This is a genomic window from Micromonospora sp. CA-259024 (genome assembly GCF_050936255.1).
In the GTDB taxonomy this organism is placed as follows: Bacteria; Actinomycetota; Actinomycetes; order Mycobacteriales; family Micromonosporaceae; genus Micromonospora.
In genome coordinates, this window is the sequence record NZ_JBNJND010000001.1 from 2,446,820 (window position 1) to 2,562,162 (window position 115,343).

A 115,343-nucleotide genomic window follows, 5' to 3' on the forward strand; every position below is an offset into this window, starting at 1 on the left:
AGCAGGTGAAGACCAGGCGTAGCCGGTCGTCTGGCTCCGACGGCGGCGGCCATGCCGCCAGGGCGAGTTTGTCGCGGTAGCGGGCGTCGCGGCGCAGTACGTCCAGGCCACGGCGCCGGGCCACGGTGTAGAGCCATCCGTCCGGATTCGCGGGAACGCCCTCGACCGGCCAGTGCCGCAGGGCGGCCTCGACCGCGTCAGCGACCAGGTCCTCGGCGGATGAGAAGTCCCCGATCAGCGAGACGAGAGACGTGGCGAGTCGGCCCGCGTGGTCACGTACCACGCGGGCCAACTCCGCGTCGGCGGCGGCGTTCACCCGGCGATGGGCCGGATCTCCACCAGTGGGCATGCCGGCCATGACGTGACCAGGCGCAGCGCCTCGTCGAGATCGGCGACGTCGATCTCGGCGAACCCGGAGATGACCTCCTTGCCCTCGACGAACGGCCCGTCGGTGACCACCGGCTCCCCGCCCCCGATCCGGACCGTGGTGGCGGTGTGCGGCGGCATCAGGTAGGTGTGGCCTTTGATCTTGTCGGCGTTGTCGGCGAACCACTGCCGCACCCGCCCGTATGCGCGCTCACGCTCGGCCTCTCCCATGGCGGCCAGATCCGTGGCGAACTGCTCGGTGTCGACGAACATCAGCACGTACTTCACGCCATCCACCTTCTCAGCTCTGTCGGTGCCTTTCACCTCCTAGACGACCAGGAACAGGCTCGACACGACACTCGGCAAAGATTTTTTCGGTCGGCTCAGAACGTGGAGAGCCCGAACTAGGACGGAACCAGACGTTCGAGGCGGCGGCGGACCTCCTCGGCTGCGGGGTCGCCCACGTCCTCGTAGATCCGCGCGGCCAGGCGCCAGGCGGCAGCGGCAGCGTTCCGGTCGCCCATCCCTTCCCGGGTGTCCCCGAGTCGGATGAGGGTCTCCGCCTCGTGATATCGGTCGGCAGAGTCGCGAAAGAGTTTGATCGCCTGCTCGTAGCAGTCGGCCGCGCGGTCGCGTTCACCGAGGCGGTCGTAGGCGAAGCCGAGGCTGTCCAGTGTCGCGGCCTGGCCGTTGCGGTCGTCGGTCCGTCGTTGCTGGGCGAGTGCCTCGGTGCAGCTTGCGATGGCCTGGACATAGTCGCCGGTGGTGGCGAGCAGCCAACCGATCGCGTTGAGCGTCCGGGCTTCACCCGCGTGGTTGCCGACCAGCCGGTAGAGCCGCAGCGCCTCGCGGCCGTGTGCGAGCGCCTCGTCGAGCCGGCCGTCGAGGTAGCAGAGTTCGCAGTAGTTGTGCAGCGTCTGGGCCTGACCAGTCGGGTCACCGAGGCGCTCGTGTAGCTCAAGCGCGCGCTTCAGCCGGTACTCCGCCGCGGCGCGGTCGCCGAGTCGGGTCAGTGCGCGGGAGAGCAGCCGGTTGGCGACGGCCTGACCGGCGAGGTCGTCGATCTTCTCTGCGGCGGCCAGCGCGACCCCTTGGATGGCGAGCTGGTCCTGCCACAGGCCGCGCGGTGCCACGAAGGTGTTCAACGCCCACGCGATCTGCCAGGCGTACGCTTCGAAGCCGTTCTCGGCGGCCTGGCGGACCACCCGGATCAGCACCCGGTGCTCCGCCGTGAACCAGGCGAGCGCGCCGTCGTGATCGGTCACCGGCTGCCTGGCGGGTACGGGCAGCGGCGGCACCGGCTCGATCGGGGGCCACTGCGGCTGGAGCAGCAGCGCGGCCGGATAGGCGGCGTGCAGGTAGTGGTCGTAGAGGCGCTGTCGGGCTGCGACGCGTTCGTCGCCGCGCTCCGACGACTGTGCGAGCTCGGCCGCGTAGGCGCGCAGAAGATCGTGGAAGGCGTACCGGCCGGGCGCGTGCTCCGACAGCAGATGGAGCCGGGTCAACTCCCGCAGGAGCGGCGTAACGGCTGCGGCCGACACACCGGCGAGCGCCGAGGCCGCGGCGGCGGTCAGGTCCGGGCCCGGATGCAGCCCCAGCAGGGTGAACAGCCGGGCTGCGTCTTTCCCCAGGGCCAGGTACGACCATGAGAAGACCCGCCGGACGTCGCCGTCGGCCAACGCGTCCAGCCTCGCCTCGGCTGAGTGTAGTTCGGCGGCGATCGCACCGAGCGGGAACGTGGGATGGGTCGCGGCGCGCGCCGCCACTATCGACAGTGCCAGCGGGAGCCGGCCAGCGGCCTCGATGATGTCGGCCACCGCAGCCGGCTCGAAGGCGAGCCGGCTGGCCCCGAGCCGTCTGGCGAGCAGGCTCATCGACTCCTCAGCCCCGAGCACGTCCAGTGTCAACGGCGTGGCACCCTCGGCGGCGATCAGGCCTCCGAGCCGGTCCCGGCTGGTGACCACGACCATGCAGCCGCCCGCACCGGGCAGCAAGGCGCGCACCTGGGCGGAGTCGCGAGCGTTGTCGAGCACCAGGAGCATCCGGCGGGAGGCCAGCAGGCTGCGGTAGAGACCAGTCCGGGCCTCCATGCCGGAGGGTATCCGGGTATGGGGCACGCCGAGCGCTTCGAGGAAGCCGGACAGGGCGTCGGGTGGGGACACCGCGCCTGCTTCGTCGTAGCCGCGAAGGTTCACATAGAGCTGGCCGTCTGGAAAGCGGTCGGCCACCCGGTGTGCCCAGTGCAACGCCAGGGCGGTCTTGCCGACTCCGGCCATGCCGGACACCGCAGAGATGACCACGCTCGTCGGCCCCTCCGCCGCGCCGTTCAGGAGCGCGTCGAGGCTCGCCAGCTCGGCGCTGCGGCCGACGAACTCCGGCACCGCACGCGGCAGCTGCTCGGGGCGCTGAATGAGCGGCCCCACTGCCGTGCCCGGCGCCGGCCTGTCCGGCCCCGTTGGCGGTTGCGCTGCCAGTCCCAGGCGGTGATGCAGGATGTCGTCGTACAGCGTGACGAGTTCTGGCGTGGGATCGAGGCCGGTCTCCTCCGCTAACGTCTGTCGGGCTTGCCGGAAGGCCTCCAGTGCGCCGGCAACGTCTCCGATGCGGTACAGGCCCACCATCAGCTGGCCCCACGCCCGCTGCCGCAGCGGGTGCCGGTCGAGCAGGCCGCGCAACCGGCGCACCACGTCAGCCGACGCGCCGAGCGCCAGCACCGCCTCGGCGTAGTCCTCCTCGACGAGCAGCCGGCGCTCCTCCAACTGCGCCACCCGCCGAGCCAGCGCCGGGCGCAGCGGCAGGTCGGACAGCGGGGGCCCACGCCACAGGTTCACGGCGGCGGAGAACTCTGCCTCAGCCCGGTCCAGATCCGAAGCGGCGAGTGCCTCACGGCCCCGCGCCGCCGCGGCGTCGAACAGGTCCAGGTCCCGTTCGCCCGGGCCCACCCGCAGCAGGTAGCCGCCGGCCGCAGCGGTTATCCCATCCCAGGGCGCCCCGCCGCCCAGCGCGTGCCGCAATCCGCGCACATAGGTGCGCAGGTTCGCGGCGGCCGATGCCGGCTCGTCGTCGCCCCACAGCATCGCCGCCAACTCGTTGGTGCCGACGACCTCATTCGGGCGCAGCAGCAGGGTGACCAACAGGAGGCGCTGCTTCACCGAGCCCAGCGCAACCGACCGTCCTTCGTGGTACACCCGGAACGGGCCAAGGAGTTCGAAACGCAACCAGGCACCTCACATGTGGGCGCTGCCCTCTGCCGCTGGGCGCACAACACCCGGATGACGCGGACGAGTAGGTGATCTATACGCCAGTTGTGCGGGGATTATACGGGCCCCACCGTACCGTTCTACCGTCCTCACCGCCCCGCCCGTCGGGCCACCACCCTTGCCCCCGAAATGGTTCCCAAGCAAAGGAGATGCATGTCCTCGCTCCACTCCATCCGGCGCGTACTCAAGAGAGCTGCTGTCCCCGCCGTCGGCGCGGCGTTGGCCATCGGCATCAACGTCACCACCGCGACGCCGGCCGCGGCCAGCGGCTCCTACACCGGCAGGGCGTACGTCTACGGCAGCGGCGCGGTGTCTGACGACTTCGATGACGAGGGCGTCGTCAACGTCACCACGCACCGCAGCTCGAACGTCGCCTGTCTGTGGCAAACCATTCTTTGGGCAAATGGTTACCTGCCGTCGTCCGGGATCGACGGCGTGTTCGGCGACCAGACCGATGCCGCGACGAGGAATTTCCAGCGCGACAAGGGCCTCGTCGCCGACGGCTCCGCGGGCCGGAACAGCTGGACAAAGGCTGGCGACAAGCTCGTGCAGCACGACAACCAGAACGGGTGGCTGTATGTGGTGTACCACGGCGCAACGGGTTCCAGGAGCCCGTACGGCTCGCACCAATTCGTCCTGCAGCGTTCGCCCGACGGAAACTACAGGTTCTACCCGCCGCAGGGCGGCGGCCCCTATTGGGCCGCCTACAACTCCCGTACCTGCTGACCTCACCTAGGCTGGCCACGGCAATCCGGACGTCGCGGGGTCGGCGGGCCCGCGGGCCCGGCGACGTCCGGATTCCCACGCAACACCCGTCGGCCGCGGCGATGTCGGGCTGCCTCACCGGCAGAGCCTGCGGCATCCGGCGCAGCGATAGCATGCCGTCATGGCGAGCGCCGAACTGGATGAGTTGGTCGTCGCGGACGCCGACGCGCTGCGCGCGTGGTTGTCAGCCAACCACGCCACGTCGCCCGGTGTCTGGCTAGCCCTGACCAGGAAGGGCGGCACGGTCACGACCCTGACCTGGCAGCAGGCGGTCGACGAGGCCCTGTGTTTCGGCTGGATCGACGGGCAGGCCCGTAAACGGGACGAGGAAACCTCCTGGATCCGGTTCACCCCTCGCCGGTCCCGCAGTTCCTGGTCACAACGCAACGTCGCCCACGTTGCCCGGCTGGAGGCGCAGGGACGAATGCGGGACCCGGGCCGCGCCGCGGTGGAAGCCGCGAAGGCGGACGGGCGCTGGGCCGCCGCCTACGCCCCGCCGTCGGAGGCCGAGGTGCCGGCCGACCTCCTCGCCGCCATCGCCGCCGACCCCGCCGCCCAGGCCATGTTCGATGTCCTCACCAAGACCAACCGCTTCGCTCTCATCTACCGCGTCAATGCCGTCAAACGGGCACAGACCCGCGAGCGGAAGATCGGCGAGTTCGTCGCCATGCTGGCCCGTCACGAGACGATCTACCCGCAGAAAGCCAGGCCCTCGAACTCCCCGTGATCGGCGCCTTCAGGAACGCGCGACTGGGCTTGCGGTGTCGCACGAACCGTTGGCTTGAGGCGTCACCTGCGGCACCATGATCGCGGTGACTGAGCACCTGGACTGGGTAGACCGCTACATCGCCGGCGAACAAAGGCTGGTGTGGCATGAGCTGCGGCAGCTTGGCAGCCGTGTCCGTGAGCCCGCCTTCGCCCCGCAGGCGCAGGCGGTATGTGACGAGATGGCCCGCCGAGCCCGGAGCAACATCGAAACATTGGTCACGCGCCTGCGCGAGCAGGGCTACCGATTCCACGAGAACAACGACGACCAGACGCCGACAGAGCCGTACACGCCACCGGGCCCCCAGGCCGAAGAGCAGGTTCACTGGCTGGAACAGCGTCTCGGCCTCCTCCCGATGGTGCTGTCGTCGTGGATCCGCATCGTGGGCGACGTGTGGCTGGTCGGAACGCACCCGCAGTGGCCCAGCTCGGCGGCGGCCGACCCGCTCGTGCTCGAACTTGAGGGTTCCCGCTACCCGGACAGCGACATCCGCGAGTACTTCGCGGAAGAGATCGAGACGTGGAAAGAAGACCAGGACGAGCCATTCCTCCTGCCCGTCGCGCCCGATCACTTCCACAAGGACAACGTCAGCGGCGGGGGCCCCTACGGCATCATCCTTCCCGACGCATCCGCCGACGCGCACTTCGTGGGCCAAGTCGGCATGCCCCTGGTGTCCTACCTGAACTGGGCATTTCAGCACGGTGGCTTCCCCCGGCCCACGGGTGACCAGGCGCAGTGGCACGTCATCCGCCAGCTGACAAAAGGTCTCCACCGCCTCTGACGTCGGCCAGCGAACACCTACCCGAGCGCAGGTGAACCACCGCGCCGACGGCTGCCGCACCTACCGCGCGGTCAGCCGGCGTACGCCGGTGACTTCTGCTGGGAGACGGCCATCACCACCGCTCCACGAGATGTTCGCGGCCCTGCGGCGGATCGTATGGTTCGGGCCAGTAGTCGACGACCCGGCTGATCAGTCCACCCTCGGATGTCTCGAGCCAGACGCACGCATCCTGCTGCTCGGCACCTACCCGGACGTCGAGCCACAGGGCAGCCATCCGGCTGTCCGCAACCACCCGTCGCACCCGTAGGTGCCAGTCGCCGGGGTAGTCGATGTTGAACTGCAGGAACGCATCCTTGCCGCGAATGCGCTCCCGAGTCTGTGGCATTTCGTAGACCACATCGTCGGTGAGCAGGCCGGCCAACCCGGGCCAGTCCCGGCGTTCCAAACAATCGACGTAGTCGTGCGCGGTCTGCCGGGTTATGGCGGTGTCGTTCACAACGTGGACGGTACGGCCCGACTGCGACTCTTCGACGGGCGCCAAGATCCGAACCTCAACCGATCGACCGCCACAGGCTTAGCCGGCACAGCCCCGGCTGGTCGCAGTACGTGAGCCGAGCCCGGGGAATTACGTGAGCGAAGACGCATGCGGGCCAGCAGCCCTGACCACGGCCACCGGCGGGCGGGACCTGGCCATGGTCAAGCGCCCTCTCGCCGCCGACGCGGGCGGCCGGTGGCGCAAGCAGGCTGGCGAGGGCGCACAGTCTCCCCCACGGCAGGCATGGCCCGGCCTGCGGAGCGTCCCGCGGGCGCTCCGCAGGCCAAGGCGTCATGTCAGGAGCTGCAGGTGTTGAGCATGCTCTGCAACGCGGACTTTTCCGCGGACTGCAGGGTGAGGCTCCAGTTGTACTTCACGGTGATCCACATTTTGCTGTAGGTGCACCGGTACGACGACAGGGACGGCTGCCAGGTGGACGGGTCCTGGTCGCCCTTGGCCTGGTTGACGTTGTCCGTCACCGCGATCAGTTGCGGGCGGGTGAGGTCGTTGGCGAAGCTCTGCCGGCGGCTCGTCGTCCAGGAGTTGGCGCCCGAGCGCCAGGCCTCGGCGAGGGGGACGACGTGGTCGATGTCGACGTCGGAGGCCGCCGTCCAGGTCGCCCCGTCGTACGGGCTGTACCAGCGACCGGAGGTGGCCGCGCAGGAGCTGTCGACGACGACGGAGGTGCCGTCACGCTTGAGGACCTGCTCGCGGGTGTTGCAGCTACCGCTGATCGTGATCCAGTGCGGGAACAGGTCCCGCGAGTAGCCGCTGGTCGAGCCCTCGGCGGCCACGGTCAGGGCGTTGAGCTGCGACTGCGCCGTCGCCTTCGACGGAATCCCGGGAGGCGTGGCCGACGCCGGCTGCGCGGTGACGCCAACCAGACCGGCACCGGCGACCGCGGCGAGGACGACTGCGGCGGCGCGACGCGTGACGCGTGGGAAACGGGCAGAGACTCGGGTTAACCGCATGAGGGCCTCCTTGGCACTGGGTGGACGGCAACCGTCTCTGACGATCACGTCCATCGAAGGACGCGCCTGTGAAGAGGCGAGAACACAGCCATGAAACTTCGAAGCGCTTCGCTGGCATGCGGATCTGGCCCACGAGCCGAAGTGGGATGGCCTGACCACCCCGACCCACGCGGCTTGATCGAGACCACGGTGAGTTGCTACCGGCGGCGCTGCGTCATCGGTGCGGTCTCGGCCTCTACCGATGCGGGGACGTTGTAGGAGGCTAATCCGTAACTCGGTTGCACGCATGGCGTCCCGTAGGCACGGTGGGCCCTGTGGTGACTGAGATTCGTCCCGTCGAGCCATCGACGACGGGGCCTGCTGCGGGGCATGATGCAGGCGATGTTCACCGATGCCCTGGAGCGTGGTGAGGCGATCGCCGAGCTCAGCGCGAGCGAGGGCAGCATCTACGGGCGGTACGGGTTCTCCCCGGCGACGCTGCGCACCCGATGGGAGATCGAACGCTCGGACGCCCGGCTTGTCGACGCCGATCCTGACCCGGGCAGCCTGGAGCTGGTCGATGCAGCGACAGCGCGGGAGGTGTGGCCCGGGATCTTTGACCGGGTGCGACGGGCACGGGTCGGCGAGATCACGGCACGCAAGGGACGCTGGGCGGGGCTGTCCGATGAGGCCAACGGCACCGACGGACCGCTGCGATACCTCATCCACCGCGACGCCGCGGGGCAGGTGGACGGCATCGCGAACTACCGCCTGCCGTGGTCGACAAACCCCGATGGGGTCGGCGTGCTGGTGGTCGATGCGCTGGAGGCGCTCACCGATGACGCCTACCGAGCCATGTGGTCCCTGCTGCTTGACTTCGACCTCACGCGCAAAGTCGTCGCCCCGACACGACCAGCCGACGAGCCTCTGCGCTGGATGCTACGCAACCCGCGAGCCATGCGCGTCACGCGGCAGTCGGACAACCTGTGGGTACGAGTCCTCGACCTTCGCAAAGCCCTGACCAGCCGCGGCTACGACACCGACGGCCACCTCAGGATCACCGTCGAGAAAGACCCAGAGTGCCCCCACAACGTCGGTACGTGGGAACTTGAGATCAGCAAGGGTGGAGCCGAATGCCGGCGCGTTGATGGCGCCACGGACCTGACCCTGGACATACAGGCACTCGGATCGCTCTACCTCGGGGGGATGTCCGCCGCCACCCTGGCTCGCGCCGGCAAGATCCGCCCACAAGAACCGGATGCCCTGGCCACCCTTTCACGACTCTTCCGCACCGATCCCGAGCCGTTCACCTCGATCGGATTCTGAACCGAGGGTGCATCGGCTCATGCCGCTGGCCGGGCGGCCGGCTTGCCTTGGTACCTCCACGACTACGCCCTGGCGTGCAGCTCACCCTGTCCCCACACGACCAGGCCGCCGAATGATGGCCCGGCCATTCCACTTTGAGGACGTTGGTCGCGGTCTCATGATGGTCTTCGGCACGGAAGCGACTCCCTGAGACCGAACGCTAAGATCGCCGGATGCTGTTCAGGGCGGATCTCGGCAAGCGGGTCGACAATCTGGTCGGCGCGGTGGACAGCCGCGACGACAAGCGGTTCTTCACGGCCCTGCGGGGCATCGTGGGCGCCACGCCGAAGGCGCGCCCTGACGAGGTCGACGCGGCCCTGGCCAGGTTGACTTCGGTGCTCGCCGAGATCCCGCTCGGGATGGGCGGCGAGCTGGCCCAGATTGCCGGCAGCATGGCGGACTATGGCACCGATGTGTCGGTGGTGGTGCCCACACTCGTCGGGCGGGCAACCGACGCGATGGAGCAGGCGGCACGCTTCGCCGAGCTGTACGGTGCGGTGTTCGGGGACCTGCCTGATGCCGATGATGCGGAGCAGATCGGCCCGACGATCGAGCGATTTGTCGAGACGGCTCCCAACCGGGGGATGGCCCAGCCGGACGCCTATAACCTGCTGCAGGCGTGGTTTTCCGGCGGCCAGTGGGTTCAGCCGGTGCTGTACCTCTCGCAGCGTAAGGACGTGCGGGCCGTCCTGCCCGACCGACCGCGGCTCACCGCCGCCGTCGGCGCGATGCGTGAGCACATCGGCACGGCGCATTGGTTGTACGGGCTGCTGCTTGTTCTGGACGACGAACCGCTGGTCGTGCTGCACCGCGCGACCCGACGCGGCTTCCGGGTGACGATAAGCGGCGTCGGCGACAACTTTCAGCTGCACACCCTCCTCGCCGACGCCCTGATCGGCGACGAGGCGCAGGGCCTGGTGCCTGGTCAACGGCCAAGCGCCGCAGAGATCGCGGCGGCCTCCGACGGCGAGGACCTGGCACCGGCAGGCGGCATCCGAGGCAATTTCAACCTGGTCGACGCCCACGGCGAATGGATCTGGAACGAGGGCCGTCCCGCGGATATCCCGAAACTGGAAGGAAGGCGAGTCGTCGTCATCGATCCGCCGCCGTACCCGCGGAGCTGGAACGCCGGCCGGCCATACCCGTTGATGCGCCCGACGGTGACCCTGGATGGCATGCTGCCGGCCGATGAGGCCGGGCACTGGCTCGATCTGGTCAAACCTTCGCAGCGCGAGTAGTCGACCTCGTGCTCCTCGAGCCACTGCGCCAGGTCCGGCAGGGTGTTGGTGGTTGTGGCCGATTGTTTCCGAGATCGATGCGCGACCACAGCAGTGCGTCGACGGCTCGCCCACGAACGAGGATCCGGCCGGTGGTCACGGGCTGTGGAGGATGTGACGACTGTCGGCTCCGCCTGAAAACTGACCCCGTGGTTCCGGCTGAATTTTGACCCCTTCCGGAAGCATCGGGAGGTGCTGAGCGTGGAGGACTGGGCGGAGATCCGTCGGTTGCACCGGGCGGAGCAGATGGCGATCAAGGCCATCTGCCGTCGGCTGGGGGTTTCGCGGAACACGGTGCGCAAGGCCTTGGCCAGTCATGAGCCGCCCCGCTATCAGCGGGCGGCCAGGGGCTCGATCGTGGACGCGGTCGAGCCGCAGATCAGGGCGTTGTTGGCGGAGTTCCCGGACATGCCGACGACGGTGATCATGGAGCGGGTCGGGTGGACCCGCGGCAAGACGGTGTTCGCCGATCGGGTGCAGCAGCTGCGGCCGTTGTTCCGCCGCCCGGACCCGGCCCAGCGGACGGAGTATCTGCCGGGAGAGCTGGCGCAGTGTGATCTGTGGTTCCCGCCGGCGGACGTGCCGTTGGGCTTCGGGCAGGTCGGCCGGCCTCCGGTGCTGGTGATGGTGTCCGGGTATTCGCGGTGGCTGTCGGCGGTGATGATCCCGTCCCGGCAGTCGCCGGACCTGCTGGTCGGACACTGGGCGCTGATCTCCGGCTGGGGGCGGGTGCCGAAGGCTCTGGTGTGGGACAACGAGTCCGCGGTTGGGCAGTGGCGGGCCGGTAGGCCTCAGCTGACGGAGGCGATGAACGCCTTCCGCGGCACTCTCGGCATCCGCGTGATTCAGTGCCGGCCGGCGGATCCGGAGGCCAAGGGCCTGGTGGAGCGGGCCAACGGCTATCTGGAGACCTCGTTCCTGCCCGGACGCCGGTTCGCCTCTCCGGGCGACTTCAACGCCCAGCTGGCCGAGTGGTTGGTGCGGGCGAACAACCGCCAGCACCGGGTGCTGGGTTGCCGGCCGGCTGAGCGGTGGGACGCCGACCGGCAGGTGATGCTGCCGCTGCCGCCGGTCGCGCCGGTGGTCGGTTGGCGGCAGAGCACCCGGCTGCCCCGCGATCATTACGTGCGCTTGGACGGCAACGACTATTCGGTGCACCCGGCCGTGGTCGGGCGGCGGGTTGAGGTCACCGCCGACTGCGACCAGGTGACGGTGGTCTGCGACGGCCGGCCGGTGGCCCGACACGACCGCTGCTGGGCCAAGCATCAGAGCATCACCGACCCCGACCACCGCCAAGCCGCCGCGGACCTGCGCATCGCCGCCCAACGCACCCCGACGACCGCCGTCGACGCCCAGGTCGAACGCCGGCCGTTGAGCGACTACGACCGCCTGTTCGGCCTGGACGTTGAGGTGGCTGCGTGATGGCCGCCAAAACCAGCCGCAACGTTGCCTCGGAGATCGCGTTCCTCACTCGCGCCCTGAAGGCGCCGTCCCTGGCAGCCTCCGTCGAGAGGCTGGCGGAGCAGGCCCGGGCGGAGTCGTGGACGCACGAGGAATTCCTTGCCGCTTGCCTGCAACGCGAGGTCGCCGCCCGCGAAGCCCACGGCGGCGAGGGACGCATCCGGGCAGCCAGGTTCCCGGCCCGCAAGAGCCTGGAGGAGTTCGACTTCGACCACCAACGGTCGTTGAAGCGGGAGACCATCGCCCACCTCGGCACCCTCGACTTCATCACCGGCCGAGAGAACGTCGTCTTCTTGGGTCCGCCCGGCACCGGCAAGACCCACCTGTCCATCGGCCTGGGGATCCGGGCCTGCCAGGCCGGACACCGGGTCGCGTTCGCCACCGCCGCCCAATGGGTGTCCCGCCTCGCCGACGCCCACCACGCCGGCCGTCTCCAAGACGAGCTGGTCAAACTCGCCCGGATCCCACTGCTGATCGTCGACGAGGTCGGCTACATCCCCTTCGAAGCCGAAGCCGCGAACCTGTTCTTCCAACTCGTCTCCAACCGCTACGAACGAGCCTCGCTGATCGTCACCAGCAACAAACCCTTCGGCCGCTGGGGCGAAGTCTTCGGCGACGACGTGGTGGCTGCAGCCATGATCGACCGCCTCGTTCACCACGCCGAAGTCATTTCGATGAAGGGCGACAGCTACCGGCTCAAAGACCGCGACCTCGGCCGCGTCCCCGCAGCCACCAAGACCAACGACTGAACATCAACAACCAGCGAGGGGGTCAAAATTCGGCCGGAACAGAGGGGTCAAGGTTGAGCCGGCGTTGACAGACGACTTCGGCTCCACCAGCGTGCGTCGACTTCCGCAGTGAGGTGCACGTCAGCGACCACGGCGCCCGGTCGGCGTCCCCACGGGGGAGCTGCATGCAACGCACGTGGACGGGCGGGTACTCCGACGTTCCGCCGCAGCTCAACTGGACGGCGTGACCGGGGACCGCGTGCCGAGCCACTGCTCGGCGTCCCAGGCATGGAACCGTTCTACCTCGGTGAACCCCAGCTTTGCCGCAAGACGCATCGAACCGAGGTTTGCGGTCTGGGTGGCGAGCACCACCGGCTCGCCGGGAAGGACATGGTCGAACCATCCGAGTGCCGCCGCGCACGCCTCGGCGGCATACCCGAATCCCCACGCCCGCGGCAGAAACAGGTAACCGAGATCGACCTTCCCGACGACAGCCGGGCGGTGCCTGGCCGGTCTCCTGAGCAGGATCTGGCCGATCATCGCCCCGTCGAGATCAACAGCGAAACTCCCAGGCCACCGCTCGGGCACGTCGGGCAGTTCGCGCTCAAGCGCGTCGCGCGGGCGCGGACCGCCGAGATAGGTGTGCACCTCCGGTGAGGCAAGCAGCTCAATGAACGCCGTACGGTCCCGGGCCTCGGTCTCACGAAGCACGAGCCTCTCAGTCCTGATCGGCTCAGGCGGCCAGGCCACAGAGCCAAGATCTTGCATCCGCGCACGCTAGCAGAACGCTCAACGCCCCAAGCCGATCAAGCCGATCAGGCCTAGGTTCCGACTAGATAATTGGCTTCTGGGACGACAACGGCCGCCCCTTCGTGAGCGGACCCCGGGTCAAGTCGGTGAGCGCCCACACAACTCCCCGATGGCGCTGGCCCAAGTCGAGCGGGTCCGTTTGATGCCCGCCGACCGGCACCCCGACGTCGCCACGGAAGTGATGTCGATGTCGACCAGCGGAGACCACTGCCTGCCACGGCTCGGCCTGATCGGCCTCCGGCTACGGCCGGTGTGGGTGCGACGTCGAGACAGCGGGGCTGCGTCTCCAGCGAAGTCGAAAGGTGGCTGGAGCATCCTGGTGGCTCGCCGGCGAGGGCCGAGGAGAGCGCAGGCGCTGGAAATACCATTCCTCCGCTTGCGCGGAGGTTTCCGAATTGAACGGAAATAGAAGGAAGCGCCTGCATAGCCTCGGCTGTCGCCGCTTACTCAGGGATCAGCTCACCGAGTCGATCAAGTGTATATGCCTCCGATCCGTGTGGCAGACCCTCGGGCGCCTCGATGCCGATGAAGGTGACGGCTTCGTCCGGCAGCCGGCCGTTCCACGTCGTCACCTCGGCCCGTGCGCGCCATCGGTCGACAAGGTAGGAGACCGTGAGGTAGCGCCGCTCCATCAGTGCTCGTACCCGGTCGGCCGTGGTGAACGTGTTGTCCTCCACCCGGTTGAATGACGGCGTACCCCGCAGATACAGGTGGAGCCACACGGCTTGCCAGCCACGCTCACCCTTGGCGAACACCATCGGCAACGCGACCCGGCCCTGGCCGCGCAGATGCGAACGCGCCCGCACGGTGCGTGCGTCGAACGGCGCCCCGAGCTGGTCCCGAGTGCGGGTCTGGTACCCGAACATCGACTCGGCGACCTCGTCGAACGACTCGCCTGCATAGATGTTGACCTGCGGAACCACATACTGCCCGCCGGCTGCCAGGGGCACGTCGATGAACTCGGTCGCACCGTTCGCCGCGTCGGTGACGTCGCCGGAATGCACCACGCCGTCGTGGCGATAGTTTGTCCAGGACACCTGGCCCGCACCGTGGAACTCGTCATCGAGCAGCAGCACCGACAGGTCGTAGTCGGTGCGGCGACTTGCCTGGCGCCAATAGGTGAAGAAGCGCAGGACCTCACCGGGCACCGACGCCCGCGAGCCTCTCGGCAGCACCGCGAATCCACCTTCGGTGGCCTTGCCGGACAGCGGCAGTGCGACGTCGAGCACCTCCGGGTCCACCAGCAGCGGTCGTTCCGGCTGCGGCAGGCGGGCGCTGATCTCGGCGTCGAGCAGCGACGACAGCTCGGCCACGAGCCCGGCCGGCAGTGGCGGCCGCTCGTCCGGACCGACCCACGCGTTGCGCGAGCGGCTCGCGTACATCCGTGCGGACACGGGCGTCAGCCGGTTGTCGACATGCTCCCGCAGCGAGAGGAGCACTCGGCCCGACGCCGAGCCGAGCGCACCGGTGACCGCTTCGACGACAGCGGGTCGCTCCGACGGCGACGCCAGCCGCAGCAGCCGGTCCGCAGATCGCAGGAGCAGGCCCGGCGCGGCCGACAGCACCGATGCGGCCGGGCCGATGGCTCCGGCGCGGATCGCCGCCTCCGCGCGGCCCGCGAGGTTGGACACCCGCCGCTCGCCACGCGCGACCGCGAACACCGCCTGCGCGTGCGGCCACTGGTCGTACTCGTGCGGGTGCAGCCGTTCCCCGAGCCGCTTCCACCGCTCCGCGTAGCGCACGACGTCCCCGAGCTTGTCCGGGTTCGCACCGACGACCTTGTTCAGGGCTTCCAGCAGCATCCGCCGTTCCGGGCGCCGGAAGGCACGAAACCGCGTGGGTGTCATGAGCGAGGCGTCCCCGCCGGAGACCTGGCAGGCAAGGCGCAGCACGTCGGTCGTCGTGTCCACGCCGATCAGCGGTCGGCCGAGGACGAGCCGGATCCCGTTGAGTACGGCACGGTTCTCCCGTACCGGAACCTCGGCCGGCTGCGCGCCGTCCATGCAGGCGACTGCGAGCTCGCTGAGGAGCGCGAGGTCCGCCTCGCCGTGTGGCGTCGCGCCACCGGCCATGGCCAGATACAGCCGCGCTGCCTCCACGTCGACGGTGTCGCCGAGGCGCAGCAGGGTCACCCGGTCACCGGCTGCGGCGATCAGGTCGTCGTGCGCGGCCAACAGCTCGGCGTAGGTGTGCTGATAGGTCCCGTACGCCGGCAGGTCCAGCAGGTTCACCCCACCCGAGGCGACGGCGTCCCGCAGCTGCGCGTCGGTCGCCGTGCCCCCGCCGGCGAGTACGGCCGCCCGTAGCCGGTCCGTCCAGAACTCGATGGTGTCCGGCACGTCGTCCGGAAAGCCGATGAAGTAGGCGTTGTGCTGGACGTGGTCGCCGACCAGCTCGCGCACCGCCGAGACGACCGTGGCGGCGAGGTCCATCGCCGGTGCGGGGTCCAGGGTGCCGATGTGCTCCAGCAGAGCCCGCGACGCCGAGAACCCGACGTCGAGCAGTGCCGCGTCCAGTTGCCGGGCCACCGTCGTGCCGTCGCCAGCCACGCCAGTGCTGGCCGGCACGCACAGTGTCTTCTGGATGATCAGATTCTCGAGCATGTGGTCCTCCCCCCGGTCGACTCCGCCCGTTACCGGCCTGAGGCCGGGGCACAGTGGGTCGCCGGGGACTCGAACCCCGAACCCTTCGATCCAACTAGGAGAAGGAAGCGCTCCCGTGACCGCACAGGCGGAGAGCGGACGCGCTACTCAGTCGAATGCTCTATCCAGTTGAGCTAGCGACCCAGATGTCGATCATCGCACCGGCCGGGTCGACATCGCTACCGACTTTCCGAGTCACTGCCGGACACGGCGGACCGGTAGTCGGCGTCAGGGCGTGGCCGGCTGGGGTGCGGGGGTGAACGGGGCCAGGAGGAGGTCGGTCAGGCGCTGCTTGGCCTGCTTGTCGCCGCTCAGGCGCAGTACTCCGGAGTCCAGTGCCGCTGCCATGGTGATCTGGTGGCCACAGACGGCACGGAGGGTGTCGATGTCGGTGGTGAGCGTCGCGTCGGGTTCGGGCGCCGTACCGCGACGGATCTGAACCGAGTCGTCGGCGACTTCGGCGAGATACGTGTCGGCGTCGATGTGGAACTCATAGACGCCGCGCAGGTCCGCGGCTCGCGCCGGGTCGAAGGTTGCTTTGATGCTCAGCAGCAGGGAGTCGATGCCGAGGGCACCCTCGGGTAGCTGCGGGGACTGACTCCCCCAGCGGCCGAACTGCAGGAGGATGGGCTCCAGGGCGCGGCCCCACTCGGTGAGTTCGTAGAGGTGGACCCGCGTCGGCGGACCCAGGTCCCGCCGTTGCACGACGCCGTGCTCGGTCAGCTGGCGCAGCCGCTGGCTCAGCACGTTCGGGCTCACACCGGGCAGGCCGCCGAGCAGGTCGTTGAAACGCCTGGGGCCGAGCAGGAGGTCGCGTACCACCAGCAGCGCCCATCGTTCCCCGATGACATCCAGCCCACGCGCGACACCACACGGATCCCCATAGCTACGCATGCCGCTCATGCCGCTCAGCCTACCTCGATCCTTTTTAAGGAGTGTCACTTGTTTTATAGGAGTTAACCTTCTAGCGTGGCCTTCATGAGCCTGCCCAACACGGAAACGGCGAGCCTGCCGCAAGGTGATGTGAAGCTGCTGGACAGCGCGGTGGCGCAGCGCCTGCTCGTCGCGCCCCTGGCACGCCTCGCCTACACCAGTGAGGACGGAACGCCGCGGTTGATCCCGGTGAACTTCCTGTGGACCGGCGAAGAGGTGGTCGTCGGCGCGTTCGCTGGCACCTACAAGATCCGTGACCTGCGCGTCCGGCCGGACGTGGCGATCTGCATCGACACCGCGGACGGGCTTCCAGAGGTGCTCATGCTGCGCGGGAAAGTCACCCTGACGGAGGTCGAGGGCGTCCTGCCTGAGTACGCCGCCATCCAGCGAGCGGGAATGGGCGACGAGGTGGGCAACGCCTACCTGAAGGCGATCGACAAGCCGGGCCTGCGGATGGTCCGGATCGGCCTGCGCCCAACGTGGGTCGGAGTCGTCGACTTCCAGCAGCGGTTCCCGGCGCGGACACCGGAGCCCGTCCGGGCCGCGCTCAGAGGTGGTCGATAGCCCGCCCACGGTCAGGCCGGGCACACCCGGATCTGGGCGGCAGACCGACCAGGACGCCGAGGATCAACGCACCATGACGGAGGACGAGAGATGCGCAAGATTGTCGTGTCGATGTGGACCACCCTCGACGGATTCGTCGCCGGCCCAGACGACGAGATGGACTGGCTCCTGGTCGACGACCAGCTCCAGAAGTACGAGCGTGAACTGGTGGACCACGCCGGCAGCCTGCTGCTGGGCCGCGTCACGCACGCCGACTTCGCCGGCTACTGGCCGGCGGCCGCCCAGAACCCCGATGAGCCGGACGACGTACGAGGATACGCCCAGCGTATCGACGCCCTGGAGAAGATCGTCGTCTCCGCCTCAGGAAACACCGCAACCTGGAAGAACACCCGGAGACTCACCCACGTCGACCCCGACGAGATCATCGAGCTCAAGCGCGAGCCCGGCGGGGACATCGTGGTCTACGGCAGTCTCACAGTGATCCAGTCCCTGGCTGACCACCGGCTCATCGACGAGATCCACCTCCTGGTGCACCCCCTGTACCTACGCCACGGCAAGGCGCTGTTCAACAGCGAACAACCACCCGCACGACTGCGGCTGATGTCCGCCGAACCCTTCGCCTCCGGGGTCGTCCTCATGAAGTACCAGCCAATCAACAACATCCGAACCACCTCCTGAGCTCGCCTGACCACCGGCTGCTCGGGCCGGTCGAGGTGTGGACTCCGCCGGTCGGCGCGAGCTGCCCGGTTGCCCCGGCCTGACGCAACGGCGTCGTCACGACGACACAGACGGTAGGTCGTCCGCCCGGTCCGACGGAGGTCGGACCGGGCGGACCACTTGACAGCAAGGGCACTGCTCGGGGTCCGGGTCAGAGCTCAAGCCCGACGGGCCCACTACTACAGCCTCAAGCTCAAATTCAGCAATGACCCGAACGGCGACTGCCGCCCAAGGTTGCGAGATTGACCAATCCGTCCGGCACGCCCCACCGGAAAGGGAAGTAGTAATGGACTGTCGAACGCAACGAGCGCCTAGGCTAAGCAGCAGCCGCGTACCGGAAGCTTTTATGCCTAGAGGCGCCGATCCAGGTGGGTCAAGCCCATCAGTTCCGACTATATGTGTCGAGCTCGTATGCGCCGCCATGGGTCTCGTCTATGGCGGTGATATCGATATAGTTGATGGCAACGCCAGCGGTGCCGGTGTCTCCATCCAGCGTAATATCGGTAATGTTCGAGAATTCGGTGTTCGCCGATCCTGCACAGCGCTCAGCCGTGGTTCGGTAATCGATTACACCGCCGAAGCCAAAGAAGCCGCCCCGCCCGCACTCACCCGCCCGCACCCATAGTCGGATATTCCGCAGACTCACCGAGCGGTTGTGCCATTCGATATCGCCCCGAACCCGAACAGCCAGGGCTCCCGACGCCGCGTGATGGTAGCTAACCGAGAACGTATAGTCAGTGGCCTGCGCTGGGGTTGCCACAACAACCGCTGGCAAAGTTCCCACGGCGATCGCTAAGCATAGCCCGATCACGTTCCTGCGCATGTGAGACCCCGTTTCTCGACGCGTTCAGGTTGGATCATGGAGTGCCGGTAATCACGTTACGTCAGGGCACAGGCAGGCGTCAATCAGATGATCTCAAATACTGCAGTTTCAGAAACGTTCAGCGGACACTCATCATCGAACTCAGCCACCTCCTGCCGTACGGGTGGTGTGATCCATCAAAGACCTCGCGTGGCGGCCGGGCAAGCGTAACCGCCATGGCGATGCCGGCTACGCCCAACAGTTCGGCACCTTCTACGGCGCCTCGGAGACCGACGACGCGCGGCATTCCGGGATCGCGCTGTTAAACAGCTGGGAAGCCCCTGTGGGAGGTGTGGCAAATCAGCCGTGACTGTCGCCTCGTGATCGGCGGAGGTAGGAGACCGTGGTCATGGCGAGCAGCACCGCGCCGATGAAGAAATAGGTGTTGATCGCCAGGCCGGCCCACAGCTCAGCCGTGGAGATGTCTTCCGCCCCGACGAAGCCGCCTCGGCGGATGCCTGTCGCCATCAGCAGGTTTTCGACCATCCCGGGTACCCCTCGGACGACGAGTAGCGCGCTGCCAAACCACAGCGGCGTGAGGAGCACCCACCGCGGGACGCGTCGTCCCCATGGCCGGACGGTGGCTACAACGACAGCCGCCCCGACGGCCGACATGAGGATGAGAGTGATGTTGAAGATCACGTACGCCCTCAGGCCCCAAGGTCCGTCGCCGGTCGGATCGTCACCGGGGAGGAACACCGCCACCACGTGGGACACGACGAAAAGGATCAGCCACGCGAACGTGCCGTACGCCCAACGAGTGCTGCCGTGAACTCTCATATCACCAGGATCGTCGCCTCGGTCGCCATGGCGCCTCCCGTCCTGAGGGGGGTTCATCTCCCGCATTGGAGGGAGGCTCGTGCTCGCGAGCGGCGACCGAGTCGGACGGTGGCTGGCCGTCGACCACGGTGGACATGCCCATTCGGCAGGCGGTCATCGCTCATGTGGCCTCGCGCCCGGTCGCCGCGCTTCACGGCCTGGCGTCCCCGCGAATCACCAGTGGTAGCCCAGGTTCACGGTCAATGCGGCCACCGCGGTGGAGAAGAACACGGCCCATCCCACAAGCTGGCGGGACCCGACGCGCAGGTGCGCAACGAGCGCGCCGATGAAGTACAGCACGAGGCCAGCGGCGGCGAGGGTGCCCAGCAGTGGCACGACGAACCCGGCCAGCAGTCCCGAGGAGCCTGCCGCCAGCAACATTCCCAACACCGGTACCCACGACCGCGGCACCCGCTTCATGTCCGCCTGGGCCTTTGGATAGTCGTGGCCGATCAGGTATGTGACGGCGGCGATGCCGTTGAAGACCGCGGCGAGGATGGTGCCCGTGACGTAAGCGGCGAACATGAATCTCCCCTTCGTGGTTTCTTGAAGGACGAGCTAGCGCCGTGGGTTGTGACTGCCGCCAGATGGGTGCTGCGAGCACCCTCAACACCTTGATGGCATCCGGGCCGTCGGTCAGGACGGTCAGCTCGTTGGCCGCAGCGAGCTGAACCGTACGCCGGTGGCCCGTTCGGACAGCTCCCACAGGCGGCGACCGTGCTCTGGGTCGGTCGCGGCCGCAGACAGTTTCCCCAGCGCGGGATGGCCGCGCAGCTCGGCCGGCCCGCCGGGGGCGACGAGCTGACCCGGCCGCGCCGTGGGGTCGGTGGCGGCGAACAGTTGCGGCCAGGCGCCGCGGTCGGCCGGCTGGGCGAGTAGGGGGTTGCCGATCCGGCCCAGCAGTATCCGCCAGATCGGGGTGGTGACGCTGGTCTGGAGGTTCGTGGCGGTGTAGCCGGGGTGGGCGAGGAAGCTCCGTAGCGGACTGTTCGCGGCGCTGAGCCGGCGGTGCAGCTCACAGCCGAAGATCGCGTTGGCCAGCTTGGATGTGTTGTAGAAGCCCATCGGCGAGTAGCCCTGCTCGCCGGTCGGGTCGACGAAGGGCAGCTTCGCCTGCCGGTGGTTGACCGATGTGACCGTGACCACCCGCGGGTCACGGCCGGCCAGCAACAGCTCGAGCAGGAGCCCGGTGAGAGCGAAGTGTCCAAGGTGGTTGGTCGCGAACTGCACCTCGTGCCCCTGAGGGCTGAGGGTACGTGGCGGGGCCATCACCCCAGCGTTGTTGATGAGCACGTCCAACCGGCGATGCTCGGCGTGCATCCGGTCGGCGAACTCCCGCACCGAGTCGAGGTCGGCCAGGTCGACCCGCCGTACCTCCAGATCGGTGGTGGGCAAGGAGGCGGCGATGCCGGCAGCCGCACGGCGGCCCTTCTCCTCGTCGCGGACGGCCAGCACCACGCGCGCGCCGTGAGCGGCGAGCGCCCGGGTGGTGACCAGGCCGAGTCCGCTCGTGGCTCCGGTAACGACGAAGGTGCGGTCGCTCAGGTCGGGGATCCGTTCCGCGGTCCACCCATCAGCAGTCATGCGTCCCACTGTGCTGTCGGTGGCACTGGGTGTCAAGGTGTGCGCCAGATGTCATGATTGGCATGACATAGCATCAGCGAATGAGATCTCGTGCGGACAGCAGCCTGGCGGAACGCAAACGCCAGCTCGTCGCCGGCGAGCTGCGCGACGCCGCCCTGATGCTGCTCGCCACCCGGGGCTTCGACGTGGTGACCGTCGACGACATCGTGGCGGCGGCCGGCATGTCGCGGCGCACCTTCTTCCGCTACTTCGCGTCGAAGGAGGACGTCGTCGTCCGGTTCCTGGCCGACATGGGCGCGGACATCGTCGCCGAACTCGCCGCTCGACCACGCGCTGAGCCACCATCGGTCGCACTGCGCCACGCCCTCTGGGTGCCCCTCGCCGCCTGCACCGACCACGCCGACCACGCCGAACGAGCCCGCGTCGTGGTCCGGCTCATCCTGGACACCCCTGCCCTGCATGCCCGCTGGCTGGAGCACCAGATCGAGTGGCGCGCCGATCTGGCCGCCGAGCTGGCCGACCGCCGCAGCCTCGACCCGGACATCGACCCCTACCCGCGGATGGCCGCCGGGATGGCCCTGCTGGCACTCGACACGGTGCTCCAGCAGTGGCAGGCGGGCGACGACGAGCAGCACCTGGCCGAGCTGACAGACCGCGCTCTCGCCGTCGTGGCGCCGGCCCTCGACGCGCCTACCGCGTCGCACGGCGCCGGCTGAGCGGCACCCCGCCGACAGCCCGCCACGGAGGCAAGGCCGTCGGAGCCTAACCCTCGGCTCCGAGGTCCTCGCGTTCGACGCCGACCGTCCCGCGTCCGCCGACGCCCCGGAACTTCGTCGGACGACGTACGCAACCGAGCCGTCGTCGTGCGCTGATCGTCCCTGTCGAGGGGCCGTGGATGCTGTCTCGCTGCCACACCGCATCCTCAGACAGAAGCGAATCGTCCAGGCTTCGAGTTCGAATGAACATTCCCGGCGGGCTGCCGCGAGCCTAGCGTCGGAAGCCGCCGTGCAGGGGATCCGCCCGCTCGGTTCCCGCACGGCACGGAGACGATGTGGTCAACGAGATCGGCCCGACGGCGCTGCCCGCGCGCGTCGAGCCCGAGGTGAAGACGCGAGCGGACGGCGTCGTCCTGCGTGTGCGGCGCGACGGGCGAACCGTCCTCGACGGGGTCCGGCTGGGCCTCCGCGTCGGCGGCGTCGACCTGGACGTCGGTTCGGTCCTCCTGCGCTCCCGCGACCGCGAGATCACCGACGAGTGGACCGCCCGGTCCGGCAAGGCGGCGGGAATCCACCGGTACGCGCATCGTGAGACGGTCCACGAGCTGCGCCATGCGAGTGGCCTCGAGTGGCAGATCCACGTCAGGGCAAGTGTGGACGGGGTGGCCGTCCGCTACGTGCTCGCCCGCCTGGAGGGCCACGGCCGCCTCGACGCCGACCGCACCCGGCTCACCGTCGAAGCCGACGCCCGCGTGTGGGCGCTCGACTACCAGACCTGGTACGAGACGCCACGCTTCGGTGCCGACGTCGCCGAGCTGCCACCCGGCGCCTACGGGTTCCCGCTTCTCGTCCGCTCGCCCCAGGCGGGGGTGTATCTCCTGCTCACCGAGGCGGCGATCGACGGCCGCTTCAGCGGCGCCCACGCCGAGATCCGCGACGACGGCGAGGCGCGGTTCGCGCTGGCCGACGAGTCGGTCGAAATCACGCGTGGTCCCGTGACTCCCTGGCGGGTGTTCATGATCGGCGACCTCGCCGCGATCGTCGAGAGCCGCTTCGTCGACGAGTTGGCGCCCGCACCCGACCCGTCGTCCGACGCGCGGTGGGTACGTCCGGGGCGCGCCGCCTGGTCGTGGTGGTCGGACTTCTACTCCGGTGCCCAGCTGCACCGGCAGCGGCACTTCGTCGACATCGCCGCGCGCCTCGGCTGGGAGCATCTCCTCATCGACTGCGGCTGGGACGAGACGTGGGTGCCCGAGATCGTGACCTACGCGAGTCGCCGCGGCATCCAGGTGCACCTGTGGGCGGTCTGGCACGACCTCGACGGGCCGGAGAATCTGGCGAAGCTGGCCCTGTGGCGGTCCTGGGGGGTCGCCGGCATCAAGGTCGACTTCATGGAGTCCGAGTCGAAGGAACGCTACCGCTGGTACGACACGATCCTCGCCGAGACCGCCCGGCTCGGTCTACATGTGAACTTCCACGGTTCGGTCATCCCGCGCGGGTGGGCGCGAACCTGGCCCCAGGTCATCGGCTACGAAGCCATTCGCGGCAGCGAGTACTACGTCTTCTACGAGGGCACGCCCCTGACCGCCGCGCACAACGTGATCCAGCCGTTCACCCGCAACGCGGTCGGGGCGATGGACTACACGCCTGTCGCGTTCGGGGCGCCGGGGCGGACCACGAGCGACGGCCACGAGCTGGCGCTCAGCGTGGCGTTCGAGTGCGGCATCACCCACTTCGCTGACGACGTCGACGCCTACCTTGCCAGGCCGGACGCTGCGCGGTTCCTCGCGGAACTCGGGCCCGTGTGGGACGAGACGGTACTGCTCGCCGGTGACCCCGACCACGAGGCCGTCATCGCCCGCCGATCCGGTGACCGCTGGTTCATCGGCGGCATCGCCACCGGGCCGGCGCGCCGTCTCACCGTCCCGCTCGACCGGCTTGCGCTTGGGCCGGCTGATGCGTGGATCGTCGGCGACGGCGCCGAGGGCGGCCTGGCCTCCCAGCGGCGACCCGTCGACGACAAGCTGGTCGTCGACGTGGCGGACAACGGCGGCTTCGTCGCCATCGTCGCCACCCGCGGCGCCCGAATGCACCGAGCCGTCGAGCGGCCCGAGCAGGCCGCCCCGCGGGTGGACCTGCCCGTCCAACTGCTCGGCCCGGACGGCGGGGCCATCCTGCGGACCGACGGACACCTGCGGCTACCGCCCGGCTGGTCGGCGGAACACCTCGACGGTGACTGCTGGAGGGTCTCTGCGCCCGCCTCCCTGCCACCCGGTCGGGCTGGCGTGGTCACGGTCGAAACGCCGGGCGAGGACGGCGTCCCGATCGTGGCGCACGCCCGCCTGTTCCGACCTCTGACGCCCGGCTCCCATCGCCTGTCCGCGCTGACCATGGTCGCGTTCGAGAACGAGAGCGGCCCGATCGAACGCGACCAGAGCAACGGCGGCGGCAACCCGGGCGACGGCCGCCGCATGAGTATCGCGGGCACGGAGTTCGACGACGGGCTCGGCGCGTCCACGCCGTCGCGGATTGAGCTCTACCTGGGTGGTTCGGTCACCCGCTTCACCGCCCGCATCGGCGTCGACGACGAAACCCCGGGCACCGCCGCCCGGATGAGCGTGCACGCCGACGGGGTCGAGCTGTTCAGCGCCGACGTCCGCTCCGGCGAACCCCCGCGCGACATCGACGTCGGCATCCCCGGCGCCGCCACGCTGAGCCTGCGCGCGGACACCCTGCCCAACCACCCGGAGCCGGCCCACGTCGACTGGGCGTCGGGCCGCCTCCACCTGCACCACCACACCGCCACCACCCCGGCCGAGCACTGACGCTCGGCCACCCACCAAGGAGAAACCATGCGAAACGGCAAGAGATGGGTCGCCGCCGCGGCCGTACTGGTCACCCTCGCCGCGACCGGATGCAGTAGCACCGGAGGCGATGGCAAGGTCACCTTGAGCTACGCGACCTGGAGCGACGACCAGAAGCCGGCCATGGAGGCGATCGCCACGGCCTTCGAGGACAAACACCCCAACATCGACGTCCAGGTGCAGGTCCTGCCATGGCCCGAATACTGGTCCACTCTGCAGGTCGGGGCCGCAGGACGCACCGCACCCGACGCGTTCTGGATGCTCGCCGACCAGTTCCCCGCCTACGCCAAGGGCAACCAACTGCTCGACATCACCGACGCGGTCAAGACGGCGGGCGTCGACCTGGCCGCGTACCCCAAGGCCGTCCTTGACCTGTACGACGTCGACGGCAAGCTTTTCGGCCTGCCGAAGGACTTCGACACGAACGCGATCTGGTTCAACAAGGCCCTTTTCGACAAGGCAGGCGTGGCCTACCCGAACGACAACTGGACCTGGGACGACGCGCGTGCGGCCGCCCGTAAACTCACCAACCCCGCCGCCGGCGTCTGGGGCATCGCCGCCCCGATCGACCGACAGGGCGGCTACTACAACAGCATCTACCAGGCCGGCGGCACGGTGATCGGCGCCGACGGCAAGGCCGCCATCGACAGCCCGGAGGCCGTTTCCGGTCTGCAGTTCTGGACCCAGATGCACGCCGACGGCCTCTCGCCGACGCTCAAGCAGCTCTCGGACACCGAAGCCGTGCAGATGTTCATGGACCAGAAGGTCGCCATGTACTTCTCCGGCTCCTTCTGGGCCCAGCGCATCTACGGCGACCAGGCGCTGCGCCCCCACGTCGGTGTCGCGCCGCTGCCGAAGGCGAAGCAGCGGGCCACCATGATCAGCGGCATCCTCAACGCCGGATACGCCGGCACCAAGCACCCCAAGGAACTCGCCGAATTCCTCATCTTCGCCAGCGGCAAGGACGCGGCTGTCATCCAGGCCAAGAGCGGCGCGGTGCTGCCCGCCTACCAGAACACCCAGCAGGGTTGGCTCGACGCGATGCCCGAGTTCAACCTCAAGGTCTTCGTCGACGCCGTCGACTACGCGGTGCCGCTGCCGATCGCCGGTGACGCCGCCAAGTGGACCGGTCTCGAAACCCAGTACCTCGGCCCGGCGTGGGAAGGCAAGCAGGCCGCTGCCGACGCCGCCCGGGCGTACAACACAGCCATCAACGAGGTCCTCGCGCAGTGACCACCGACATCGCCAGCCCTCCCCCGCGGCAGCGCAAGCGCCGCGGGGGAGGGCTCCTGCCCGCACCCGGATGGGGCTACCTGATGATCGCCCCGGCGCTCATCGGCCTCGTCGCCCTCTACGTCTGGCCGTTCCTCACCACGTTCGGCAAGAGCTTCATGGACGTTCCGGCCTTCGGGCCCGGGACGTTCACCGGAGTCGACAACTACACCGAACTGCTCGGCGACGGACGCTTCTGGCAGGCCCTGCGCAACTCCGCGCTCTACACCGCGATCCTGCTGCTCGGCCTCCCCGCCGCGATCGTGCTCGCCGCGCTCATCGAGCAGGTCGGCCGCGCCCGCGCCTTCTACCGGGTCCTGTTCTTTCTGCCGGTCGTGACGCTGCCGGTCGCGATCAGCATGGTCTGGCGCTTCATCTACAACGGCGACTTCGGCCTGCTGAACTACGTCCTCTCCCTGGTCGGCGTCCCCGGACAGTACTGGGTCGCCGATGCGACCTTCACGATCTACGCGGTCGGTGCCGTCGGCATCTGGATGAGCCTCGGCATCAACCTCATCATCCTCGGAGCTGGACTCCAGTCGATCCCGCAGGACCTCTACGAGGCCTCCGCGCTCGACGGAGCGGGACGGGTCCGCCAGTTCTTCCGGATCACCCTGCCGCTGCTGTCGCCGAGCGTGTTTCTGGTGACCGTGCTGACCGTGATCTCCGCGCTGCAGATGTTCGACCTGATCTTCGTGATGCTCCGCAGCGTCAACAACACCGCGCTCGCCGACTCGAAGACCATCGTCTACCTCTTCTACGAGAAGGCCTTCGTGGAGTTCGACCAGGGCTACGGTGCGGCGATCGCGATCGTGCTCCTCATGGTGATCATGGCCGCGACCCTCGTCCAGTTCCGCCTGCAACGTCGGTGGGTGTTCTATGACTGATCAGATCCTGCGCAGCAGGCGCATGGAGCGCGCGGCAGCCGCATCCAAGGCCTCCCGCCACGGCGAGTGGGTCATCCACCTCGTCCTCGCCGTCGCGGCAGTCGTCATGGTGGCGCCGTTCGTCTGGCAGCTGCTCACCATCTTCAAGTCCAACCGCGAAGCCTCCCAGATGCCGCCGACGTTCCTGCCCGAGGACCCGACCACCGGCGCCTTCACCACGTTCTTCGGCTCGGTGCCGTTCTGGGCGCAACTCACCGTCTCCGTGTCCGCGCTCGTACTCCGCGTCATCGGGCAACTCGCCGTCTCGGCGCTCGCCGGTTACGCGTTCGCCCGGCTCCGGTTCCCCGGACGCCGGATCCTGTTCGGGCTGTTCATCGCCATGCTCATGGTGCCCAGCCAGCTGTTCCTCATCGGGCAGTTCGAGATCATCAGGGACCTCGGGATGCTCGACACCATTCCCGCCCTGGCGATCCCGGGCATGTTCTCGGCCTTCGGGATCTTCCTGATGCGGCAGGCCTTCATGTCGATCCCCGCCGGGTTCGAAGAGGCCGCCCGACTCGACGGCGCCGGACCCCTGCGGACGTTCTGGGACATCATGCTGCCCATGGCCCGGCCGACCATGGCGGCGCTGGCCGTCCTCACCTCGCTCTACTCCTGGAACGATCTGCTCTGGCCGCTCATCGTGACCCCGCGCGGTGACAAGCGCCCCATCACCGTCGGCCTGGCCGGGCTCCAGGGCCAGTTCGGAACCGACTACCCGACCCTCATGGCCGGCGCCCTCGTCGCGTCGCTGCCGCTCATCCTCATCTTCCTGGCGCTTCAGCGGCAGTTCTTCTCCGGCATCGCGAGCAGCGGCTTGAAAGGCTGAACCACTGTCGGGCCGAGCCGGACCCAGGCGACGACCGGGGTTGCGGGTTCGTTCGGATGCCACGCCGGTATCCGGACGAACCCCCGGCCGCACGGCGAGCTGGTGCGGTCACACGTCGAAGGCAGCATCGGCGAGGTCGTAGCCGGCATGGCGGCGGCGGAAACCGCTCGGGCTCATCCCGTGGTGTTTCCGAAAGACCCGCGAGAAGTAGAAGGCGTCGTCGAAGCCGATCTCGGACGCGACCTCGGTGACCGTCGCATCCGTCGTGTCGAGCAGCTGCCGCGCCCTCGCCATCCGCAGCGCGGTGTGGTGAGCCAACACCCCGCCTCCGGTCGCCCGGCGAAACAGGGTGCTCAGATGCGACGGCGACACCCCCACCAGCCGCGCCAGCTCGGGCACCTTCACGTTGCCGTCGAGCCGCTCGGCCAGGTAGCTCATGGCGCGCTGCAGCGGATCCCCCGGCTCGGGCAGCAGGCGATCGACGCTGATTTGCGTCAGCAGCTTCCACGCGGTCCCCGCCGCGCCCAGCAGCCGGATGGGCGTCTGGTCGCGCTCGACGCAGGTGACGATCTCGTCCAGCAGCGCCACCGCCCGACCGATAGCCCGCACCGGAACCACGGGTCGCTCGGTCGTGGCCTCCATGCAGTCCACGAGCTTCGACACGTCCGAGCCCATCAGGTGTGCCCACCAGATCGTCCAGGGATCGCGCTCGTCGGCACCGTACTCGTGTGGGACGCCGCGGGGGATGACCAGCGCCTGCCAAGCCCCGATCCGATGCATGCCCGACCCGACGCGCGCCCAGCCCAAGCCCGAGGCACAGACGATCAGGACCACCTCGGGCGTGCCCCGAGGGCGTTGCATCCGGTGGTCAGCGGCATCCGGGTAGTATCCGGCGTCGGTGACGAGGAGCCGCCCGGTGATCGGGCGCCGCAGCGCCTCGGCGACGAGCGGACGGGGCACCGAGGCCAGCCTCTGCCCCCGAAAACCCTCCTGGAGCGGCACCGGTCTATCGTGCGCCGTCACCAGCGGATTGTCCATGCCGTGGGCCATCCAATCCATCGCCGGCCGTTTCTCCCCTGTTGAGTTCGACCTACGGCGCGTGGGTACGTCAGATGTCCCGCATCGCCCCGTGATGAGGCGACGCTGAAAATCTTCCTCCGGAGATTGACCCTCAAAGATGTCCGATGTTAACTGCACATCAACGATGTGGATCGATGTTTTCCTGCCTGCCGTCAACTCGGCGGGGTGGCAGCGTTCCACGTCGTCTCGACATCGCCCTCGTTTCGGCGGACGCGGGCAGGCCGGGGCACTTCCCGGGGTGCGAGACCTGCATCCGCACGACGATCCAGAGGAGATCGTGTCGATGAAGATGACGCCGCCGCTACGAATCGCGCTCGCCGTCCTGCTCGCCGGTGGTGTCGTCGCCACCGGCCCGCCGCACCGGCCACGGCGGCACCGACGGACGCCGCGTTCGGCACCGGCACCGGCACGTTGAACGTCAACCGGGCGGCCGCCGGGTCGTGGGAGACCTTCGCCCTGGTCCGCAACGCGGACGGCTCGGTCAGCCTGCGGGCGACGGTCGGCAACAGGTACGTGGTGGCGGAGAACGGCGGGGCCGAGGCACTGATCGCGAACCGAGACGCGATCGGCCCCTGGGAGAAGTTCGACCTGATCACCCTCTGAAACGCCGACGCGACGGGTCCGAAAAGGGCCCGCCGGCCGGCATCGTCTCGTCGAGCCCGGCGTCAGCGGCCCGGCTTCGTCCACCCCTCCCGGCGAGCGCGCACCCACCGGTGCCCGTACGCCCGACCGGTCCGGCCGTCCCGTCCCTCGAACCCCGGAGTACGCCATGATCCGCACACCGCGTCCGCGCCTCACCGCGGCCGTCGTCCTGGCCATCCTCGCCGGCCTACTGCCAATCCTGGTGGCGGTCACCGCCGCCGCACCGCCAGCGGCAGCGGCACCGCCCGCGACCAGCCAGTTCGAGAAGGTCAAGCTCGACGGTGGGCTCTCCATGGGAGAGCCGATCGAGTTGTCCGTCCTGCCCGACGGCAAGGTGCTCTACATCAATCGGGGCACCAGCTCCGGCGGTGGGCAGGTCCGCCTGTACAACCCGGCCACCCGCGCGACCACGGTCGCGCTGACCCTCCAGCTCGACGCCCGCTTCGAGGACGGCCTGATCGGCATCACCCCGCACCCGAGGTTCGCCACGAACCGTTGGGTGTACCTGTTCTACTCGCCGGTCGCGACGCCGCTGGTGAACCGCATCTCGCGGTTCACCTTCAATCCGAGCACGCTGGTCCTCGACCCGGCGAGCGAGACCCGGCTCATCGAGTGGCCGACCGAGCGCCGGCTCTGCTGCCACTCGGCCGGTTCGATGACCTGGGACAGCAACGAGAACCTCTACTTCGCCGTCGGCGACAACACCAACTCCGGCGGGGACTCGGCGGGCATGGCGCCGATCGACGAGCGGACCAGCCGCGACGCCCAGTACGACGCGCAGCGCACCTCGGGCAACACCAACGACCTGCGCGGAAAGATCAACCGAATCCACCCGGAGGACAACGGCACGTACACCGTGCCGGCGGGCAACCTCTTCGCGCCGGGCACCGCTGGCACCCGCCCGGAGATCTATGTGATGGGCGTGCGCAATCCGTACCGCGTGTGGGTGGATCGAAAGAGCAGCAACACCCTCTACTGGGGTGAGGTCGGGCCGGACGCGGGAGCGACGATCGCCAACCGGGGACCTGCGGCGTACGACGAGTGGAACCGGGCCACGGCGCCGGGCAACCACGGTTGGCCGTACTGCGGTGGACCCAACGTCGCCTACAACGACTGGGACTTCGCCACCAACTCGCCGCGCGGCTGGTTCCCGTGCGGTGGCAGCACCGGCCCGGTGAACAACTCGCCGCGCAACACCGGCCTCCAGCAACTGCCGCCGACCCGGGGCGCGCTGGTCTGGGAGCAGCACGGCGGCAGCCGGGAGTGGCCCGCCCTGGACAACCCGGGTGGCTGCGGCTCGCCCAACCACGCCGAGGTCTACCACTACGACCCCAACCTCGTCTCGGACGTGAAGTGGCCGCAGTACTACGACAACAAGCTGCTCATCACGGAGTACTGCCGTAACTGGATCAAGGAGGTCCAGTTCGACAACGGCAACGCGCGTACCGGCAACCCGACGATCATCGAGCCGGTGCTGGCCGGGATGTCGTTCGTCCACCCGATCGACATGGAGTTCGGGCCGGACGGATCGCTCTACCTGCTGGAGTACGGCAACGGCTACTTCTCCGGCGATGCCGCCGCCGGGCTCTACAAAATCAACTACGTGGCCGGGGGCCGGTCCCCCACCGCCGTCGCGTCGGCCACCCCCGACAACGGCCTCAGCCCACTGACGGTCGGCTTCTCCAGCGCCGGCAGCACCGACCCGGACGGCGACCCGCTGACCTACGCGTGGGACTTCGACAGCAACGGCACCGTCGACTCCACCGCCGCGAACCCCACCTACACGTACGCCAGCAACGGCGACAAGCGCGCCCGGCTCACGGTGTCCGACGGCACCGGCCGCTCCGGCACCATCCAGGTGGCCGTCGTGGTGGGCAACAACCGGCCCACCGTCTCGCTCAACGGCATCCCCAACGGCGGGCTGTTCTCGTGGGACGAGAACCTGACCGCCACCGCCACCGCCTCCGACGCCCAGGACGGCACGATCCCGTGCGCGAACGTGGTGATCCGGGCGGCTCTCGGCCACCAGGAGCACGCGCACGAGGAGGGCCAGGGCACCGGCTGCGGCTTCACCGTCAACACCGGGCCGGTGCACGCCGGGCCGGACTCGGTGCTCTTCTTCCTGCTGCGGGCCGGGTACACCGACCGGGGCGCCCCCGGCGCGGTTCCGCTGACCGCCGAGAAGGACGTCACGCTCTGGCCCAAGCAGTGGCAGGCCGAGCACTACGTCTCGCTGCACGGCCCCCAGGTGATCAATGCGGGCGGCGCCGAGGGAGGCCGGCGGCTCGGTGACATCCAGAACGGCGAGTACGTCCGGCACCACGCGGTGAGCCTGAAGGGCATCACCGGGATCCGGGCCCGGGTCTCCTCGGACAAGGCCGGCAACGTCGCCTCCTTCCGGTACGACTCGCCGACCGGCCCGGAGGTAGCCCGGGTCACCGTGCCCAACACCGGCGGCTGGGACGCCTACACCGAGGTCACCGCACCGGTCACCAAGCCCGACGACAACACCCACGACCTGTACGTCGTGTTCACCGGCGGCACCGGAGGTGCCCTGCTCGACCTGGACAGCTACACGTTCACCGGCGCCGGGGTGAGCACCCCGGCCGGCGGCACCCGCACCGGGCCGATCCGGGGCATGGGCAAGTGCGTCGACGTCAACGCCGGCGGCACCACCGACGGCACCCGCGTCCAGATGTGGGACTGCATCACCGGCGCCACCAACCAGCAGTGGACGCTGCCCGGCGACGGCACCATCCGCAGCCTGGGCAAGTGCCTGGACGTCCAGTCCAGCGGCACCACCAACGGCACGCCGATCCACCTGTGGACCTGCAACGGCACCGGGGCCCAGCAGTGGGTGTCCGGCACCGCCGGCAGCCTACGCAACCCGCAGGCCAACCGGTGCCTCGACATCCCCGCCTCCACCCCGACCAACGGACGGCAGTTGCAGATCTACGAGTGCAACGGCACCGCCGCGCAGAACTGGACCCTGCCGTGACCCGACCCTCCAACCTCCCGCAAGGAGCCCCCATGCACAGACGCGCCATCACCGCGGTCGCCGCCGCCGTGGTCGCCGGACTCACCGTCGCCGCCGGAGCGATGACGGTGACCCCGACCCCGGCCGAGGCCGCACCGCTGACCAAGATCCTGGTCTTCTCCAAGACCGCCGGCTTCCGGCACTCCTCCATCCCGAACGGCATCGCGGCGATCCAGCAGCTCGGTGCGGCGAACGGCTTCACCGTCACCGCCACCGAGGATGCGGCCACCTTCACCACGGCCAACCTCGCCCAGTACCAGGCGGTGGTCTTCCTCAGCACCACCGGCGACGTGCTCAACGCCGGCCAGCAGAGCGCGTTCGAGGCGTACCTGGCCGGCGGCGGTGGCTTCGCCGGGGTGCACGCCGCGGCCGACACCGAGTACGAGTGGCCGTGGTACGGCGGCCTGGTCGGGGCGTACTTCGCCTCGCACCCGGCCACCCAGCAGGCGACCGTACGGGTCGAGGACCGGGCCAACGCCTCCACCGCGCACCTGCCGTCAACCTGGACCCGCACCGACGAGTGGTACAACTACCGCGCCAACCCCCGCTCGGCGGTCAAGGTGCTGGCCAGCCTCGACGAATCCTCGTACAGCGGCGGGTCCATGGGTGGCGACCACCCGATCACCTGGTGCCACAGCTACGGCGGCGGACGCTCCTGGTACACCGGCCTCGGCCACACCGAGCAGAGCTACAGCGACCCGAACTTCACCCGCATGCTGCTCGGCGGCATCCAGGTGGCGGCCGGCGCCGTGGCGGCCGACTGCCGGCCGGAGCCCGGCTACACCCCGCTGTTCGACGGCACCCAGACCAGCCTCGCCCAGTGGCGGCAGGCCGGGCCGGGCGGCTTCACCCTGGCCGACGGCACCCTCACCTCGTACGGCGGCATGGGGTTGCTCTGGTACCCGGTGCGTACCTTCGGCAACTACTCGCTCAAGGTCGACTGGATGATGCCCGGCGACGACAACGGCGGGGTCTTCATCGGGTTCCCCGATCCGCAGGGCGACCCATGGGGCCCGGTCGACACCGGTCACGAGATCCAGATCGACGCCACCGACGGCGACCCGACGCGCACCACCGGCAGCGTCTACAGCTTCCAGGCGCCGAACCAGGCCGCTCGTTCGGCGGCGCTCAACCCACCCGGCTCGTGGAACACCTACGAGATCGGCGTGCACGGCCAGCGGGTAGAGATCTGGCTCAACGGAGTCAAGATCAACGATTACGTCAGCAGCCGGGCCATCGCCAACGGCTACATCGGGTTGCAGAACGACGGCGCCGGGTTGGACATCAACTACCGCAACGTGCGGATCAAGACGGACGGTCCGAGCGAGCCGCCCGCCACCGACCTGGCCCGCGGCCGGGCGGTGACGGCGTCCAGCGTCGAGCCGGGCAGCGCACACATCGCCGCCAACGCGGTGGACGGCAACGCGGCCACCCGCTGGGGCAGCGCGTACACCGACCCGCAGTGGATCTCCGTCGACCTGGGGGCCACGTACGCGATCAACCGGGTGCGGCTGGCCTGGGAGACGGCCCACGCGCGGGCGTACCAGGTACAGGTGTCGCCGGACAACGTGACCTGGTCGCCGGTGCACACCACGACCGCCGGAGACGGTGGCGTCGACGACCTCACGGTCAGCGGCACCGGACGCTACCTGCGGGTGTACGGCACCCAGCGGGCCACCCAGTGGGGCTACTCGCTGTGGGACCTCAACGTCTACGGCACCGCCGCCGGTGGCACCCTGCTCTCCCAGGGGCGGCCGGTCACCGCGTCCAGTGTGGAGCCGGGTAGCGCACACGTGGCCGCCAACGCCGTGGACGGCAACGCGGCCACCCGCTGGGGCAGCGCGTACACCGACCCGCAGTGGATCTCGGTGGACCTCGGCGCGTCCCGCACCCTCGACCGGGTCCGCCTGACCTGGGAGGCGGCGTACGCGCGGGCGTACCAGGTCCAGGTCTCCCCCGACAACGTGACCTGGTCGCCCGTTTACACCACGGCCACGGGCGACGGCGGCGTGGATGACATCGCCATCTCGGCAGCCGGCCGCTACCTACGCGTCCAGGGCACCCAACGGGCCCTGCCCGGGTACGGCTACTCGCTGTGGGAGTTGGAGGTGCACGGCAGCTGACCCTGTCGCTTTCCCCGCCTCGCCCTCCGAGGCACCGATCCCCCCACCGGGTCCGCCGTCGAACCGCCCCCTCCGGCGACGGCGGACCACCACAGGGCAGCCGGTGCGGCTGGCGTCCCCCGGCCGCACCGGCTGCCCCTCGACCTGGTGGAACCGCTGGATGCGGGCGGTCGCGGAAGGACACCTGCGACGGAATCGCAAGGGCGACCACCAGTGCCTTCTGCCGGGCCAACGGCGCCAGGTACGACCATTGCCCCGTCGGCGCGGGTGAACCGCACCGACGGGGCAACGACTATCGGAAGGGCGCTAACTCGTGACGATCCTGATCGTCGCCGTGCGGTAGTTGTTGCGCTTGTCGCTCTTCGTCGGGTCGTAGTTGTTCTCGATGTTGCCGGCACTGTCGACCGAGAACCAGCGGAACGTCGTCGTCTCGGTCACATGGAACACCTGCCCCGGCTCGCGGAACTCGGTCGCCGCGTAGCGGGGCGACTCGAGCGTGGGGCGGCTGCCGTCGGTCGTGTAGTAGATGGTGGCCGGCTCACTGGTTTCGAGCCGCACGTCGACTGGCCCGGAGTAGCGCCCCTCGCCGGGGACGAGCCGGGACGTCGGGTTCTTGTTGTCCCTGCCCCAGTCCGCCGCGACCCGGAACATCTCCATGATCCCGTTGGCGTACTCCATCGTTTCGGCGTGGCCACTGACGAGGTCGGGGTTGCCCACCCACTCCGGTTGGAACGAACCGCCCTGCCAGTTGCCGGTGGCCGGGTTGTAGACGGAGCCGCCGACCTCCCAGCCGAACGCGTAGATCCCGTAGGTGTGGTACAGGTCCTCACGCACGTTGCCCGCCGAGGAGTAGAGGACGTCGGACGAGCCGCCGACGTTCTCCGGCGTGACGACGGTCTCCCGGTGCGCCTTGACCTGCGACAGGATCCGGGCGGCCGACTGCCAGTAGAACGCCTCGTCACCCAACGGCGGGCGCGGCGTGGTGATCCGGCCGTCCGCGATGTAGGCGCCGGGCTGCCAGAACAGTTGGCCGCCGTTGGAGTGCACCGACATCATGAACTTGATGTTCTTGTACTTCTCGACCAGCCAGATGATGTTCTTCGACTCGGGCTCGGACAGCTCCTCGGGCCCCTGGTAGGTGTCGCTGACGCAACTGGTCGACGCGCCCGAGTAACCGTCGTGCCCCGACCCGACCCGGTAGTTCCGGTTCAGGTCGACGCCCCAGGAGTTGCGTCGACCCGGATCGGCGTTCGCGTCCGGGCAGTGGTTGGTCATGTTCCGGCGCTGGGAGGCGAAGTTGTAGAAGCTGTAGTTCGCCCCGTCGGGGTTGTTGGACAGGATGAAGAAGACGTCGGTGTTGTCGACGATCCTCTTCGTCTCCCGGTCGGAGCGGTAGTTGTGCACCAGACGCTCGGCAGACTCCAGACTGGTCGTCGCCGGCACCCACTCACGGGCGTGGTCCTGCGCCTGGATCAGGACACCGGGCTTCTTGCCGTCACGGTGCTTGCCGATCCGCAGGACCGGGATCGTGGCCGGGCCACGTGGCACCTCGCCCGCCGGTGCGCCGGCGCGCTTCTGGTCGAGGAAGTCGGTCAGCGCCACCGGGCCCGCCGTCGGCGCGACGATGCCGGTGCCCTCGTTGGTGCGGTACGGGTGCGCCCGGTCGATGAGGCCCTGGGACCGGGTCCGCAGTGCCTCCGCCACCTCCGTGGCCGTACTCGCCGGCCCACCGGACGCATCCGTGGCGAGCAGGACGCGAACCGCCTTGCCCGCGACCTCCACCGCGAGCGGGAGGTCCGCACCCGGCCGGTCCACGAAGTCGACCGTGATGTCGTTGCCGCCCTCGTGGCCCCACGCCGCCGAGGTGACGACGACCGCCGCCTGCCCCGTACCGCCGATCTGGGCCTGCGCCTTGCGCTGGTACCCGTTCGTCTGGTTCGGCAGGTAGACGATCTCGGCGATGTCCGGGTACTGGCGGGCGATCTCCTTGGCGCGACTGTAGAGCTGCTGCGGGTGCTTGTAGCCGTCCACGAAGTCCGACTTGTAGGACGGGTTCGCCGTCAGCGGCGGCGGGGCGTCCTCCAACCAGTTGGAGACGACGCCGGTGACGACGCCACCGGTGGAGCTCGTCACCTGGATCTTGTTAGGGCGTGCGTCGAGCTTGAACAGGTTCCGGTGGAACATGTACTGCCCGGAGTCGACGAACCGGCTCATCGTCCGGGCGAAGCCGAACGGCGTGCCCTTGCCCGAGTCGTTCTCCAGCTGCATCCCGACGACCGGGTCCGCCTGCTGCCCCTCGGTGGTCCGCGCCTCGACGTAGAGAAAGCCCTGGCCCTTGGTGGTGAACCAGTCGGCGCGGGCGATTCGTACCGTCGCCTCGTGGTTCGACGGCTGGACCGCCCGCGCGCCGGCGGCGCCGATGCCGCCGTCGGCCTCGTCGCTCCAGGCGAAGCCCGCGTCGTCGCCGAGCACCTCGACGCCCATCGCCGTGAGTTCGGCGATCTGCGCGGAGGTCACCACCGCCTCGCCTTCGATGCCGGTCGGCACGCGCCGGAGGCCGTGCTCGAGGTCGAAGCCGGCAGCGGCCACCTTGTCCAGCATGTCGGCGCCGGTCAGCCTGATGTGTACGAGGCGAACCGAGTCTGGACTCTCGATCTGGGACCGATCGGTGGTGGCTGACGGCCCCGTGGGATCCGCGCCCGCAGGCCCGGTCGCCACGAGGATGCTACCCACCAGGGCGGGCAGCGCGAGAAGCGCGATGCGCCGTTGTATGCGCCGCATTCCCCCTCCTTCTGCTTACGACGGGTGATTGAGGTGGTGGCAGGACTCCGTGCGCGTCGCCCCCATGTAGGACAGCCATGCCGAACGCGCGAAGAGCCTGGGTACGACGACCATCGTCGGTGCGAGAACGAGCGGGAGGGCCTGAGCGGGGCTGGGTCCGGTGAGCGTATGTGCGTTTGCGGCCTCAGTGGATCGTGTCGATCGAATTTGAGCATTCCTTGAGGCGACCGGCGCCGCGAACGGCGGAGAGCCGGCGTCGAGGAGAACCGAGCGATGGACGGCGCGTGCGGATCACGTGGTTTGATCACGACGTCGATCCGAAGGGGGCATGGTGGGACCCAAGGCGATCATCTTTCACGGAACCGGCGGCAACCCGGACGTGTGCTGGTATCTGTGGCTGGCAGAACGGCTCAAGGCCCGAGGCTACGCTGTCGAGGTGCCGCACCACCCCGGCATCAATGTCGAGCCGATCGCCACGTTCCTGCCGAAGGTGCTGAACGCGCACAGCTTCGACGAGGACACCGTCCTGGTGGGCCATTCCGGTGGCGCGGCCCTCCTGCTGGCGCTCCTGGAGCATGTCGAGGTAACCGTCGCTCAGGCAATCCTGGTTGCCGGCTACTGCACCCGGCCCAACACCGAGGAAGAGCCGGTTCTCCAGCAGCACTACGACTGGGCCGCGATCCGGTCCCACGTGCGAGACATCTACTTCATCAACTCACGCAAGGATCCGTACGGCTGCGACGACCGACAGGGACGCGCCATGTTCGAGCGGCTCGGCGGCACCCAGATCGTGCGCGACGACGGGCACTTCGGCGACCACGACCAGCCGTACGAGCGGTTCGAACTACTCGACCGACTCATCCCCTGACGCCGCTGATGACCCGTGGCCGCCCATGAGGTCACCGACGTCGGAGCAGCCCACGTCTGGCCATGTACGCACGCAACGTCTCGGCATCCTCGGCGGACATCAACCAGCGGGGGATCACGGTCGCCGGCATCCGGCCGACGTACACGATCCAGAACTCAGGGGTATCCCTCACCTGGGCGACCCCGTCCCAGGCGATGCCGCCGGACTCCGAACCGCTGCGCATCATGATGTTGTCATCGGTGATGTCGTAGGCGCCCTCGACGGCGTAGCGACTGGAGCGGCGTCGGGCGCGCAACCGCACCCACGGCAGATACAACATCGACAGCAGGCCACCCACGACCATCGCCATCCACAGCGGCGAGATCTGCTCGCCCCACGCGAACCCCCGCGAGACGGCCAGACCGATCGCCCCGACCGCCGCCAGCGCCGCGCCGATATAGCCGAACTTGCGCAGTCGAACACTGCCGAGCGCGGCGGCCACGCGGCCCGGGTAGGCAGGATCGGCCGGGACGTCAAAACGAATGTGCACGCCAGAACGATAGTGCCCGAACCGTCTGGCCATGGCCGGGCCGTGACGGTCGAATAGTCCGAGGCTGTGGCATTCGGCCTGATCAGCTGCCGATGGGTCCTGCCGTGCCGCTCAGGCGAGGCCCTGGTGCCGTCTTCCGGACGGGCGTCTGCGGACTGGCGGCGCTCGCCCCGGCCAGTGCTGTCGTTGGTCCGAGGGCCAACAGGCTAGTTTGCTCGGATGAGTCTCCTCGATGACGTCGCCAGGCGTGACAGTTGGCGATGCTGGGTGTGCGACGAGCCGGTCGACGCCGACATGTCGGTGAACGACCCGCGTGGCCCCAGCGTCGACAGCCGCACCGCCGACAAGAAGGCCAAGGTCGCCGAGCGACTCGCGCACCGCGCCTGCAACACGCGCAAGGGCGCGGTCAAGGTGGTCATCGCCTGGCCGGACCGTCTGCACGTGGTGGAGCCCGCACCGCTGATCACCGTCGCCGAACGACTCGAACGCAAGGGTGGCCGCGAGTTGGTCGCCCGCTGCCCGAGCCAGAAGGACGCCCAGGAGGCGGCAGACTGGCTCGTCGACCGGTTCTCCCGGCTGGTGCCCGGGCTGCCGGTGACCGCGAATGTCGACGCAGGCGGCGGACAGTACCTCGTCACCCTGGCCACCGGCCGCCGCTGACCGGCAGCCCTGCTCGGCAGGCCACCGCCGACCCAGGGCAGCCCGGACCCGAACCACCGCCAACACTGCCGCACCACCCACGAGACCCCCGCCGCTCACCGTGCGTCAACGGCACCGAACGGTTCGAGCGCCCTCAGGGGCAGGAGAGTGCGCCGACCGTTTCAGCTTGCCTGAGCGACCTAGCTTGGAGGACGGCGCCTACTAATCGATGGCATACCCGACCTACCCGTTCGACCAGGAGAGCCGTGGACGCGAATTCCATCACCGCCATCTCCGCAACTGTGATCGCCGTCGCTTCACTTGTGGTCTCAATTACGGAGGCACGAGCGAACCGAAGGCACAACTTCCAATCGGTTCGCCCATTGTTGAGCCTGGACTGCCTCCGGTCGGATGGCGGCCTGACAGGCATCCGAATCCGAAATGCCGGCCTTGGCCCGGCTGTTATTCGGGCGGCTACGCTTTATCTCGACGACGAGGAAGTCGGGCTGTGGGAGAAAGCGGTCGTCGATCCACTGCGCGGCACGTTCGCGGTCTGGCCAAACTTTACATCCCTTCGCCGGGGTAGACCCATCCCAGTCGGCCAGGAACTGATGATCCTTGCCGTCGAGGATTACGATCCGGCGAGAGATGGCGAATTTTGGGTGGCGGTAACCGAGCGGATCAGGATTCGCGTGCAGTACGAATCAATATATGGCAATGAACAGCATCAAGCATGGTTCGAAGGGTCACCTCGCTACAAGATCGAACTGTTCGATCAAGGAAGGGGTGATGCCGGATCTGGATCCTCCAGCCACGAACGCGCGGCGCGGCATGAGCGGGTGCCCAGCACCCGGCGCCGGCGACCGCAGGCAACGCAGACCCGCGGCCGCATTCGGCGCCCCCGGGGTTCTACTCGCTGAACTCGGTCACGGACAACGCCTTGTCCAGTCGTTCGGCGGCCAGGTCGTCGTGGCGGACCACAAAACTCCCGTAGTAGAACTCATCGGCCACGGGAAAGCGGGCGAGCGACATCCACTCACTCGCCAGCCGGTATCTTTCCTTCTCCACATGGGAGTACCAGCTCGTCACCGGGATGACGATCTCGCCGGCCTTCTCGCGCCCCGCGAGAGTCTGCTCCGCAATGCTCGTGATCACCTCATCGTCGGCATACCCGCCGATGTAGGCGATGGCGAGCCCTTCGTCAGCCGGCCAGAGGTCGCAGGCCAGAGCACAGAGTTCGTCCAGGTGCGGCAGGTCACGCTCCAGGTCACGGGCCAACTGCTGCTGGAAGGCCGACAGGTCGTCCTCGTCCTCGTCGTCGTGCGTCGCGAACCAATTGGGCAGCTCCGCGAGGAGTGTGGCGCTGACGTCGTACTGCTTGCCGACGACCTCGGAGTTGAGGGGTTCCGCGACCGCGGTATCGGTGCCGGGCGGTACATACAAGACTCGCACGTACCTCTGCTCCCCGCTAGCATCGGCAGCTCCGTGCGCTGAGCGTCGCGATTCTTCCGTCACACGGCGTGGACGCGCGGATCCGGGAGGTTGTCGTACCCAGCTGTGAGGCTTCGGGTCATGGCGACTTTCGTTCTGATCCACGGCGGCGGGGGCAGCGCGTGGGACTGGCATCTCGTGGTCCCTGAGCTGGCCGGCCGCGGCCACGACGTGGTGGTGCCGGAACTGCCGATCGAGAACAGATCGGCAGGGTTCGCCGAGTTTTCCGAAACGGTCGTCAACGCGATTGGCGACCGGAGTGACCTTGTGGTCGTCGGCCACTCGTACGGTGCGTTCACCGCGCCACTGATCGCCGACAAGCTGCCTGTGCGGCTGATCGTCCTGCTCACCCCGATGGTCCCCGAGCCTGGTGAGCGGCCCGGGGACTGGTGGGGCAACACCGGTTATCGCGGCGCCGAAGGGCTCAGCGAGGAGCAGCAGTTCTACAACGGTGTCCCGGCCGAGATCATCGCGGAGGCAGCGGCGCACACCCGGGCCCAGGTCAGCGCGGAAGGAAACGAGCCGTGGCCACTGGACGCCTGGCCGGACGTACCGACAAAGGTCCTCATTGCCCGCGAGGACCGCTTCTTCCCGGCGGACTTCCTGCGCCGGGTGACCGCCGACCGCCTCGGCGCCGTCCCTGACGAGATCGACGGGTGCCACGCGGTGGCGCTCAGCCACCCGCAGCAACTCGCCGAGCGGCTGACCGCGTACCTGCCGCGCTGAAGGCCCGGCAGCCCCTTTCACAGCAATTGACGCCGTCAGCTGGATCCCGGTGACCTCGTCAGAGGCTCAGGTGGTCGCCGGGTAGTAGTCCATGCTGTCGGTCCCCGGTAACACGCGGGCGGCGTATCTCTTACCGGCGGTGATGTCGGCGTCCTCGTCGACCTCGAAGCCGATGATGGCGCGTCCGAACGGCGCGTCGTCGTAGACCGCGACGGCGATGTCGGCCAGCCAGCGGTCGAGCGGGGCGCGCCAGTCCGCACCAGGGGCTACCTCGACCAGGTCAGGCCCGACGCGGCACTCTCGGACGTCAGCGGCCCGCCAGAGAGCACGCACGGCCCGATCGAGGCGGGCATCGTCGGTTGCACCGAGGATCAGCAGCAGCTCGTAGAACCCGCCGGTCCAGTTCACGGAATCGCTCATGTCGTCCGTGGCAGCCACTCCATCAGGTTCCACCATGGGGCCCCCTAGCCATCCCGACAACCATCCGGAGTGCCTGAGCGCCCGCCGGAGGCACTGCCTTCGGCCCGGCCCAGTCGGCGGCGCGAGCGGCGTGCGAAGCGGCCGCTCTGATCCTGTAGAGAAGTTCTCACAGACAAGGCCGCACCTCAATGTCCGATCTCGGGCGGCGCTGCAGCCCCTCCCGGACGACCGCTCGGCCATGCCGACCGACGCTGGTGATGAGTTGTCGCGCCCGCACCCGTCACACCTACGACGGGACACGACGAGACGGAAGGATGACGTGATGAGTGCGGACATGCGGCTGGAGGAGCTGGGCATGGGCGGGAGCGGGCTGGGCGAGGTCGACGAGCCGGCGTTCTCGGGGCTGGCGGAGCGGCACCGGCGGGAACTGCACGTGCACTGCTACCGGATGCTCGGGTCGTTCGAGGACGCCGAGGACACCGTGCAGGAGACGTTCCTCCGTGCCTGGCGGCGGCGGGAGACCGTCGAGGGGCGGTCGACGTTCCGCGCTTGGCTGTACCGGATCGCCACCAACGCCTGCCTGGACCTGCTCGCCAAGCGCCGCCCGGAGCCCGCGACCGGCGGCGAGGTGCGGTGGCTGCAGCCCTACCCGGACCGGCTGCTCGACGAGCTGCCCGCGGGCGACGCGGACGAGCCGGAGACCGTCGCCGTCGCGCGGGAGACGATCGAGCTGGCGTACCTGGTCGCAGTCCAGCACCTCGCGCCGCGCCCGCGGGCCGTGCTGATCCTGCGGGACGTGCTCGGCTGGCCGGCGAAGGACGTCGCGGAACTCCTCGGGGACTCCGTCAACTCCGTGAACAGCGCGCTGCAGCGGGCCCGCGCCGGCATGCGGGAGCACCTGCCAGCCGAGCGGCAGGACTGGACCGGCGGCGAGGAGGACGCCGGGACGCGCGAGCTGGTGCGCCGGTACACCGACGCCAGCGTGGCCACGAACATCGACGTGCTCGCTGGCATGCTGCGGGACGACGTCCGCTGCTCGATGCCGCCCACGCCGGGCCTGTACGTCGGCCTCGACGCGGTGGTGAGCAGCTGGGTCGAGGATGGATTCGAGGGCATGAAGGGCCTGCGCGGGGTTTTCACCGCCGTGAACCGGCAGCCCGCCGTCGCCTTCTACCTGTGGCAGAAGCGGGAGGGCGCGTACCTGCCGCTGACGATCGACGTCCTGCGCGTCACCGGCGGGGCGATCACCGAGATCGTCACGTTCCACGACGACCAGTTCCCGCGGCTCGGGCTGCCGGAGCGTCTGCCGGCGGACGGCACGGAGTAGTCCCGGTGCGGACGCTCGCGCTGCGCGGTGGCGCGCGTGTCGCGGTGGTCGCGGAGGAGTGGTGCGACGCGTTCGGCGTCGTCACCCGCGGGCGGGTGCAGCGGGAGCTGCGCGACGGCGCGCCCGGGCCGGTCCTGGGTCACGACGCCGGGTTCTGGCTCCGCGGCACCGGCGTCCGCTCATTGGTCCCGCCCCTGCTCTCCGGGGCAACCACCGCCACCACCACCGCCCTCCTCGGGCCCCACCTCGTTCCTGCGACGGCGATGATTCCCGCGCTGGCGTGGAGCCTCCGCACCCGGACCGACTGACGATCCCGCTGCCCGTGGTCGTGGACCACGAGCTGACGGCGGCGGTCTTATTCGTCGCTGTCGCGGGCTCGGCGGGCCCGCGCCCGGTAGGCGGCGACGTTCGTTCGGTTGCCGCACAGTTCGTAGGAGTGCCAGCGCTGGGTGCGGCTGCGGGTCGTGTCGTAGAAGACGTGGGAGCACATCTCGTTACCGCAGATGCGCAGCCGCGACCAGGTGTTCGCCGTGACAAGTTCGGCGACCGTGAGCACGATCCGGCCCACGAGGGGGTCGCCGGCCACCTGCTGGAGCTGGGGTTTCCCGGCCGCCGTGAAGGTTTGCCGAAATGTGAAATCGCTGGCGTGCTCGGCCAGCATCGTCCATGCCTGGGCGGTTTGTGTCGGCGTGTCGGCTGCGAGCACCGCCACGAGGTGATCACGGACGGCGCGGACCCGCTCGAGTCGGGCGGGGGTCGGGGCGTCCTGCGCCGTCGGGTCGAACGGGCTCAGAATCGCCCCGGCCTGACCGGGATCGTCAAGGGTGTCCGGTAGTGCCGGCGTGGCGTGTGGCCGGGAGTTGAGCAGATCCACGATCGCCGCAGCCAGCGCGGGGATCCGCGGGTCCGCCGTGTCCGGACTCTCGTGCGTGGCCATGCGCAACACACTACTCCCGACATGACCTAGACAACAAAGACCTTTACAGCGCGAGCGCGCGTGCGCTAGAAAGTAATGGTCGATCGGCCGTAGCCCATTACGGCCGGCCTGTAGAAGGAGCGCGCCAGTCATGAGTCAGCTCATCCTCACCGAGGTCGGCGGCGACCTGAACGAGACCGTCAAGCTGGACCAGAACCCCGACCTGACCCTCGGGTCCGAGGAACTGCTCGTCGCGGTTGAGGCCGCACCCATCAACCCCGCCGACCTGCTCTTCACCGCCGGCTGGTTCAGCGTCTACCCGCAGATCCCCGCCCAGCTCGGCGCCGAGGGCGTCGGTCGCGTGCTGCAAGCCGGTCCCCACGCTGACCAGTCCCTGGTGGGGCGGCGCGTACTCATCCTGCCGACCTTCGTACGCGGCACCTGGGCAACGCAGACCGTCGTGGCTGCCCGCGACGTCGTACCGATCTCCGAGCAGGCGGACGCGCTGCAGCTGGCCATGCTCCCGGTCAACCCGGCGACCGCGTACGGCCTGCTGCACGACTACGCCGAGCTCAAGCCCGGCGACTGGGTCGGCCTGACCCTGGCCAACTCGGCAGTTGGCCAGCACGTCATCACCCTCGCCAAGCGGGCCGGGGTGCGCATCCTGGCCGTGGTACGTCGAGAGGAGGCCGCCGAGCAGGTACGCGCGCTCGGTGCCGACCTCGTCGTGCTCGACGGCGAGGGTCTGGGTGACCGCGCCGCCGCCGCGCTCGGCGGCAGCCGGCTGCGGCTGCTGCTGGACGGCACCGGCGGCCCGCAGCACGTCGGCGAGCTGGCACGCCTCATCGAGGACGCCGGCAGCGTGGTGACGTTCGGCGCGATCAGCGGGCAGGCACCCGTCCTCCCGCTCGGTGACTTCATCTACCGCTCGATCTCGCTGCGCAGCTTCTTCATCCTCTCCTGGATCCGCAACACCCCCCGCGAGCGGCTGACCCGGATCTACACCGAGCTCGCCGAGCTGGTCGAGCGGGGCGTGCTGGGGGCGGAGGTCGAGGCGACGTACCCACTGGAGCAGTTCGTCGACGCCCTGGCCCACGCGGGTCGCGAGCGGCGCTCGGGCAAGATCCTCTTCACCCCCGCGGCAGCCGCGTGACGCCGCGACTGCCGGGGCCGGACCGGGTCCACGGCCACGGCGCGCAAGGGGTAGCCAGATGACGAGCACATCGAACGGCCCCATCCAGCCACGAACTCGCCTCATCGACGGCCTGTCGATTCGCTACGCCGAGAGCGAGGAACGCGACGATCACGCCCTTTTGCTGAGCCCGTGGCCGGAGAGCCTGTACGCCTTCGAGCCGATATGGTCGCGGCTTGCCGAACGCGCCCATCTGGTCGCCGTCGACCTTCCCGGATTCGGTCATTCCGAACGCCGTGACGAGTTGCTGGCACCACAGGCGATGGGTGAGTTCATCATCCGCGTCGCCGACGCGTTCGGGCTTGAGCACCCACACGTCCTCGGGCCCGACATCGGCACCTCCGCATCGCTCTTCGCCGCGGCGACGCATCCGGGCCGGCTGCGCAGCCTCGTCACCGGCAGCGGCGGCGCCGCGGTGCCGATCCAGCTGGGCGGGGTACTGCGGGACTGGGTGCTGGCCCCCGACGTCGAGGTGTTCCGCACCGAAGGGCGACACGTGATCGAGGCCGTGCTTCCCCACATCGAGGGATATGCGATTCCCGACCACGTCCGCGCGGACTACCTGTCGTCCTACGAAGGTGACCGGTTCTTCAGGTCACTTCCTTACGTGCGCAGCTACCCGAGACAACTTCCGGCCCTCCGCGACCTGTTGCCGGGGATCCAGACGCCCGTGCAGATCATCGCCGGACGGCACGACACAGCGGTGCCGCTGGCCAACGCCGAGTTTCTGCACGAGCGACTGCCGGACAGCAGACTCGACATCGTCGAGGCTGGGCACTTCACCTGGGAGTCCGCACCAGATGACTACGCCGCCATCGTCACCGCCTGGTGGCGCGGCCGGTAGGTGACGGACTCGTCGCCGGCAGTGGGGTGGCCCCCAGGGCCACCCCACTGCCTCACTATCTGGTCGACGACCACCGGCGGCGTGAAACAGCTCTCATACAGGCCGAATTTCGAACTAATCGGCGCGCGATGACGTCCGGATACGGTCGCACGTTCCGACCTTGCGGAAGGCAAAGCTCGATGAACCCCATCCAGAATCCAGCCCAGGACGGTGCTCCGATCACGGAGGATGCCGCAGCACGGCTCACCGCCCAGACGGTCGGACCAGTCCTACTCCCCGGTGACGAGCGGTACGACGCCGAGTGCGCGTCGTACAACCTCGCCATCCCGCAGCAGCCGGCGCTCGTGGTCGGCGCCGCCAACGCCGCCGACGTCCAAGCCGCTGTCCGCTTCGCCGCCGAACAGGGCCTGCCGGTCGCGGTGCTCGCCACCGGTCACTCCGCGCTTCCCTCGGCCGGAGCCCTCCTCATCACCACCCGGCGGATGGACGCCGTCACCATCGATGCCGAGGCGCGTACCGCCCGGATCGAGGCCGGCGTACGGTGGCAGCAGGTCGTCGACGCGGCGGCCAAGCACGGGCTGGCGCCACTCAACGGGGCTGCTCCGACCGTCGGCGCGGTCAGCTACACGCTCGGCGGTGGATTGAGCCCGATCGGCCGCACCTTCGGCTTCGCCGCTGACCACGTCCACCTGATCGAACTCGTCACCGCGGACGGCGAGCTACGCACGGTGACCGCGACGAACGAGCCGGAGCTGTTCTGGGCGCTGCGCGGCGGCAAGGGCAACTTCGGCGTGGTCACCGCGCTGGAGTTCGCCCTCTTCCCGGTCAGCCAGATCTACGGCGGTGGCCTCTTCTTCCCTGGTGAGCAGGCGGCCGAGGTGCTCAACGCGTGGGGCCGATGGACCGCTGGCGTGCCGGACGAGTTGACCTCGTCGGTCGCGTTGCTGCAACTGCCCCCGGTCCCCGAGGTGCCCGAGCCGCTCCGCGGCCGGCTGGTGGCGCACGTACGGATCGCCTACCTCGGCGCGGCAGAGGACGGCGAGCGGCTGATCGCCCCGCTGCGCGCGATCGCCCCGACACTGATCGACTCGGTGACCGAAATGCCGTACAGCGCGGTTGGCTCGATCCACGCCGACCCGCCGACCCCGATCCCGTTCGTGGACCGCTCGGCGTTGCTACGGGAGTTCACCCCGGAACTGGTCGACACGATCATCGCCCAGGCCGGCCCTGGTACGGGCAGCCCGCTGACCGTGCTGGAGATCCGGCACCTCGGCGGGGCCTTCGACCGCCGCCCGGAGCCAACGAACGCGATCGACCTGCGAGACGCGGCCTTCACCTTCTACGCGGTCGCGATCGGCGGCCCGGACCAGGCCGAGGCGTTCCAGGGTTACCTGACCCGCCTGCTCCAGGCCATCCAGCCGTGGAGCACCGGCGGGCGATTCGTGAACTTCCTGGGCGCCAGCGACGCCACCGCGGAAGGGGTCGCGGCGGCCTACCCGCCGGAGACGTACCAGCGGCTGGTTGCGGTCAAGCGCAGCTCCGACCCGACGAACATCTTCCGTGTAAACCACAACATCGTCCCGGGCCTGAACGAGTAGATCCGAGGCCGGGGAGCGGGCACGGCGGAAGGGTGCTGAGAGTCAGCCGCGGCGACTACCTCAGCACCCTTCACCGCCTCGTCTCCCGCTATTCCGGGAAGCCGCGGAAGACCCCGTCGTCGTCGACGGCGTCCGCAAACTCCTCCCAATCCATGTTCGCCAGTGAGAGGTTGTTCTCCACGGAGTGCATCTCGGATGGGATGACCCGGAAGGTGGTGTCGTCTCCGGGCTCTCCGACCTGCTCCTCAGCGTCCTCCTCCCAGTCTTGGAGCTGCACCACGAGGATCGGTCGGTCGGGGTGGGCGAACGTCTGCGAGTCCGCGAGGAACGCAAAACTCTCACGCGAGTCCGCCGGCACGAGCTGCCGCAATTGCGCGGCGGTGACCCCTTCGAAGGCCTTGTCGTCGACAAACTCGACGTCGGCCTCGAACTCGTCCTCGGTCTGCGGCTCGACGACGGCCGCCATCAACCGCGTCCACTCGCCGTCGTGAGAGAAATCGGTGCGGATCATCAGGGGCGCCGAGGAGACCCGCCGCCAGATCGAATCGTTCATGACGCGTACGACGTGCCGGGGGGCCCGCGAGTTCATCCGGTTCGACGTTGTGCGGTGTGATCTCACACCCTGCCAGGTCCACCCACGTTGAGCTGTACGGCCGCGAGATCCAGCTCCCGCGATCCTGGCCAAACAGACCCCAGACCAGGCGGATTTCCGTAGGCTGCGCCGAGTGACATGGGCACGACGCTTCGTCGCGCTGGCGGCGATCCTGACGGTTACGGCGTGCGATGCCGCCCGGAACCCGCAGGCCGCTGCACCCACCCGCCCTGTCCCGTCGCACCCCACCGAAACCGCTCCGTCGCACCCCGCCGACATCACTCTGGCCTTCGCGGGGGACGTGCACTTCGCCGGCCGTACGGCCAGTCTGCTGGGCGACCCGGCGACCGCGTTCGGGTCGATCTCGTCGACCCTGTCGGCCGCGGACCTGGCGATGGTCAACCTGGAAACGGCGGTCACCACGCGCGGCGCTGCCGAGCCGAAGGAGTTCCACTTCCGTGCGCCGTCAAGCGCGTACGACGCCGTCAAGGCCGCCGGCATCGACGTCGTGTCGATCGCCAACAACCACGCGCTGGACTACGGCCGGACGGGACTGGCCGACACCCTGAACGCAGCCAGGGCCGTCGGGATGCCCACCGTCGGGGCGGGCGCCGACGCGACGGCGGCGTACGCGCCGTGGATCACCGACATACGCGGCACCAGGATTGCGGTCCTCGGCTTCAGCCAGGTCTCCGAGCTGTGGTCGCAGTGGAAGGCGACCGACACCCGGGCTGGCATCGCCATGACCCGAGACCTGCCGCGCGCCGTCGCCGCGGTGCGCGCCGCACGGCGCCAGGCCAGCGTGGTCCTCGTCTACGTCCACTGGGGCACGGAGAGCGACGCGTGTCCGCCTGACGACGCGCGCGCCTTCGCTGCCGAGATGGCCGAGGCGGGCGCCACGGTGGTGGTCGGTACCCATGCCCACCTGCTGCTCGGCGACGGGTGGCTCGGCAAGACCTTTGTCCAGTACGGACTCGGCAACTTTCTGTGGTGGCGCGACGACGCGTACAGCAACGACACGGGGGTGCTGCGGGTGACCCTCAACGGGTCGGCGATCTCAAAGACCGAACTGGTCCCCGCGAGGATCTCCCGGCGCACTGGTCGACCCGAGGTCGCCGCAGGCGTGGACGCGGCCCGGATCCGCCGGGAGTACGCGGACCTGCGGGCCTGCACGGGACTCGCCGCAAGCCCGTCCCCGTAGTCGGTGTCGTCGTCAATCAGTTGGTCCACACCACAGCGAAATCGACCGCTCTGTCCGTCAGCCCTCGCCGTGGTCGGCGTCCGTCCCCGCCGTGGCGAATGCATTCTCCTGTTGCCCTGATGACACGAACAGGCTGGCGATGTCGGTTCGCATCCGTTTCGACCGAATGAGCGAGACACTGCTCGCACATCCCTTCCTCACCTGGCCGCGTCCGGGCTTTCCGGTGAGCCGGATAGAGTCCCAATTGTGCCGGATCGCCGTCAAGGGCGCCGATCGTCGCACGGTCGGAGCCGCGCGAAACGGCACAAGGCGATCGAAGGAGTGCCGTCCGGGCCAAGGCCGGGAATACTCGCCCTCCCGGGACCACTTTCTGCAACCGGGCCATGCCCGCATCGTTGGCGATTACGGTCCTTTGACGTGACCATCATTTGCATTGTCGCGGTGGCGCTCAGTCTGACCACGCCCGCCGTCGTGCCCGCGTCACCGGCGCAATTGGCCGCGCCGTACGTGCCCTGCCCGGCCGTGAAGCCGCCGGTCGCCCCACCGCGCGCACCGTCTCCGCCGCCGGTCGGTCCCGCCGACCTGGCCGTGGGCGGCGAGTCGCTGGCCACGGCCGGACTGTCCATTCCGGCCGCCGCGCCGAGGGCCCCGGCGGTGACCGCCACCTCGTGGCTGGTGGCCGACCTCGACAGTGGCGCGGTGCTGGGTGGGTGCGGACCGCACGAACGTCGCACGCCGGCCAGCGTGCAGAAGATGCTGCTCGCCGCAGCCCTGATGCCCCACCTCGACCCGACACAGGTGGTCGAGGTGACCCGGGCGGATCTGCAGGATCTCGATCCGGCCAGTTCGGTGATGGGGGTGGTGCCGGGCGGCCGGTACTCGATCAAGAGCCTGTGGCTGGGGCTTCTCCTGAAGTCGGGAAACGACGCCGCCAACGTGCTGGCCCGTGTCGGCGGTGGCACCGCCGGCCGGCAGGGCGGCGTGCAGGCGATGAACGACGAGGCCCACCGGCTGGGCGCAAACCAGACCCACGCGGCGACACCGTCCGGCCTGGACGGCCCCGGCCAGTACACCAGCGCATACGACCTGGCACTGATCGCGCGGGCCACCTACGCCCGCGCGGACTTCCGGCGGTACGTCGCCACCCGAGTGGCAGAGATACCGGCAGAGCCGGGACGACCCGGCTTCTCCATCACCCACGACAACACCCTGCTGGACCGCTACCCGGGGACGCTCGGCGGAAAGACGGGCTTCACCGACCTGGCACGGCAGACGTACGTGGGGGTGGCCGAGCGCAACGGGCGGCGGCTCGCCGTGACCCTGCTCGGCGCGGAGACCGCGCCGCTGGGCAGCCTGGGCGAGGCGGCGGCGCTGCTGAACTGGGGCTTCGCGCTCTCCCCCGACGCGTCGGTCGGCCGCCTGGTCGGCCCGGACGAGAAGAAGCCCGACCGTCCGGTTGCCCAGGTCAAGACCGATCCGCACGATCCGGCTCGAACCGGACGGTCGATGTCGTGGATCGCCATCCTCGGCCCCGGCGCCGTCGGTACCCTGGCCGTCCTGCTCCTGGCGGGTCCCGTGCGACGAAGGGCGGCGCGGGCGGCGGCCAAACCGTCATCGGGATGAGCGGGCAAGCGCGACGCGTCGGCGATCACAGATTCTGCTGCAGTTCGGTCAACCGCTCAGTGAGGAAGACACGCTCGACACTGTTGTCGGTGAGGGTCAGCGCCTCTTCGTACGCCGTCGCGGCCTGCGGCCACTGCCCCAACTGGCGCAGGAAATCGGCGCGGGCGGCGCTGAGATATCCGTACGTGGCCAGGGCCGGATCGGCGAGCAACGGGGTCAGCGCGTCGAGCCCGGCCCGTGGCCCGTCGCGCAGGCCGATCGCGACGGCGCGATTGAGATCGACCACAGGCGAAGGCCACAGCCGGAACAGGGCATCGTAGAGGCCGACAACTTCCGTCCAATCGGTGTCCTGCCATGTCGACGCCTCGGCATGCACGGCCGCTATCGCAGCCTGCAGGGCATACCGTGTGGGTGGCCGTCGGCGCAACGCATCGGTCAGCAACGACTGGCCTTCGGCGATGAGATGCCTGTCCCAGCGTGAACGGTCCTGCTCGGACAGGAGCACCAGGCGCCCGTCGTCGGACATGCGGGTGTCCAGACGCGACGCGGTGAGCAGTAGCAGCGCGAGCAGGCCGCTGATCTCGACGTCGGTCGGCATGAGCAGATGCAGCATGCGGGCCAACCTGATCGCGCTGTCCACCAGGTCCCGGCGGACCAGGTGAGCGCCGAAGGGTGCCGTGTGGCCGGTGGTGAAGATGAGGAGAACGACCTCGAGGACGGCGCTCACCCGCTGTTCGAGGTGGTCCGGGCCCGGTGCTCGGTACGGGATGCGTGCCGTGGCGATCTTCTTCTTGGCCCGGGTGACACGCGCGGCCATGGTGGCCGGCTGCACCAGGAACGCGCGGGCCACCTCGGGCGTGGACAGCCCGCACACCAGGCGCAGGGTCAGGGCGGCCTGCGCCTCCCTGGACAACGCAGGGTGACAGCAGGTGAAGATGAGCCGCAGTCGGTCGTCGACCAGGCCGTCCTCGGGGCCTGGCACCGCCTCGTCCTGGACGAGTAACGGCATCCTGCGACGGAACGCCGACTCGCGGCGCAGGACATCCCGCGCCCGGTTGCGCGCGATCGTGGTGAGCCAGGCGCCCGGTCGGTCGGGAATGCCCGTCTCCGCCCAGGTCTCCAGGGCCTGGGCGAAAGCGTCCTGGGTGCACTCCTCGGCGAGGTCCAGGTCACGGGTCAGATGGGCAGTCGTGGCGAGCACCTGGGCCCAGTCGCGGCGGTGCGCCTGCGCCACCGCCGCGACGACCTCGTCGTTCATCCGTGCCTCACCACGTCATCCGTGGTCGACCACCGGACGGATCTCCACACCGCTGTGCGTCTGGTGCACCTCGCGCAGCAGCGTCACCATCGACAGAACCTCGTCCAGGTCGGTCGCCTCGATCAGGTAGTAGCCGCCCAGCGCTTCCTTGGTTTCCAGGAACGGCCCATCCGTCGTTTGGAGCTGGCCGGACGCGTCCGAGCGCAGCGAGGTGGCCGTGGGCGCGGGCTCCAACTGCCGTCCGTCGATGACCCGCGGGCCTGCTGTGGCCGCGAACGCTTCGTGGGCGGCGTCGTTCGCCTTCCACTCCTCATCAGTCATCGCGTTCCACTGCTGGGCGTCGCCATAGATGAGAATCAGGTACTTCGCCATCTCTCGTATCCCACCGTGTGCCGGCCCCTCTGTGGTGGCCTCTACCCTACGACGAGCGGGGAGGGTGGCAGATCGACAGCCGGGGCGAATTTCTGGCGCGACGACCTGGAAACGATCACGAGCCATCGATCCGATCGAGAGTGCTCTGCACGACGTTTCCGCCGGTGCCGGCGGGTTGAAGCGGGAGCAGGCGTAGCAATGCGCCCGGCAGCTAACCGAACGCATTGACATCGGCAGGGTCGCGTACCGGCCGTCTCCAGCCGGTGGCGTCAGCGGCGATCGACTTCCTGATTAGAAGGGGGGTGCGTCCTCACCCATCAACGCCAGCACGACGCCTCCCTTTCCGCTCTTGAGGCCCTGCACCACGACCTTGCCGGTGCTGCCGTCGGGGAGCTCCAACGTGAAGGTCTTCCCGACCGCGTTCTTGGGGCCGTTGCCGGCGCTGTTGGCGGGTCGGAAGTCACCTGCCCACGGCGGAGTCCCACCCTTGCGGGCGGGCTCGGCGAAGAGTGCGGCGGTGCCGGGGGTCCTGGTGCCGTCCGAGGAAAGAAGCACTGAGGCGCTGCGATAGGTAGCCATATACGTCAAGGCTATCCCGAACTGCGCTGGTTCGCGCCACGACAACCGCCCGTAATACGAACAGCTACAGGAAGCGACCCAAGCGCTGCGGGGAAGCCGGACACACCTCCTCGGTTTCAGCTACGCGGCCTGGGAGTATCTGCTGATCAGGCCGTTGAGGACTTTTCGGTCATGACCGACCGGCCTCGGCCGACCGGGTGTTCGACCGACGCCGGACGGTCTCCGAGCTCGGTCGCGGGTGCCCGTCGTCTCACCGGGGCCTGCCGCGTTCGCGAGGCTGGCCTTGGCTCGGTGGCCTTCTCCACCTCGTCGGGGGCCGCGACGGGTGGTGTGGTGCGGCTCGCCGCGGTGTTCACCAGATCCGGCAGGTCCCGCCCGGCCACCAGGGGTAGCTCTCGCGTGACTTCCGCAATCGGCCCCGGCTCGCCCGCCGGGTCGGCGACTCGGGCGACACCTGCCCGTCCCGTCGCGGTTCGCGGCATCGGTGCCGAGCGGCGGGGCGCTGCCGGCGGCGCGGCGTCGGCCGGCTCCGCGACGGGGCCTGGCGCGTCCGTGGTCGCCGGCGATTCCGCCCGGCTGGCGGCCGCCCGGCCTGCTGTGTTGCGCGGCGTTCGGCGCGGTGGGGCTGCCGGCAGGAGCGGGGCGAGTTCGGCGTGCAGCGCCGCCCAGTCGGAGGCGCGGGGCGGGTCGGGCTGATCCGTGGTCGAGGTGACCTGGCCCGTACCTTCGGACCGTTTCAACCGCCGGTCGGTACGGTCCGGCGTCGCCGCCCGGGACCGCTCCGAACCCGGGCGCTCGGCACCGTCTCCCGACTGGTCGGTGGCATTCGCCTGCTCAATGGCGTCCCTGGCCGACTCTGGCGGCGATGAACCGCCGGAGGCCCCGTCCGCCGCGGGGGCCGCGTCCATGAGCGGCTCGGGGGCGTGGGCGACCAGCCGCCCCGGCGCGTCGACGAGCAGCCGCGCGGCCGAGGCCAGTGCGACGGCGTCGGGTTGACCGGACCGACGCCACCGCCGACGGCGGCCGACCGCCGGCAGGTTCCCGGCCAGCACACGCGCAGGTGCCAGATCGGCGGCGATCAGCGCGGTGAGCCCGTCGTAGTCCGCCTGCTCGGCCAGCCGCACGGCGATCTCGTCGAGGTCGTAGACCGCCAGGGCGATGTCTGCGGTGGTGGCGTCCAGCGCCCGGCTGATCTTGCGGCGCAACACCTTGCTGAGCGCCGCCTGCCGTCGCTCGGCGCGAATCTGGGCGCGGGCCGCGTCGAGCGAACCGTACAGCCCGAGGTCGGGATCGGCCTTGGCCAACGAGCGGGCGCGGCGGGTCAGCCACGGGTGCCGCAACCAGTGCCCGACCGGTTCGTACCCCGGCGTCGTGGGTGGCAGCTGTTGCCTGGCGCGCAGCCGGTCCCGCCGCTGGTTCTCGCTGCTCATCAGCCACACCAGATAGCCGAGCAGCGACATGCCCGCGTAGAAGCCGCCTTCGAGGTGGTTACTGTGCGCCAGCCAGTTGAAGGCGACCGCGGCGGCGGCGATGCCGGCCGACAACACCCGGGACAGCATCGCCCCTTCGCCCAGTCGACGGCGTACGTCAGCGTTCGCCAACACCACGACGCCGCCCAGCTCCAGCGCCCCAACCGCGGGAAGGGCGACGTACAGCGGCATGCCGAGTGCTTCCATCGCCCCGGACACCTGGCCGCCGAGCGCGATCAGCAGCACGACAACGTAGAACCCGGTGCGCAGCGCGGCAACCTGCCGCACCGCCTTGGCCAGCTCCGCGTCCCACACCTCGGGCGGCTTGGCGCCTGGCGCCCCGCCGATTGACTTTCCGCCGTTCATCCGAATCTGGTCCGGTTCCTGGAACACGCCGAGCAGGTTCCTCTCTCACCCAGGCCCCGGCAGCCTGACCGGCGCCGCGGCCGCCCGACCCGGCGGTGCCGCCCGTCGAGTCGTGCCAGAGCCGCGCTCCGGCTGTCGGCCGTCGTCCGCCGCATGCTACAAGGTTGCGGGCCGAAGTGAAGTTGTCAGATACCGCCTGGCCCTCAACTGGCGAGCGCGGAGGTGGGTGTTGGGCCGTCCGGAGAAGCCGGTGGACCCGAAGGCGGGCCCGGTGCAGCGGTTGGCGTGGCAGTTACGGCAGTTGCGGGAGCGTGCAGGCAACCCGAGCTATCGACTCCTGGCTCGGCGGGCGCACTTCTCGGCAAGCACGTTGGCGGATGCGGCAAAGGGTGACCGGCTTCCGTCGCTGGAGGTGACGCTCGCGTACGTCCAGGCATGTGGCGGCGACCTGGCCGAGTGGCGGGCGCGGTGGTCAGCTATCGCCGAAGCGGCGGTCACCTCCGGCACCGCCGAGACCACTGCGGAGCGCTGCCCTTATCAGGGGTTGACGGCCTTCCAGCCGGAGCAGGCGGAAAGGTTCTTCGGCCGCACGGAGCTGGTCGAACGGCTGCTGGCACGGGTCGACCGGCTGTGCCTGACCGCCGTCGTCGGGGCGTCCGGAAGCGGCAAATCCTCGCTGCTGCGGGCCGGTCTGCTGGGCGCCATCGCCGCCGACCGTGGGCTCGCGCAGCGGTGGCGGACGATGTTGCTGACGCCGACCGAACGTCCGCTCGATGCGTTGGCCGCCGAGGTCGCGAAGTTGTCGGGCCAGGACGCCCAACAGATCCGGAAGGACCTGGCGGCGGATGCCGCCGGGCTCGATATCGCGGTGCGTAGCACCTTGGCCGGCGGCCCGCCGCAGACCCGCGCGCTGCTGGTGGTGGACCAGTTCGAGGAGGTCTTCACCCTCTGCCCCGACAAGGCGGATCGTCGCCGGTTCATCGAGGCGCTGTTGGACGCCTCGCAGGGGCCGGGCCGCCGCACCACAGTGGTGCTCGGAGTACGCGCCGACTTCCTCGCTCACCTCATGCAGTATCCGGACCTGACCGACGCGCTGCACGACGAGGCGCACCTTCTGGTGAGGCCGGTGACAGCCGCCGACCTGCGGGAGATCATCGTCCGGCCCGCCGCCCAGGTCGGCATGGGCGTCGACGCCGATCTGCTCAGCACGGTGCTCGCCGACGCCGCCGACGAGCCGGGTGCGCTGCCGCTCGTCTCGCACGCGCTCCTCGAAACGTGGCAACGACGAAGCGGGGCAACCCTCACCCTGTCGGCTTATGAGGCGAGCGGCGGCGTGCGCGGGGCGATCGCCCAGACGGCCGAACGGGCCTACGGCGACTTCGGGGCAGCCGAGCGACAAGCCGCTCGCCGGATCTTCCTGCGGCTCACCGCGTTGGGCGACGGTACCGAGGACACCCGCCGGCCCATCATGCGAACCGAACTGGACGGCATCGCCGACGAGGCTGTCACCGCCCGGGTTCTGGACCAGTCGGCCGAAGCCCGGCTTGTGGTGATGGGTGACGGCACGGTGGAGGTGGCCCATGAGGCACTCATCCGGGCCTGGCCGCGGCTACACCGATGGCTGACCGATGATCGGGCGAACCTGCTCACCCACCGGCGACTCACCGAAGCCGCACACACGTGGGCCGCGCTCCACCATGATGCCGGAGCCCTGTACCGGGGAACCCAACTCCTGGCCGCGCGGGCCCTGGCCGAGGACCATCCGGAAGACCTCAACCAACTCGAAAACTCTTTCCTGCAAGCCAGCTCCGCTCTCGCCAAGTCCGAACAGAACAGCGCCCGGCGCCAGGCCCGCCTGTTCAAGCGTCTCGTCGCAGGCATATCCGCGCTGCTCGTGCTCGCCCTGCTGGGCGGTGGCATTGCCGTACGACAGCGCCAGGACGCCCGCCGACAGCAGGTGGCCACGCTGTCCAGCGAACTGTCGCTGCAAGCCCGGTCCCTGCTCGCCACCGACCCCGATCTGGCCGGTCTGCTGGCCGTCGAGGCCGACCGCCTGAACTCGAACACCGAAACCCAGGGCAGCGTGCTGAGCGCGGCGGCCGCGCCCCGCCGCGTCGAACTCAACGTCGGCGGGCCGGCCATCTACACCGTGGCGTTCACCCCGGACCATTCCCTCCTGGCCTCCGCAGCCGGCGACGGCACGATCGGACTGTGGGACCCCGCGCATGGTGATCGGATCGCCACGCTCTCCGGGCACACCGGCCGGGCCGCGGACGTGGCCTTCGCAGACGACGGAACGCTCCTCGCCTCGATCGGGATCGACGGTACCAACGGGTCCATCATCATCTGGGACGTTCAGACGCACCAACAGAGGATCCGGTTGACGGAGAACAACCTCGGGTCAGGCATGGCCTTCAGCCCCGATGGCACCAAACTCGCCGTCGGCCTCACGGGCAAACCAGGCCCAGGCGCCGAGGCGAATGCCGGCAGAGCCGGCGACATCGCCCTCCACGATCTGCGGACCGGAACTCGCACCCTGCTCCGCGAGCACCGCAGTCCGGTCAGATCGCTCACGTTCAGCCACGACGGTGAGTTCCTTGTCTCCACCGACGGGGTGCAGCACCCCGTTGCCTGGCGTGTGGCCACCGGCACGGTGTACGCCAGACTGCCTGCCGAGCATGTGTTCTCCGTCGCCTTCGGTCCCTCGGGGTACGTCCTCGCGGGCTCCGCCGACGACCGGGGGGTGTACCTGTGGGATCTTGCCGGCGACCAGCCGGTCCGCCTTCCGCCGCTACCGTTGGCCGGCCGGTATGCGTGGACCATCTCCGCGCCCACCGACAGCAAGCTCGCCGTGGCCGACGAGAACGGCGCGATCACCATCTGGGACCTGCAACGCCGTGAGGCCCTGCAGACCTATCAGGACCGGGGCCGCACCGAGACAGTTTCCGTCGCACTGAGCCAGGACGGGACGATGCTCGCCTCCGCCGGGTTCAACGGAACCATCGTGCTCCATGATCTTGAGAGCGCCCGGTTCAGCGGGTTCACGGCACAGGTCAAAGACGTGAAGGTCAGCCCGGACGGAAACCGGATCGCCTCGGCGGGCAGCGACGGCACCGTCCGGCTCTGGGACACCGATGGAAAACCGCTGGCCGTCCTCGGCGGGCACGTGGACGAGGTGCAGGCCGTCGCATTCAGCCCGGACGGGCTACGGCTTGCCGCGGTGACCCGGAACAACATCGTCACCATCTGGGATCTCCAGCGTCAACAGCACGCCACGCCACCGATCCTGTCCAAGGGAATCGGCGCCTCGACGGACGTCGGCTTCGATCCTGGTGGCCGTCTTGTCGCAGCCGCCACGCTCGGCCCTTTCATCTGGGACGTCGGCGACATCAAGAAGCCGACTGAGATAACGGCCAGGTTCCGGGCCCAGATCGTCACGTCGCTGGCCTTCGCCCCGGACGGCCGCAGCCTCCTGGGAGCGAGCGTGGGTGGCTACGTCAACACGTGGGACGTCACCACCGGCAAGCTCCTCAGCCGGGTCAACAGCCAGCAGGGCACGGTGCAGGACATCGCGGTCAGCCCCGACGGACGTCTGTTCGCGACCGCCGGCGACAGCCGTACCATCAAGCTCTGGGACGCCGCGACCGGGAGCGAGCTCGCAGTTCTGCAAGGCCACACCGCGCCCATCCAGGTCCTTGCATTCAGCCGTGATGGCCGCAAGATTGCGTCCGCTGGCGACGACCGCACCATCATCGTGTGGGATACCGGCACCCGGAAACGTCTTGCCGCCCTCACCGGCCATGGCGCGAGAATCCGCGGACTCGCCTTCACGGCGGCCGGAGCTCTCATTTCCGGCGCCGAGGACGGCAGAATCGTCCGCTGGTCGTTTGATCTCCACGCCGCCAAGGCCCACATCTGCGCCGCCGCCGGACGTGAGCTGACCCGGCAGGAGTGGGCGGCGCACATCCCATCAGAGCCGTACAGGCCGTCCTGCGGTGCACCGCCGAGTCGCTGACGTCGCCGGCCCAAGGGTGTTGACCACGATCGGCACCCGCCGGCCGTGGATAGCGAATACGTAGATCACTGGCGCTCCGTCGACCGGCCCGCGTGCAGCCCTGGGCTGCGCAGACGTACCGAGGATTGTCCGGCGTTGTTTGTCCGGTGTCGCCGGCGCTGTCGGACAATCTCGCCCCGCCCCAACCTGAGAGCAGGGTACGAGGCCCGCGGCGCATGTCCATCGAGGAGATCAACCGGCCACGAGGGTCAGCCCGACGGGGGGCTGCGGGCAACGGGTCCACCAGCATAAGGAGGTGACTCATTCGAACGATCAGCAATTCCCAAACCGGAGGTACGCCCATCGGCGCGCGTTACCAGGGCGGCCCCGAGGACAGTCCGTCACGACCGTCATCGTTGCCCGCGTCGATCAGACAATAGGTCGACGGTGGAGTTCCGGACGCAGCCGTCTCCAGATGTTGCTTCAGACATTGATGCAAGCTGCGGGTAAATTTGCGATGAAAGGAAACCCCGTGAAACGATTGGCAGCACTGTGCACGTTGCTCGTGACTGTGATCGCGGGCACGCTCGTCTCCGCCAGTCCCGCATACGCTCGCAGCCAACCCGAGTGCGAGTCCTATACGGTCGTCAGCAACCAGGCCGGATACCAGGTCGCCGCGCCGATCGGCCAGTTCGGCGTCCTGCCGTGCTCGCTGCTCTGGGGCGACGGCGGGCCGGGCACGCTGGCCCTCCAGTGGGCCCTGAACGACTGCTACCTCGCACCCGCGGGCAGGACTCTGCTCTACCCGGACGCGTCGTTCGGCCAACTGACCTACAACGCGCTGAAGTTCGCCCAGAGCAAGGCGGGCATCAGCTCGGACGGCCAGTTCGGGCCGCAGTCACGCGCGGCCCTGAAGTTCCCCTCCCTCGCGGGCGGCACCAGCACCTGCGCCCGCCTCGGACGTCCGATTCCGTAGCTACCGCCAGGCAGGCTCCGCCATCGGCCATCGGCCATCGGCCATCGAGGGCGGAGGTCGCACCGCTGATGGAATCGTGAGAATGACCCGCGCCGGCGGTGACAGCGCACAGGCTGTCACCGCCGGCGCTGTTAGCTCACTTTGCACACCTGCCTGTACCACAGGAGCAGGGCACCGGGCGGGCGCGTGCCCGCCAGCGAGCGGGTTCCCCCTCCCCCGCCGGGCCGCCGGTCGTGTGCCGGCCCGGCGGGGGACCAACCCCGACTTCGAATCCCGGCAGCAGCTGGTCCACCAAACCATCCCCATGTGTGGTCTCATCCTCGTCTTCGGGATGTCGCATCGGGCGCCGATCCCCTGCAGCGTCTGAACCCGGCCAGGGAGACCAGGGCCTCACGCCGCTGCGCCACGACCAGACAGGTCGGCAAGGGAGACTCGCCCGCGTCCTCCTCAAGGAACCCACCAACGAAATCGACTGGCCCGCCGGACTACCGGCCGGGATCAGGACGGTTGTCATACTTGACGATTGACCAACCCACATCACACCTTGCGGGTGCACCCGCCGGACGACCCCACGCGACAGCGTTCGTGTTGACCAGTTGGCGCTCCGCGAAACGTGTCGGAGACGTGTTGACGATGGACCATCGACGCATCGAGCTCAACCGACGGCACAGCTGGGAGATGGGTCTGCTGTTCGCAGCATTCCTCGACGCCTGTCCAGATGTCGAGTCCGAGGTTGACAGCGCTCAGATGACGGCAGACCAAGAGATTGCGTGGAGTGCCTACAGCGGTGAGCTTCTCGCTCGGCATCAGGCCGAGCGATCCGCACTCGCGGCCGAGATCGAAGCCGAACAGCGACGGCGCGCTGGCCTGTGACTGGTCGACCACCAACGGACTGGAACCAGGATGTGGCTTGCGGGTATCCAGTCCGTGGCGCGTAGCCCTCGCATACGGTGCGGATCATGCCTGCCACCACCTGTCGCACGTGGACCGTGACCACGTTCACCGGCGGGCCGTATGATTCCACGATGGCGAATGAACGCGGCAAAGCAGCGGGGCTGCTGCTGGTGACCGCTGGTGGCGTCCAGCAGGTGACGACGGCCTCCTTCGGGATGGATCTCGTGCAGGAGGTGGCCCGCCTGCTCGGCTCAGCGAACATACGATCCACCAAGCTTGGCACCGACCTGACCCTGTGGCACGCCGAGGACAGCCCGGGTCGGTCCCGACCAGGCCAGGCCAACCCCACCGCGAGCCAGCTCGCCGCCGAGCACGGCGCGGCGCCGGTCACCGGCCCCGCCGTCGTCACCGGCCCGATCTTGTACGGCAGCCCCTATCCCCTTGACGCGGACGAGGCCCACCGGATCGCAACCCGACTACGCGGATAGGGCAAATGCCTCGTTCTAGCAACGAGGTTTTCCGGGCGGTCCGTGCGCCTACTGCAAGTTCTTCGGGTTTTCACGCGATGGATCCGTCGACGTCCCGGATGGTCTGCCATTCCTCTGGTGTGGACGGCCCGTGCAACAGCAGGAGAGCCTGAACCGCAGCCCAGTCATGGAGCCTTCATGGCATGAGCGGTTGACCGGTCAACTCGGCTTCGTTGGGGCATGGCACGCACAGTGATCGCCTGTGTCGTGGCGGGCAGGTAGGTACACAGGTCAGAGTCGCGGACCTGCACGCCAGCGTCAGGCCGATCGCGGCGCTCAGGTGTCCAGCAGTCCGGCCAGGCTGAGCTGGTTGATGGCGGCACCGACGTCCGCGCCGGGCCTGTCGGCGAACAGCGCGGCCACATCTCTGGCGGTCGCTGTGTGGTTGGTGGCTGCCGTCAGCAGAGCCTCGCACTGGTGCGCGGTGCCGAAACCGGTCTGGCCGGTCATTGCTCGGACGGTCTCCTCGCGGGACCAGAGGGGAGGCAGGGGGGCGTCGAGTTCCCCGGAGGTGTCGGTGCGGCCCCGGAACCATTGGCCGTTGGCCCACCAATAGCAAAAAGTCACCAGGCCGTTACGGTTACGGGTGTTGAGGACACTGTCAGTGACCCAGGCCGGAGCCCCGGTGTAGAGGTCGGGTAGGGGACCACCCCCGTTGTACGCGGCTTCGAGTAGTCCCGAGTTCCATTTTCCACCGGAGAGCACCGCGCGTTCGCCGGGGAGAAGGAAGAGTGTGGAGCCACTGCGGTGGTCGCTTTCGTACCAGGCGCAGCCGGGGTGGATGCGTGGCCCCCATTCCGACCCGACGCCGACGTACGCCGCCGAAATCACCGCCCAGCGCGCCCAGACCTCGTGCAGGGGAGCGAGTCCGTTGGTCGCGACGGCGGTGCGGCCGACGGCGGCATCGGCAGCTGCCGCAGTTGCGGCCTGGTGGGGATCGCGGCCCTGGGCGGCAGGTCCGGCGACGTATCCCGCGAGCCATACCGGTACGTGTGGGCGGGGATAGGCCGCCAGGTCATTGCGGTAATGCTCGGGTGGCATCAGTTGGTCGTCGGGGAAGGGCTCGTCGCCGTAGTCGTATTCCACTGTTGTCTCGCCATAGTTGGTGACCGTCAGCAGCAGCCGCCACCACGGCCCGGCCGGCAATTGTGCCGCAGCCTGTCGTTGTCGACGGATCAGCTCGGCGATCGACGTTGGCACCGGCACGAGCCCTGACTGGTTACCGGACCAGAACCGCAGCTGAGCGATCTCGGCGGAGACGGTGAACGCGAACTCGGCCGAGAAGCGCTCCCAACCCCACGGCCCAAGCTGGGCCAGCTGCTGCACGATTGGCTCGATCAGGCGCGAAGCTTCGGCGGCGATCCTGGCGTGCTCGGGCGGCGTGTCAACGATGGTGAATCCACTGATCATCGGCGGGCCGCCCGCCGCGAGCTGACTGAAGTGCTGCTCGAAGTCAGCCATGAACTCTGCGTCGCTCGTTCCGCCGGGGGCGGATCCGGTCAATTCCTCCAGCATGAACTGGTCGAGAGCCTGCCGTGGCGGGATCGAGGACGACACCTCCTTGATGCGGCCGGAATCACTCACCAGGAACACCGACCGCCCCACCGGCATGTCCAGAAAGGCCATCGGATCGCTCTCGTCGACGTCTACCGGCGCGTACACGGTCCAACCCACCTCGAAGCGATCAGCCTCCAGTCCCTCAGTCGGGTAGTCCAGCGCCCTGGATCGGACCCAATTCGCCACCAAAGAGATCGCCTGCGCCTCATCCATCCCGCACCCTCCCTTCACCATGACCCTATGGGGCGGCGGGATTGTGGAGAAGATCTCCGGCGGCCGGGCCGCCGCGGAGCTACTCGGCAGCACCCAACGTCGACCCGGCAGCGATCGCGCCTCTCGGCATCGTCGGCGGGTGAACCAGCACCTAGCCCCGGCCGCTCGCGAGGGTTGACTCGGCTACATGTCTTCGACCTGCAGGGCGTCGTCCTGATCGATCAGGCCGTCTAACCTTCAGGGATCCCTGTGTCCAGCCGCCGGAGGCCACCATGACCGATCCGACCCTCCCGGCTCCGACCTTCGCCGGGATGCACCTGATCGACGGGGACGCCGTCGCAACGACCCCGATCCGCGTCGCGGTGGACGCCCTGGAGGCCGCGCTGTGCGAGGGACTCGATCCGGAGCAGGAAACCGCCCGCTCCCGGGTCGCGACGCAGACCGGCGAGTTGCTGGTCATGCCCGCCACCCGGGGCCGTTACACCGGCTGCAAGCTGCTTACGAGCACACCCGACAACGCCCATCGAGGTCTGCCGCTCATCCAGGGGACCTTCGTCCTCTTCGACGGCCACGAGCAACGCCCGGCGGCCGTGATCGACGGCACCGCCCTGACGAACCTACGCACGCCCGCAGTGTCCCTGCTGGCGGTACGGCATCTGCTGACCCGGCCGGTCGGCGACCTGCTGCGGCTGACCGTCTTCGGCACCGGGCCCCAGGCGCGTGCCCACATCGAGGCGATGAACGCCCTGTACGACGTCCGTGACGTCACAATCGTGGGACGGGACACCGTGCGGCGGGACCAGCTCGCCGCCCGGTTCGACCGGGCGGGGCTCGCGGCCCGGGCGGTGAGTCCCGGCTCGTCCGCCGACGCCGTGACGCGCGCAGACATCATCTGCTGTTGCACCAGCGCATCTGCCCCGCTCTTCGACGGATCCCTGGTCAAGGCGGACGCCGTCGTCGTCGCGATCGGCTCGCACTCGCCGCACGCCCGCGAGGTCGACGACACGCTCGTCGCCCGCTCCCGCATCGTCGTCGAGTCGGTGGCCAGCACCCGACAGGAGTCGGGCGACATCGTCCTGCCACTGGCCGCCGGTTTGCTGCGCGAAAAGGATTTGTACTCGTTGCGGGATGTGGTGACCGGGCGGGTGTCGCTGTCCGGCGGCGGACCGAGGCTGTTCAAGGGGACCGGTATGCCGTGGCAGGACCTCACGGTCGCCGTCGAGGTCTACCGCGCCCACATCGCCCGGCGATTCGCCGCGGCGTGACGTCGTGCCGCCCGTGTCTGGCAACCGCGGCCGTCGCAGCCACCGGCTGACAATTCCGCCGATCCGTTCGTCGCGAGGGCGGGCCACCGCACAGACACCTGGACAGTGACGCCTTCGGACCCTGGATCGGCACGCACGGACCGCAGGTGCACGGTCTCGCGGATCAGCGGACGAGGGGTCCGGGCCAGGCTGCGGTGCGGCCGCGACAAAGGGTCCTGCATGCCCTCGGTGCCCTGCTGGCGGTATCGCTGCGCCCAGCGATTCGCGGTGCGCCAGGGCACCTCGTACCGGCGCGCTGCGGCAGCGACCGACCAGCCCTCATACAGGATCAGACGCGCCAAGCGCAGCTAGTGCGGAACCTCACCCGGACAACCCGTTGATCACAATAGGATGCAGCAGCGACGGCGGTGAGCGAGGGCAGACGATGACGCAGGAGGACACGGCGGAGACCGAGCAGGGCGACGCCGGGCGGGACACCGGTGCCGGTACTTGGCGCGGGCGCATCCGCCGGGCGGCATGTGCCGTCTCCCGGCCGAGCCTCTGGCAACGCGGCATGGTGCTCGCGGCGCTGGCGCTGCTGCTCGGCCTGATCCTGCTGCTGCACGGGCAGATCACGGACCGCAGGGGCCTCGGCAGCCTGGTGGAGACCTTCCTGCCGTGGTTCGGCCTGTTCATCCCCGTGCTGCTGATCGGGGCGCTGTGGCGTCGCTCCGCCTCCGCGGTGGCGGCGCTGCTGCTGCCGGCCGTGGTGTGGCTGAACCTCTTCGGCGGGCTGCTCGGCGACAAGTCCCGCCCGGGCGGTGACCTCACCGTGGCCGAGCAGAACGTCAACGCCGACAACCCCGACCCCGCCGGCACCGCCCGCGACCTGGCCGCCTCCGGTGCGGACGTGCTGGCCTTGGTGGAGCTGACCCCACAGGCCGTGGGCACGTACGAGAAGGAGCTGACGAAGGCGTACCCGTACCACACGGTGCAGGGCACGGTCGGGCTGTGGAGCAAGCTGCCGCTGTCGGACACTCAGCCGGTAGACATCCAGATGGACGCCGGCCCGCTGGCGGCCACCAAGCCGGCCGACATCAAGATGGCCTACAACCGGGCGCTGCGCGCCACGGTGGTCACGGACCAGGGGCCGCTGGCGGTGTATGTGGCCCACCTGGGTTCCGTGCGGGTGAATCCCAGGGCGGGCTTCTGGACGGTCCATCGGGACAGAAACGCGCAGGTGCTCGGCAGGGCCATCGCGGCCGAGCGGAACGAGCGGGTGGTGCTGCTCGGCGACCTGAACGGCACCATGGACGACCGTGTGTTCGGCCGCCTCACCTCGCAGTTGCGCTCGGCCCAGGTCGAGGCCGGGGACGGCTTCGGCTTCACCTGGCCGGCGACGTTCCCGGTGGTGCGGATCGACCAGATCCTGGTCCGCGGCATGAAGCCGGTGAGCTCCTGGGTGCTGCCGGCCACCGGCGGCGACCACCTGCCGGTGGCGGCCAGCATCAGCTGGTGAACACCGCGTCAGACCTCCGATTCCGTCGCCGGATCCGGGAGGACCTCGCCTGCGACGGCGTCGGCGTCGGCGTCGGCGTCGGCGTCGGCGTCGGCGTCGGCGTCGGCCGAGCCTTGGCGTTCGTGCTCTCCGGTGGCAACGTCAACGACTGCGGCCGCTTCACCCAGGTCATGGCTGCCATCCGTGTCGAGCGGTCGGGACCCGGCCGACCTCGGGTCCGCCCGGACCATGTCATCGCTCATTAGGGCTACAGCTCCAAGGCCATGCGGGCCGACCTGCGCCGACGCGGCAATGGGCGCACAATTCCCGAACGCGCCGACCAGCAGGCCAACCGCCTGCGGCGTGGCAACCGCGGCGGCAGGCCGGTGTTCGACAAGCAGCACTACAAGCGCCGCAACGTCGTCGAACGGTGCTTCAACCGGCTCAAGCAGTGCCGTAGCGTCGCGACCCGCTACGACAAGACAGCAACGTCGTTCCAGGCCACCGTCACCATCGCCGCGCTATTCCAATGGTTGGAGCCTGTGAAGACACGACCTAGCGGCGGCTCAGTTGCGCGGCAGCCACCTCACGAGCGCTGGTCTGTCGGCAGCGTTCCCGCGCGACCGGACCTTCGGCTGCCCGCGATGGCATGGCCTTCCCTCGCGAACGCGGGCCCGTACCCGACTCCGCCGCCTCCGCCTCCGGCAGAACGACCGGCAGAAGTTCCTGCGGAAAGGGCGTTCCCCACCCGCGACGAACGTCACACGCAACTCCTTGCATCTCCGTCCTGAGCTGCATGAACGTCACCGATTCCAGTCACCGCCACCGCCGGTGAAACCGTTGCGGCACCGCTGCGTCGCCGCTACGAAACGTGCGGATGAATTCATTCCGATCATCCGAGTAACGGATCGAGCAATCACGCCGATCGACGCACCGAAGTGGAGACAACCCCATGCGACAACGCCGTCTTTTGGCGTACGGAACGCTAGGCGCCACACTGGCGACACTGCTCATCGGCGTCCCGCCCGCCACCGCCGACCCCACCGGGGCGGCACCGGCGCCGGCTGCTCCCGCGGCCGCGGAGGCGGCGGCCGCGAGGAAGCTGACTCTGTTCACCGGCGACCAGGTCACGGTTCGCGGCAAGGAGGTGAGCGTCGCTCCGCGCGACGGCGTGCACTTCGTACGGCTCCAACGGGACAAGGCTGACTACATCATTCCGTCCGACGCCATCCCGCTGCTGAAGGCCGATCGACTGGACGAGCGGCTGTTCAACGTCACCGCGCTGCTCGAGTTCGACTTCGACAAGCTCTCGCACCTGCCGCTGGTGGTCTCCGACGCGACCGCCGTGCGCGGTCTGTCCACCGGGTCGGAGCTGGAGGCGGTCGACGGCTTCGGCACCAAGGTGCCGGTCGCCGATCTGGCGAAGACCTGGCAGACCACTCGGACCTCGCTGACCAAGGGCAAGATCTGGCTCGACGGCGTGCGGCAGTCCAACCTGGACGTCAGCGTGCCGATGATCGGCGCACCGACCGCCTGGTCGGCCGGGTTCGACGGCACCGGGGTGAAGGTGGCCGTTCTCGACAGCGGCATCGACGACGCCCACCCCGACCTCGCCGGCAAAGTGGTCGCGCGACACAACTTCATCCCCGAGATCGAGACCGGCGTGGACCTCAACGGGCACGGCACCCACGTGTCGTCGACGATCGCGGGCAGCGGCGCCGCCTCGGACGGCAAGTACAAGGGCGTGGCGCCGGGTGTGTCACTGCTGGACGGCAAGGTCTGCTGGAACGTGGGAGGTAACGGCAACTGCTCCGACTCGGCCATCCTGGCCGGCATGCAGTGGGCGGCCGAGTCCGGTGCCGACATCGTCAACATGAGCCTCGGCGCGGACGACGCGATCGGTGTCGACCCGCTGGAGGAGGCGGTCAACGACCTGACCGCCGAGTACGGCACCTTGTTCGTCATCGCCGCGGGCAACTATAACGGCTGGCAGTTCCGGGTCGGGTCGCCGTCGACCGCGGACGCGGCGCTGTCTGTGGCGAACTTCGACAAGGCCGGCGAGGTGAACTGGTCGTCGCTGCGCGGCCCACGGATCGGCGACTTCGGCGTCAAGCCGGACATCGGAGGACCGGGCACCGAGATCACCGCTGCGCGGTCCCCCAGCGCCCTCAACCACCTGCCAGAGGGGAATTACTTCGCCGCCACCGGCACCTCCATGGCGACCCCGCACGTGGCCGGCGCCGCCGCCCTGCTGGCCCAGGCCCACCCGGACTGGAAGGCCGCGCAGTTCAAGGAGGCGCTGATGGCCACGGCGTCGCCGAACACGGCGTACGACGTCTTCGCTCAGGGCGCCGGCTTCGTGAACGTGGCCAAGGCGTTGAGTCAGCCGGTGACCGTTACCCCGGCGTCGCTGAGCCTCGGGGTGCTCGAGTGGCCGCACACCGAGGAGCCCAGCGCGCGGACCATGACCTACCACAACCGCGGCGGCCAGCCGGTGACGCTCGACTTGGCGCTGGATGGCAACGCGCCGAACGGGCTGCTGGCGCTGAGCGCGAAAACACTGACCGTCCCTGCGGGCGGCGATGCGTCCGTGCAGGTCACCGTGGACGAGCGGGCCAGCACCGCCTACGGCCTCTACAGCGGGCGGCTGGTGGCGACCGCCGGTGAGGTCAAGGTGCAGACCCCGTTCAGCGTCTACCACGAGGAGCCGGCGGCGAGCGTGAACATCTCCGCCATCGGGAAGGACGGCGGCGCGCCCGGCACGGTGCTGATCGAGATGACCAACCCGGACCCGGAGAACTACGCCAACTACACGTTCTACGCGCCGAGCCAGTCGGTGCGGGTGCCGCTGAACAGCTCGTGGAACGTCTCGGCGTACATCGAGAACCCGGACGGCACGGTCGCGCTGTTGACCAACAACAAGGTCGTCGCCGACGGGGACCAGGAGGTGGTGCTCGACGGGCGCAAGGCGCGGCCGATCGAGATTACGGTCCCGGACCGCGCGGCGCGGTCGCACGACGCCTCGGTGCTGGTGCTGCGCACGGCGGATCCGATCTTGACGTACGCCGGCGTCTCCGGTGAGCTGGACACGATCCTCACCGCGGACGTGGGCCCCACCGAAGTGCCGGGCGTCTCCACCCAGGTCCACGCGGTCTTCCAGGGACCGGCGAGGAAGGACAGTGCGCCGGATGTCTACCAGTTGGGCTGGCGGATCAAGGGTTCCTTCATCACCGGGCTGGTCAAACACGTGTCGCGGCGTGACCTGGCGACGGTCCAGGCCGAATACGCGCAGAACGCGACCGCGGTGGTGGCCTGGCGCAGCAACAGCAGCCCCGACCCGGACCTCGCCGGCGGTGGGTACGCGCTGACCAGCACCCTGCCGGCGGTCGCGACACCGGGCCGCCGTACCGAGTACTACAACGGCGACGTGGCGTGGCAGTCCGACATCCTCGAGAAGACCGCCGTGGGCGACCTGTGGATCCTCGATCTGGTGCAGCCGCAGGCGGCGGACTACCGGCCGGGCCGTCGGTACACCGAGCGCTGGAACGGCGCGGCGCTGAACACCACCCTGACGCCGGTATACGCCGGCTGGCCGACCGTCGCGCGGCGAGGCAACACCGTGCAGGCGATTTTCGACGGCTACACCGACGGGGCCGGCCACGTGGGCCTGCCGTACTCGATGACCAACCACCACCTCACCCTGCACAAGGGCGACGCGCTGCTGGGCGAGTACGACTACCTGTCCGGCAACTGGGAGGTGGCTGCCGAGCCGACCACCTACCAGATGCGCTACGTCTTCGACCTGCCGGAGCCGTACCGGCTGTCCCGGCGCATGGAGACGGTGTGGACGTTTACCACCTCTGCCGGCCAGGAGGGCGCGCTGCCGCTCACCTCGATCGGGTTCCAGCCGGCGCTGGCGCTGGACAACAGCGCCCAGGCGGGGAGCACGCTGGCCATCCCGCTGACGTTCGCGCAGCAGGCGACAGCGGGCCCGGTGAAGTCGGCGGAGGTGTCGGTGTCGTTCGACGACGGCCGCACGTGGACGGCGGCTCCGACGGCTGAGAAGCGCGGGCGGTATGCCGCCACGGTGTCGCACCCGAAGAAAACGTCGGGCTTCGTGTCACTGCGGGCCACCGCCGTCGACAGCAACGGGAACACGGTCACCACCACCGTTTACCGGGCGTACGCGCTCAAGTAGCCGGTGTGGGCGTGCGGGGCCGGGCAGGACCTGCCCGGCCCCGCTGCTCACGAGACCCGGCGACGCGCTGCCGCATCAAGCTCGGCGAGCCGGCCGACTGCCTGGTCCACGAGGTCGAAAGGGCCGACCTGCCTGGCGATCCGCATCGTACGCCGCAGCTGGCCCCGGGCCTCCTCCGTCCGACTCAGTCGGGCGAGCGCAGTGGCCAACCCGAACCGGCAGCGCGCCTCGCTCTGCCGCACCCCGGAGAGCTGCAACATGGGCAGCGCCATCCGGAGGCTGGTTGCGGCCGGTGCCCATCTCCCCGTCGCGAGCAGGCTCAGGCCGATGTTCAGGTGAAGGTGTCCGGCGGTCACGTTGCTGATCCGTGGGGACGGTGCGCGGCCCGGGTCGGCCAGCAGCTTCTCCAACCGCCGGTACTGCGCAATGGCGTCCCGGTGCCGGCCAGCCTGGGCAAGGCTTCCGGCCAGCATTGACAGTCCCTGCGAGTACCCGTCCCAGTCCGCCGCGGCCTCGAACAACGGCAGCGACTGCCGGGCCGCCGCCTGAGCCTGAACGGCGTCGCCGCGGCGGCGGGCCGCCGATCCGAGGTAGAGCCAGGCCCACCCCTGCTGGCTGAGGTCGCCCGCGGCGCCCGCCAGCCGCAGTGCCTCCCGCGCCGGCGCTTCGGCCAGGTCCGGGCGCATGGCACAGGCGGTGTAGGCCCACGAGACGTAGTTCAGATGGACGGCGTGGCCGCGGGGATCGCCGAGCGCCTCGGCCGAGGCCGCCGACATCTGGTACACCTCCAGCCAGTGCTCCCAGTGGGTCCATCGATCGGAGAACCAGTGCATGGCGTCGGCGACCGCCATCACCTCGGCATGCCTCCCCGCCGCGAACGCTGCCCGCAGCGCACCGAGCCAGTTCAGGCTCTCCTGCTCGATCCACCTGCTGGCCTCCTCGGCCGTCGCTGGTCCGCCGCCGGTCTCGCTGGCGTACTCCGGCTCGAACCACCGCCCGGCGGCGACTGCGGCGGCGAGCAACCAGGTGACCACCCGGTCCTCGGCGCACCGCCGCGCCTCCGCCGTCTCCTCCGTGGCCAGCCGTGCGCGGGCGAACAACCTGATGAGGTCGTGGAAGCGGTAGCGGCCGTCGGTGGCCGGCTGGAGCAGCCCGAGTTCGGCCAGCTCCTCCAGCGCGCCCTCGGTCTCCCGGACGCTCAAGCCGGCCGCCTGGGTGGCCACGTCCAGGCCGTGGTCGGGGCCGGGAAGCACCGACAGCCGCCGGAACGTACGGGCGGCGGTGGCGGACAGCTGCCGGTACGAGAGCATGAGCGGCGCCGCGACCTGGAGGTCTCCGGCGACCAGTAGGCCGAGCCGGTCGTCATGGTCGGCTAACCGGCGCACCAGATACGCGACACTCCATTCGGGACGGCTGAGCAGGCGGTTGCCGGCGATCCGCAGCGCCAGCGGCAGGTTCCCGCAGGCGTGCGCGAGGCCGAGCAGCGTGGCGTCCGGCTCGGCGGCGGTGCGTTCCGGTCCGACGATCCTCTCCAGCAACGCCACCGCCTCACCCCTGGGAAGGGCCGGCAGAGTGAGCCGGTCGACCGCCTCCAGCCCGGCCAGGCCGCGCCGGCTGGTGATGATCGTCATGGTGGACCCGGCGCCCGGCAGCAGCGGGCGCACCTGCGTCTCGTCGGCGGCGTTGTCGAGCAGCAGGAGGATGCGCCGCTCGTGCAGCAGGGCCCGGTACTGGGCACTTCGGTCATGCTCGTCGCCCGACACCTGCGTCTCCCCTACGCCGAGTGCGGTCAGGAGGCGCAGCAGCAGGTCGGCTGGGCGTGGTGGATCGTCGTCCAGGCCGCGCAGGTCGAGGAAGAGCACCCCGTCCGGAAAAGATCCGGCGTACCGGATCGCGGCCTGCAGCATAAGCGCTGTCTTGCCCAAGCCGGGCGGCCCGGACACGACCGCGACCACCGGAGCACCCTGCTGGTCGGGACGGTCCGTGCTGCGGGCGACGAGGGCGCCCAACCAGCGCAGCTCGCTGTCCCGGCCGGTAAAGTCCGCGACGGCCCGGGGCGGCGCCAACGCCGGGGCCGGCCGCGCGACGCGACGGCCGGCGCGGGCGCTCTCCCGCAGTGCGGTCGCCGCGGCGTCCCGCAGGCCCAGCGCCCGTACCAGTGCCTCGACGGTACGCCGCTGCGGTACCTGGCTGCGCCCGCGTTCCATGTCGCTGATCGTCCGGACACTGACTTGCGACACCGCGGACAGTTCGTCGATGGTCAGGCCGGCGTCACCACGAAGCCGCCGCAGCAGCAGGCCGAACCGGTTCGGCTCGGTCATCGGGCGGTCGGGTGCGACTCGCGGCCACGGGCCACCTCCGCCGTGACGGACGAGTCGTTGACCTGCAGCATGCGCCCGATGATGCCACCCCATGCACCTGCACGGCCACCGCGTCCGCGTCCTGTCCCGGCCAGACCTACGAGATCACGGGCACCGCCGACAACCCCGGCATCTGGATGGACCATTGCCACAACGGCGGACACGCTGCCGACGGGATGGTCTGGCAGCTGTCCCACGCCGGCATCGCCGCCACTGCGCACTCCACTCACCGCCCCGAATGAGCTGCCACGGCCCGCTCGGGCTGGCCAGGCCGCCGAGCGGACCGCGTCGGTGACGACGGGTTGAGCAGGCCCGGTTCCGCGATGAGCCGGTGCTCGTGGTCAACACCTCGCGCGGGCCGGGCACCTACCCTTGCCGCTCAGCCGACCGACAGGGTCGACTCGCGCATCACGACTCGGCTCGGGAACTCCTCCGATATGGGCGTGCCGCCGTCGATGGCTTCGAAGAGCCGTTGGCCCGCCATGGCACCGAGTCGTTTGAGGTTCATGTCGACGCTGGTCAGGCGGGGCCGAGAGTGTGCGGAGATCGCCTCCCAATTGTCGAAGCCGATCACGGAGGTCGTACCGGGCACGTCTCGTCCGAGGTCCCGCAGCGCGTCCAGCACACCCCGGGCGATCTGGTCGCTGCCGCAGAAGATGGCGTCGACCTCGGAATGGTGCTCGACGACCATGTGCGCCGCGGCCCGCCCCCAGGACTCGTCCCACGACCCGAAGTACGGCCGACCACCAACCATGCTCAGGCCGGCAGCGGCGAGCGCCGCCGCCGCGCCCTCGGCACGATCCAGCGCCGCCTGGAACCCCGCCTCTCCGGTGATGTGGGCGATGTTGCGCCGACCGCAGGCCAGCAGGTGCTCGATGGCGAGCCGACCGCCTCCCACGTTGTCGACGGTGATCGAGATGTCGGCCGGATCCGAGGAGGGGGCGTAGACGTAGACCACCGGGACGGGAATGTTGCCAGCCAGCGGTGGACGGGCGTCGGTGCGGGATCCCACCACGATCAGACCGTCCACCCGGCGCGACAGCAGCGCGCGGACGTGATGCTTTTCCCGGATCGCGTCACCGCGCGCGTCGCACAGGAAGACCGACACCTGGCCGGCCCCGAAGGCGTCCTCCGCCCCCATCAGGATGGGAATCGAGAAGCGCCCCTCGAGGTCACTCGTCAACAGGCCCACGGTCCCGGTGCGGCCACTGAGCAGGCCACGGGCGAGGGCGTTCGGCGCGAAGGAGAGCAGCTCGGCGGCCTCCAACACCCGGACTCTGGTGGTCGCCCGCACCTCGCTACGCCCATTGATCGCCTTGGAGGCGGTCGCGACGGACACCCCCGCGAGCTTGGCGACATCGGTGAGCGTGGGCGTGCGGTTGGTGGGGATTTCGGCCTCGTTGGCCATGTGGTGCTCCCTCCCGGCGACCGGCACAGGCGTGGTACGCGGCGACAGGCCGCCTCCGGAGTGTCGTGACGACCACCCCTGGCGGACGAGGATCCTCGGTGCCTTTTCGACGATGTTTCGGTGAGGGTTCCGGCCGTGCGGTCCCCCATCGAAGCTCTCACCTGCGCGGAAGACTACACCGCGAGCACCTGCGGCAGGTGCCAGGAACGCACCCGGCAGATCGCCTCCCGAAATTTCCGCCGAAACGCCATGGCGGCGGACCCGGTGGGGGTGGCGGGGTCCGACCTGGCCCCGCCACCGCCGCCAGGGCTACGGCCTGGCCTGGCCGCCGCCGATCGCCTCGTACGGCGTCTCCATCTGCGCGGTCGCCGGCTCACCATCTACCATCCCGGTGACCCTGACGGTCGCAGTGCCCGCCGGCACCGACGTCCCACGAGCGTTGAACGCCTGGTAGGCGGCCTTGCCCGGGGCGACACCGGCCACCGTTCGCGATCCGTACGGCGTGCTCAGCTCGATGGTGAGCGGCACGTCGTCGGCGTTGTGGGCGGTGACGGAGACGTAGGCGTCGGCGCCGATGAACCGCGTGTGGGCCTGCACCTCGACGTTCCATGTGGGTGCCGGCTCGAGTTCCCGGTTGGAGCTGGCGGCGTACGAGATGACGAGATCCTTCTCCACCGCGGTGAAGGCGCCCGCCGCGACGAAGGCCTCGGCGGTCTGCGTGACGGTCGAGACGAACTGTCCGTGGTTGGCGAAGGGCGCCCGGTCCCACACCAGGTCGAGGAAGGTGGGACCGTCGGTGCCGGGTGAGGGGATCCCGGTCACCGGGATGTCGTAGTTCGGTAGGCCGTCATTGCGCCTGCGGTTGGGCACGCCGGTGTCGACCGAGCCGAACACGATGGTCGGCTCGACCCGCCGGAAGTACGACGAGGCGGCCTGGGTGTCACCGATGTAGTACGGCCGCAGGGTGAAGCCGTGCGTGGTGAAGAGGTGGTCACCCGCCGCTGTGGTGCTCGTGTGGGTGATCGCCGCACGGGAGTAGTCGCCGTCGCGCTTGAGGTGCCGGTAGAGCGAGAGTTCCCGGTAGTTCCCGACGCCCGGGTTTCCCAGGATCTGCATGAGGACCGGACCCCAGAAGATCGACTGTGTGTCGGGGCGGTCCAGCGCCCGCTCGATCCGGATGCTGAACGGCATCCGGATCTCGATGGTGTCGCCGGGGTTCCAGGCCCGGCTCAGGGTCAGGTAGCTGCCGGGCGTGGCAGTGACGTCCTGAGCGGCACCGTTGATCGTGACGAAGAAGCCCTTCCGCACCCAGGCCGGCACCCGCAGCTTGATGGCGAGCGGGCCGCTGCCCTGCACGGTCAGCCTGGTGCGGTCCTGGCGTGGGTAGGTCGTCTGCTGAGTGATGGTGAAGCCCTTCTCCGCCCAGGTCAGCGTCGACGACACGTACAGGTTGACCCAGAGCGTTCCACCGTCGGCGGACTTGAAGTAGATCGTCTCCTGGTACTTGGTGTGGTTCTCGAGACCCGTGCCGCCGCAGCAGGTGCCGGTGTTGCCGTAGTCACGGGTGGCACCCGGGGTCAACGGCTGGAAGTAGGTGACCTGTGGGTTGCTGACGTTGGTGCTGTCCGCCCGCGAACCGGCGATCTGGTTGATCAGGCCGCGCTCGTAGTAGTCCATGTACGCCGGATCGTGCTCGTGGAAGAACAGGTTACGAGCCAGCTTGATCAGGTTGTAGGTGGTACACGTCTCGGCACCGCCCTGGGCGATCGAGTTCGCGATGTTGCCCCGGTTCTGGAACAGCTCGGTGTTGTTGTTGGAGCCCGGGTAGTTGCCGCCCGTTCCCCCGTTGGCGTACATGCGGTGCGGTACGACCATGCCGAAGAAGTTCTTGGCGGCCTGGAGGTAGTCCTGCTCGCCGCTGTGCTCGTAGACGCGCAGGTAGCCGACGAACTGCGGCACGTGCGAGTTGGCGTGCAGCCGGTCCGGGCGGCGACGACCGGGCCGGGTCTGTGGCGTCGTGACGAGGATGTCACGGTTCTCGACGCAGGCGTCGAAGAGAGACTCCCGGTTGTCGAAGCGCTTGGCGGTGTCCAGGTGCCTCGCGTCGCCGGTGAGCGCGTAGATCTCTGGGAACACCTCGTTCGCGCCGCCGGTCTCGCCGGCGATGTAGAGGTCCCACATGTAGTTCAGGTTGTCCCGGGTGATCGGGCCCGTGTACGCGGGGTGGTTCTTGTCCCCGATGGTCAGTGCGAGGTGCGCCCACTCGGCCATCCGAACGACCACGTCGAGGGCCTTCTGGTTGTCGGTGTGGTAATACGCGTCGAGCAGCCCACGCATGATCTTGTGCTGCGTGTACCACGGTGCCCAGGTGTTGGCGCTCAGATCACCGCCGTAGACGGCCCACCGTGGCGGGCCGAGTCGGAGCACCGCGTCCTCGGGGATCGCGCCCAGGTAGCCGGGATGGGTCGGGACCCAGAGGGCTCCCCCACCGCTCTGGCTGGCCACGATGCCGCCGTCGCGGCCGTTGGGCGAGGCGTCCCTGATCGTGGTGCCGTCCTCCTCCTCGAACCGGTACCAGGCGATCGACCCGCCGCCGGTGCTCCCGGCCGCCGAGTCCAGCAGCGACTGGACCTCCTGCTGGCTCAGGGCCCGGTCGAAGATGTGGAACTCGTCGACGGTGGCGTCCAGGTACGCGTCGCCGTACTGCGACCGCCCGATCCACCGGTTTCCCGGGTTTCCGAGGGCGGCCGGGCTGAGGGTCATGGCAGTGTTCTGGCCGGCCTGTTGACCGTTCACGTAGAGGGTGCCGGTGTGCTGGGTGAGGGTGACGGCGAGGTGCACCCACTGGTTGGTCGGCAGCGCGGCGGTACCGTCGATCCGCTGCTCACCACCGCTACCGCTGACCGTGATCGCGAACCTCGGCACGTTGCCGGTGACACCGGCGCGCGGGGTCAGGAACATGTTGACCGTGGTGTTCTGACCGAAGTCGAACAGCCGGCTCCAGTTCTGGGTGGAGGCGAGATTCACCCAGGTGGCGATGGTGAAGTCGGCGAGCTGGCTGATCGCCTCCTGGGGCAGGGTCACGTGCTGCGCCCGGCTGGGGCCGTTCAGGCGGAGGCCGCTTCCGAAGCGACCCGGCACCCGGCCGATCTGCGGTTCCTCCGGCTCCTCACCGCCCGGGTCGCCCCCGCCCATCCGCGCGGTGATCGCGGCCTGGCACGCCGCGAGCTCGTCGACCATCCAGTCGAGCTTGCTCTTGAAGATCGGCTCGCCATGGTCGGCGTAGCCCTGCGCCAGGGCCGTCATGAAGTGGCCGGCCCAGTGGCCGCTGAGCAGCCCACCGTCCTCCCAGCCCCCGGGGACGGAGACGCCCGGCGGGTTCGGTCGGCCGGCCTGGTTGTTGAACAACACGAGGAAGCGCCGCTCGTCGAGCTGCCGGAGGTAGCTCTTCGTGCGGTCGCGCTTCTCCTGGAGCAGGCCGTCGCCCAGCGTCACGTCGCGCAGCTGGAACGGCCGGACCGGGGCGGTGCCGCCGGGACCGGTGTCGGCCGGGGTCACGTTCAGTGGAGTCGGGCCGGCCGACGCCTCGGTGGCTGCCTGGGCGGCGGTCGCGGGGAGCGCGCCCGCGGTGGCCACCGCGGTGACACCGATGGCGGACGCCTGAAGGACCTGACGTCGACTGACGGGCATCTTGTCGGAGAGAACCATTGCGGATCGTCCTTTCACGCGGGGGATCAGGAAGCTTGTGGCGCGCCATCGGCGGGAGCCGGTGTCCGGGCTTCCGCCCGGCCCTCGTCCCGGGCGTCGGCGATCAGCTGCGCGAGTCGCCGCCGGCGTCGGCGCAGGGTGCTCCGGATGGCGAGGGCCAGGACGGTGAGGGTCGCGGCCAGGGCCAGTTGCGGCCACGGCAGCACCCAGATCGTCACGGTGGCGGTGGCGGGCTCGATCTGGGCGCCGGCGGGGTCACCGCCGAGGATGGCCGGGGTGACGTCGATGCTGGTCCCGACTCGTCCCACCGACCAGACGCCGTCGAGGCGAGCCTCGACGGCGCGGCTACCGCCGGGAAGTGTCTCCTCGACGTTCGTCGTGGTGCGCCGTGTGCCCAGGCCGAGCGGGCCGGCGGCGGTCGCCCGGCCGGTGCCGGCCACCGCGACGTTGCCGTCGTTCGTCGAGGTGTACCTGAGGTGGACCGTGCCGGCCGAGAAGGGGTTCCACGAGCGCTCGTACCGGGCGGTGAGGCCGCTGATCGCCAGGGACGCGGTGACCGTGCCGCTGGCCCGCAGCATGACCCGGAACCCGACCCGGCTCTCGACGGCGACCGTGCCTCCCGCGCTCGTGACCGCCGCCGCGATACCGGCCGGGTGGTCCCCGGGCGTGGCGGCGCGGGGCGCCGTGATGGTGAACGGCACCACCTTCGTCTGGTGGGGTCCGACGCTGACCGTCTGCCGCACTTTGATCCAGGTGCCGCCGTCCGCCGACTGCTGGTTCGACGGAAGCATGGTGAAGCGGCCCTTGTCGGTGAGGTAGCCGTCGGCCGCCTTCAGCGCGAAGACCACCGCCCCGTCGCTGAAGTTCCGCACGGCCAGGTGCTCGGTCACCACCTGACCCGGGTCGAGCGTGCGCTCGACCCACCGGCGGCCGTCCGGGCCCTGCTGATCGGCCGGCTGGACCGCCCAGGTCAGCGAAGGAGTGGTCGGTTGCGCCGCCGCGGCGGCGGGTGCGATCGGCACGGTGACGAACACTGCGGCCAGCACGGCGAGCAGTCGCAGTGGCGTCCGCGGCGAGGTCCGGATCATCGCGGGTCCTTCGACGGAGGGATGTGGCGGTGGGGGCCGCGTCGCCGCGGCCCCCACCCGTGCGTCACTCGAACAGGGACAGGGTCAACGTCGAGGTGTACGAGCCGGCGGCGACATCCGCCGGGGTGCGCAGGTGCAGGTCGGCGTCCACCGAGTACGCGTCGCCGGTCACGGCCTCGGAGTCGAACGTCGACACCAGCAGCTCCTGGTCGACCAGGCCCACGTTGTTGCCGGGCTGGGTCGGCTCGTCGAGGACGGTCACCACCTCCTCACCCTCGGCGACCAGGCCGGTGTCGCCGCCGTCGAGCAGGCGCGGCTTCCACCCGAGATGTCCCGCGCTGATCGGCGCCTCACCGGCGCCGCCGACGAAGTCGGTGGCGCTACCCAGCACGGCCCAGGCGGCGTTGTCGGGAACCTCCTCCGGCGTACGGGTGTCGGTCACCGTCACGGTCGGCAGGCTACCGACGAACTGACGGACGAGCAGGGTCGAGCCGTCCTCGGACAGCGCGACCGAGTTGCCGGCGATCGACATGGCGAGCACGCCGGGTTCGGTGATCTCCTCGATGTCGACCGTCACCCGCACGTCGGTGTTGTCGCCGGGCTCGGCCTGGGCCGGCGCCTGCAACGCCACCGTCCCGACCAGCACCGCACCCGCGGCACCGGCCGCGAGCAACCGCCTTCGGTTTCCTGTTTTCATGTGCTGCTCCATCGTCACTAGTGGTTATGGGGCCTGACGGGGATCGCCGGCACAATCGGCGCCGGCGTGGTCTGCGGTGCGGACGGTCGTCACGTCCGTACCGTTGCTGGGTCCGGTGGCCCGGACGGTCGCCGAGCCGGCCGGGATCGAGACCGCCCGGGTGGCGAACGACTGGTAGGCGTTCGCACCGGGCGCGACGCCGGCGACGGACCGCTGGCCGTACGCCGTCTCCAGGACGATGTCCACCGGCGCGTCGTGTTCGTTGCGTGCCTGCACGGCGACGTACGCCCTGCCGCCGACACACCTCGCCTGCACGCTGACCGTGACGGGCAACGCGGGTTGGACTCCCGGGTCGTCGGCGACGACCCGCCACTCGGTGATCGCGACCGCGGAGTAGGTGGTGTCGTTCCCGTTGGCCCGGATCGTCGCCCGCACCCGCGCCGTGGTGACCGGATCGAAGGTGACGGTGTTGAACGCGGTGGTGCTCGTGCCGTACGCGGATGCGCCGGTCACGTCGCGCCAGGCCGAGGTCGCCCCGTCCCAGTACTGCAGCATCCACCCGTCGGGTTCGGCGACGCCGTCGCCGGTGCCGCGGTTGGAGTCCCGCCAGAACTTCAGCTCCGTGCCGGTGATGCGCACCGGTCGCGCCCAGTCGTACTGGACCCACTGGGTCGCCGGGCGGGTGCCGGACCAGGTGCCCCAGAGTTGCGCCTGGCTCGGGTTGGACGGGTCGGCGCCGTCGTTGAGGGCGGTGACGCTGTTCCAGCCCGCCGTGTAGGAGGCGGTCGGGGTCGCGATGGGCCCGATGTTGCCGGCGAGCGGCCCGGACAGGTCCGCCGGGATGGTGGCGGTCTTCGCGGTCTCCAGGTTCCCCGCCACGTCGAGCGCACGGAACGACACGGTGTGCCGGTTCGAGTCGGGCGCCGCGATGGCGCCGCTGTAGGCGGTCCACGCGCCGGTGCCGATGGCGTACTCGATGCGGACGACGCCGGAGGTGGCGTCGCTGGCGGTCACCGTGACCGCCCGGGTGGCGCTGTCCACGGTGGCCGTGCTGGCCGGTGGCGTCGCGTCGATGGGTACCGGAAGGGTCGCGGGCGACGATGCGTTGCCCGCACGGTCGGTCGCGGTCGCCCGGACGCTGTGCTGACCGTCGCCGGAGACGGTCACGTCGACGGACCGCACGGCGCTCGCGACGACGGGCTGGCCGTCGTCCACCCGCGACTCGATGGTCAGCCGACCGCCACGGTCGTCGACACCGGCGACGCGCACCCGCACCGCCGACCGGAACCAGCCGGCACCGCCGGCGCTGCCGCCGGGCGTGAGTGTCAGCGTCGGCGGGGTCTCGTCGTCCTCGGTGTCCTCCGGCGAGATGACCCTGACCTGCGCGGAGACGCGACCGGCGGCGTAGCCGAGGACGCTGCCCCCGATCGTGAACGTCCCGGGCGTCGCGACGTTCTCGGGCGTGACCGGGTCCCAGAAGACCGGCAGCCGCAGCGTCTCGGCGCCGAACGCCACGGGGAGGCTGTCGGGCAGTTCGGTCTCCCCCACCTCCACCGTCATTCCCGGTGCGGTGACGGACTCCGGCTGTGCGGCGAGGACCTTCCACTCCTCCGCTGCCACCGCGGAGTAGGTGCTGCCGTTGGTGGACGCGTCGAACACGGCCCGCACCTGGGTCGTGGTCACCGGGTCGAACATGGTGTCCTGGAAGCCCTGTGTGCTGGTTGGGAAGCCGCTCGGGTTCGGCACGTCGGCCCACTGACCGCTGTCGAGATTCCAGTATTCGATGCGCCAGCGGGCGGGGGCGGCGACGCCCGTGCCGGTGCCCTGCGGCTGGTCGTTCCAGAAGTCGATCTGCGACCCGGAGATCCGCATCGGCTGGTCCCACGTGTACTGCACCCACTGCTGGGGCGGGTTGTTGCCCGTCCACGTCCCCCACATGTCCGGTGGCAGCGGGTTCGACCGGACGATCTCGTCGTTGAGCGCCTTCACCCAGTACTGCGTGGGCACCGGCTCGTTGGAGACGGTGACCCTGGCCGCCTGGGCGATGTTCGCCCGCGGGGTCCGGTCGGTCCCCTTGACCGGCGTCGGTGTCACGAGCTTCAGCCTCGGGGGGCTCTGCGTGTCGTCCCACTCGACCGGGTCGATCGCGACCGACCGGCGAAAGTGGCCGCCGCCCACGGCGTCGGCGGTGTGGTACGCCATGTACCACCTGCCGTTGAACTCCAGGATGCCCGGGTGGCTCGTCGTCGAGGAGACCGGCCGGAGCATGGTGCCCCGGTAGGTCCACGGTCCCTCCGGCGACGACGCCGTCGCGTACGCGATGCAGGCGTGGTAGTTCGCCGGGGTGCACGGCGAGGTCGGGCCGGCGTTGTTCCCGGCGTACGCCATGTAGTAGGTGCCGTTGCGCTTGAAGGCCCAGGCCGCCTCGAAGAAGCCGGTCAGGCCGGTGACCGAACGCTGGGTGGTGACCGGCGTCTTCATGTCCTGCTGGAGCTCGATCGTCCGCAGCTGGCTGAACGAACCCCACCAGAGGTACACCCGCTGGTTCGGTGCCGTGCCGTCGATGAGGATCGTCGGGTCGATGTTGTGGATGGTGTTGGCGGTCGGTACGCGTTGGGAGATGATCGGCCCACCCGCGTGGTCGGTCCACGGGCCGGTGGGGCTGTCCGAGACGGCCACGCCGATCGCGAACTTGTCGGACGCCGGGCTGTCCCGTTCGTTGATCGGTACGTACCAGTAGTAGCGCCCGTCCACGCCCCGCACGACCTGGCCCGCGTACGCGCGCCCGGGCGTCGCCCAGGCGAAGACCTGTTCCGGGCGCATCAGCGACGGATAGTGGGTCCACTGGCCGGCCTGGGCGTCCGTGGTACGGAACGCGCCCCACTCGTTCATGATGAAGTCGTTGGTGGACGGTCCGGCCTGGTCGTGGCCGGTGTAGATGTAGAGCTGGTCCTGGCCGGTGTCGTTGCCGGGAGCGCCGGCCGGCACGACGACCGGCGCCGGGTCGGCCGAGTAGTAGCTACCGTCACCGAGGATCGGGTTGACGGTGTTGGTGAAGGTGTACGAGTCGGCCGCGTAGGCGGGCGCGGCGACCCCGACCAGGCCGGCGGCGACGAGCCCGGCGACCGCCGTCGCGGCGAGCGCCCTGCGGACCCGGCGCGCCGGCCGGCGGGTTGGTGGGGCGGCGCCGCGCACCACTGTGGTGTTCACGGTGTCGATCTCCTCACTGTTGTCCGGAGGCGGTGGCGGCGCCGGTGCGGCGCCGCCACCACGAAGGGTCAGCCGCAGGCGAGCGCGCCGAACGGCGCCTCGAACGCCACCGTCACCGGCTGGCCGTCCACGCTGCCGGTGGCCTTCACCGTCGCGACCCCGGCCGGCACCGACTCGGCGCGCGTGGTGAACGCCTGGTACGCGGACTTGTCGGGGGCGACGCTGGTCACCGTGCGCGACCCGTACGGCGTGATCAGCTCGATGCTGAGCGGCACGTCCTCGGCGTTGCGCGCGTTGACCGAGACGTAGGCGCGGGTGCCGACGCACTGCGTGCGCGCCTGCACCTCGACGTCCCACGTCGGGGTCTCCGGCGGGTCACCCACGATGAGGGTCAGCGTGGTTCGCGTGGCGCCGGCCTGGCTGACGTAGTCGGGCAGGATCAGGTTGCCGATGATGGTGTGGCGACCGGGCGTGTCGACGATGTTCTCGTCGAACTCCCAGTCGACGCCGATGGCCTGGTTGTCCCGGGACCCGTCGTTGTAGGAGACCTCCACCCTGTCCGGCAGGTGCGGCAGCTCCCCCACGTCGACGGACCGCTCGAACGTCTCGGCGCCCTGGATCGAGATGCCGCCCGGCGCCGTTTCGGGCCGCACGTAGACGCGGGCCTCGGCGATGAGGCCGTACGCGTCGTTCGTGCCGTAGACCACGAACGGCTCGACGTTGGTCTCCGCGACCATCGCCGGCGTGATCTCCTGCCAGTTGAACGCGACGCTGCCGCGGGCGCCGCTGGCGTAGACCGCGTCGAGCGTGCCCGGCAGGGTGGGCACCTCGCCCACGGTGGTCCGGATGAGCACGGGCGAGCGCACCGAGTCGACGGTCTCGCCGTTGGCACGCCAGCGCAGCACGCCGGTGCCCGCGCCGGTGCCCATGAGGCCCCAGATGCGGACGCGCAGATAGCTGGTCGTGACCGGTTGGAAGTCGAAGTGGTTGTAGGTGTTGGTGGCGAGCCCGTTGGCGTACGTCGAGTCCCCGGTCAGGGTGACCGGCGTCCAGGTGGTGCCGTCCGCGGAGCTCTCGATCGCGTACGTCGTGCCCGTGGGCCGGCGGGTGCCGCCGTTGTCGTCGTACCAGTAGATGTCGGTCGAGGACAGCCGTACCGGCGCCGTCCACCGGTACTGGATCCACGCCTCCCGCTCCGGGCTGGTGCCGTTCTGCGGCTGCCCCCAGTTGCCCCAGCCGTTTCCGGCCCCCGGGTTCGAGCTGGTCGGGGTGGTGCTCTCCTTGACCCGCTGGTGGTTCTCCCACGACGCGGTACCGCTGGTGCTGACCGTCGCCGAGGAGCCGAACTCCGCGACCACCTCCCGTTTGGCGAGCGTCACCGCCACGGTCGCCTCGGACCGCTTCTCGCCGTCGCTGGCGAAGAGCCGGAACACGTAGTCACCCTCGACCGTGCCGGTCACCCGCGTGGTCAGTGCCTTCGGGTCGGAGACGATGACGCCGGCTCCGGACGGGGCCGAGACGGTCTCCCAGCCGTACGTCAGCTCGCCGTCGTACGGGATGCCATCGTCGGATGCCGTGCCGACGAGGCGGGTGGACAGGTTGCCGTCCGCCGCGCCGTCGCGCCCGGCGGTGACCACCGGCGCCTGGTTGGACACCTCCGGTACGTCACGCCCGGAGTCGAACACCTGGATCTCGGAGATCGCCGTGTAGAAGGTCGGGTTGTTCGTGAACGCGATGCGCAGCTTGTTCGAGGTGACGGTGTGGAACAGCGCCTCGTTGAACTTCGCCGTCGGGACGGTCGGGTTCTTGAACTGGCCCGGTACCTCCTTCCAGCCGCCGTTACCGTCGGGCACCTGCACCCACCAGCGCGCGGGTTCGCGGTAGCCACCGGCCTGGCGGTCGCTGACCGCGTACACCTTCACGTTGTCGAAGGATCTGGCCGACCCGAGGTCGAGCTCGATGTAGCCGTTCTTGTCGGTGGTGCCGTAGTTGCCCCAGTACGGCTCGTTGGCGGTGACGCCGTCGGTCACGGCCGCGAGCGACACCGGCCGCTCGGTCTCCTTGATGGCGCCGGGTGTGTGGTTCATCGAGGTGGTGCTCCAGCCGGGCGTGTGGAACTGCCGCCACGGCGTCGGCCGCACGCCCTGCTGGGTGTACGACGAGCTGAGGTGGGCGCCCGCCGCCAGGTTCGGCGCGTCCTCGGTGAGGTCGACGCCGGCCGTCTTCAGGTACTCGACGACGCGGGTGTCCTCGATCGGGGTGTCGACCGCGCTCGGGACGTTGGCCCCGGTCGTCGCGGTGAACGTGACGGTCAGGCCGTCCTCGGCCTGGACCTGGTTGGTACGCGGGTCGTAGGTGAGCTTGCCGATCTTGTCGGTGCTGACCTTCTTCTCGCCGTTGAGGAACAGGCTGTAGCCGGCGCCCAGGCCGTAGTTGCTGCCGTCGGGGTCCCAGACGATGGTGACGTCCTGACCGTGGTAGCGCAGGTTGTTGGCCATGAAGTGGTCGTAGCCGAACTGGATCGGCGACAGCTCGATCTTGTCGTCGGAGCGCGGCTGGAGGCCGGCCATGTCCTCGACGAAGATGTAGTTCATGTTGCCGAGCATCACGTGGTTCGGGTTGTTGCGGTTGTAGGTCTTCGCGGTCGGGTCCCAGTTGGAGTAGTACTCGGCCTGGTTCGGGGCGCGCAGGTCCGCGTTCGGGTAGATGCTCCAGGCCATCCAGTCCAGCAGCCGCTTGGCGTACGCCGGGGTGATGTACTTCTGCTCCGGGTCGTAGTGGCGCAACGCCGAGCGGACACCGCAGTACTGCACGGTGAAGTTGATGTTGGAGAAGTTGTTGGAGCCGCCGATCCCGTAGGCCGTCCGGTCGTACTGGTTGGCGGTGTAGAACGGGAAGATCGGGAAGTTGTCGCCGTAGGTCAGGAACCGGAACCCGTCGACGTAGTTCTGCCACTGGTCGAACGGGATGAGGTTCTCGGCGTAGACGTCGTAGAGGTTCGACTCCCGGGCCGGGATCAGGTCGCGGGCCGACGCGGGCAGCGGGTTGGGCCGGCCGTTGGCGGTGGCCGCGCTGGTGGCGCCGTGCGACGTGCCGGCGAGGAACATCCGCATGTCGGGGCTCCACAGCCGATCGAGGATCGCCGCGCGGATGTCGTTGGCGCCGCTGGCCATCTCGTCGACCTTGCCCTGGTCGGCGCCGGCGATCTGGTAGAGCTGGCGGGCGGCGTCGAACGCGCCCCACACGTACGCCGACTCGGGGCGCTCGATGGTGCGCGCGCCGGGTGCGCCGGCGTTGGCCTTCGGGTAGCCGAAGGTGATCGCGTCGGCGTCGTTGCCGGGCATGTAGTTGGTGTCGTAGGCGATGAGGTTGTCGTCGTTGCCGTCGTAGTGCTCCAGCTGGCCGACCCCGTCGCCCTCGAAGTAGCGGGCGAACTTCCGGGCGATCTCCTTGCCGCCGCCGTGCACGTTGTAGGCCTCGAGCCCGGCGGTGCCGAGGTACTGCGAGTAGTGGTTGTTCCAGCTCGTGTGCCCCGGGCTGTCCAGGAAGGCCGAGGAGCCGGACAGCTCGCCGATGTTGAGGACCTGGCCGTACGGCAGGTAGGGCGTGCGCAGCCACTTGGTGTCCTGCAGGTGCATCGGCTGGGTCAGCGCGACGGCGTTCTGGTAGAGGTTCACCCCCTCGATCGTCGTGGGGTACTGGTAGACGTGGCCGGGTGCGTTGGCGTCGAGCGTGTTGTACCGCTCGCCCCACCAGCGGTAGACGATGGCCTTCTCCAACGCGGGGTCGGGCACGTCGATGTAGGGCACGTCCTGCGCCCAACGGCGGTTGAACGCGGTGATGCCGGTGCGCACGGCCGTGGCCGGCGACATCGCGGCGTACTCCTGGTAGCTCTGCACCGTCTTCGGCAACGTCGCCGAGGAGACGGCGCCGACCACCGACAGCGACACCGTGCCGCCGGCCGGCACGGTGATCTCGCGGTCGAGGTTGGCTCCGGTACGACTGAAGCCGGCACCGGTGAGGTCGACCCTGACCGAGTCCCACGCGGTGTCGACGAGCCCGTTGTTGGAGCCGCTGGTGATGGTGCGCGTTCCGGTCAGCGTGGCCGCGCCCGGCCCGGCCTGGGTGGCCAGCGGTGAGGCGGTACGGACGGTGAGGGTGGCCGGCGCGTCGCCAGGATTGCCGAAGTCGATGGCGGTGACGGCGACGTTGTCCTCGGTGATGAACTTGGTCTGGTCGGCGGTGACCCCGGTGGTCCCGATCGTGTACCGGGTCTTCGCGTGGCTCGGCGCGTTGAAGCGGTTGGCGTTGACCTCGGTGACGGCCTGCCCGGGCACCGTGACGGTGTACAGGTTGCCGAGGTTGTTGGGGCCACCGACGTACGCGCTGCCGGCGAAGCCCATGCTGGTGAAGTTGTTGTTGCTCGCGCCGCGCATGTAGAGGGAGCGGCCCCGGGTCATCAGCACCGCCGACCCGAGCGTTCCCGGGACACCCAGCACCCGGTCGAGGTAGTAGTCCGTGCCGCCCGCGGCCAGATCCTTTTCGAAGATCGACTGGTGCATGTTCCCCGCGGTGAACGGCACACCGGGCTTGAGCTGGTTGGCGACGTCGCCGACGTTGCTGTAGGCCGGGTCGCCGATCTCCATGGCATGGTTCTGCCCGTTGGTGTAGACGCCGACGTCACCCTCGTTGCCCGGCAGGATCGGGCTGGCGGCGTTGGCTGGGGACGGTACGCCGGCCGCCCCTCCCACCACCAGCGCGGCCAGGGCGGCCCAGAGGGGCACCCTCCTCACTCGTCTATGGATCATGTCGTTCCTCCTTGTCGTCGGTGCGGCTGAACGGGTGAGGCGGATGTGGAAGTTAGCGCTAACATCAGAGCGCCTCTCGGCCTGTGACAACTGGTCAGCGCACTGTCGGGAGCCAGACGCGCATGGTCGAGGGCCCTCGGTTGGCCCAGTCGTGGTACGCCACCAGCGCCACCTCGTCGAGGCCCTCGCCGACCGTCGGCGCCGACTCGACCGCATCGGTCCGGTAGGGCCAGTCGTGGTCTCGCGGGTGGACGCGCCGGCAGCGCACGGTGACCCGGCCATTCACGAGGCGGGGCGGTTGGCTGGTGTCGACGCGCAGCTCGTCGACCGTCTCGACGCCGGGCACGTCCACCGACTCCAGGGCGAGCACGAGGGGGCCGTGCTCCACCGCGACGCAGCCACGGACCGCGTCGATGCGCGCGTCCGGGTAGGTGAACCGGGGCGCCATCGGCAGGGACAGGACGACCTCGTCGCCGCGGCGCCACGTCCGGCGCTCGGTGACGAAACCCGGCCCGACCGGCCGGGTGTCTCCGGCGATGGTCAACGTCGCACCCTCGGCTGCCCAGCCGGGCACCCGCACCGTCAGCGACCAGGGCTGGTCGTCGTCGCTCTCGATCCGGACCCGGATCTGCCCGCCGTGCGGGTAGTCGGTCGCCACGCTCACACGGAGGTCACGCCCGTCGGCGAGCCGGTGCTCGATGGTCCCCGGCAGGTACTGGTGCAGCTGGACACCCTCGTCGTCGGACGTCGCGACGTACGCCGTCAGGCTGGCCAGGGTGCGGGCGACGTTCGTCGGGCAGCAGGAGACCTCGAACCACGGCGCCCGCAGGGAGGCCGCCGCGCGCAGGCTGGGCCGGTCGGCGTCGGGAAGGGTGCCCAGCTCGCGGCGGTGCAGGGTGTTCGTGTAGAAGAAACTCCGCCCGTCGGCCGACGGTGAGGTCGACACCACGTTGAACAGCGTCCGCTCGATGACGTCGGCGTAGCGGGCGTCGCCGTCGGCGAGCAGCAGCCGCCACGCGAGCATCACCGAGCCGACCCCGGCGCAGGTCTCCGAGTACGCGCGGTCGGGCGGCAGCACCCAGTCCTCGCCGAACGCCTCGTCCTGGTGCCGAGAGCCCTGCCCGCCGGTGACGTACGTGCGCCGGGCCACCCCGTTGCTCCACTGGTTGCGTACCGCGTCCAGCAGGCTGGTGTCCTTCAGGTCGACGGCGACGTCGGCGGCGCCGGCAGCGAGGTAGTTCGCCCGTACCGCGTGCCCCCGCAGGACCGTCGCCTCTCGGACGGGAAGCTCGTCCTGGAAGTACTCCCGGCCGTACTCCACATCGCTGAGCCGGCCGTGGCCCCGGCGGTCGACGAAGAGAGCCGCCTGGGTCAGGTAGCGGTCGTCGCCGGTGACCCGGGCGAACTCCACAAGTGCGGTCTCGATCCCCGGGTGTCCACAGAGGCCGTCGGAACCGTCCTGCCCGAACGTCTCGCACACGTTGTCGGCGGCACGGCGGGCGACCTCGAACAGGCCGTCGTCCGCGCCCGGACGCGTTCGGGCGCGGGCGACCGCGGCCTGGAGGAGATGACCGACGCAGTAGAGCTCGTGACCCCATTCGAGGTCGGACCAGCGGGGCGCCTGGCCCGGGCGACCGAACCTCGTGTTGAGGTAGCCGTCGGCCTCCTGCGCCGCAGCCACCCGCCGCACCATCGCGCGGAACCTCGACTCGAGCTCCGCATCGCCGGTCCGGCCGATCTCCCACGCCATCGCCTCGAGGAGCTTGTAGATCTCCGAGTCGGAGAACTCGCGACCACGGCGATCGCGTGACAGGTCGCCCCGCACAGCGAGGTCGAAGTTGCCGATCCAGCCTTCCCGCTCGATCCAGTGCTCGATGTGCGGAAGAGTCGCGACGCCGTTGATCGATTGACGCTCGGCCCAGAATCCCCCCGTGATCCGGACCTGGTCCAGCCCGAGCGGCCGGAGCCGGCCACGGATCGGCAGGACGGGGGCGGCCGCAGGTACGGTGCCGCTCATGGTCATCCTTTCATCGCGCCGGACATGAAGCCGCGCACGTAGTGTCGTTGGAGCAGCAGGAACAGAACGATGCACGGAAGGGCGAGCACGACGACGCCCGCTTCGGTCGCCCCGTAGTCGACGACACCCTGGACCTGGCCCCGCAGATTGGACACAGCGAGCGGAAGGGTCATGCGCTCGGTGTCGTTGATGAGGATCAGCGGCGCCATGAAGTCGTTCCACGCGGTGAGGAACGCGAACAGGCCCACGGTGATGAGGCCCGGCTTGACCGCGGGCAACAGGACCCGCCACAGCGCGCTGAACGTCGAGCAGCCGTCGACCATCGCGGCCTCGTCCAACTCGCGTGGCACCGCCTCGAAGGAGATGCGCATCAGAAAGGTCGAGAACGGAAGCTGGAACATCGTCAGCACCAGCGCGACGCCGACGAGGGAGTTCTGCAACCCCACCTGGTTGAGCAGCACGTAGAGCGGGATCAGCAACGTCGCGTACGGGACCATCAGGATGGCGAGCGTGACCAGGAACAGGATGTTCTTGCCGGGGAAGCGGAACCGGGCGAACGCGTAACCACCGAGGAGAGAGATCAGCAGCGTCAGCGCGACCGCGAGCAGGGCGACGAAAGTCGTGTTGGCGAGGTAGCGCCAGATACCGGCCTGGTAGTTCGCCAGCGTCTCGTAGTTGCCGAAGCCCCAGCCGTCGACCTGGTTCGTGCCGGCCCGCGGGCCGACCGAGGCGACCGCCGTCCAGAGCAGCGGAGCCAGGAAGATCAGCCCGACCGATCCGGAGAACACCCAGTACGGTGTGCGCAGCGCGATGCCGGCGATGGTGACGCCCCTGGGTCTGCTGCGGCGAGTTGGCCCCGCGACGGATGGCGGGGGCCCGCCGTCAGCGATGTGGGAACGGGATACGGCGACCATCGGCGTCAGCTCTCCTCGGACCGGAAGGCGCGCAGTTGCAGCGCGTTGATGAGGACCAGGGCCAGCAGCACGATGAGGGAGAGCGCCGCCGCCACGCCGAGGTCGTTCTGACCCTGGAACGCCACCATGTAGATGAGCTGGACGACGGTGATCGTGCTGTTGTCCGGACCGCCCTTCGTCAGGATGTAGAACTGCTCGAAGGCGAGCAGCGAACCGGTCACGCAGAGCACGGTCGTCAGCGCCAGGGTCGGACGCAGCAGCGGCAGGGTGATCTTCCGGAAGCTCTGCCACCGGCTGGCGCCGTCCGCGCGGGCGGCCTCGTACACGTCCGCCGGTATGCCCTGGAGGCCGACCAGCATGAGCACCATGTAGAAGCCGGCGTAGCGCCACACGATGAGGAAGGTCGTCGAGATGAGCGCCGCGGTCGGTGAACCGAGGAAGGTGATGCCGAGCCGATCCAGCACGGGCGCCAGCGGGCTCGCGTACGGCGAGTAGAGCACGTAGAACAGCAGGGACGCCGACGCCAGACCGAGGGCACTGGGAATCAGGAAGGACGCGCGGAGCAGGTTGTTCCACCGGCTCGACTCCTGCACGAGCAGGGCCAGCCCCAGGCCGAGGGCCAGGAGCAGCACGGTCGCGAGCACGGTGTACTTGACGGTGAACACCACCGAGTCGGTGAAGAACCGGTGGTTGACCGCCTTCACGAAGTTGTCGGGAGCGTTGATCCCCTGGTCGCCGGTGAGCAGCGGCCACCTCGACACCGACATCCTGATGACGAGCAGCAGCGGTACGGCGAAGAGCGCCACGACGAACACCGCGGTCGGTGTCGCGTAGAGCCAGCCCAGCAGGGCCTGACGGCCGCGTGGCCGGGCACGGCCCCGCATCGCCGCACTGGGCGGGCGAGACGGTGCGGTGACTCTCATGGGAACCCTCTCGATCGGTCGGCGGCGGGCGGTCGTTGACGTGTGCGGTCGTTCCGCCGGGGTGTGTGCCGGGAAGCCGTGAGTCGGCACACACCCGCGGGGGCCTACTGCTTGAGCACTGCGGTGATCTCGCCGTTGTCCCTCTGCAGGTCGCCGCTGCCGTTCAGCACGCGGTTACGGACGAGGGTCAGCCACGGGCTGTTCGGCGCGTTGAACGCCTGCTGGAAGTTCAGCGCGACGGGGGTGTCGCCCTTGCCGGCCGCCTCGTTGATGGTGACCAGCCGCGGGTCCTCGGCGGCGTACCTGTTGTTCGCGAGGTCGGCGCGGGACACCACGTCCTTGTTCTTCGCCAGCACCCCGACCTGGGCGTCCTCGGACATCATCCAGCTCAGGAAGTTCCAGGCCTGAGCCGCCTTCTTCGAGTCCTTCGACACGCCGATGCCGTCCCCGCCGACGAAGGTGGACCCACCGCCGCTGGGGCCGGGGATCGGGGCCACGCCGACGTCGAACGGGGTCGAGGAGAGCAGCGTCGCCGGGTAGAGCATCAGACCGACCTTGCCCTCGGTGAACGGGGCGGTCCAGGTCGGGCCCGTCTCACTGGCCGAGGCCGGCAGCACGGCTCCGGACTTCCACAGGTCGTTCCAGGTGCTGTAGACCTTCTGGGCGGTGTCGTCGGCGAGCTTGGACTCTTTGCCGTCCTCGCTCAGCACCTCTCCGCCAGCGGCCCAGATGGAGGGGAACCAGGTGAAGACCAGACACCCGCCGCAGTTCAGGCCGGCCGCCGTGCCGTAGACGCCGTCCTTCTTCGACGCCTGGACCGCCTTGGCGGCGGCGGCGTACTCCTCGAGCGACGCCGGGGCCTTCTCCGGGTCCAGCCCGGCCTCCTTGAACAACTGCTTGTTCCAGAACAGCATCGACAGGTCCAGCACGAAGGGCAGGACGTGCTTCTTGCCGTCCACGGTGCCGGCCGAGAGGTGCCCCTTGTTGATGGAGTCCTTGAAGCTGAGGCCGTCGATGTTGGCGCTGAGGTCCTGGAAGAGGCCCTGCTGCACCCAGTTCGGCACGTAGACGATGTCGGCGGCGAAAAGATCCGGAAGACCGTCCGAGCCCGCCGCCGCGCCAACCTTCGCGACGTAGTCGTCGTTGGGAACGACGGTCAGCTTGACCTTGTTCTTGTGGCCGGCGTTGTACGCGTCGACGAGGAGCTTCGCCTGCTTCTCCAGCGGCGCGCGGGTCCACAGGGTGAGTTCGCTGCCGTCGTCGACGCCGTTGGGGCCGGCCTCGGCCGCGCTGGTGCCGCCGTCGTCGCTGCTGCACGCGGCCGCGGCCACGGTCAGCGCGGCCACGAGGACTCCGGCCAACGAACGGAGGGCAGTCCGCCTGCCCAGGGTCTTCCTCATGATTCCTCCCACGGGGTTCATCGTTCGGAGGGAACCGCTGGGCGGCCCCCGCAAGACGAGATGTGATCTCCGGATTGCTGCTGCATGCGGACGGCTGGGGTGGTGACGTCGCCGTCAACCGTCTGCCGGGTCGAATCCGCCCGTGACGTGGGTGCTGCTCGCGCCGCCGTGACGGGCGATGCCTGCCATGTCGTCATCGCGTCTCCGCCTCTCGCCGGTCCCGGCACGCGGCTCGTGCGGCACATCGTCACCGCCGTGGCCCAGGTGGTGCGCATCACGTTCCGCCGCTAGGGTGTCCCACGAAAACGGTTTCGGCAAGATGTCGCGCGGGTAAAACCCGAACCGATTTCGATCGCCTCTCGCCCTTTCCCCTGAACCCGTATGCGCACTACGCTGGCCGAAACCGCAGGGCTGGCGGGCGGTTGCCGTTGCCCTGAAATGTTGCGAAAGGCTTTCGGGTGGGACGGCGACGATCGCAGTCAGTGACGCTGAGTGATGTGGCGGGCCACGCCGGCGTCTCCGTGGCCACGGCGTCCAAAGCGCTCAACGGTCGGGCCGAAGTCGCGCCGTCCACCAGGGAACGGGTGCTGCGCGCCGCCGCCGAACTCTCCTTCCAGCCCAACGCCCTGGCCGCCGGTCTGATCTCGGGACGCACCCGCACGGTCGGACTGCTGACCGACGAACTCGGCGGCAGGTTCGCCATGTCCATCCTGCTCGGTGCGGAGAACGCCCTGGGCAACGGGCAGATGTCCGTGTTGCTCTGCGACGCCCGGGGCGACGCCATCCGCCGTCAGCACTACATCCGCACCCTGCTGGCACGCCAGGTCGACGGATTCATCGTGGTTGGAGACAGCAACGAGGTGAGCCCCTCGTTGACCCAGCAGATCCCGGTCCCGGTGGTCTATGCCTACGCCGAGTCGACGGACCCGCGCGACCTGTCGATCGTCGCCGACGACGAGGGCGGTGCCCGACTCGCGGCAGAACACCTGGTGTCGCACGGCCGACGCCGGATCGGACACATCACCGGGCCGGACAGCTACCGTGCTGCCCGGGACCGGGCCGCCGGCCTGCGAACGGTACTCGCCGAGGCGGGCCTGTCTCCGGCCGGCGATCCGCTGTTCGGCGAGTGGTCCCAGCGGTGGGGCCGGCACGCGGCACGGCTGCTGCTGGCGGCCAGGCCGGACGTGGACGCGATCTTCTGTGGCAACGACCAGGTGGCCGCCGGGGTCGCCGACACGCTGCGCGATCTCGGCCGCCGGATCCCGGACGACGTGGCGATCGTCGGCTACGACAACTGGGAGTTCTTCGCCGAGGACTGCCGGCCGACGTTGACCACCGTGGATCTCAATCTCGAGCAGCTCGGCGCAACCGCGGTGCAGCACCTCATCGCGGCACTGGACGGCAACGCCGGCGCTGGTGTTCTCCGCCAACAGGGCCGCCTGGTGGTACGCGAGTCCACCGGGCCGGCACTGCCCCGCCGCTGAAACGGCCGGGATCGCCGGGGCGAGCGATGCGGAGATCCGTCAGGTCAGGCGCTGTGTGTCAGACCGGATCGCGTCAGTTCCGCAGCCGGGCGGTCGCGATCGCGCGGTGCCACCGCACTGCGCCGGATCACCAACTCGGGCACGAGCACGTCACGCCGGCGCAGCGGCCCGTGCGCGGGCCGATCGAGCTGCGCCAACAACAGCCGTAGGCTACGCCGGCCCAGCTCGGCGAAGTCCTGCCGCACCGACGTCAGTGGCGGCAGGAAATGGGCACCGTCGGAGGTGCCGTCGAAGCCCACCACGCTGACGTCGTCCGGCACCCGGCGGCCCGCCTCGTGCAGCGCCCGCAGCACGCCGAGGGCGAGTTGATCGCTCGCGCAGAAGATGGCGGTGACGGACGGATCGCGGGCCAGGCACTCCCCCTGCTCGTATCCCGTGGCGGCGCTCCAGTCACCGGGCATCACCGCAGGCACCGGCGCATCGGCGGCTCGGAGCGCGTCGCGCCAGCCGTCGACCCGCTCAGCCGCCTCCGGCCAGTCATCCGGGCCGGCGACGTGGTGAACGGTGCTGTGCCCCAATTCGAGCAGGTGGCGGGTGGCGAGCCGCGCACCCTCGACGTTGTCGATCTGGGCGCTCGGAACCGCCGGACTGCAGCCGCCGCCCGCGGTCACCGAGGCCAGGCCGGAGGACGCCTGGGCGAACGCGTTGGCCATTGTGGACTTGGGCGAGATGGCGATGATTCCTTCGACCGAGTGCCGGCGCAGCCAGTCGACCGCGTCGAGCACCGACCGGTGGTCCAGGTCGCGCACGCTGGCGACGCTGACGAAGTAGCCCGCGGCGCGGGCCGCGCCCTCGATCGCGTACAGCATGGAGGTCGGCCCGTAGAGCGGGCTCTCATAACCGATGACGCCGAGCGTGCCGGATCGGCGGGTGACCAGGGCCCGGGCGGCAGCATTTCGTTGGTAGTCGAGCCTGCGCATCGCCTCCAGAACCCGTTGCCGGGTCCTGTCAGCGACGTGGGGGTGCTCGTTGACGACGCGGGAAACCGTCTGCGAGGAGACTCCCGCCAACTCCGCGACGTCGCGCATGATCGAACGGCCGGAATGTCTGGTCGCCCATCCGGCTTCGTCGCCCCGTGCCGAGGTGGACGGGACTGCTCGCCCGTCACCCACCCGGTCACATCCGTCGTCTTCCATCACTCTGCATCTCCTCGTCAGGACGTCTCGACGTGTGCCGCCAAGAACCGGTGGTCCTGCCGTACACCCCGACCAGCCCATGCCGCCTGGTCTTTGACAATGGATGCCGAAAACGGTTTCGGCAATGGCTCTCAGGAGATCTACAGAAGATGCTCGGCCCGACACGCACTCGATTTCGGCACTGGCGCCACCCATGGGCACACCGTCAGCGCGGTGCGCCGTCGCGCTGTTACAGGAGCTGATGGGTAGTGTTCCGGTATGGCACAACGACTCGTCAGCGTCTGGCAACCGTTCTTCCTCGCTAGCGAGAGTCAGGGTGCGGCCATCGATGCCGCGACCCAGTTGGAGGAGCTCGGCTATTCACGGCTCTGGTTCTCGGGCGGCTTCGGAGAGAACGTCGCCCCACGCTTCCGGGAGATCCTGGACGGGACCACGCGCATCGGGGTCGCGTCGGGGATTGTGAGCATCTGGCACTCGTCGCCCCCCGAGGTGGCGGCGTTCGCCCAGGACGCGGAGCGGGCCCATCCCGGCCGGTTCCTGCTCGGCCTCGGCGCCAGCCACGCCGTGCTGCTGGAAGGCAGCGGCACGACGTACCGCAAGCCGTACTCGAAGATGGTGGATTACCTCGATGGTCTCGACGCGGCCGGGCTCCCTCCCGAGCGGCGGATCCTGGCCGCACTCGGCCCGCGGATGCTCGAACTCTCCCGCGACCGTTCAGCCGGGGCACACCCGTACTTCGTCCCTGCCGAGCACACCGCCGAGGCCCGGGCGGCAATCGGGCCCGACCGGCTGCTCGCTCCCGAGGTCGCGGTGGTCCTCGACACAGACGCCACCACCGCGCGCGCCACGGCCCGGCAATACACCAGCGGATACCTCGCACTGCCGAACTACACCAACAACCTGCGGCGATTCGGCTGGACCGACGAGGACTTCGCCGGCGGTGGCAGCGACCGCCTCGTCGACGCCCTGATCCCCTGGGGCACGGCCGAAGAGGTCGCGGCCGGGATCGAGAAGCACTTCCAGGCTGGCGCGGACGAGGTAGCGGTCCAGGTACTCAACGGCGGCGACGCCACGACATTCCCCGCCGACGCGTTCCGCGCTCTCGCCGCGGTCTTGATCTGACCTTTTCGATGGCCCGCGTCCGTCGCGGCGCGGGCCATCGGCGTTATCGGGCACCACGCTCAATAGCTGAGATCAACTGGATCAGGGCGGCAGGGTACCGCCGTTCGAGTGGGCGAGCGGCGGGACAGCAGGTGTCCGGTCAGTGCGGCGGTGAGGCCGGCAAGCCCGGCCGCCGCGAAGCCGCCCGCCGGCACGGAGAGGTCGATCGCCACGCCGACGAGCGGGGATCCGAGCGCAAAACCAGCGCTCTGCGCTGCGGATTGCAGACCTATCACCTCACCCCGCACACCGGGCGGCGCCAGCCGGCTCACCGCGTCGGCCACCGTGGCAAGGGTCGGCGCGGTGAGTAGCCCGCTGCCGACGACGGCCACGCACAGCCAGGGCCAGTCGTGAGCGAGCCCGGCAGGAATCGTCACGAGCCCGAGCGAGCCGAGCAGCAGCCACGTGGGCAGCGGCCGGGTGAGCACGCCGTAGATCAGTCCGCCGACGACGGACGACACGCCGAACACCACGACGACCACGGCGGCCCAGGACACCTGACCTACTTCTCTCAGCGTGGCGACGATGGCAAGGTCGACGCCGCTGAGCAGTGCCGTCGTGCCGAACGCCATCGTCAGCGCGGCGATCATTTCGGCGCCCAGCCACTGCCTGCGCGGGGGCCGTCCGGCGGTGGCGGCATCCGCCTCGTCCTTGGCACGCATCGGTGGGTTGAGCAGGGCGATGCCGGCTCCACCGGCCAGGATCGCGGCACCGACCCCCCACGCCACCACATCGGGGGACATCGTCGCCGCACACAGGATCACCACCGCTGGGCCCACGATGTACGACAGTTCGCCCTGCACCGATTCCAGCGCGAACGCGGCCCGGCGCTGCTCCGCTGTCGTCATCGCGGCGATCGCCTGCCTGCTCACGGCCTGGGCCGGCACCATCAGCAGGCCCGCCACGAAGCTGGCGACCAGCAGGAACCCGTACGGCATGATCGGCACGCCCAGCCAGAACACGACCTGCACCAGGACGGTTACCAGCAGCACGGTACGCAGGCCCCGCGAGTCGATCATGCGGCCGAGCAGCGGCCCGCCCAGCGCCACTCCGGCGGTCAGGGCCGCCGCGACACCGCCCGCTGCCGCGTAGCTCAGCTCCAGGCCCAGCACGACGTACAACGTCAGCGCCATCACATCGGCCGTTATCGCGGTGCGGGCAAGCAGCGAAACGCCCAGCAGCGGTGCCATCCCTGGCACGGCGAGCACCTGCCGGTATCTGGTCACCTGCCTGACGCTAAGTCATCCCTCGCCCCATAAGAAGTGGCCAATTTGTTGAGGTCGGCATAATGAATGCTTATGGCTAGAGACCTGGAAACCGCCTTGCTGCGGTCGTTCGTCACCGCCGTGCGGGCAGGCAGCATCAGTCGCGCCGCGACCGCGCTCGGCCATACCCAGCCCGCTCTCAGCCAGCAGTTGCGCAAGCTCGAGAGCGTGGTCGGCCATCCGCTGCTGCACCGGTCGCCGTCTGGCGTCTCGCCGACCCGGGCGGGTGAGGAGCTCCTGCCGTACGCCGAACGCATTCTCTCGCTCTCCGCACAGGCACTCACCGAAACCGGACGCGCGCTGACCGGCCACTGCGGCGTCGGGTTGCTCGAAGACCTCGCCGCGTCCCAGCTTCCGCAGGCCCTCGCCGACCTCGCCCGGCTGCATCCCGGCGCGACGCTGGAGGTTCTCAGCGTTTCCAACGCCGCCATGCGGGAGGCCTACGACGCGGGCCGCGTCCAACTCGTGCTCGACGCGGTGCCGGACATTCCCGGGCCGCCGCGCTGGACCGTACGCTGCCCGCTGGTGTGGGCGACCGGCCAAGGTGTGGACGTGGCCGCCGATCCGCTGCCAGTGGTGCTGTTCTCGAACCCGTGCTCCTGGCGTACGTCGGTGCTGGAAACGCTGGAACGTGCCGATCGGCGCTGGCGGGTGGCCTTCGAGAGCAACAGTCTGGTCGGGGTGCTCGCCGCGGTACGGGCCGGGCTCGGCGTCGCGGCGCTCATGCCCGCGAACCTCGAACCGGGCATGGCCTGCCGCGACACGGCCGCCCTGCCCATCCTGCCGGACGTCGAGCTCGGTCTCGCACGGCACCCACGGACCGAGGGTGATCCGCTGATCGACGCCGTGGAGACCGCGCTACGTCGCACTGTCTGAGCGCGAGCCCGTCGAGGCCCCAGTTCCGTTATATGCCGGTATGCACCTTTTGGCCGCCTTGTTGCGGTAGACATATGCGGGTAGCCCTCGGTCGAGAGCAGGGTGCTCCACGGGGCGCCGCCTCCTGGCCAGGACATAGGTGCAGGTGCCGACAGGCTGCGCGGGGCGGGGGTTCTGATGGCCAACGAGATTCCTGCCGTCGACCCTGCGCAGTTCGAGGTGGGGGCCGTCGGGAAGTTGTCGCGGAACGTGAACCTGTTCCGGGGTGACCTCAACTACCCGCAGAATCTCGTCCAGTTGCCCGGTGTGCCGGACGACGACACTCTCGCGGTCGGCGTGGCGTTGCAGTACCGCAGCAACGTCAGCGACCAGGTCGACCAGTGGAACCTCGACGCTCCCACCGGCATCGTCGGCCTCGGCTGGTACCTCGCGTGGGACCGTATCGAGGCCTGCTTCTCCGGTTCTGTCAGCGCTGTCGGCGTCGAGTACGTCTACTGGTCGGGTGGCGTCTCGAACGCCCTGGTACCCGACTCGAGCCCCTGGCTGCGGGCCCAGCTCGACCAGGCGACTGTCGGCACCCTCACCAGCGGGCCGGTGTCCGACGAGGTGGTCGCGGCCTTCGCAGCCCAGGGGCTGCCGCTGTCCCCGGCGGCAACCGTCACCGGCGACGCCGCATCGGGTTGGACGATCAGCGACCCCACCTGGGAACGGGTCTTCGCGGTCATCGTGAGCGCCAACGGCGCGGATGTTCAGGACGGCGGGCTGCGGTACCAGGCACAGGACTACCTGTTCTGGCAGATCTCGTACTACCCGGAGTACGAGAAATGGGAGGTCACGACCGACTCAGCCGAGGTGAGGATCTTCGGCGGCGGGCTTGGCAGCACCGCGCAGGGCTACGCGATCAGCGCCGGCAACAGCATCGAGTGGGCGGTCAAGTGGGGAGGGCCATCGGGCACCTGGTCCGGGCCGTCAATGCTCGGGACGGGCCAGGCCCAGTACGCCCGGGCGTGGAATCTCACGACCCGCCGCGATCGGTGGGGCTCCTGCGTCGGCTACGCGTACAACGAGTTCCCCCGCAATGAGGACGGCCTGCTCGGCAACAATGCCGAGCAGCTCGTCGGCAGCGGGCTGCCGTACACCAAGGCGATCTATCCGACCAGCATCACCAGTGTCGCCGGTCAGGTCGTGCTGTTCCGCTACGACGACAAGACCTTCACCGCCGACACGCAGGAGTACCTCGACCCGCACAAGCAACTCGTCCCGGCCGACGCACCCGCGAGCCCGCCGTCGAACCTCGCCACGCCCAACGCCTACCAGGACCGCTACGAGACGCTCTATCTGCAAGGCCTCGACGTCATGGCCGCGGACGGCGACCTGATCTTCGCGATCGACCTGACCTACAGCGCGCCGCAGGTGGTCTCGACGACGCCGGCCGGGCTGTCGGTCACCGCCGTCAAGCGCTACCTGACGGGTGTCGCCGAACGCAACAGCTACGGCGTGAGCCTGCCCGGCTACGCCTTCGACTACTACCTCGACGCCGCGGACTCCCCGAACGTCGGCGCGCTGTGCTCCATCACCTATCCCCAGGGAGCCGTTGCCACCTGGGCGTACGAGGCGTCCTGCCTGGACATCTGCGACCGGGCGACGCCGCAGATCGAGCCGCCGGACGCACTCGGCTCGGGCGCGACACCCCTGGTGTGGAGCGGCCCCGACTACGTGGTGTCGGTCTGGTTGAGCGCCGCACGGACGATGGCGACGCTCGATGTGTACACCTGGCTGGGCCGCTGGTCGCACTGGTGCGGCGGTACCGTCTACGACGATCCCGCGAACCCACTCGACGCCGACGTCGCCCAAACCGTCACGGCTGCCGACACGTTCGCGCTGGCGCTCGGCACCGAGTCCGGGACCAGCGCCGTCACGCTCTACAGCCGCACCCCGAGACAGCCGGACCAATGGTGTGCAACCAGCGTGCCCACGCTGACGGGCCAGGTCAGCCTGACCGCCGGCGCGGCCTTCGTCGCCGCCGTGCTGGCCACGTCATCGACGTACCTGCTCTACCAGTGGGCGTGGGACTGGCGCGATGGCTGGAGCGGCCTGGGCGACCCGGTCCGCACCGAGTCGTCACCACTGTTCGTCATCGGTGACGCCGAGTGCCTGCTGGTCGCCAGTACGACGACGGCCGGCACCGACCTGTCGCTCTGCTGGCTCGATCCTGGCGCGCTCTGGCATGACGGCGGCAGCGTCACCCTGCCGTGCCAGGTGAGCTTCAACGACGGCTACCAGGTCGCCTGGGACGTGGGCCCGTCCCTCGTCGCGCTGTCATTCGCAGAAGGCCCACCCGGCCCGACCTCAACCTATGGTGTGCAGTTGCTGCGCTGGGATCTCGACTACCAGTTCGTCGACACCACGTACGTCGGCGGGCTGGCAGCCGAGCCGATCGACGAGCAGCAGAGCGTCTCCTGGCCGCCCGGGCCGGTCGTGGTCAACGGCACGTTCGTGGCCGCGCGGGAGAACCTGTTCCGGTTCGACGCGGGCACCTGGCACACCGCGAGCTTCGCCACGTCCATGCAGGGCTACGGGTGGCTGGCGTTCGCGTACGGCGACGACGTCGCGGTCCAGGTAGCCAACGACGACTCCGACGCGGTGACTGGTCTGCTGGCCTACGACCCGGACGGCGGTGGCTTCCCCGAACAGCCGACGCCGATCCTCACCGCGCTGCCCTCCGGCGGCACCGTCGCCGAGCAGGGCTGGCCGTCGGCGTCTGGTGGCGACTTCGTCGTCGCCCGCAACGCGGTCTACTACCGGGGCACGTCCACCACCTGGAGCGACTCGGTCCAGCAGCCGGTCTTCGAGCTGACCTCCACCTCGCAGCTCGCCGCCGACGTCGATTCCCGCAGCATCGTCAACCAGGCGCCGAGCTACCTCGCCTACCTGGTCACCGATGCGGCCGAACCGACCAACGACGCCGTCCAGCTGCTCGTTCTCCGCAACGGCGGCGTGCTGCAACCGCTCCCCGACGTGATCGCCGGCTCTGCCTACTACGTGCCAGGTGTGTCGCCGGGCGATCCGAGCGGCCAGCTCGCGTCCGGGCCGCTGTCCCTGGTTGCCTATGCGGCCAACGAAGGCGGGTTCAGCCAGGCATCCTCCTACCAGGTGTTCCGCTACGCCGGGCAGGCGATGAGCGGCCCGATCACCGACTACCCGGTTGCCTCGCTCACCGTCACCGACGGCTTCGGCGGCACGTATTCGACCGCGTACGAGTTCGACCCGGCGAGCGCCACGTGCGACCCGACGGGGCAGGTCGTCAAGTACTACCGCTCGGCGGTGTACGACGGCACCACCGACCCCACGACGTCGACGTACGGCCGCACCGTCTTCTCCTACCTCAACGGCACGGTCCCCGGATCGACCGACATGCTCTTCGACGGGCTCCTGCAGCAGTCCGTCGTCTTCTCCGGCGGGTTCGAGTTCGCCACCGACTTCGACGCCGCGCTCGGACTGGATCCGGCGGCGTCGCCCGGTCCGCCGCAGCCGGTCGCACCCGGGCTCGCCCAGGCCTTCACGGCCGACGGCGTCACCCTCGGCGATGGCGCCACCGTGCAGTACCTCCAGGTCGATGGCGGCTACCGCTACTGGTCGGTGAACGATCCCAGCAACGACGCGGTCTACAACATCGACTACACCGGTGACCCGGACCCGTCGAACGCGGTGCGGGTCTTCTCCGGCGCGGCGGTGCAGAGCCGCACCACGGCGTGGACCATGTTCGACACCCGCAGCTCGTCTCCCCAGCCCGGCGCGTCGTCGCTGCCGCTGTACGGCGGGTACGTGCGACCGGAGACGGTGGTACAGCGGCAGGACGGGGTCCCGATGGTCACCGCGCTCACCTACCTGCCAGCCGGTCTGCCGGCTCCGTTCGCCGGTGTCGTGGTGGGGCGCTGCTGGCAGATCACCACCCTCACCGGAATGGCCGAGACGCACGTCGAGGAACGCTGCTACGGCCACCAGGTCTACCCTTCGCTGCTCGCGGCGAACCTGCTGCAACCCGTCGTGGCGGTGCGGGAAACGGTCACCGTGGGCGACGCCGATCCGGTCACCGCCAGCTCGACGGCCACCACCTGGTCGCCCTGGTCACCGCCGGGCACCGGGATCTCACTGCCCGCCGCGACGCAGCACTGGGCGTGGAGCGGCGACCCGTCGGGCCAGGACAGCGGAATCTTTCCGTTCGAGGGAACCCCCGACCCGGCGTACTGGATGACGACCAGCACCGCGACGGTGCTGGACGCACGGGGGTCGGTCCTGGAATCGATCGACCCCGCCGGCACCGCACATGCCACCCTCACCTCGGTCGACGGGCTGCTCGACATCGCGCACGCCGCGAACGTCAGCTTCGCCGACGGCGAGGCCACCTTCTGCGGGTTCGAACCCTACGAGGACCTGACCGGCTGGTCGCTCACCGGCGGAGCAGCCTGGGATCCGACCGACGCGCGCACCGGCTCGGTCAGCCTGCTGCTGCCCGGCGCAGGCGCCGGCGCGACCCGCACCCCGCTCGCGCCACGGGCGGGCGAAACCTACGTGTTCAGCGCCTGGTGCAAGACCGATCCCGGTTTCGTTCAGGCCGACTCCGGCTGGACCCTGACCGTCACCGCCGGTGGCACGCCCGAGGTGGTCCAGCTTCCGTTCCCGGACACCGGCGGCGCCTGGTCGTACCAGTGCGTGCCGATCACCGTCGCGGCGTCGACGGATGGGGTGACGCTCTCCGTCACCGCCGCCAACACCACGGCGGTGCCGGTTCGGGTGGACGACCTGACCCTGGCCCCGTTGACCGCGCAGCTCGTCGCCCGCACATACGACCCGACAAGCCGGGTCCCACTCGACCGGATCGACCGGGCCGGGCACACCTGGCACACCATCCGCGACACCTTCCTGCGCGAGGTCGGCAAGACCACCTCCGCCGGCATGCCTTCTGCCATGCGGCTGAGCTACCTCTCCCGGCGGGGCAACCCGTCCGGGTTCGCGTCGACAGACCCGAACGCGTCCCTGGCAATCCGGTGCCTGCTCGGTGGCAGCTACCAGAGCTTCCGAGACGGGAACGGTTGGCAGGCCACGTGGACTCCGTCACGCGTCGGGGCGTTCGCCGCCAGCGGCGGGATCCTCGTGCACGCGTCGGCCGGACAGAGCGACTCGATCGGCTACGCCTGTCCGCTACCCCCGACGTACGCCGTGTACGTCGAGCTGGCCCCGCTCGGCGGCGGCCCGCTCGAGCTCACCGACGACTTCGCGATCGCCGTCGGCGACGCCGCCACGGTCACCTTCGACCACGTCAGCGGCCAGTGGCGGCTCACCCTCGACGGCACGACGATCCCCGCCCTCGCCGCCGTACCGGGACCACCGACCTGGTGCCTGCTCACCCTGATCGGCGGTCAACTGCTGTTCCACGCCGACGGGCAGTTGCTCTTCGCCCAGTCGAGCCAGGCTCAGGGCACGCCGAGCATCAGCACCGGGTGCAACGCGCTCGGGCTGGCCAACCTGGTGGTTCTCGCGGGTCCGGCCCTGCGGGTCAAGCAGAGCGACGCCACCGGGGTCGCCCGCCAGGAGCACCTGCTCACCGACGAGGACTACCTGCTCACACAGTCGATCCGGGACGGCCGGCACCGGAAGATCGTGCAGACCCTTCCGGCGCCGGCGCTCTTCGGCAGCGGAGCGTCCCTGCCCGTGCTCACCTACCGTCCCGGGTTTGTCGACCTGGCCACCTTCCTCGCCGGGCTGGACGGCACCGCGACGATGAGCGGCGACGTCGCCGACTGGTACGACGGGACGAACGACACCGACGACGGCGGCTACCCGTACCGGCGTTGGGTGCTTGAGCCGTCGCCGCTCGCCCGCCAGGTCGAGCTCGGCTTTCCCGGTGCGGACCAGGCGATCGTCGACCTCGGCTCGACCACGCCGGCGAGCCGACCGACCGTGCAGTTCGGCTACGGCAGCAACGCCGGAGATCTGCCGTACGGCCTGGACCCGCCGGACGCGACGTTCCACCTCGTCACGCGGACCAGCCAGACGAAGACGACGATGTCGCATCTGCTCGACGCCTCCCGCCGCCGCGCCGGGCGGTTCACCCCCGACAGCGGTGCTGTCGCGCTCGACACGATCGTGCCGAGCTACGGCGACGGCACCCTCGGCACCGCCCACGCCCTGCCCGACTCGTACGTGTTCGACGATCCGGCGCAGACGCTGGTGCGGCAGGAGAACACGGTCGGGCAGCTGACCCAGGAGTCGGGGCCGGACACCGGCACCATCCGCTACCTGTTCGACAGGGGTGGGCGGGTGCGCTTCGTCCAGGACGCCGCGGCGGCAGCCGCCGGGCTGCTCGCCTACCACACCTGGGACGCGCTCGGGCGGCACCTGTCGGCCGGCACCGTCACGTTCGACTGGACCCCCACCACCGCCGCTCAGCTACAGCAGTACGCCGACGATCCAGCCTGGCCGCAGGACCAGACGCAGGTCCCCTACCAACAGACCCGGTGCTGGACCTACGACGGCGACGGAGCCGATCCGACGGCGCTGGGCCAACTTGTCGCCACGGTGGCGCTCACCGGCACCGGCGCTTCGCAGTACCAGGTCGCCGAGGCGTACAGCTGGGCTCCGACCGGGGTGCTGGCCAGCCGGACAGCGACGGTGAGCCAGGGCGGCACGACGCTCGGCACGTTCACCACCACCTACGACTTCGACAACCAGGGCCGGGTCACCTGGATCGGGTACCCCGACGGATCCTCCACCGGCCTCAGCGGCGTCGCCTACGCCTACGACGGCCGGGACAACGTGCTGGCGATCAGCGACGCCGACGGTGTGCCCTTCGTCGCGCTCACCTACAACGCACTCGGGCGCCCCGTCAGCCACACCTACGGCAACCTGCCCGCAGGCTCGGCCACCTACGACCCGGTCGGTCGGCTCACCTCCTTCGGCGTGCAGACCGACGACGCCGCCTTCTCACTCGCGCTCACCTACGATCCCGCCGGCAACCCTGAGACGCTTGTCGAGGCGACGACCGGTGCGGGCGTCGCGGACGCCGCCTCCGTGCGGTACGACTACGATCCGTTGCAGCAGCTGCTCTGCGCGGTCGACGCGGACGGCACCCGATCGGTCGACGTGGGCTACGTCGACGCGGACGGCTGCAACGACTGGAACGGCAACGTCCAGACCCTCGCCACCGGCGACTCCGGCCCCGCCTGTTTCACCTACACCCCCGGGACGAACCAACTCGCCGCGGTGACACCCGACGGCGGCGAGCCCACGACCTACACGTACCAACCGAACGGCCTGCTCGAGGCACGCGGCGACGGTCTCAGCCTCAGCTACCTCGACACGACGGCACTGCCGGCGACCATCACCAACAGTCAGACCGGACAGTCGTTGACCTTCGCGTATGACGTGAACGGTCACCGCCGGGTGAAGTGGCGCGGCGGCGACCCCGCACCCACGCTCTATGTGCACGCCGGCGTGCCCGGCCCGCTGCTCACCGTGGACCCGTCAGGTGTGCCGACCGCCTGGGTGCACGGCCCGACCGGACTGGTCGCCATGGTCCGCGGCAACCAGCGCTACTCCGTGGTGACCGATCATCTCCGCTCCCCCCGGCTCGTCCTGGACAGCACCGGAGCGCTGGTCTCGGCGTACTCGTTCGACGTGTTCGGCCGCCAGGTGCTCGCACACGAACCGACGCCGGGCTTCCTCCCGATCCTGTTCACCGGCCAGGAGTTCGACGCCGAGACCGGGCTGTACGCCTTCCCGGCCCGGCTCTACGACCCGTGCGTCGCGCGGTTCCTCAACCCCGATCCGGCCGCCCAGTACGCCAGCCCCTACGTCTACGTCGGCAACCAGCCGACCCTGCTGACCGACCCGAGCGGCCAGTTGACGACCCTCCAGGAAAGCAGCATCGAATTTGGTCTCCTCCTGGTCGTCCTGGCCACCGTGGTCGTCAGCGCCGGCGCGACCGCGACGCTGGTGCCCGCGGCGATGGCCGCCCAGGGGCTCCTCGCCGCGACCGCCACCGGGGCCGGCATCGGCGCCGTCGGCGGCGCGGTGATGGGCGCCGCGGGCAGCGGCCTGCTCTACAGCGTGGAGACGCCGCCGGGAATGTGGAACGCGAAGACGTTCGGCGAGGAGTTCGGGGCCGGAGCGGCCGCCGGCACGGTGGGCGGCTTCATCACCGGCGGCATCGCCACCGCGTTCACGGCCGGACTGTCGGCTGCCGGTGCCGCGGCGAGTCAGGTCCCGGAGCAGGTGGGCACCGCGCCCGTCGTGCCGGCGCCACCGCCGCCCGCCGGTGCTGCGGACGATATCGAGGAGGTGACGGCCCCCCAGGACGCCCAAGCCACGGCGGCGCACGAGCCGAATGCCGCAGCCGCACCGGAGCAGGCCGCGCCAGCTTCCCGGGCCCAGCGGGCATGGACCTACGCACGCCCCCGGCTGGTGCCGAACCTCGCCGCCGGGATCGTAGGCGGCACCGCGCAGGGGACGACGAAGCAACTGCTCACCAACACCATCAACCATGTCCCACTCGCCACCGGCCTGACCGTCGGAATCCTCGAGTACACCGGCTTCGGCGCTCTGACCCCCCTGGCGGGTGTGGCGGTCAGCGCCGGCGACGAAGTCTTCGCTCCCGTCTCCGCCCTGAAGTCCGCGTGGCGCGCGGACCCGTTCCAGGTCATGGTCCCGGCCGCCGGGCTCGGCGTGGTGACGCTGCCGGTCGTGCTCGGTGCCTTCGTCGGCTACAGCGATCTCCGGTACGCCACCTGACCCGATTCCACTCGCCCCCTGATCGGGGGCGGCACCCCGTAGAGGAGAGACGTGGCCCATCTCAGTGTCCGCACTCAGGCGATGCCCGACGCGAACCCGTTCGCCTCGCCGGTGGTGTTCGACTTCACCGCGGACATCGACAGCGGCGAGCAGATCCTGGCGTACGCCGTCGCGATGAGCGGCTTCGTCCTGAACTACCAGACCAACTCGGCCTGGTGGGCGGAGGACGCGGGCGCGGTGGGGGTGTCACTCACCCCCAATCTGATCGGCACCGTCGTCGCTGTCGGCGGCAACGTCATGCTCACCGACTATGACGGCGACAGCGCCATCGACCCGCCCGACTCCGACAGCGGCCCGGGCAGCGTCGCGCAGGTCAGCGTGCTGGCGGTGATCGGCACGCCGTACACGTCGGCACCGGTCTGTGCCACAGCCTTCGGCCTGACCTCCGGCCACGACTCGTCGGTCGTCCCGATCGGGGACAACACCACAAGCCTGGCCTTCCTCTCCGGGTTCTCCGTCGCCGCGAGCGACGGCACCGGCGAGATCGGCGGGCTCACACTCACGTCGAGCGTGGCTTCTCCCGTGGGCAACCAGGTGACGGTCAACGGCAGCGTCGGCCTGACGAACTTCTCGACGACCGGCACGGTCGACGTCGGGCTCCTCTCCTACGGCACCAATCTCGTCGGATTCGACGTGCAGGCGGCGAGCGTGATCTGGCTCGTTCCGGAGGGGCAGCAGGGCATGACCGGAATGTTCTTCGTGGACTTCACCATTCCGTCCGGCTACTCGTCGATCGCCCAGGCCGCGCTGCTGCTGCAGGACGTCAGCATCGTCTACGACGACACCGCCGAGTTCCAACTGATCCAGGTGATGCAGGCGGGCGACCTGAGCATCAACGCCTGCACCGTCTCCGGAAGCGTCGTGCTCAACCTGGTCAACCCGGATACCGGGGCCCACCACTACATCTGCGGGGACAGCAGCGCGACGCTGTCCGTGATCGCCCAGTTCGCCTGACCGGAGGAAATCGTGTCGATCGCCATCCAGACCAGCATGATCACCGGCAACGGCTCGGCGACATTCACGTTCCCGAGCACGGTCGGTGCCTACGCGTACGCGTTGCAGCAGTTCAACCTGCAGACCCTGCAACCGGGGACGGTCATCCAGCGGATCGGCCTCGCGTTGCGCCCGCGCGACGGCACCGGCGTCGGCACCACGTCGCTCATCATCGATCAGCAGATGCTCCTCGACCAGGTCGACCTTGACGGGTCGTGGGCCGAGGTCGCGGTCGTCGCGTGGCTCGGCTCCACCAACCCGCCCGGCCTGTTCCTGCAGAACCAGAACGGCATCACCGTCGACCAGATGTCGTCTGGCACGTCGACGCCACCGGTGTCGACCGGCAGTCCCCCGATGTACGCCACCGCGGCGATCGCCGGCTTCTCGTACCAGTTCGCCGAGGACAACTCGGACTTCCTCGGCATCGGCGCCGGGGTGGGCGCCACACCCGACCCGTACGCATCCACTCCCAGCATGTCGGTGGTCGGGTCCGGTATCTGGACCGGTGACTCGGCCTTCACCGGTGTCGTTGACGCCGCCCTGATCGCGACGACGGGAGACGATCTCGGCCTCGGCCTCGGGTACCTGCCCAACCCGGTATGGGGTACGAACGTCGTCGACCGGTTGCCGGGCCTCGGCGGCGCGCCGGTGGGCGCGGCGGCCTTCCTGATCCAGTCGTTCTTCTGCCAGTTCTGCATCAACGCCATCGGGCACAAAACCCCCGACTTCTCGCAGGTGACGACCGGTGTCCCGTCGAACGTGGTGCAGCTGAACGTGCCGTCAGACGGCAATGTCAGCTTCCGGTCCGTGCAGCAGCTCTGCGGCTGCGCCATCGTCGACGAGGGGCCGGTCATCTTCTCGGCCGAGAACCTGGTCGCCAACTACCTGGTCGCCGAGACCGCCTCCTCCTAGGGCGTGTCCTGCCGATCATGAGGACCCGGCTTCCATCGTTGACAGGTCAAACTCCAGGGCTACTCCGCCGGTGCGTGCGCGTTGAGCAGTGCCTCAAAGGCGGGGAACTGGGCTTGCGCGGCGGTGATCACCTCGGCGGTCGACCGTCGGGCGGAGGCGGTGTGCCGCTGTGCGATTGTCGTCAACGCTGCGATGGGCTCGGGCACGCGCTCGATGCCGTCGACCGTCTCGAGCGGACCGACGCCGTTCGCCAGCAGCCACAGATAATCGCCAAGGTCGCGCGCGATGACGGTGTACTCGCCTTCAGAGCCCAAGAACACGACCGGTTGGCGGTCCAGAGGGTCGCCTGGGTTACGGAGCCAGAAGGCGGCCAGGCCACCGGTGCCGTCCTGGCCGAAGGCGCGCAATGGAGGAGCGCCGGCCATCGGGTCGTTCGTCCAGTTCTGCCACCACTCCATCATTTCGCCCGACCACATGAACGTGTCGTACGGATCGAAGTCATGCCCGCTGTGCTCGTGGAAGAACCCCGCCGTGTGTGCCTCGACGAGCGCCGCAGGCAGCGTCAGGTCCTCGTCCGTCATCGACGCAGTCTAGATAGTGCCGATCATGGAAGCCACATGATCGCGGCGATAAGGACCAGGCCGGATCGGTAGAGGGACGCGCGTTTGGCGTAGCGGGTGGCCAGGTCACGCCACTGCTTGAGGCGGTTGAAGCAGCGTTCCACGACGTTGCGCTTCTTGTAGATCACGTTGTCGAAGGTTGGTGGTCGGCCGCCGGCGCTGCCCTTGGCAGCCCCGGGGGCTATCTGGTCCGACCGTTCCGGAATGACGTGCCGGATCCTGCGTTGCCGCAGTGCTCGGCGGGTCGAGCCGTGCGCGTAGCCCTTGTCCGCGATCAGCACTTCGGGGCGTTTGCGGGGCCGGCCGGGTCCGGTGTCGTTGACGCGGATCGCGTCAAGCAGGGCCAGCAACTGCGGATTGTCGCCGGCCTGACCCGGGGTGAGCGGGATGGACAACGGCGGGCCACGCCCGTCGACGGCGAGGAGTCTTGGGCGTTTGCCAGCACTCAGGCCGGCACCGCCGCCCGGGAACAAGGGGTGGGCGTGGCCGGCCTGGGAGGGTCACGGGTCGGCGCGCCGGCAGGGAACGTCTCCTGTGGACCGGATGTCAGACGCCGCCGGTACCTTCTCGTCTCATGCGGGGGTCGAAGTTCGCCGGAGCCAACGGTCGGTACACCCCCAGATGCGAGGACGGGGTGTGCGCCCTCACCGGTAACCGGGCGACATCCAAGCTTGAGGCCGACATCTTCACGCTCTTGGACTACGTCCTCGGCCCGGGAATCCAGGACTTCCAGGTGCCGCTCGGCAACCGACAGCGCCGCATCGACATGTTGTTCCCGCTGACCGCCACCAGAGCGTTGATCGTCGAATATGACGGCGCTCATTGGCACCAGTCCCGGGAAGGGTCGGACTGGGAGAAGAGCCGAGCGATGTCTGACGGCTGGGGCCAGTACCGGGACAACGCCGTGGTGCGGATACGCGAGCATCCTCTAGAGCCGCTCGGGCACCTCGACGTCGGCGTTCCGCCCCGCCCGGGTCCGCTGATCTGCACCCGGTTGACGCTCTTTCACCTGCTGCACACGTGCCCCTACGTGTCGGGCGAGCGGGTCACCCGGATTGTTGACTTCTTGCGCACGAGCCCGCGACCGCTGGCACGCGATGAGGTCAGTTGCGGTGGTTGCTGGTCCGAGGCCACGTACGTGATGCCACCCGATCTGCTTGTCCCGACGCTGCGGCGACAACGACGCAGGGCTGATCCCGTCACTGAGCGCACCGTCGAGCAGGCCGACACTGTTCCACCTCGAGGATTCCAGGCTGACATCCAGCAGGAGATACCGGGCCTGTGACGCCTGCAGCCCGCCCGACTGCTCGTGCCGGATGCTCGCCTGCTTAGGGCGTTTCCGTCGGTTGATCGACGCCTGCGCCGTACTGCCAGGTAGCTACCGCCGTCGCCATTCCGGATTCACTTCCGATTCACCAGGCCGACCGCTTCGGCTGGCTAGCGTCTCCCGTGCATGACCTTGATCGAACCGGTCGGGGCGTCGCGTAGCGGCAGGTCCGCTAGCGGCGGGCGGACGCGGTTCGCGTGAAATGGGGACCAGATGGAACTAGACCGCAGACAGTTCATTGCCGTGGGCGGCGCGGTCGCCGCCGCCGGGCTGCTGCCCGGGGCTGCGGCATGGGCGGACACCGGCGAGGAGCGTAAGCCCGGTGGGCACGACGAGCCGAAGGGCACGTGGCTGCCGGGTGACACCCACGTCCACGACGACCACTCGTCGGACGGGAGCGCCCCACGCCAGCTGTCGAACCAGCGCGATCCGGGCAACCTGCCGGTCAGTGACCAGATCGGGTACGCGGAGTCGGTGGGCCTGGCCTTCATGCCGCTGACCGACCACCGCACCTTTGACCAGCACTGGGATCCGCTCTGGAAGTCCGACCGGCTGCTTCTGCTCAACGGTGAGGAGGCGAACGGATCACCACATGCCATCGTGCTGGGCGCGGTGGATACGGTGGTGGACGGTGCCAACCCGCCCGGCTCGGCGCCGTTTCGCCATGTGCAGCAGTCGATCTGGGACGCGCATGCCCAGGACGCGGTCTGGTCGGTCGCCCACCCGGACGACGGCGAGTACACCCCGGCTGATGGTCCGAACGAGAACGCCAGCGCACAGGGGATCGACACCGTCGAGGTCTGGAACGTCAGCAGCAACCCCGAAGTCGAGATCGAGTACGCCGAGAACCGCTGGAACCACGGGTTCCGCTTCGGCGCGGTAGCGGCGAGCGACAGCCACTTCAAGGAGCTGCGGCCGGCCAACGCCCCCGGTCGACCGACCACCTGGGTCTTTGCCGCGGAACGCTCCGTCCGAGCGATCCTCGACGCGCTGAAGGCGGGCCGGACAACGGTGTCGCTGAGTCCGGACGGGCCCTTCGTCACCATCGAGGCCGACGTCAACGGTGATGGCCGGTTCGAGGCCATCTGCGGCGACGAGGTGATCGTCGCCGACCGCAAGCTGTCGAAGAAGGCCGCGCTTCGGGTTCGGGCCAGGTCCGCCGTCGGCATGCGGGTCCTCGTCTACGCCGCACCGGGCCGCTCGGCCGGCCCTGTCGCGACCTTCGTACCCACCAAGGACGACCAGACGTACCTGCTCCCGCTCACGCTGACCGGGGATCACAGCTGGTACCGGGTGGAGGTGCGCGGCCCGGGTGAGCTCTCCGGGCGCGACGCCGACCCGAACCTGCCGGACCAGTTGCGCGGTGCCACGTCGCCGGTGTTCGTGTCGGTGAAGCGGGGAGCCGAGCCGGCGCCCGAGATCGCACTGCCGCAGCCTGCCAACGGCGATGACCGGGCCGAGTTGGTGTTGGGTGAGCAGGGCGAGTTCACTGGCTTCGCCGACGTCGCGGTGGCCGGTCCGGTCACCCACGTGGTCGCCCAGGCCCACCGGGACCATCGGACGTCGGTGGTGTATCGCCGGCTGGACGGGCACGGGAACAAGCACGCCGACAAGGGAGTCGTGCTCTCCGGTGATTCGGGTACGGCACGGGCACCCCGGGTCGCGGTCTCCGGCGAGGACGTCTGGGTGGTGTGGCAGGACTCCCGTGGCCAGGAGCAGCCTCACCGGCCGGAGATCTACCTGCGTCACAGCCGCAACGGCGGTAAGAGCTTCGAGTCCGCGGTGAAGCTCAGCAACGGCCAGGGTCGTGCCGAGCAGCCCGCGCTTGCCCTGCTCGACGACCAGCACCCCGTGGTGGCCTGGGCGCAGAACAGTGGTGGCGCGTTCGACGTCTACGTTCAGGTGGTCGGGGTCGACCAGGCCCCGGTCAACATCTCCGCCGCCGGCAAGGTCATCGTCCCCGGTACGCCGGACGACGCCCGCTCGCCGATCCACCCGGCCTCGCTCTTCCCGTCGGTGGCGGTGACCCAGCACGGGGGCATCGTCGTCACCTGGCAGGACAACCGGTTCGATCCGGACGCGGGCTGGACCGGCCACACCCCGCCGCCCGGCGAGGCCGCCAGTGGAGGAACCAACCCTGACGCCTGGGAGATCCTGGCGGCGGCCCGGATCAGCCGGTCGGAAGGCTGGGGTGCGCCGGTGCGGGTCAGCGCCAACGACAACGCGGCCGACCGTCACCCGAGCGTCGCCGTGGGCCGTGACGGCGCCCTGGTTGTCATCTGGGAAACCAAGGCACTCTCGGCCTCCGGGGCCAATCTCTCGCTGCGGGCGAGCCGGTCGGCCGACGGCACGACGTGGTCGGCGGCCGAAGCGGTCTGCCTCGACGCCAACGCCATGAGCCAGCGTCCCCGGCTGGGCGTCGACCCCGACGGCTCCGTCCGCGCGGTCTGGTACGACTCCCGCTCCGCCGACTGGCGCTGGAAGATCTTCACGTCTCGCCTGGCGCCAACGGGCTGGACGCCGGCGGTCCAGCTGAGCATGCGTGGCAACGGCACGTGGCCGGCGATTGCCAACCGAACCGTGGTCTTCACCAGTGACCGAGAGGCGCAGCGCAGCCAGCGCGACGTCACTCAGGGGATCTACCTGATCGCGTAACGCTGGGTCAACGGGGGTGCGGTGGTCTTGTGCAGACCGAGCTGACCACGCATGGGGACCCGAAGGCACGGAGGTAGACGAGAAGCACGGTGACTGGTCGCATCCGCCCCATCCACGCTGTGAACCACAGCGTGGATGGGGCGCTTCCGGTGGCTCGGTGCACGGTTGAGCCCATACGCCGCTGCCACGACGTGCCGTTGGCGACAGCCCGCCTACGCCTGTCGGGCCGCTGCCGCGGAGCAGTCGGTCACGTGCGGGGTCGGCTGGTGATGCCGTCCAAGACGGTGGTCAGGTTGTGGTTGAAGGTTTCCTCGGCGTTGAGGTGGGCGCCGTCGATGACGAGCCGGGCAATGGTGGGGTACCTGCCGGTTTTCAACATGCGTGTGAGGTAGGGGCCGAGGCTGGCCTGCCAGGCGGCCTCATCGGTGCCGGTGGAACGGGCGGTGCGTCGCTCGGTGACCTCTCTGCGGACCGCTCCGACGATGAAGGCGTTGAGGGCGCCCACAGCGCGCTGGAGATCGTCGATGCCGCGGACGCCGGGGGCCTGGCTCAGCGCCGCCGCTGTCGCTTCGCCCACGGCGAGCGCGTGCGGTCCCAGGTGTGGCCTTCCGCCGAGCAGGTCGGAAAACCATTCATGCTCAAGGGCGGCCTCGCGGGTGGCGTGGGCGACGGCGAGCACCGTGGCGCGCCACTCGGAGTGCTGGGCGACCGTGGCGATCCGGGCATAGACGACGTCGACCATCAGATCAAGTAGTTCGGATCTGTTGATCACATAGTCGTAGAGCCGCATCGGACCGACACCGAGCTCTTTGGCGATCTTGCGAACCGAGAGGCCGTCGAGGCCGTGCGCGTCGGCAAGCCGGACCGCCGTAGCGGCAATCTTCTCGCGGTTCAACGGCACTGGC

At 69.5% G+C, this 115,343-nt stretch carries 87 protein-coding genes, 1 tRNA gene and 2 pseudogenes (2 of these 90 running past the window's edge); 46 read left to right on the forward strand and 44 right to left on the reverse strand.

Annotated features, from left to right (window positions below; genetic code table 11):
* The 3 genes from ACQEUX_RS10705 to ACQEUX_RS10715 all read right to left on the reverse strand — a co-directional run.
* Positions 1-349 carry the 5' end (the start) of an RNA polymerase sigma factor gene (locus ACQEUX_RS10705; protein ID WP_433044961.1) on the reverse strand. Its footprint begins 881 nt before the window's first position, so only the first 349 of its 1,230 coding nucleotides appear in the window; the start codon lies at positions 347-349; its stop codon lies beyond the left edge, outside the window.
* Positions 313-654, reverse strand: coding sequence for a YciI family protein (locus tag ACQEUX_RS10710; RefSeq protein WP_433044964.1), 342 nt, complete (start codon positions 652-654; stop codon positions 313-315). Before ACQEUX_RS10710 ends, ACQEUX_RS10705 begins: the two co-directional genes overlap by 37 nt.
* 116 nt (positions 655-770) lie before the next feature.
* Complete coding sequence (locus ACQEUX_RS10715; RefSeq protein WP_433044967.1) at positions 771-3,584, reverse strand: AfsR/SARP family transcriptional regulator; 2,814 nt, start codon at positions 3,582-3,584, stop codon at positions 771-773.
* Positions 3,585-3,779: 195 nt separating this feature from the next.
* On the opposite strand from ACQEUX_RS10715, the gene ACQEUX_RS10720 reads away from it, so the two are divergent.
* The 3 genes from ACQEUX_RS10720 to ACQEUX_RS10730 all read left to right on the forward strand — a co-directional run bounded on the left by ACQEUX_RS10720 (position 3,780) and on the right by ACQEUX_RS10730 (position 5,938).
* Positions 3,780-4,352, forward strand: coding sequence for a peptidoglycan-binding domain-containing protein (locus ACQEUX_RS10720; protein ID WP_433044970.1), 573 nt, complete (start codon positions 3,780-3,782; stop codon positions 4,350-4,352).
* 160 nt (positions 4,353-4,512) lie between these two features.
* Positions 4,513-5,118 carry a YdeI/OmpD-associated family protein gene (locus ACQEUX_RS10725; RefSeq protein ID WP_433044973.1) on the forward strand — a complete coding sequence of 202 codons (606 nt, stop codon included), beginning with the start codon at positions 4,513-4,515 and terminating at the stop codon, positions 5,116-5,118.
* 85 nt (positions 5,119-5,203) lie between these two features.
* Positions 5,204-5,938, forward strand: coding sequence for a hypothetical protein (locus ACQEUX_RS10730; RefSeq protein ID WP_433044976.1), 735 nt, complete (start codon positions 5,204-5,206; stop codon positions 5,936-5,938).
* 112 nt (positions 5,939-6,050) lie between these two features.
* On the opposite strand, the gene ACQEUX_RS10735 is transcribed toward ACQEUX_RS10730, so the two are convergent.
* The gene (locus tag ACQEUX_RS10735; protein WP_433044979.1) at positions 6,051-6,434 is read right to left on the reverse strand and encodes a nuclear transport factor 2 family protein; all 384 of its coding nucleotides are present in this window, start codon (positions 6,432-6,434) and stop codon (positions 6,051-6,053) included.
* 335 nt (positions 6,435-6,769) lie between these two features.
* Positions 6,770-7,444 carry an HNH endonuclease family protein gene (locus ACQEUX_RS10740; RefSeq protein WP_433044982.1) on the reverse strand — a complete coding sequence of 225 codons (675 nt, stop codon included), beginning with the start codon at positions 7,442-7,444 and terminating at the stop codon, positions 6,770-6,772.
* Positions 7,445-7,765: 321 nt separating this feature from the next.
* On the opposite strand from ACQEUX_RS10740, the gene ACQEUX_RS10745 reads away from it, so the two are divergent.
* The 4 genes from ACQEUX_RS10745 to istB all read left to right on the forward strand — a co-directional run bounded on the left by ACQEUX_RS10745 (position 7,766) and on the right by istB (position 12,275).
* The gene (locus tag ACQEUX_RS10745; RefSeq protein ID WP_433049754.1) at positions 7,766-8,749 is read left to right on the forward strand and encodes a GNAT family N-acetyltransferase; all 984 of its coding nucleotides are present in this window, start codon (positions 7,766-7,768) and stop codon (positions 8,747-8,749) included.
* A 212-nt stretch (positions 8,750-8,961) separates the two neighbouring features.
* Positions 8,962-10,026 (forward strand): hypothetical protein, encoded by a 1,065-nt coding sequence (locus ACQEUX_RS10750; protein WP_433044985.1) that lies wholly within the window; start codon positions 8,962-8,964, stop codon positions 10,024-10,026.
* A gap of 231 nt (positions 10,027-10,257) precedes the next feature.
* The gene (gene istA / locus ACQEUX_RS10755) at positions 10,258-11,487 is read left to right on the forward strand and encodes an IS21 family transposase (RefSeq protein ID WP_433040700.1); all 1,230 of its coding nucleotides are present in this window, start codon (positions 10,258-10,260) and stop codon (positions 11,485-11,487) included.
* Positions 11,487-12,275, forward strand: a complete 789-nt coding sequence (gene istB / locus ACQEUX_RS10760; RefSeq protein ID WP_433040697.1) for an IS21-like element helper ATPase IstB — start codon at positions 11,487-11,489, stop codon at positions 12,273-12,275. The genes istA and istB overlap by 1 nt, the downstream gene beginning before the upstream one ends.
* A gap of 210 nt (positions 12,276-12,485) precedes the next feature.
* Here istB and ACQEUX_RS10765 read toward each other — a convergent pair whose 3' ends face one another.
* From ACQEUX_RS10765 to ACQEUX_RS10780, 4 genes are all read right to left on the reverse strand, one after another.
* Positions 12,486-12,965 carry a GNAT family N-acetyltransferase gene (locus tag ACQEUX_RS10765; RefSeq protein ID WP_433044988.1) on the reverse strand — a complete coding sequence of 160 codons (480 nt, stop codon included), beginning with the start codon at positions 12,963-12,965 and terminating at the stop codon, positions 12,486-12,488.
* Between the two features lie 542 nt (positions 12,966-13,507).
* Positions 13,508-15,667, reverse strand: a complete 2,160-nt coding sequence (locus ACQEUX_RS10770; RefSeq protein WP_433044991.1) for a hypothetical protein — start codon at positions 15,665-15,667, stop codon at positions 13,508-13,510.
* 54 nt (positions 15,668-15,721) lie between these two features.
* A tRNA-OTHER gene (locus tag ACQEUX_RS10775) sits at positions 15,722-15,850 on the reverse strand.
* 84 nt (positions 15,851-15,934) lie between these two features.
* Positions 15,935-16,609: a winged helix-turn-helix transcriptional regulator gene (locus ACQEUX_RS10780; protein ID WP_433044994.1), complete on the reverse strand. Its 675-nt coding sequence runs from the start codon at positions 16,607-16,609 to the stop codon at positions 15,935-15,937.
* 75 nt (positions 16,610-16,684) lie between these two features.
* On the opposite strand from ACQEUX_RS10780, the gene ACQEUX_RS10785 reads away from it, so the two are divergent.
* Both ACQEUX_RS10785 and ACQEUX_RS10790 read left to right on the forward strand, forming a co-directional pair.
* Complete coding sequence (locus ACQEUX_RS10785; protein WP_433044997.1) at positions 16,685-17,203, forward strand: pyridoxamine 5'-phosphate oxidase family protein; 519 nt, start codon at positions 16,685-16,687, stop codon at positions 17,201-17,203.
* A gap of 90 nt (positions 17,204-17,293) precedes the next feature.
* A complete protein-coding gene (locus tag ACQEUX_RS10790; protein WP_433045000.1) occupies positions 17,294-17,881 on the forward strand; it encodes a dihydrofolate reductase family protein in 588 nt (195 codons plus the stop codon).
* 421 nt (positions 17,882-18,302) lie between these two features.
* On the opposite strand, the gene ACQEUX_RS10795 is transcribed toward ACQEUX_RS10790, so the two are convergent.
* The 4 genes from ACQEUX_RS10795 to ACQEUX_RS10810 form a co-directional block, all read right to left on the reverse strand.
* Entirely contained in the window at positions 18,303-18,743 is a 441-nt protein-coding gene (locus ACQEUX_RS10795; RefSeq protein WP_433045003.1) for a hypothetical protein, read from the reverse strand.
* Between the two features lie 339 nt (positions 18,744-19,082).
* On the reverse strand, positions 19,083-19,562 hold the full coding sequence (locus ACQEUX_RS10800) for a hypothetical protein (protein WP_433045006.1): 480 nt from the start codon (positions 19,560-19,562) through the stop codon (positions 19,083-19,085).
* 213 nt (positions 19,563-19,775) lie between these two features.
* Entirely contained in the window at positions 19,776-20,126 is a 351-nt protein-coding gene (locus ACQEUX_RS10805; RefSeq protein ID WP_433045009.1) for a DoxX family protein, read from the reverse strand.
* A 120-nt stretch (positions 20,127-20,246) separates the two neighbouring features.
* Complete coding sequence (locus ACQEUX_RS10810; protein ID WP_433045012.1) at positions 20,247-21,185, reverse strand: oxidoreductase; 939 nt, start codon at positions 21,183-21,185, stop codon at positions 20,247-20,249.
* Between the two features lie 80 nt (positions 21,186-21,265).
* Here ACQEUX_RS10810 and ACQEUX_RS10815 point away from each other — a divergent pair, with 80 nt between their 5' ends.
* The 5 genes from ACQEUX_RS10815 (at position 21,266) to ACQEUX_RS10835 (ending at position 27,792) form a co-directional block, all read left to right on the forward strand.
* Positions 21,266-21,901: a TetR family transcriptional regulator gene (locus ACQEUX_RS10815; protein WP_433045015.1), complete on the forward strand. Its 636-nt coding sequence runs from the start codon at positions 21,266-21,268 to the stop codon at positions 21,899-21,901.
* Between the two features lie 335 nt (positions 21,902-22,236).
* Positions 22,237-24,726, forward strand: coding sequence for a glycoside hydrolase family 97 catalytic domain-containing protein (locus ACQEUX_RS10820; RefSeq protein ID WP_433045018.1), 2,490 nt, complete (start codon positions 22,237-22,239; stop codon positions 24,724-24,726).
* 27 nt (positions 24,727-24,753) lie between these two features.
* Positions 24,754-25,998 carry an ABC transporter substrate-binding protein gene (locus tag ACQEUX_RS10825; RefSeq protein ID WP_433045021.1) on the forward strand — a complete coding sequence of 415 codons (1,245 nt, stop codon included), beginning with the start codon at positions 24,754-24,756 and terminating at the stop codon, positions 25,996-25,998.
* Entirely contained in the window at positions 25,995-26,924 is a 930-nt protein-coding gene (locus ACQEUX_RS10830; RefSeq protein WP_433045024.1) for a carbohydrate ABC transporter permease, read from the forward strand. The genes ACQEUX_RS10825 and ACQEUX_RS10830 overlap by 4 nt, the downstream gene beginning before the upstream one ends.
* Positions 26,917-27,792, forward strand: coding sequence for a carbohydrate ABC transporter permease (locus ACQEUX_RS10835; RefSeq protein ID WP_433045027.1), 876 nt, complete (start codon positions 26,917-26,919; stop codon positions 27,790-27,792). The genes ACQEUX_RS10830 and ACQEUX_RS10835 overlap by 8 nt, the downstream gene beginning before the upstream one ends.
* Before the next feature lie 108 nt (positions 27,793-27,900).
* On the opposite strand, the gene ACQEUX_RS10840 is transcribed toward ACQEUX_RS10835, so the two are convergent.
* Positions 27,901-28,830: an AraC family transcriptional regulator gene (locus tag ACQEUX_RS10840; protein ID WP_433045030.1), complete on the reverse strand. Its 930-nt coding sequence runs from the start codon at positions 28,828-28,830 to the stop codon at positions 27,901-27,903.
* A gap of 325 nt (positions 28,831-29,155) precedes the next feature.
* Here ACQEUX_RS10840 and ACQEUX_RS10845 point away from each other — a divergent pair, with 325 nt between their 5' ends.
* The 4 genes from ACQEUX_RS10845 to ACQEUX_RS10860 all read left to right on the forward strand — a co-directional run bounded on the left by ACQEUX_RS10845 (position 29,156) and on the right by ACQEUX_RS10860 (position 34,674).
* Positions 29,156-29,287, forward strand: coding sequence for a hypothetical protein (locus ACQEUX_RS10845; protein WP_433045033.1), 132 nt, complete (start codon positions 29,156-29,158; stop codon positions 29,285-29,287).
* A complete protein-coding gene (locus ACQEUX_RS10850) occupies positions 29,284-29,475 on the forward strand; it encodes a fascin domain-containing protein (RefSeq protein ID WP_433045036.1) in 192 nt (63 codons plus the stop codon). Before ACQEUX_RS10845 ends, ACQEUX_RS10850 begins: the two co-directional genes overlap by 4 nt.
* Positions 29,476-29,641: 166 nt before the next feature.
* Positions 29,642-32,512 carry a ricin-type beta-trefoil lectin domain protein gene (locus tag ACQEUX_RS10855; RefSeq protein ID WP_433045039.1) on the forward strand — a complete coding sequence of 957 codons (2,871 nt, stop codon included), beginning with the start codon at positions 29,642-29,644 and terminating at the stop codon, positions 32,510-32,512.
* A gap of 32 nt (positions 32,513-32,544) precedes the next feature.
* On the forward strand, positions 32,545-34,674 hold the full coding sequence (locus ACQEUX_RS10860; RefSeq protein ID WP_433045042.1) for a ThuA domain-containing protein: 2,130 nt from the start codon (positions 32,545-32,547) through the stop codon (positions 34,672-34,674).
* 306 nt (positions 34,675-34,980) lie between these two features.
* Here ACQEUX_RS10860 and ACQEUX_RS10865 read toward each other — a convergent pair whose 3' ends face one another.
* A complete protein-coding gene (locus ACQEUX_RS10865; RefSeq protein WP_433045045.1) occupies positions 34,981-37,455 on the reverse strand; it encodes a M14 family metallopeptidase in 2,475 nt (824 codons plus the stop codon).
* 328 nt (positions 37,456-37,783) lie between these two features.
* Here ACQEUX_RS10865 and ACQEUX_RS10870 point away from each other — a divergent pair, with 328 nt between their 5' ends.
* Positions 37,784-38,323 (forward strand): RBBP9/YdeN family alpha/beta hydrolase, encoded by a 540-nt coding sequence (locus ACQEUX_RS10870; RefSeq protein WP_433045048.1) that lies wholly within the window; start codon positions 37,784-37,786, stop codon positions 38,321-38,323.
* 31 nt (positions 38,324-38,354) lie between these two features.
* Here ACQEUX_RS10870 and ACQEUX_RS10875 read toward each other — a convergent pair whose 3' ends face one another.
* The gene (locus tag ACQEUX_RS10875) at positions 38,355-38,852 is read right to left on the reverse strand and encodes a YcxB family protein (RefSeq protein ID WP_433049757.1); all 498 of its coding nucleotides are present in this window, start codon (positions 38,850-38,852) and stop codon (positions 38,355-38,357) included.
* Between the two features lie 219 nt (positions 38,853-39,071).
* Here ACQEUX_RS10875 and ACQEUX_RS10880 point away from each other — a divergent pair, with 219 nt between their 5' ends.
* Both ACQEUX_RS10880 and ACQEUX_RS10885 read left to right on the forward strand, forming a co-directional pair.
* A complete protein-coding gene (locus tag ACQEUX_RS10880; protein WP_433045051.1) occupies positions 39,072-39,512 on the forward strand; it encodes a hypothetical protein in 441 nt (146 codons plus the stop codon).
* A 245-nt stretch (positions 39,513-39,757) separates the two neighbouring features.
* A complete protein-coding gene (locus tag ACQEUX_RS10885; RefSeq protein WP_433045054.1) occupies positions 39,758-40,411 on the forward strand; it encodes a hypothetical protein in 654 nt (217 codons plus the stop codon).
* On the opposite strand, the gene ACQEUX_RS10890 is transcribed toward ACQEUX_RS10885, so the two are convergent.
* The gene (locus ACQEUX_RS10890) at positions 40,401-40,943 is read right to left on the reverse strand and encodes a hypothetical protein (RefSeq protein ID WP_433045057.1); all 543 of its coding nucleotides are present in this window, start codon (positions 40,941-40,943) and stop codon (positions 40,401-40,403) included. The genes ACQEUX_RS10885 and ACQEUX_RS10890 overlap by 11 nt on opposite strands.
* 120 nt (positions 40,944-41,063) lie before the next feature.
* Between ACQEUX_RS10890 and ACQEUX_RS10895 the strand changes: the two genes are divergently transcribed.
* The gene (locus ACQEUX_RS10895) at positions 41,064-41,708 is read left to right on the forward strand and encodes an alpha/beta fold hydrolase (RefSeq protein WP_433045060.1); all 645 of its coding nucleotides are present in this window, start codon (positions 41,064-41,066) and stop codon (positions 41,706-41,708) included.
* A 66-nt stretch (positions 41,709-41,774) separates the two neighbouring features.
* Here ACQEUX_RS10895 and ACQEUX_RS10900 read toward each other — a convergent pair whose 3' ends face one another.
* Complete coding sequence (locus tag ACQEUX_RS10900; protein WP_433045063.1) at positions 41,775-42,128, reverse strand: hypothetical protein; 354 nt, start codon at positions 42,126-42,128, stop codon at positions 41,775-41,777.
* A 322-nt stretch (positions 42,129-42,450) separates the two neighbouring features.
* Between ACQEUX_RS10900 and ACQEUX_RS10905 the strand changes: the two genes are divergently transcribed.
* Both ACQEUX_RS10905 and ACQEUX_RS10910 read left to right on the forward strand, forming a co-directional pair.
* Positions 42,451-43,455 (forward strand): RNA polymerase subunit sigma-70, encoded by a 1,005-nt coding sequence (locus ACQEUX_RS10905; RefSeq protein ID WP_433045066.1) that lies wholly within the window; start codon positions 42,451-42,453, stop codon positions 43,453-43,455.
* A gap of 5 nt (positions 43,456-43,460) precedes the next feature.
* Positions 43,461-43,763, forward strand: a complete 303-nt coding sequence (locus tag ACQEUX_RS10910; RefSeq protein WP_433045069.1) for a DUF6069 family protein — start codon at positions 43,461-43,463, stop codon at positions 43,761-43,763.
* Positions 43,764-43,810: 47 nt separating this feature from the next.
* Here the strand turns inward: ACQEUX_RS10910 and ACQEUX_RS10915 are convergent, their stop codons facing one another.
* Entirely contained in the window at positions 43,811-44,392 is a 582-nt protein-coding gene (locus ACQEUX_RS10915) for a CGNR zinc finger domain-containing protein (protein WP_433045072.1), read from the reverse strand.
* A gap of 130 nt (positions 44,393-44,522) precedes the next feature.
* On the opposite strand from ACQEUX_RS10915, the gene ACQEUX_RS10920 reads away from it, so the two are divergent.
* The 3 genes from ACQEUX_RS10920 to ACQEUX_RS10930 all read left to right on the forward strand — a co-directional run bounded on the left by ACQEUX_RS10920 (position 44,523) and on the right by ACQEUX_RS10930 (position 48,005).
* Positions 44,523-45,524, forward strand: a complete 1,002-nt coding sequence (locus ACQEUX_RS10920; protein ID WP_433045075.1) for a zinc-dependent alcohol dehydrogenase family protein — start codon at positions 44,523-44,525, stop codon at positions 45,522-45,524.
* A 58-nt stretch (positions 45,525-45,582) separates the two neighbouring features.
* Positions 45,583-46,407: an alpha/beta fold hydrolase gene (locus tag ACQEUX_RS10925; RefSeq protein WP_433045078.1), complete on the forward strand. Its 825-nt coding sequence runs from the start codon at positions 45,583-45,585 to the stop codon at positions 46,405-46,407.
* Between the two features lie 179 nt (positions 46,408-46,586).
* Positions 46,587-48,005 (forward strand): FAD-binding oxidoreductase, encoded by a 1,419-nt coding sequence (locus ACQEUX_RS10930; RefSeq protein WP_433045081.1) that lies wholly within the window; start codon positions 46,587-46,589, stop codon positions 48,003-48,005.
* Positions 48,006-48,093: 88 nt separating this feature from the next.
* On the opposite strand, the gene ACQEUX_RS10935 is transcribed toward ACQEUX_RS10930, so the two are convergent.
* The gene (locus ACQEUX_RS10935) at positions 48,094-48,558 is read right to left on the reverse strand and encodes a DUF6924 domain-containing protein (protein ID WP_433045084.1); all 465 of its coding nucleotides are present in this window, start codon (positions 48,556-48,558) and stop codon (positions 48,094-48,096) included.
* Between the two features lie 172 nt (positions 48,559-48,730).
* Between ACQEUX_RS10935 and ACQEUX_RS10940 the strand changes: the two genes are divergently transcribed.
* Together ACQEUX_RS10940 and ACQEUX_RS10945 are read left to right on the forward strand one after the other, a co-directional pair.
* Positions 48,731-49,798 carry a CapA family protein gene (locus tag ACQEUX_RS10940; protein WP_433045087.1) on the forward strand — a complete coding sequence of 356 codons (1,068 nt, stop codon included), beginning with the start codon at positions 48,731-48,733 and terminating at the stop codon, positions 49,796-49,798.
* Positions 49,799-50,215: 417 nt separating this feature from the next.
* Positions 50,216-51,421 (forward strand): D-alanyl-D-alanine carboxypeptidase family protein, encoded by a 1,206-nt coding sequence (locus tag ACQEUX_RS10945; protein WP_433045090.1) that lies wholly within the window; start codon positions 50,216-50,218, stop codon positions 51,419-51,421.
* A gap of 25 nt (positions 51,422-51,446) precedes the next feature.
* Here the strand turns inward: ACQEUX_RS10945 and ACQEUX_RS10950 are convergent, their stop codons facing one another.
* The 4 genes from ACQEUX_RS10950 to ACQEUX_RS10965 form a co-directional block, all read right to left on the reverse strand.
* Positions 51,447-52,679, reverse strand: a complete 1,233-nt coding sequence (locus ACQEUX_RS10950) for an RNA polymerase sigma factor (RefSeq protein ID WP_433045093.1) — start codon at positions 52,677-52,679, stop codon at positions 51,447-51,449.
* Between the two features lie 15 nt (positions 52,680-52,694).
* Positions 52,695-53,051, reverse strand: coding sequence for a YciI family protein (locus ACQEUX_RS10955; RefSeq protein WP_433045096.1), 357 nt, complete (start codon positions 53,049-53,051; stop codon positions 52,695-52,697).
* A gap of 291 nt (positions 53,052-53,342) precedes the next feature.
* Positions 53,343-53,630 (reverse strand): hypothetical protein, encoded by a 288-nt coding sequence (locus ACQEUX_RS10960; RefSeq protein ID WP_225851988.1) that lies wholly within the window; start codon positions 53,628-53,630, stop codon positions 53,343-53,345.
* A gap of 146 nt (positions 53,631-53,776) precedes the next feature.
* The gene (locus tag ACQEUX_RS10965) at positions 53,777-55,492 is read right to left on the reverse strand and encodes a hypothetical protein (protein ID WP_433045100.1); all 1,716 of its coding nucleotides are present in this window, start codon (positions 55,490-55,492) and stop codon (positions 53,777-53,779) included.
* A 223-nt stretch (positions 55,493-55,715) separates the two neighbouring features.
* Between ACQEUX_RS10965 and ACQEUX_RS10970 the strand changes: the two genes are divergently transcribed.
* The 3 genes from ACQEUX_RS10970 (at position 55,716) to ACQEUX_RS10980 (ending at position 60,962) form a co-directional block, all read left to right on the forward strand.
* Positions 55,716-59,480, forward strand: coding sequence for a helix-turn-helix domain-containing protein (locus ACQEUX_RS10970; RefSeq protein WP_433045103.1), 3,765 nt, complete (start codon positions 55,716-55,718; stop codon positions 59,478-59,480).
* Positions 59,481-59,991: 511 nt separating this feature from the next.
* Positions 59,992-60,435 carry a peptidoglycan-binding protein gene (locus tag ACQEUX_RS10975; protein WP_433045106.1) on the forward strand — a complete coding sequence of 148 codons (444 nt, stop codon included), beginning with the start codon at positions 59,992-59,994 and terminating at the stop codon, positions 60,433-60,435.
* Between the two features lie 308 nt (positions 60,436-60,743).
* Positions 60,744-60,962, forward strand: coding sequence for a DUF7161 family protein (locus ACQEUX_RS10980; protein ID WP_433045109.1), 219 nt, complete (start codon positions 60,744-60,746; stop codon positions 60,960-60,962).
* Positions 60,963-60,972: 10 nt separating this feature from the next.
* Here ACQEUX_RS10980 and ACQEUX_RS10985 read toward each other — a convergent pair whose 3' ends face one another.
* Positions 60,973-61,320 carry a hypothetical protein gene (locus ACQEUX_RS10985; protein ID WP_433045111.1) on the reverse strand — a complete coding sequence of 116 codons (348 nt, stop codon included), beginning with the start codon at positions 61,318-61,320 and terminating at the stop codon, positions 60,973-60,975.
* A gap of 140 nt (positions 61,321-61,460) precedes the next feature.
* Between ACQEUX_RS10985 and ACQEUX_RS10990 the strand changes: the two genes are divergently transcribed.
* The gene (locus ACQEUX_RS10990; RefSeq protein ID WP_433045114.1) at positions 61,461-61,817 is read left to right on the forward strand and encodes a hypothetical protein; all 357 of its coding nucleotides are present in this window, start codon (positions 61,461-61,463) and stop codon (positions 61,815-61,817) included.
* A gap of 315 nt (positions 61,818-62,132) precedes the next feature.
* On the opposite strand, the gene ACQEUX_RS10995 is transcribed toward ACQEUX_RS10990, so the two are convergent.
* Positions 62,133-63,626, reverse strand: coding sequence for a hypothetical protein (locus tag ACQEUX_RS10995; RefSeq protein ID WP_433045117.1), 1,494 nt, complete (start codon positions 63,624-63,626; stop codon positions 62,133-62,135).
* A 272-nt stretch (positions 63,627-63,898) separates the two neighbouring features.
* Between ACQEUX_RS10995 and ACQEUX_RS11000 the strand changes: the two genes are divergently transcribed.
* Positions 63,899-64,891, forward strand: a complete 993-nt coding sequence (locus ACQEUX_RS11000; RefSeq protein WP_433045120.1) for an ornithine cyclodeaminase family protein — start codon at positions 63,899-63,901, stop codon at positions 64,889-64,891.
* Here the strand turns inward: ACQEUX_RS11000 and ACQEUX_RS11005 are convergent.
* The gene (locus tag ACQEUX_RS11005; protein ID WP_433045123.1) at positions 64,852-65,232 is read right to left on the reverse strand and encodes a helix-turn-helix domain-containing protein; all 381 of its coding nucleotides are present in this window, start codon (positions 65,230-65,232) and stop codon (positions 64,852-64,854) included. The genes ACQEUX_RS11000 and ACQEUX_RS11005 overlap by 40 nt on opposite strands.
* Positions 65,233-65,444: 212 nt before the next feature.
* Here ACQEUX_RS11005 and ACQEUX_RS11010 point away from each other — a divergent pair, with 212 nt between their 5' ends.
* The gene (locus ACQEUX_RS11010; protein WP_433049760.1) at positions 65,445-66,389 is read left to right on the forward strand and encodes an endonuclease/exonuclease/phosphatase family protein; all 945 of its coding nucleotides are present in this window, start codon (positions 65,445-65,447) and stop codon (positions 66,387-66,389) included.
* A gap of 8 nt (positions 66,390-66,397) precedes the next feature.
* Here ACQEUX_RS11010 and ACQEUX_RS11015 read toward each other — a convergent pair whose 3' ends face one another.
* A complete protein-coding gene (locus ACQEUX_RS11015) occupies positions 66,398-66,619 on the reverse strand; it encodes a hypothetical protein (RefSeq protein WP_433045126.1) in 222 nt (73 codons plus the stop codon).
* Positions 66,620-66,649: 30 nt separating this feature from the next.
* On the opposite strand from ACQEUX_RS11015, the pseudogene ACQEUX_RS11020 reads away from it, so the two are divergent.
* Positions 66,650-67,159 (forward strand): annotated as a pseudogene (locus ACQEUX_RS11020) (transposase); the annotation flags it as partial.
* Positions 67,160-67,320: 161 nt separating this feature from the next.
* Complete coding sequence (locus ACQEUX_RS11025) at positions 67,321-70,566, forward strand: S8 family serine peptidase (protein ID WP_433045129.1); 3,246 nt, start codon at positions 67,321-67,323, stop codon at positions 70,564-70,566.
* A 47-nt stretch (positions 70,567-70,613) separates the two neighbouring features.
* Here ACQEUX_RS11025 and ACQEUX_RS11030 read toward each other — a convergent pair whose 3' ends face one another.
* Complete coding sequence (locus ACQEUX_RS11030) at positions 70,614-72,887, reverse strand: helix-turn-helix domain-containing protein (protein ID WP_433045132.1); 2,274 nt, start codon at positions 72,885-72,887, stop codon at positions 70,614-70,616.
* Positions 72,888-72,898: 11 nt separating this feature from the next.
* Here ACQEUX_RS11030 and ACQEUX_RS11035 point away from each other — a divergent pair, with 11 nt between their 5' ends.
* Positions 72,899-73,168 carry a multicopper oxidase domain-containing protein gene (locus ACQEUX_RS11035; RefSeq protein ID WP_433045135.1) on the forward strand — a complete coding sequence of 90 codons (270 nt, stop codon included), beginning with the start codon at positions 72,899-72,901 and terminating at the stop codon, positions 73,166-73,168.
* Positions 73,169-73,305: 137 nt separating this feature from the next.
* On the opposite strand, the gene ACQEUX_RS11040 is transcribed toward ACQEUX_RS11035, so the two are convergent.
* The 10 genes from ACQEUX_RS11040 to ACQEUX_RS11085 form a co-directional block, all read right to left on the reverse strand.
* Entirely contained in the window at positions 73,306-74,334 is a 1,029-nt protein-coding gene (locus ACQEUX_RS11040; RefSeq protein ID WP_433045138.1) for a LacI family DNA-binding transcriptional regulator, read from the reverse strand.
* Between the two features lie 309 nt (positions 74,335-74,643).
* Positions 74,644-78,042, reverse strand: coding sequence for a beta-L-arabinofuranosidase domain-containing protein (locus ACQEUX_RS11045; RefSeq protein ID WP_433045141.1), 3,399 nt, complete (start codon positions 78,040-78,042; stop codon positions 74,644-74,646).
* A 26-nt stretch (positions 78,043-78,068) separates the two neighbouring features.
* Positions 78,069-79,130: a hypothetical protein gene (locus tag ACQEUX_RS11050; protein ID WP_433045144.1), complete on the reverse strand. Its 1,062-nt coding sequence runs from the start codon at positions 79,128-79,130 to the stop codon at positions 78,069-78,071.
* A gap of 64 nt (positions 79,131-79,194) precedes the next feature.
* Complete coding sequence (locus tag ACQEUX_RS11055) at positions 79,195-79,827, reverse strand: hypothetical protein (RefSeq protein WP_433045147.1); 633 nt, start codon at positions 79,825-79,827, stop codon at positions 79,195-79,197.
* 24 nt (positions 79,828-79,851) lie between these two features.
* Positions 79,852-83,037 (reverse strand): family 43 glycosylhydrolase, encoded by a 3,186-nt coding sequence (locus ACQEUX_RS11060; RefSeq protein WP_433045150.1) that lies wholly within the window; start codon positions 83,035-83,037, stop codon positions 79,852-79,854.
* Between the two features lie 68 nt (positions 83,038-83,105).
* On the reverse strand, positions 83,106-87,845 hold the full coding sequence (locus ACQEUX_RS11065) for a galactose-binding domain-containing protein (RefSeq protein WP_433045153.1): 4,740 nt from the start codon (positions 87,843-87,845) through the stop codon (positions 83,106-83,108).
* A 94-nt stretch (positions 87,846-87,939) separates the two neighbouring features.
* Positions 87,940-89,862, reverse strand: a complete 1,923-nt coding sequence (locus ACQEUX_RS11070) for a glycoside hydrolase family 127 protein (protein ID WP_433045156.1) — start codon at positions 89,860-89,862, stop codon at positions 87,940-87,942.
* A 2-nt stretch (positions 89,863-89,864) separates the two neighbouring features.
* Complete coding sequence (locus tag ACQEUX_RS11075) at positions 89,865-90,776, reverse strand: carbohydrate ABC transporter permease (RefSeq protein WP_433045159.1); 912 nt, start codon at positions 90,774-90,776, stop codon at positions 89,865-89,867.
* Between the two features lie 5 nt (positions 90,777-90,781).
* Positions 90,782-91,660, reverse strand: coding sequence for a carbohydrate ABC transporter permease (locus tag ACQEUX_RS11080; protein WP_433045162.1), 879 nt, complete (start codon positions 91,658-91,660; stop codon positions 90,782-90,784).
* Between the two features lie 143 nt (positions 91,661-91,803).
* Positions 91,804-93,099, reverse strand: coding sequence for an ABC transporter substrate-binding protein (locus ACQEUX_RS11085; RefSeq protein WP_433045165.1), 1,296 nt, complete (start codon positions 93,097-93,099; stop codon positions 91,804-91,806).
* 458 nt (positions 93,100-93,557) lie between these two features.
* Between ACQEUX_RS11085 and ACQEUX_RS11090 the strand changes: the two genes are divergently transcribed.
* A complete protein-coding gene (locus ACQEUX_RS11090; RefSeq protein WP_433045168.1) occupies positions 93,558-94,583 on the forward strand; it encodes a LacI family DNA-binding transcriptional regulator in 1,026 nt (341 codons plus the stop codon).
* Between the two features lie 44 nt (positions 94,584-94,627).
* On the opposite strand, the gene ACQEUX_RS11095 is transcribed toward ACQEUX_RS11090, so the two are convergent.
* A complete protein-coding gene (locus tag ACQEUX_RS11095) occupies positions 94,628-95,671 on the reverse strand; it encodes a LacI family DNA-binding transcriptional regulator (protein WP_433045171.1) in 1,044 nt (347 codons plus the stop codon).
* A gap of 366 nt (positions 95,672-96,037) precedes the next feature.
* Here ACQEUX_RS11095 and ACQEUX_RS11100 point away from each other — a divergent pair, with 366 nt between their 5' ends.
* Positions 96,038-96,901 (forward strand): TIGR03620 family F420-dependent LLM class oxidoreductase, encoded by an 864-nt coding sequence (locus ACQEUX_RS11100; RefSeq protein ID WP_433045174.1) that lies wholly within the window; start codon positions 96,038-96,040, stop codon positions 96,899-96,901.
* A 59-nt stretch (positions 96,902-96,960) separates the two neighbouring features.
* Here the strand turns inward: ACQEUX_RS11100 and ACQEUX_RS11105 are convergent, their stop codons facing one another.
* A complete protein-coding gene (locus ACQEUX_RS11105) occupies positions 96,961-98,166 on the reverse strand; it encodes an MFS transporter (RefSeq protein WP_433045177.1) in 1,206 nt (401 codons plus the stop codon).
* 72 nt (positions 98,167-98,238) lie between these two features.
* Here ACQEUX_RS11105 and ACQEUX_RS11110 point away from each other — a divergent pair, with 72 nt between their 5' ends.
* The 4 genes from ACQEUX_RS11110 to ACQEUX_RS11125 all read left to right on the forward strand — a co-directional run bounded on the left by ACQEUX_RS11110 (position 98,239) and on the right by ACQEUX_RS11125 (position 109,836).
* Positions 98,239-99,081: a LysR family transcriptional regulator gene (locus ACQEUX_RS11110; RefSeq protein ID WP_433045180.1), complete on the forward strand. Its 843-nt coding sequence runs from the start codon at positions 98,239-98,241 to the stop codon at positions 99,079-99,081.
* Between the two features lie 177 nt (positions 99,082-99,258).
* The gene (locus ACQEUX_RS11115; RefSeq protein WP_433045183.1) at positions 99,259-107,871 is read left to right on the forward strand and encodes an RHS repeat domain-containing protein; all 8,613 of its coding nucleotides are present in this window, start codon (positions 99,259-99,261) and stop codon (positions 107,869-107,871) included.
* A 51-nt stretch (positions 107,872-107,922) separates the two neighbouring features.
* A complete protein-coding gene (locus ACQEUX_RS11120) occupies positions 107,923-108,885 on the forward strand; it encodes a hypothetical protein (RefSeq protein WP_433045186.1) in 963 nt (320 codons plus the stop codon).
* A gap of 12 nt (positions 108,886-108,897) precedes the next feature.
* On the forward strand, positions 108,898-109,836 hold the full coding sequence (locus ACQEUX_RS11125) for a hypothetical protein (RefSeq protein WP_433045189.1): 939 nt from the start codon (positions 108,898-108,900) through the stop codon (positions 109,834-109,836).
* A gap of 59 nt (positions 109,837-109,895) precedes the next feature.
* On the opposite strand, the gene ACQEUX_RS11130 is transcribed toward ACQEUX_RS11125, so the two are convergent.
* Together ACQEUX_RS11130 and ACQEUX_RS11135 are read right to left on the reverse strand one after the other, a co-directional pair.
* Positions 109,896-110,417, reverse strand: coding sequence for an SMI1/KNR4 family protein (locus tag ACQEUX_RS11130; protein ID WP_433045192.1), 522 nt, complete (start codon positions 110,415-110,417; stop codon positions 109,896-109,898).
* A 23-nt stretch (positions 110,418-110,440) separates the two neighbouring features.
* Positions 110,441-110,932, reverse strand: a pseudogene (locus tag ACQEUX_RS11135) (IS5 family transposase); the annotation flags it as partial.
* Positions 110,933-111,150: 218 nt separating this feature from the next.
* On the opposite strand from ACQEUX_RS11135, the gene ACQEUX_RS11140 reads away from it, so the two are divergent.
* Complete coding sequence (locus tag ACQEUX_RS11140) at positions 111,151-111,741, forward strand: hypothetical protein (RefSeq protein ID WP_433045195.1); 591 nt, start codon at positions 111,151-111,153, stop codon at positions 111,739-111,741.
* A gap of 255 nt (positions 111,742-111,996) precedes the next feature.
* Positions 111,997-114,438: a CehA/McbA family metallohydrolase gene (locus ACQEUX_RS11145; protein WP_433045198.1), complete on the forward strand. Its 2,442-nt coding sequence runs from the start codon at positions 111,997-111,999 to the stop codon at positions 114,436-114,438.
* Positions 114,439-114,685: 247 nt separating this feature from the next.
* Here ACQEUX_RS11145 and ACQEUX_RS11150 read toward each other — a convergent pair whose 3' ends face one another.
* A protein-coding gene (locus ACQEUX_RS11150; RefSeq protein ID WP_433045201.1) for a TetR/AcrR family transcriptional regulator crosses the window boundary here: on the reverse strand, positions 114,686-115,343 show its 3' portion. 68 nt of this gene lie beyond the right edge of the window; the window shows 658 of its 726 coding nt (coding positions 69-726); its start codon lies off the right edge, out of view; it ends in the stop codon at positions 114,686-114,688.

What these genes read in the sequence shown, in the direction of transcription:
- ACQEUX_RS10720 (WP_433044970.1), top strand. Translation starts at nt 3,780, where the DNA reads ATGTCCTCGCTCCACTCCATCCGGCGCGTACTCAAGAGAGCTGCTGTC.
- ACQEUX_RS10725 (WP_433044973.1), top strand. Translation starts at nt 4,513, where the DNA reads ATGGCGAGCGCCGAACTGGATGAGTTGGTCGTCGCGGACGCCGACGCG.
- ACQEUX_RS10740 (WP_433044982.1), bottom strand. Translation starts at nt 7,444, where the DNA reads ATGCGGTTAACCCGAGTCTCTGCCCGTTTCCCACGCGTCACGCGTCGC.
- ACQEUX_RS10750 (WP_433044985.1), top strand. Translation starts at nt 8,962, where the DNA reads ATGCTGTTCAGGGCGGATCTCGGCAAGCGGGTCGACAATCTGGTCGGC.
- istB (WP_433040697.1), top strand. Translation starts at nt 11,487, where the DNA reads ATGGCCGCCAAAACCAGCCGCAACGTTGCCTCGGAGATCGCGTTCCTC.
- ACQEUX_RS10770 (WP_433044991.1), bottom strand. Translation starts at nt 15,667, where the DNA reads ATGCTCGAGAATCTGATCATCCAGAAGACACTGTGCGTGCCGGCCAGC.
- ACQEUX_RS10780 (WP_433044994.1), bottom strand. Translation starts at nt 16,609, where the DNA reads ATGAGCGGCATGCGTAGCTATGGGGATCCGTGTGGTGTCGCGCGTGGG.
- ACQEUX_RS10785 (WP_433044997.1), top strand. Translation starts at nt 16,685, where the DNA reads ATGAGCCTGCCCAACACGGAAACGGCGAGCCTGCCGCAAGGTGATGTG.
- ACQEUX_RS10790 (WP_433045000.1), top strand. Translation starts at nt 17,294, where the DNA reads ATGCGCAAGATTGTCGTGTCGATGTGGACCACCCTCGACGGATTCGTC.
- ACQEUX_RS10795 (WP_433045003.1), bottom strand. Translation starts at nt 18,743, where the DNA reads ATGCGCAGGAACGTGATCGGGCTATGCTTAGCGATCGCCGTGGGAACT.
- ACQEUX_RS10800 (WP_433045006.1), bottom strand. Translation starts at nt 19,562, where the DNA reads ATGAGAGTTCACGGCAGCACTCGTTGGGCGTACGGCACGTTCGCGTGG.
- ACQEUX_RS10805 (WP_433045009.1), bottom strand. Translation starts at nt 20,126, where the DNA reads ATGTTCGCCGCTTACGTCACGGGCACCATCCTCGCCGCGGTCTTCAAC.
- ACQEUX_RS10810 (WP_433045012.1), bottom strand. Translation starts at nt 21,185, where the DNA reads ATGACTGCTGATGGGTGGACCGCGGAACGGATCCCCGACCTGAGCGAC.
- ACQEUX_RS10815 (WP_433045015.1), top strand. Translation starts at nt 21,266, where the DNA reads ATGAGATCTCGTGCGGACAGCAGCCTGGCGGAACGCAAACGCCAGCTC.
- ACQEUX_RS10825 (WP_433045021.1), top strand. Translation starts at nt 24,754, where the DNA reads ATGCGAAACGGCAAGAGATGGGTCGCCGCCGCGGCCGTACTGGTCACC.
- ACQEUX_RS10835 (WP_433045027.1), top strand. Translation starts at nt 26,917, where the DNA reads ATGACTGATCAGATCCTGCGCAGCAGGCGCATGGAGCGCGCGGCAGCC.
- ACQEUX_RS10840 (WP_433045030.1), bottom strand. Translation starts at nt 28,830, where the DNA reads ATGGACAATCCGCTGGTGACGGCGCACGATAGACCGGTGCCGCTCCAG.
- ACQEUX_RS10845 (WP_433045033.1), top strand. Translation starts at nt 29,156, where the DNA reads ATGAAGATGACGCCGCCGCTACGAATCGCGCTCGCCGTCCTGCTCGCC.
- ACQEUX_RS10855 (WP_433045039.1), top strand. Translation starts at nt 29,642, where the DNA reads ATGATCCGCACACCGCGTCCGCGCCTCACCGCGGCCGTCGTCCTGGCC.
- ACQEUX_RS10860 (WP_433045042.1), top strand. Translation starts at nt 32,545, where the DNA reads ATGCACAGACGCGCCATCACCGCGGTCGCCGCCGCCGTGGTCGCCGGA.
- ACQEUX_RS10865 (WP_433045045.1), bottom strand. Translation starts at nt 37,455, where the DNA reads ATGCGGCGCATACAACGGCGCATCGCGCTTCTCGCGCTGCCCGCCCTG.
- ACQEUX_RS10870 (WP_433045048.1), top strand. Translation starts at nt 37,784, where the DNA reads ATGGTGGGACCCAAGGCGATCATCTTTCACGGAACCGGCGGCAACCCG.
- ACQEUX_RS10880 (WP_433045051.1), top strand. Translation starts at nt 39,072, where the DNA reads ATGAGTCTCCTCGATGACGTCGCCAGGCGTGACAGTTGGCGATGCTGG.
- ACQEUX_RS10895 (WP_433045060.1), top strand. Translation starts at nt 41,064, where the DNA reads ATGGCGACTTTCGTTCTGATCCACGGCGGCGGGGGCAGCGCGTGGGAC.
- ACQEUX_RS10900 (WP_433045063.1), bottom strand. Translation starts at nt 42,128, where the DNA reads ATGAGCGATTCCGTGAACTGGACCGGCGGGTTCTACGAGCTGCTGCTG.
- ACQEUX_RS10905 (WP_433045066.1), top strand. Translation starts at nt 42,451, where the DNA reads ATGAGTGCGGACATGCGGCTGGAGGAGCTGGGCATGGGCGGGAGCGGG.
- ACQEUX_RS10915 (WP_433045072.1), bottom strand. Translation starts at nt 44,392, where the DNA reads ATGGCCACGCACGAGAGTCCGGACACGGCGGACCCGCGGATCCCCGCG.
- ACQEUX_RS10920 (WP_433045075.1), top strand. Translation starts at nt 44,523, where the DNA reads ATGAGTCAGCTCATCCTCACCGAGGTCGGCGGCGACCTGAACGAGACC.
- ACQEUX_RS10925 (WP_433045078.1), top strand. Translation starts at nt 45,583, where the DNA reads ATGACGAGCACATCGAACGGCCCCATCCAGCCACGAACTCGCCTCATC.
- ACQEUX_RS10930 (WP_433045081.1), top strand. Translation starts at nt 46,587, where the DNA reads ATGAACCCCATCCAGAATCCAGCCCAGGACGGTGCTCCGATCACGGAG.
- ACQEUX_RS10935 (WP_433045084.1), bottom strand. Translation starts at nt 48,558, where the DNA reads ATGAACGATTCGATCTGGCGGCGGGTCTCCTCGGCGCCCCTGATGATC.
- ACQEUX_RS10950 (WP_433045093.1), bottom strand. Translation starts at nt 52,679, where the DNA reads ATGAACGACGAGGTCGTCGCGGCGGTGGCGCAGGCGCACCGCCGCGAC.
- ACQEUX_RS10955 (WP_433045096.1), bottom strand. Translation starts at nt 53,051, where the DNA reads ATGGCGAAGTACCTGATTCTCATCTATGGCGACGCCCAGCAGTGGAAC.
- ACQEUX_RS10960 (WP_225851988.1), bottom strand. Translation starts at nt 53,630, where the DNA reads ATGGCTACCTATCGCAGCGCCTCAGTGCTTCTTTCCTCGGACGGCACC.
- ACQEUX_RS10990 (WP_433045114.1), top strand. Translation starts at nt 61,461, where the DNA reads ATGGCGAATGAACGCGGCAAAGCAGCGGGGCTGCTGCTGGTGACCGCT.
- ACQEUX_RS10995 (WP_433045117.1), bottom strand. Translation starts at nt 63,626, where the DNA reads ATGGATGAGGCGCAGGCGATCTCTTTGGTGGCGAATTGGGTCCGATCC.
- ACQEUX_RS11000 (WP_433045120.1), top strand. Translation starts at nt 63,899, where the DNA reads ATGACCGATCCGACCCTCCCGGCTCCGACCTTCGCCGGGATGCACCTG.
- ACQEUX_RS11010 (WP_433049760.1), top strand. Translation starts at nt 65,445, where the DNA reads ATGGTGCTCGCGGCGCTGGCGCTGCTGCTCGGCCTGATCCTGCTGCTG.
- ACQEUX_RS11015 (WP_433045126.1), bottom strand. Translation starts at nt 66,619, where the DNA reads ATGGTCCGGGCGGACCCGAGGTCGGCCGGGTCCCGACCGCTCGACACG.
- ACQEUX_RS11025 (WP_433045129.1), top strand. Translation starts at nt 67,321, where the DNA reads ATGCGACAACGCCGTCTTTTGGCGTACGGAACGCTAGGCGCCACACTG.
- ACQEUX_RS11030 (WP_433045132.1), bottom strand. Translation starts at nt 72,887, where the DNA reads ATGACCGAGCCGAACCGGTTCGGCCTGCTGCTGCGGCGGCTTCGTGGT.
- ACQEUX_RS11040 (WP_433045138.1), bottom strand. Translation starts at nt 74,334, where the DNA reads ATGGCCAACGAGGCCGAAATCCCCACCAACCGCACGCCCACGCTCACC.
- ACQEUX_RS11045 (WP_433045141.1), bottom strand. Translation starts at nt 78,042, where the DNA reads ATGGTTCTCTCCGACAAGATGCCCGTCAGTCGACGTCAGGTCCTTCAG.
- ACQEUX_RS11050 (WP_433045144.1), bottom strand. Translation starts at nt 79,130, where the DNA reads ATGATCCGGACCTCGCCGCGGACGCCACTGCGACTGCTCGCCGTGCTG.
- ACQEUX_RS11055 (WP_433045147.1), bottom strand. Translation starts at nt 79,827, where the DNA reads ATGAAAACAGGAAACCGAAGGCGGTTGCTCGCGGCCGGTGCCGCGGGT.
- ACQEUX_RS11065 (WP_433045153.1), bottom strand. Translation starts at nt 87,845, where the DNA reads ATGATCCATAGACGAGTGAGGAGGGTGCCCCTCTGGGCCGCCCTGGCC.
- ACQEUX_RS11070 (WP_433045156.1), bottom strand. Translation starts at nt 89,862, where the DNA reads ATGAGCGGCACCGTACCTGCGGCCGCCCCCGTCCTGCCGATCCGTGGC.
- ACQEUX_RS11075 (WP_433045159.1), bottom strand. Translation starts at nt 90,776, where the DNA reads ATGGTCGCCGTATCCCGTTCCCACATCGCTGACGGCGGGCCCCCGCCA.
- ACQEUX_RS11080 (WP_433045162.1), bottom strand. Translation starts at nt 91,660, where the DNA reads ATGCGGGGCCGTGCCCGGCCACGCGGCCGTCAGGCCCTGCTGGGCTGG.
- ACQEUX_RS11085 (WP_433045165.1), bottom strand. Translation starts at nt 93,099, where the DNA reads ATGAGGAAGACCCTGGGCAGGCGGACTGCCCTCCGTTCGTTGGCCGGA.
- ACQEUX_RS11095 (WP_433045171.1), bottom strand. Translation starts at nt 95,671, where the DNA reads ATGCGCGACGTCGCGGAGTTGGCGGGAGTCTCCTCGCAGACGGTTTCC.
- ACQEUX_RS11100 (WP_433045174.1), top strand. Translation starts at nt 96,038, where the DNA reads ATGGCACAACGACTCGTCAGCGTCTGGCAACCGTTCTTCCTCGCTAGC.
- ACQEUX_RS11110 (WP_433045180.1), top strand. Translation starts at nt 98,239, where the DNA reads ATGGCTAGAGACCTGGAAACCGCCTTGCTGCGGTCGTTCGTCACCGCC.
- ACQEUX_RS11115 (WP_433045183.1), top strand. Translation starts at nt 99,259, where the DNA reads ATGGCCAACGAGATTCCTGCCGTCGACCCTGCGCAGTTCGAGGTGGGG.
- ACQEUX_RS11130 (WP_433045192.1), bottom strand. Translation starts at nt 110,417, where the DNA reads ATGACGGACGAGGACCTGACGCTGCCTGCGGCGCTCGTCGAGGCACAC.
- ACQEUX_RS11145 (WP_433045198.1), top strand. Translation starts at nt 111,997, where the DNA reads ATGGAACTAGACCGCAGACAGTTCATTGCCGTGGGCGGCGCGGTCGCC.